At 71.2% G+C, this 115,343-nt stretch carries 76 protein-coding genes, 1 tRNA gene, 1 rRNA gene and 1 pseudogene (1 of these 79 running past the window's edge); 26 read left to right on the top strand and 53 right to left on the bottom strand.

All coding sequences use genetic code 11. The annotated features are described in order from the left end of the window. The 3 genes from RM704_RS14795 to RM704_RS14785 all read right to left on the bottom strand — a co-directional run. Nucleotides 1-263, bottom strand: the 5' portion of a protein-coding gene (locus tag RM704_RS14795) for an NUDIX hydrolase (protein WP_033525155.1). It extends 496 nt beyond the left edge of the window; 263 of the gene's 759 nt are visible here — the first part of the coding sequence; the start codon lies at nucleotides 261-263; the stop codon falls past the left edge of the window. Nucleotides 264-413: 150 nt separating this feature from the next. After that, nucleotides 414-2,354, bottom strand: coding sequence for a glycogen debranching N-terminal domain-containing protein (locus RM704_RS14790; RefSeq protein ID WP_033525268.1), 1,941 nt, complete (start codon nucleotides 2,352-2,354; stop codon nucleotides 414-416). A 551-nt stretch (nucleotides 2,355-2,905) separates the two neighbouring features. Then, the gene (locus tag RM704_RS14785; RefSeq protein WP_033525154.1) at nucleotides 2,906-4,465 is read right to left on the bottom strand and encodes a DUF4192 domain-containing protein; all 1,560 of its coding nucleotides are present in this window, start codon (nucleotides 4,463-4,465) and stop codon (nucleotides 2,906-2,908) included. 133 nt (nucleotides 4,466-4,598) lie between these two features. Here RM704_RS14785 and RM704_RS14780 point away from each other — a divergent pair, with 133 nt between their 5' ends. Beyond that, nucleotides 4,599-6,779, top strand: a complete 2,181-nt coding sequence (locus RM704_RS14780; RefSeq protein WP_052145807.1) for a RecQ family ATP-dependent DNA helicase — start codon at nucleotides 4,599-4,601, stop codon at nucleotides 6,777-6,779. A gap of 256 nt (nucleotides 6,780-7,035) precedes the next feature. Further along, nucleotides 7,036-7,662, top strand: coding sequence for a hypothetical protein (locus RM704_RS14775; protein ID WP_033525153.1), 627 nt, complete (start codon nucleotides 7,036-7,038; stop codon nucleotides 7,660-7,662). Nucleotides 7,663-8,068: 406 nt separating this feature from the next. On the opposite strand, the gene RM704_RS14770 is transcribed toward RM704_RS14775, so the two are convergent. The 3 genes from RM704_RS14770 to RM704_RS14760 form a co-directional block, all read right to left on the bottom strand. Next, nucleotides 8,069-8,674: a hypothetical protein gene (locus RM704_RS14770; protein ID WP_078936924.1), complete on the bottom strand. Its 606-nt coding sequence runs from the start codon at nucleotides 8,672-8,674 to the stop codon at nucleotides 8,069-8,071. A 68-nt stretch (nucleotides 8,675-8,742) separates the two neighbouring features. Next, nucleotides 8,743-9,444: a ribonuclease HII gene (rnhB, locus tag RM704_RS14765; protein ID WP_033525151.1), complete on the bottom strand. Its 702-nt coding sequence runs from the start codon at nucleotides 9,442-9,444 to the stop codon at nucleotides 8,743-8,745. Between the two features lie 91 nt (nucleotides 9,445-9,535). Continuing rightward, nucleotides 9,536-10,150 carry a TetR/AcrR family transcriptional regulator gene (locus RM704_RS14760; protein WP_033525150.1) on the bottom strand — a complete coding sequence of 205 codons (615 nt, stop codon included), beginning with the start codon at nucleotides 10,148-10,150 and terminating at the stop codon, nucleotides 9,536-9,538. A gap of 171 nt (nucleotides 10,151-10,321) precedes the next feature. Here RM704_RS14760 and RM704_RS14755 point away from each other — a divergent pair, with 171 nt between their 5' ends. Further along, nucleotides 10,322-11,872, top strand: a complete 1,551-nt coding sequence (locus RM704_RS14755) for an MFS transporter (protein WP_033525149.1) — start codon at nucleotides 10,322-10,324, stop codon at nucleotides 11,870-11,872. 94 nt (nucleotides 11,873-11,966) lie between these two features. Here RM704_RS14755 and RM704_RS14750 read toward each other — a convergent pair whose 3' ends face one another. The 4 genes from RM704_RS14750 to RM704_RS14735 form a co-directional block, all read right to left on the bottom strand. Next, complete coding sequence (locus tag RM704_RS14750; RefSeq protein WP_192829558.1) at nucleotides 11,967-13,451, bottom strand: DUF4153 domain-containing protein; 1,485 nt, start codon at nucleotides 13,449-13,451, stop codon at nucleotides 11,967-11,969. Between the two features lie 428 nt (nucleotides 13,452-13,879). Beyond that, nucleotides 13,880-14,782 carry an ADP-ribosylglycohydrolase family protein gene (locus RM704_RS14745; protein ID WP_033525148.1) on the bottom strand — a complete coding sequence of 301 codons (903 nt, stop codon included), beginning with the start codon at nucleotides 14,780-14,782 and terminating at the stop codon, nucleotides 13,880-13,882. Between the two features lie 12 nt (nucleotides 14,783-14,794). Then, nucleotides 14,795-15,454, bottom strand: coding sequence for a histidine phosphatase family protein (locus RM704_RS14740; protein ID WP_078936923.1), 660 nt, complete (start codon nucleotides 15,452-15,454; stop codon nucleotides 14,795-14,797). A 122-nt stretch (nucleotides 15,455-15,576) separates the two neighbouring features. Next, nucleotides 15,577-16,182 (bottom strand): YdbC family protein, encoded by a 606-nt coding sequence (locus RM704_RS14735; RefSeq protein WP_033525146.1) that lies wholly within the window; start codon nucleotides 16,180-16,182, stop codon nucleotides 15,577-15,579. 153 nt (nucleotides 16,183-16,335) lie between these two features. Here RM704_RS14735 and RM704_RS14730 point away from each other — a divergent pair, with 153 nt between their 5' ends. Then, nucleotides 16,336-16,869 (top strand): TerD family protein, encoded by a 534-nt coding sequence (locus tag RM704_RS14730; RefSeq protein WP_033525145.1) that lies wholly within the window; start codon nucleotides 16,336-16,338, stop codon nucleotides 16,867-16,869. A 140-nt stretch (nucleotides 16,870-17,009) separates the two neighbouring features. Here RM704_RS14730 and RM704_RS14725 read toward each other — a convergent pair whose 3' ends face one another. Beyond that, nucleotides 17,010-19,901, bottom strand: a complete 2,892-nt coding sequence (locus RM704_RS14725; RefSeq protein ID WP_033525144.1) for a vitamin B12-dependent ribonucleotide reductase — start codon at nucleotides 19,899-19,901, stop codon at nucleotides 17,010-17,012. Between the two features lie 159 nt (nucleotides 19,902-20,060). After that, on the bottom strand, nucleotides 20,061-20,627 hold the full coding sequence (gene nrdR, locus RM704_RS14720) for a transcriptional regulator NrdR (protein WP_033525143.1): 567 nt from the start codon (nucleotides 20,625-20,627) through the stop codon (nucleotides 20,061-20,063). 539 nt (nucleotides 20,628-21,166) lie between these two features. Between nrdR and lexA the strand changes: the two genes are divergently transcribed. Next, entirely contained in the window at nucleotides 21,167-21,943 is a 777-nt protein-coding gene (gene lexA / locus RM704_RS14715; protein ID WP_033525142.1) for a transcriptional repressor LexA, read from the top strand. 189 nt (nucleotides 21,944-22,132) lie between these two features. Here lexA and RM704_RS14710 read toward each other — a convergent pair whose 3' ends face one another. The 5 genes and pseudogenes from RM704_RS14710 to RM704_RS14690 all read right to left on the bottom strand — a co-directional run. After that, nucleotides 22,133-24,142, bottom strand: coding sequence for an ATP-dependent DNA helicase (locus RM704_RS14710; protein WP_033525141.1), 2,010 nt, complete (start codon nucleotides 24,140-24,142; stop codon nucleotides 22,133-22,135). A gap of 202 nt (nucleotides 24,143-24,344) precedes the next feature. Continuing rightward, the gene (locus RM704_RS14705; RefSeq protein WP_033525140.1) at nucleotides 24,345-25,094 is read right to left on the bottom strand and encodes a GNAT family N-acetyltransferase; all 750 of its coding nucleotides are present in this window, start codon (nucleotides 25,092-25,094) and stop codon (nucleotides 24,345-24,347) included. Between the two features lie 113 nt (nucleotides 25,095-25,207). Next, nucleotides 25,208-27,073: an IucA/IucC family protein gene (locus tag RM704_RS14700; RefSeq protein WP_438828917.1), complete on the bottom strand. Its 1,866-nt coding sequence runs from the start codon at nucleotides 27,071-27,073 to the stop codon at nucleotides 25,208-25,210. Between the two features lie 523 nt (nucleotides 27,074-27,596). Next, entirely contained in the window at nucleotides 27,597-29,099 is a 1,503-nt protein-coding gene (locus tag RM704_RS14695; RefSeq protein WP_192829557.1) for a diaminobutyrate--2-oxoglutarate transaminase family protein, read from the bottom strand. A gap of 240 nt (nucleotides 29,100-29,339) precedes the next feature. Further along, nucleotides 29,340-29,636 (bottom strand): annotated as a pseudogene (locus tag RM704_RS14690) (SAM-dependent methyltransferase); the annotation flags it as partial. A 427-nt stretch (nucleotides 29,637-30,063) separates the two neighbouring features. On the opposite strand from RM704_RS14690, the gene RM704_RS14685 reads away from it, so the two are divergent. Together RM704_RS14685 and RM704_RS14680 are read left to right on the top strand one after the other, a co-directional pair. Further along, complete coding sequence (locus RM704_RS14685) at nucleotides 30,064-31,296, top strand: trypsin-like serine peptidase (RefSeq protein WP_192829556.1); 1,233 nt, start codon at nucleotides 30,064-30,066, stop codon at nucleotides 31,294-31,296. A gap of 182 nt (nucleotides 31,297-31,478) precedes the next feature. Further along, complete coding sequence (locus tag RM704_RS14680; protein ID WP_033525138.1) at nucleotides 31,479-32,660, top strand: trypsin-like serine peptidase; 1,182 nt, start codon at nucleotides 31,479-31,481, stop codon at nucleotides 32,658-32,660. Nucleotides 32,661-32,995: 335 nt separating this feature from the next. On the opposite strand, the gene hflX is transcribed toward RM704_RS14680, so the two are convergent. From hflX to miaA, 6 genes are all read right to left on the bottom strand, one after another. Next, entirely contained in the window at nucleotides 32,996-34,495 is a 1,500-nt protein-coding gene (gene hflX / locus RM704_RS14675; RefSeq protein ID WP_033525137.1) for a GTPase HflX, read from the bottom strand. Nucleotides 34,496-34,693: 198 nt separating this feature from the next. Continuing rightward, the gene (locus RM704_RS14670; protein WP_033525136.1) at nucleotides 34,694-36,175 is read right to left on the bottom strand and encodes a M1 family metallopeptidase; all 1,482 of its coding nucleotides are present in this window, start codon (nucleotides 36,173-36,175) and stop codon (nucleotides 34,694-34,696) included. A 107-nt stretch (nucleotides 36,176-36,282) separates the two neighbouring features. Next, a complete protein-coding gene (locus RM704_RS14665) occupies nucleotides 36,283-38,448 on the bottom strand; it encodes a RelA/SpoT family protein (protein WP_192829555.1) in 2,166 nt (721 codons plus the stop codon). A 298-nt stretch (nucleotides 38,449-38,746) separates the two neighbouring features. Beyond that, entirely contained in the window at nucleotides 38,747-39,616 is an 870-nt protein-coding gene (dapF, locus tag RM704_RS14660) for a diaminopimelate epimerase (RefSeq protein ID WP_033525134.1), read from the bottom strand. Nucleotides 39,617-39,638: 22 nt separating this feature from the next. Further along, nucleotides 39,639-40,163 carry a hypothetical protein gene (locus tag RM704_RS14655; protein ID WP_033525133.1) on the bottom strand — a complete coding sequence of 175 codons (525 nt, stop codon included), beginning with the start codon at nucleotides 40,161-40,163 and terminating at the stop codon, nucleotides 39,639-39,641. 108 nt (nucleotides 40,164-40,271) lie between these two features. After that, a complete protein-coding gene (miaA, locus tag RM704_RS14650; protein ID WP_033525132.1) occupies nucleotides 40,272-41,210 on the bottom strand; it encodes a tRNA (adenosine(37)-N6)-dimethylallyltransferase MiaA in 939 nt (312 codons plus the stop codon). A gap of 181 nt (nucleotides 41,211-41,391) precedes the next feature. Between miaA and RM704_RS14645 the strand changes: the two genes are divergently transcribed. Together RM704_RS14645 and RM704_RS14640 are read left to right on the top strand one after the other, a co-directional pair. Further along, nucleotides 41,392-41,679 carry a hypothetical protein gene (locus RM704_RS14645; RefSeq protein ID WP_033525131.1) on the top strand — a complete coding sequence of 96 codons (288 nt, stop codon included), beginning with the start codon at nucleotides 41,392-41,394 and terminating at the stop codon, nucleotides 41,677-41,679. A gap of 23 nt (nucleotides 41,680-41,702) precedes the next feature. Then, nucleotides 41,703-41,972 carry an antitoxin gene (locus RM704_RS14640; RefSeq protein ID WP_033525130.1) on the top strand — a complete coding sequence of 90 codons (270 nt, stop codon included), beginning with the start codon at nucleotides 41,703-41,705 and terminating at the stop codon, nucleotides 41,970-41,972. A 60-nt stretch (nucleotides 41,973-42,032) separates the two neighbouring features. On the opposite strand, the gene RM704_RS14635 is transcribed toward RM704_RS14640, so the two are convergent. From RM704_RS14635 to RM704_RS14605, 7 genes are all read right to left on the bottom strand, one after another. Next, nucleotides 42,033-42,743, bottom strand: coding sequence for a class III extradiol dioxygenase subunit B-like domain-containing protein (locus RM704_RS14635; protein WP_033525129.1), 711 nt, complete (start codon nucleotides 42,741-42,743; stop codon nucleotides 42,033-42,035). 131 nt (nucleotides 42,744-42,874) lie between these two features. Beyond that, on the bottom strand, nucleotides 42,875-44,368 hold the full coding sequence (gene miaB / locus RM704_RS14630; protein WP_311590649.1) for a tRNA (N6-isopentenyl adenosine(37)-C2)-methylthiotransferase MiaB: 1,494 nt from the start codon (nucleotides 44,366-44,368) through the stop codon (nucleotides 42,875-42,877). Nucleotides 44,369-44,451: 83 nt separating this feature from the next. Next, nucleotides 44,452-49,092, bottom strand: a complete 4,641-nt coding sequence (locus RM704_RS14625) for an FtsK/SpoIIIE domain-containing protein (protein WP_033525127.1) — start codon at nucleotides 49,090-49,092, stop codon at nucleotides 44,452-44,454. 59 nt (nucleotides 49,093-49,151) lie between these two features. Beyond that, nucleotides 49,152-50,441, bottom strand: a complete 1,290-nt coding sequence (locus RM704_RS14620; RefSeq protein ID WP_157856640.1) for a hypothetical protein — start codon at nucleotides 50,439-50,441, stop codon at nucleotides 49,152-49,154. Beyond that, entirely contained in the window at nucleotides 50,438-51,016 is a 579-nt protein-coding gene (locus tag RM704_RS14615; protein ID WP_078936920.1) for a sigma-70 family RNA polymerase sigma factor, read from the bottom strand. Before RM704_RS14615 ends, RM704_RS14620 begins: the two co-directional genes overlap by 4 nt. A gap of 372 nt (nucleotides 51,017-51,388) precedes the next feature. Continuing rightward, the gene (locus tag RM704_RS14610; protein ID WP_033525126.1) at nucleotides 51,389-51,688 is read right to left on the bottom strand and encodes a hypothetical protein; all 300 of its coding nucleotides are present in this window, start codon (nucleotides 51,686-51,688) and stop codon (nucleotides 51,389-51,391) included. An 86-nt stretch (nucleotides 51,689-51,774) separates the two neighbouring features. Continuing rightward, nucleotides 51,775-54,015, bottom strand: coding sequence for a coiled-coil domain-containing protein (locus tag RM704_RS14605; RefSeq protein ID WP_033525125.1), 2,241 nt, complete (start codon nucleotides 54,013-54,015; stop codon nucleotides 51,775-51,777). 251 nt (nucleotides 54,016-54,266) lie between these two features. Between RM704_RS14605 and RM704_RS14600 the strand changes: the two genes are divergently transcribed. The 3 genes from RM704_RS14600 to RM704_RS14590 all read left to right on the top strand — a co-directional run bounded on the left by RM704_RS14600 (nucleotide 54,267) and on the right by RM704_RS14590 (nucleotide 69,959). After that, nucleotides 54,267-66,236 (top strand): actin cross-linking domain-containing toxin, encoded by an 11,970-nt coding sequence (locus RM704_RS14600; RefSeq protein WP_033525124.1) that lies wholly within the window; start codon nucleotides 54,267-54,269, stop codon nucleotides 66,234-66,236. Then, a complete protein-coding gene (locus tag RM704_RS14595; RefSeq protein WP_033525123.1) occupies nucleotides 66,233-68,923 on the top strand; it encodes a right-handed parallel beta-helix repeat-containing protein in 2,691 nt (896 codons plus the stop codon). The genes RM704_RS14600 and RM704_RS14595 overlap by 4 nt, the downstream gene beginning before the upstream one ends. A 118-nt stretch (nucleotides 68,924-69,041) precedes the next feature. After that, nucleotides 69,042-69,959 carry a hypothetical protein gene (locus RM704_RS14590; protein ID WP_052145803.1) on the top strand — a complete coding sequence of 306 codons (918 nt, stop codon included), beginning with the start codon at nucleotides 69,042-69,044 and terminating at the stop codon, nucleotides 69,957-69,959. A 35-nt stretch (nucleotides 69,960-69,994) separates the two neighbouring features. Here the strand turns inward: RM704_RS14590 and RM704_RS14585 are convergent, their stop codons facing one another. Then, nucleotides 69,995-70,390 carry a pyrophosphohydrolase domain-containing protein gene (locus tag RM704_RS14585; RefSeq protein WP_033525122.1) on the bottom strand — a complete coding sequence of 132 codons (396 nt, stop codon included), beginning with the start codon at nucleotides 70,388-70,390 and terminating at the stop codon, nucleotides 69,995-69,997. Nucleotides 70,391-70,595: 205 nt separating this feature from the next. Here RM704_RS14585 and RM704_RS14580 point away from each other — a divergent pair, with 205 nt between their 5' ends. Next, nucleotides 70,596-71,744, top strand: coding sequence for a peptidoglycan recognition protein family protein (locus RM704_RS14580; protein WP_033525121.1), 1,149 nt, complete (start codon nucleotides 70,596-70,598; stop codon nucleotides 71,742-71,744). Nucleotides 71,745-71,976: 232 nt separating this feature from the next. Beyond that, nucleotides 71,977-72,975: a TAXI family TRAP transporter solute-binding subunit gene (locus tag RM704_RS14575; protein WP_033525120.1), complete on the top strand. Its 999-nt coding sequence runs from the start codon at nucleotides 71,977-71,979 to the stop codon at nucleotides 72,973-72,975. A 229-nt stretch (nucleotides 72,976-73,204) separates the two neighbouring features. On the opposite strand, the gene RM704_RS14570 is transcribed toward RM704_RS14575, so the two are convergent. Both RM704_RS14570 and RM704_RS14565 read right to left on the bottom strand, forming a co-directional pair. Beyond that, entirely contained in the window at nucleotides 73,205-74,617 is a 1,413-nt protein-coding gene (locus RM704_RS14570; protein ID WP_033525119.1) for a sensor histidine kinase, read from the bottom strand. A 9-nt stretch (nucleotides 74,618-74,626) separates the two neighbouring features. After that, nucleotides 74,627-75,313: a response regulator transcription factor gene (locus RM704_RS14565; protein WP_033525118.1), complete on the bottom strand. Its 687-nt coding sequence runs from the start codon at nucleotides 75,311-75,313 to the stop codon at nucleotides 74,627-74,629. A 318-nt stretch (nucleotides 75,314-75,631) separates the two neighbouring features. Between RM704_RS14565 and RM704_RS14560 the strand changes: the two genes are divergently transcribed. The 7 genes from RM704_RS14560 (at nucleotide 75,632) to RM704_RS14530 (ending at nucleotide 81,785) form a co-directional block, all read left to right on the top strand. Next, a complete protein-coding gene (locus RM704_RS14560) occupies nucleotides 75,632-76,408 on the top strand; it encodes an amino acid ABC transporter ATP-binding protein (RefSeq protein WP_033525117.1) in 777 nt (258 codons plus the stop codon). 81 nt (nucleotides 76,409-76,489) lie between these two features. Beyond that, nucleotides 76,490-77,344, top strand: coding sequence for a glutamate ABC transporter substrate-binding protein (locus RM704_RS14555; protein WP_192829554.1), 855 nt, complete (start codon nucleotides 76,490-76,492; stop codon nucleotides 77,342-77,344). A 120-nt stretch (nucleotides 77,345-77,464) separates the two neighbouring features. Then, nucleotides 77,465-78,142, top strand: a complete 678-nt coding sequence (locus RM704_RS14550) for an amino acid ABC transporter permease (protein ID WP_033525115.1) — start codon at nucleotides 77,465-77,467, stop codon at nucleotides 78,140-78,142. Continuing rightward, nucleotides 78,139-79,086 (top strand): amino acid ABC transporter permease, encoded by a 948-nt coding sequence (locus RM704_RS14545; RefSeq protein WP_052145802.1) that lies wholly within the window; start codon nucleotides 78,139-78,141, stop codon nucleotides 79,084-79,086. The genes RM704_RS14550 and RM704_RS14545 overlap by 4 nt, the downstream gene beginning before the upstream one ends. Before the next feature lie 198 nt (nucleotides 79,087-79,284). Further along, entirely contained in the window at nucleotides 79,285-80,976 is a 1,692-nt protein-coding gene (locus RM704_RS14540; RefSeq protein WP_033525114.1) for an FAD-dependent monooxygenase, read from the top strand. Nucleotides 80,977-81,019: 43 nt separating this feature from the next. Further along, on the top strand, nucleotides 81,020-81,166 hold the full coding sequence (locus tag RM704_RS14535; protein WP_311590621.1) for a putative leader peptide: 147 nt from the start codon (nucleotides 81,020-81,022) through the stop codon (nucleotides 81,164-81,166). A gap of 79 nt (nucleotides 81,167-81,245) precedes the next feature. Further along, nucleotides 81,246-81,785: a cupin domain-containing protein gene (locus RM704_RS14530; RefSeq protein ID WP_078936917.1), complete on the top strand. Its 540-nt coding sequence runs from the start codon at nucleotides 81,246-81,248 to the stop codon at nucleotides 81,783-81,785. A 76-nt stretch (nucleotides 81,786-81,861) separates the two neighbouring features. On the opposite strand, the gene recX is transcribed toward RM704_RS14530, so the two are convergent. The 4 genes from recX to RM704_RS14510 all read right to left on the bottom strand — a co-directional run bounded on the left by recX (nucleotide 81,862) and on the right by RM704_RS14510 (nucleotide 85,835). Beyond that, complete coding sequence (gene recX / locus RM704_RS14525; RefSeq protein ID WP_078936916.1) at nucleotides 81,862-82,749, bottom strand: recombination regulator RecX; 888 nt, start codon at nucleotides 82,747-82,749, stop codon at nucleotides 81,862-81,864. A 3-nt stretch (nucleotides 82,750-82,752) separates the two neighbouring features. After that, nucleotides 82,753-83,883, bottom strand: coding sequence for a recombinase RecA (gene recA / locus RM704_RS14520; RefSeq protein WP_033525112.1), 1,131 nt, complete (start codon nucleotides 83,881-83,883; stop codon nucleotides 82,753-82,755). A gap of 316 nt (nucleotides 83,884-84,199) precedes the next feature. Continuing rightward, nucleotides 84,200-85,546 (bottom strand): AI-2E family transporter, encoded by a 1,347-nt coding sequence (locus RM704_RS14515; protein WP_311590619.1) that lies wholly within the window; start codon nucleotides 85,544-85,546, stop codon nucleotides 84,200-84,202. Nucleotides 85,547-85,640: 94 nt separating this feature from the next. Then, nucleotides 85,641-85,835, bottom strand: a complete 195-nt coding sequence (locus RM704_RS14510) for a DUF3046 domain-containing protein (RefSeq protein WP_033525111.1) — start codon at nucleotides 85,833-85,835, stop codon at nucleotides 85,641-85,643. 79 nt (nucleotides 85,836-85,914) lie between these two features. On the opposite strand from RM704_RS14510, the gene RM704_RS14505 reads away from it, so the two are divergent. After that, on the top strand, nucleotides 85,915-86,859 hold the full coding sequence (locus RM704_RS14505) for a hypothetical protein (RefSeq protein WP_033525110.1): 945 nt from the start codon (nucleotides 85,915-85,917) through the stop codon (nucleotides 86,857-86,859). Between the two features lie 66 nt (nucleotides 86,860-86,925). Here the strand turns inward: RM704_RS14505 and RM704_RS14500 are convergent, their stop codons facing one another. Genes RM704_RS14500 through RM704_RS14490 form a run of 3 tightly spaced genes read right to left on the bottom strand, consistent with a single transcriptional unit; the run spans nucleotide 86,926 to nucleotide 89,035 of the window. Next, on the bottom strand, nucleotides 86,926-87,234 hold the full coding sequence (locus RM704_RS14500) for an AzlD domain-containing protein (RefSeq protein WP_033525109.1): 309 nt from the start codon (nucleotides 87,232-87,234) through the stop codon (nucleotides 86,926-86,928). Then, nucleotides 87,231-88,097, bottom strand: coding sequence for an AzlC family ABC transporter permease (locus tag RM704_RS14495; RefSeq protein ID WP_311590648.1), 867 nt, complete (start codon nucleotides 88,095-88,097; stop codon nucleotides 87,231-87,233). Before RM704_RS14495 ends, RM704_RS14500 begins: the two co-directional genes overlap by 4 nt. A gap of 29 nt (nucleotides 88,098-88,126) precedes the next feature. Further along, entirely contained in the window at nucleotides 88,127-89,035 is a 909-nt protein-coding gene (locus tag RM704_RS14490; RefSeq protein ID WP_033525108.1) for an AraC family transcriptional regulator, read from the bottom strand. Between the two features lie 256 nt (nucleotides 89,036-89,291). Between RM704_RS14490 and RM704_RS14485 the strand changes: the two genes are divergently transcribed. From RM704_RS14485 to RM704_RS14475, 3 genes are all read left to right on the top strand, one after another. Next, nucleotides 89,292-94,199 carry an ATP-dependent helicase gene (locus RM704_RS14485; RefSeq protein ID WP_033525107.1) on the top strand — a complete coding sequence of 1,636 codons (4,908 nt, stop codon included), beginning with the start codon at nucleotides 89,292-89,294 and terminating at the stop codon, nucleotides 94,197-94,199. Between the two features lie 159 nt (nucleotides 94,200-94,358). After that, complete coding sequence (locus RM704_RS14480; RefSeq protein ID WP_033525106.1) at nucleotides 94,359-95,228, top strand: Fpg/Nei family DNA glycosylase; 870 nt, start codon at nucleotides 94,359-94,361, stop codon at nucleotides 95,226-95,228. Nucleotides 95,229-95,264: 36 nt separating this feature from the next. Next, a complete protein-coding gene (locus RM704_RS14475) occupies nucleotides 95,265-96,029 on the top strand; it encodes an SDR family NAD(P)-dependent oxidoreductase (RefSeq protein ID WP_033525105.1) in 765 nt (254 codons plus the stop codon). Here the strand turns inward: RM704_RS14475 and RM704_RS14470 are convergent. The 10 genes from RM704_RS14470 to RM704_RS14425 all read right to left on the bottom strand — a co-directional run bounded on the left by RM704_RS14470 (nucleotide 95,977) and on the right by RM704_RS14425 (nucleotide 111,045). Further along, entirely contained in the window at nucleotides 95,977-96,270 is a 294-nt protein-coding gene (locus tag RM704_RS14470; protein ID WP_107072203.1) for a hypothetical protein, read from the bottom strand. The genes RM704_RS14475 and RM704_RS14470 overlap by 53 nt on opposite strands. Nucleotides 96,271-96,457: 187 nt before the next feature. After that, nucleotides 96,458-96,928, bottom strand: a complete 471-nt coding sequence (locus tag RM704_RS14465; RefSeq protein ID WP_033525104.1) for a Dps family protein — start codon at nucleotides 96,926-96,928, stop codon at nucleotides 96,458-96,460. Nucleotides 96,929-97,126: 198 nt separating this feature from the next. Then, on the bottom strand, nucleotides 97,127-97,504 hold the full coding sequence (locus RM704_RS14460; RefSeq protein ID WP_005481441.1) for a helix-turn-helix domain-containing protein: 378 nt from the start codon (nucleotides 97,502-97,504) through the stop codon (nucleotides 97,127-97,129). Between the two features lie 109 nt (nucleotides 97,505-97,613). Then, the gene (locus RM704_RS14455; RefSeq protein ID WP_033525103.1) at nucleotides 97,614-98,159 is read right to left on the bottom strand and encodes a CinA family protein; all 546 of its coding nucleotides are present in this window, start codon (nucleotides 98,157-98,159) and stop codon (nucleotides 97,614-97,616) included. Next, nucleotides 98,156-98,902, bottom strand: coding sequence for a CDP-diacylglycerol--glycerol-3-phosphate 3-phosphatidyltransferase (pgsA, locus tag RM704_RS14450; RefSeq protein WP_033525102.1), 747 nt, complete (start codon nucleotides 98,900-98,902; stop codon nucleotides 98,156-98,158). The genes RM704_RS14455 and pgsA overlap by 4 nt, the downstream gene beginning before the upstream one ends. Beyond that, on the bottom strand, nucleotides 98,899-100,380 hold the full coding sequence (gene rimO / locus RM704_RS14445; RefSeq protein WP_033525101.1) for a 30S ribosomal protein S12 methylthiotransferase RimO: 1,482 nt from the start codon (nucleotides 100,378-100,380) through the stop codon (nucleotides 98,899-98,901). The genes pgsA and rimO overlap by 4 nt, the downstream gene beginning before the upstream one ends. Before the next feature lie 122 nt (nucleotides 100,381-100,502). Beyond that, nucleotides 100,503-101,369 (bottom strand): helix-turn-helix domain-containing protein, encoded by an 867-nt coding sequence (locus RM704_RS14440; RefSeq protein WP_033525100.1) that lies wholly within the window; start codon nucleotides 101,367-101,369, stop codon nucleotides 100,503-100,505. 323 nt (nucleotides 101,370-101,692) lie between these two features. Then, nucleotides 101,693-104,428, bottom strand: a complete 2,736-nt coding sequence (locus tag RM704_RS14435; protein WP_438828916.1) for an FtsK/SpoIIIE family DNA translocase — start codon at nucleotides 104,426-104,428, stop codon at nucleotides 101,693-101,695. 191 nt (nucleotides 104,429-104,619) lie between these two features. Then, the gene (locus RM704_RS14430; RefSeq protein ID WP_033525098.1) at nucleotides 104,620-105,303 is read right to left on the bottom strand and encodes a response regulator; all 684 of its coding nucleotides are present in this window, start codon (nucleotides 105,301-105,303) and stop codon (nucleotides 104,620-104,622) included. Nucleotides 105,304-105,600: 297 nt separating this feature from the next. Beyond that, nucleotides 105,601-111,045, bottom strand: coding sequence for a HAMP domain-containing protein (locus RM704_RS14425; protein ID WP_311590611.1), 5,445 nt, complete (start codon nucleotides 111,043-111,045; stop codon nucleotides 105,601-105,603). Between the two features lie 408 nt (nucleotides 111,046-111,453). On the opposite strand from RM704_RS14425, the gene RM704_RS14420 reads away from it, so the two are divergent. Further along, nucleotides 111,454-114,198 (top strand): SpoIIE family protein phosphatase, encoded by a 2,745-nt coding sequence (locus tag RM704_RS14420; protein WP_033525097.1) that lies wholly within the window; start codon nucleotides 111,454-111,456, stop codon nucleotides 114,196-114,198. A gap of 47 nt (nucleotides 114,199-114,245) precedes the next feature. On the opposite strand, the gene RM704_RS14415 is transcribed toward RM704_RS14420, so the two are convergent. The 3 genes from RM704_RS14415 to rrf all read right to left on the bottom strand — a co-directional run bounded on the left by RM704_RS14415 (nucleotide 114,246) and on the right by rrf (nucleotide 115,335). Further along, nucleotides 114,246-114,318 (bottom strand) — tRNA-Thr (locus RM704_RS14415). A gap of 123 nt (nucleotides 114,319-114,441) precedes the next feature. Beyond that, a complete protein-coding gene (locus RM704_RS14410) occupies nucleotides 114,442-115,104 on the bottom strand; it encodes a DegT/DnrJ/EryC1/StrS family aminotransferase (protein ID WP_033525096.1) in 663 nt (220 codons plus the stop codon). A gap of 114 nt (nucleotides 115,105-115,218) precedes the next feature. Further along, nucleotides 115,219-115,335 (bottom strand): 5S ribosomal RNA (gene rrf / locus RM704_RS14405). Nucleotides 115,336-115,343: the final 8 nt, after the last annotated feature.

Raw genomic sequence — 115,343 nt, 5'->3', positions numbered from 1 at the left:
TGCTCCAGGTGCGCGCCGTTGTCCTGCGCGGGCTCGGACGGTTCATGGGCGGTGAGCCCGGTCTCCTCCGCCAGCTCCCTCGCCGCCGCCTGCGACAGATCTTCGTCCGGCCGGACGAAGCCACCGGGCAACGCCCAGCGCCCCTGGAACGGCTGTTCGCCCCGTCGTACCGTCAGTGCGCAGAGCGCATGGCGACGGACGGTCAGCACGACCAGATCCACGGTCACGGCGAAGGGCGGATAGTCCGACGGGTCGTAGGGCATGCCGCGATCATAGTCGTCTGCCTGACGATAAACACTCCCTTCGTGGCCGCTTCCCCACTTGATCCACTTCTGCTCGACACCGGACCCACGGCACGGCCGCCGACCCCGCGCGCCAAGCACCGCCTGCCGTTCCCTCGCACGTCACGGGGGTCACACTCCCAGCTGCAACCCGTCGGCCGCCTCCTCGACCATCGCGAGCCCCAGCCTGCTGACACGTACGGCGAACGGAGCGCCCGCGACGCGCAGTCCCGTCATACCGATCTCTCCCAGCGGCGCGCCGCGCACCGGCCGCAGGGTCACCGTCCGGGCGGGGGCGTCGGGACGGATTCCGACGAGGGTGGTGAGCAGCAGCACCCCCGCGGCCGCCGCCGTCGCGGCCGGTCTGCAGGACGCGGGGTGGGGCAGCGGGGCACTCCCCGCCGTCCGCTGCTCACCCGCGTACATCTCGGGCAGCCGACGGTCGAAACTCTCCGCCGCCGCCAGCACTCCCCGCAGCAACGCGCCTGCCTCCTTCTCGTACCCGGCTGCCGCCAGCCCCGCGACCGCGATCGCCGTCTCCTGCACACGCACGGCGCCGCTGCGATGGCCGAAGGGGTTGTATCCGGCTTCCTTCGCGCCCAGGCTCCGCAATCCCCACCCCGAGTCCATGGCCGGCCCTCCGAGCAGCCGCGCCAGCTGTTCGGTCCGCACCTTGTCGAGAAGCCCCGGGGCCTGCTCCCCGGCTCCGAGCAGCCCGGTGTCCAAGAGGTGTGCGGTACCGGCTCCCAGATGCGGCAGGACCCGCCCGTCCGGGGTACGGGCGGCCGCGGGCCGGCCACCGCCCCGGTCCTCGACCCAGAAGTCCATCGCGAACCGGGCCCGCAGTTCTCTCGCCCAGTCCCGTAGCTCGTCCCCGCTCGGTCGGCCGTACGCGTCGAGGAGGTCCGCGCCCAGCAGCGCGGCCCGGTGGGCGTGCGCCTGGGTCTCGCAACGCTGCGGACCTCCTGGGCGCGGGTCGGGCAGATAGACACCGCTGCCGACAGTGCCCAGAAGCCACCGCAGGCACCGCTCAGCCGCGGGCAGCAGTTCCTCGGTCTCCTGCTCGGGCAGTCCCCATCTCCTGGCCTCCGCGAGCAGAACGGGGAACAGCAGGGTGGCTTCGGTGCCGGTGCAGACCGGCGGCAGATGCGGGCCCACGTCCCGCCGCGGGCCCGGGATCATGCCGGACTGTGCTTCCCGGCCCACGAGTTGGGTGCGGGCGAGGGTGCGCAGGGTGCCTGCGGCGAGGCGGGTGCCGAGGGGCAGGGTCATCCGGGCCGCGACCAGTGCGTCGGCCGGGGCCATGCCGCAGCGCCAGGGCGCGCCCGCCGCGAGATGGGTGTCGGACGGATTCCTCGGGTCACGCAGCAACAGGGCTTCGAGGTCCTCGAGGCAGGTGTGCAGGAAGGGCTGCACCGTCGGGTCGTCGCCCGCCGCCCCGGCCTGGGAGAGGGGGCTCGTGGCCCCCCGGCCCACTGGCCTGATGGGGCCCGCGCCGTCCGGTCGTACCCGCAGCTCCACGCTCCGGGCACCGCCGGGCGGCAGCTCCAACTCCCAGCGCAGCAGCCCCGCGGAGGCCAGGGCGTCGGTGGGCGGCGGATGCGCCGTCACTGTGGAGTGCCCATGCGCACTGGACCACCGAAGGCCGGAGTCGTGCACACTCGCCGGCAGTTCCGGGCCGGCGCTGCCGGAGGCGACGGCGCCCAGCTCCGCGAGATCCGTTCCCAGGGACACCTCTAGGGGGAGGCGCAGTGGGCGGCGGGCCGTGCTGTGCAGGGTGATCCGCTCGGTACCGTCGGCATACCGTGTGCGCTCGACCATGACGTCCGGGTCCGGCCCGGCCTCGGCGGACATGCGAAGCGTCGCCATGAAGCGGGCTCGGTCGGCCGAGACCATCCGCGCCTGCACGGCGAGCGGTTCCCGTCCGGCCACCCTCACCTGGCAGCGGGAGAGCATGCGCCGTCCGGCACGGTAGAAGCCCTCCAGTCCCCGGCCGTTCAGTTGGCCCTGCTCGGAAGAGATCGCAAGGCCCGGCAGGGCGACACAGATCAGCGTCGTGTGGGCCGGTGGCAGCTCCGCTGGGCGGCGGGGAACAGTGGACGACGGCTGCGGGGGCAAAGAGCTTCCGGTGGCCGTGCGGGGCAGCCCAGGCGGGCCACCCGTGCCGGGCACTGCGGACACCGGGCTGCTGCGGACCGCTGGGCGTGAGCCCGTGACGCGGGGCACCGGACCGCGGACGTCCGTGGGTGGAGCGCCGCTTCCCTCCTCGCGGGCCCGGGCGGAGGGCGGGACAGGGCTGAGCAAGGACGGAACTTTGTCGGCATCGGACATGGAGGGCAGGGGCATGGGGTGGCTTCTTCTGTCTTCGGCGCGCGTGGGGTGCGCTCGGCACCAGGTGGGGAGCCGGAGAGGGACGGGGTGCGACGGTGGCGAGGCCAGGCCACGGGTACCGCCACTCAGGTGAACGGAGCGGCTCCGCTCCGGGTCACGCCCCTGCCCCGGGAAGCCGAGCGACCAGAGGTTCGGCGAGGTGCCTGGGGCGGCTTTGAGGGGGAACAGCGCGCTCAGGCACGCCCCGATCCATAACAGCACCACCCTCCACGCCCCGTGCCGGACCGGCGCGCTCACGTCTCCCCCTCGGTGGGCCGCCCACCGCCACCGCGGCGGGCCCGCGCCCGACCGCGTGCGCCGTCGACCGTGCTCCCCGGTCGTCGGCCGGCGGGTGCGCTGCCGTCAGCGGAGCGCGACCGGCGGGCGTGAGCGGCGCCGGGTGCTCGCCGGACGGGGCGGGTGTCGGCGTTCCTGTCCGGGTGTGACCTGCGTCGGCGGCGGGGGCCGGTCGCGACGCAGGGCTCAGCCGAGGTCGACTGCATGGCCGGAGGCTGGTCGGGACGGCTCTCCTCGCCATCGGCTCCGGCATCGGCATCGGCATCGGCATCGGCAGGGGGCGATGCCAGGCCGCGTCCCTTGCGCTCGGCCCGCAGGCAGCGGCGAATGGACTCGGGGTCGAGGCCTTCGTTGCAGGCCTGGTGCAGGAGGCGGGCGAAGAGGTAGTCGGGGTCTGCGGCGAGGGCCATGGCCAAGGCCTCACGGGCCTCCAGTTCGTCTCCCGAGGACCAGGCGACCCAGCCCGCGAGCGTGAGCGGGGCCGCCGCATGCTCGCCGTAGGGACCGACGCAGCGACGGGCGAGGGCGCGCCAGAGACGGAGGGCCGGGCCGGCTTCGTCGCCTTCCATCCATTCGGCGGCGCGGTCGCGGGTGGCGCGGTCCTGGAGTCCGAGGATCAGCGTGGCCGCGTCCCCGTGTCCGACGAGTTCGTCGTCGTGGAGGTCCGCGTCCAGCGTGCCGGACACGGACGGAGCGGCGGCCAGTCGCTCGATGGCGCGCTGTGCCACGGCGAGGGTCTCCTCGGCCACGTCCGCACGACTCTCCGCGTGCAGAATGCGTGGGACGAGCGCGGACTGCGCGGCGTCGAGGGCGGCCTCCTGCTGCAGCGCGGCAGCGGTCTCCCAGGGCAACAGCCTGGCCCTCATCTCTTTCAGGGTGCCGCGCACCTGAAGGCCGGCGTAGGTCGCGGCGGCGGCCAGCACGGAGGTGCCCGGTAGCCCCATCGGCTGCCCGTCGGCGGAACAGCATCCGTTGCCGGGACAGCAGTAGGACCAGAAGCGATTTCCGGAGATGCACAGGGCCTCGACCACCGGCACGTCCAGGGTGCCGCAGGCCCTGCGCAGCAGTTGGGCGAGGGGCCGCAGGCGTTCCATGACCTCGCGCGGCGACTCACCGCTCGCCGGGTCCTGGCAGAGGAAGGCGACCATGCTCTCCGGCCTGGCACCTCGACGCTCACTTCCGGTCACCAGCCCGCGGGCCAGTTGTTGGGCCACGGCCGGCCAGTCGTCCGTCTGGGCCGGGATGCCCAGTCGTGCGCGTCCGCCGAACCTTCCTCGGGCGTCCCGGTCGTGCAGTGCGACGAGGACGATGCTGTCCTCGGGGCGATATCCGAGCAGGTAGGGCAGGGCGTCGGCGAGTTCTGCCGGGGTGCGGAGGGTGACCTGCTGGCCGTCGGGAGGTCCGGTGGTCGCGCCGTGCCCGAGGTAGGCGGACGGCTCGCCCGCGCGCCCGTGGCCGCTCTGCCCGCCGATGTCGCTGTTGCCGGAGGTTCCGGCCGCTTCGCTGTGATTCGTCATGCGGCGACCATCTCGCGGATCTTGAGATTCCGCTTTGCCCTGTGGATAAGTCCGACCATGATCACGTCAGAAGCTGTCCACAGTTCGCTCCTCCCGTTCGCGCGATGTCCGAGGCATCGGGTTGCATGGGGCCATGAGCGACGAAGACCTGCCCCCCACGGACCGCCAAGACCTGCGTACGGCCGCCGACGCCGTGCTCGCCCGCCTCGTGGGCGCGCCGACGGGTGCCGCGCGACTGCGCGAGGACCAGTGGCACGCCATCGAGGCGCTGGTCGCGGAACAGCGCAGAGCCCTGGTGGTGCAGCGCACGGGCTGGGGCAAGTCCGCGGTGTACTTCGTCGCGACCGCGCTGCTGCGCGAGCGGGGCGCGGGACCCACCGTCATCGTCTCCCCGCTCCTCGCCCTCATGCGCAACCAGGTGGAGGCGGCCGCCCGCGCCGGCATTCACGCGCGGACCATCAACTCATCGAACACGGAGGAGTGGGACTCCATCCGCCAGGAGGTCACCGCGGGCACGGTCGACGTGCTCCTGGTCAGTCCGGAGCGGCTCAACAACCCCGATTTCCGTGACCAGGTCCTGCCCGAGCTGGCGGCCGCGACCGGGCTGCTCGTGGTCGACGAGGCGCACTGCATCTCGGACTGGGGCCATGACTTCCGCCCCGACTACCGCCGACTGCGCACCATGCTGGCCGATCTGCCGTCGGGTGTCCCGGTGCTCGCCACGACCGCGACGGCCAACGCGCGCGTGACGGCCGACGTGGCGGAGCAACTGGGCACCGGCGGCGGCACGGACGCCCTCGTCCTGCGAGGGCCCCTGGACCGCGAGAGCCTGAGCCTCGGCGTCCTCGAACTGCCGGATTCGGCCCACCGGATGGCGTGGCTCGCCGACCACCTGGACGAGTTGCCGGGCTCGGGGATCATCTACACGCTCACCGTGGCCGCCGCCGAGGAAGTCACCGCGTTCCTCCGCCAGTGCGGGCACACCGTGACGTCGTACACCGGGAAGACGGAGAACGCCGACCGGCAGCAGGCCGAGGAGGACCTCCTCGCCAACCGGGTCAAGGCCCTGGTCGCCACCTCCGCCCTGGGGATGGGCTTCGACAAGCCCGACCTGGGGTTCGTGGTGCACCTGGGCTCACCCTCCTCCCCCATCGCCTACTACCAACAGGTGGGCCGCGCGGGTCGCGGTGTCGAGCACGCGGAGGTGCTGCTGCTGCCCGGCAAGGAGGACCAGGCGATCTGGGAGTACTTCGCCTCGGTCGCGTTCCCTCCGGAGGAGCAGGTGCGCCGGACCCTGGACGTCCTGGCACACGCGGAGCGACCGATGTCCCTGCCCGCCCTCGAACCGCTGGTGGAACTGCGCCGCTCCCGGTTGGAGACGATGCTGAAGGTCCTCGACGTGGACGGTGCGGTCCGCCGGGTCCAGGGCGGTTGGGTCTCCACCGGCGTCCCCTGGACGTACGACACCGAGCGCTACGCCTGGGTCGCCAAGCAGCGCGCGGCCGAGCAGCAGGCCATGCGCGACTACGTGACGACGCGGGACTGCCGGATGGAGTTCCTGCGACGGCAGCTGGACGACGAGGAGGCCGCGCCGTGCGGACGTTGCGACACCTGTGCGAAGCCCAGGTTCGCGGACTCCGTCTCCGCGGCGGCGCTGGACGCGGCGCGCGGCGAGCTGGGGCGGGCGGGGGTCGAGGTGGAGCCCCGCAAGATGTGGCCGACCGGGCTGCCGGCGGTCGGGGTCAACCTGAAGGGACGTATTCCGGCCGGTGAACAGGCGGCCCTGGGACGGGCGTTGGGACGGCTGTCGGACATCGGCTGGGGTAACCGACTGCGGCCGATGCTCGCGCCGCAAGCACCGGACGGGCCGGTTCCGGACGACGTGGCGAAGGCGGTGGTAGCCGTCCTGGCCGACTGGGCGAAGGGTCCCGGCGGCTGGGCCTCCGGGCAGGCCGACGCGCAGCCCCGTCCGGTGGGTGTCGTCACGATGCCATCCCGTACCCGGCCGCAGTTGATCGGTTCCCTCGGTGCGCGGATCGCCGAGATCGGTCGTCTGCCGCTGCTGGGCTCGCTGGCGTACACCGGCGCGGTCTCCCGGGTCACCCGTAGCAACAGCGCACAACGCCTGAAGGCACTCGACGGGGCACTGACCGTGCCACCCGAACTGGCCGCCGCTCTCATGGAGGCAGCCGGGCCGGTATTGCTGGTCGACGACGCCACGGAGACCGGCTGGACGCTCGCGGTCGCCGCGCGCGTGCTCCGGCGCGCGGGCGCACAGGGGGTGCTGCCGCTCGTTCTCGCCGTCCGGGGGTGACCGGTCGTCAACCAGGCGTGAGCCCCGTCCCGCTTGGGCGTTACGGACGCGTCCCATGCGCAGGGATATAAGCGGTGGATCACCACAAAACTGTCAGTGGCCCCAATTGCTCGTTGCCGCAACCAAGTTCGCCAGGAAGAATTGGAGTCCGCTCCCCGCACGGCCCACTCGTCAATCGGTAGGGCTTCTGCTGCGGCGTGCGCTCCCCCAAGTCCGACCCCCGCCCGCTTGTGGGCGCGTAGCCGAAGGGAGGATCGTGACCTTCGGATTCGCTCCGTCCTCGGCGGCCTCCGTGTCGACCTCTGCCGACCTGTCCGCCACTTCCGCCAACCGGTTGCTCGAGCCCGCGGAATGGGCCGCCGCCGGGATTCCGCTGCTGCGCAATCCCCGGGAGGTCGTCAACGGGCTGCACGCGCGACATCAGCCCCGGCCCGCGACGGCGGTCGTGGCCGTCCTGGATCCGGACGAACGGTTGACGGCGAGCGCCTCGTTCGTCCGACGTCCGGCCCCGGCCGACGGGTGGATGTTCCGCAACGCTCTCCTCGCCCAGCTGCGCCGGGTGATTCCGCACGACCTGCGCCGGCGCACCCCGGTGCGTACGGCCGTGCTGCTCTACTGCCGTGACGGCGACGCACGTTGGACGGAGGAGGACGGGGCGTGGATGTGGGGGCTGCGGGACGCCTGCACACTGCACGGGCTGCGCTGCGGGGCGTACATCACGCTGACACGTGACGGCTGGCAGGTCCTCGGCGAGGGGCGAGGCGGCCGTCGTCCCCACGCGGACTCACCGGCCGAGCCGTTCGCCACGGCCGTCGCGCCGCCGCCCATGCCACGCACCGGCGGCGTCGCGTCGGAGGTCATGCGCCGGGTCGCTGCGCGCTGAGCCGCGGCCACTCCGCTTCGCTCGGGCGCCCGCCCGCACGACGGCGTTTGCCGCACCCACCCGCGCAGAGCCCGCGGGGGTGCGGCAAACGCACGGAGCACGGCGAGGCAAGCAGGGCGATGTTCCGGCATCTCCCGCCTGCGCCGCACCTGCGGCGAGGCACGTTCACGGCACCGCACCGCACCGCACCGCACCGCACCGCACCGCACCGGCAAGCTGAGCGGTGTCAGCGCGGGAAACACCCACGACCACCCCACGACGCGCTCCGGACGTGCCGAAACACCCCGCAGGCACGCCGAAGCGCCCCGTCACGGGGTGTGGCCGCAGTGCCGCCCAGGTCGTCCCCGGGCACGCACGGCTCCCCGGCGGGCCCTCGCGGGCCGACCGGGGCCGGGTCCGCGGTGGCTCAGACCCCGGCGCCCAGCACCGAGTTGATCGTCTGCGGGTCGCCGCACACGATCAGCAGGGCCCGGGCCCGGCCGAGGGCCTTGGGCAGCGCCTGGGCGGTGACGGCGTCGGTTCCGCCGTTGACGGCGACCACGACGACGGGACGCGGCGCGGCCCGGTCGGTGGCCGACGCATCGGCGTAGAAGACGTCGTCGCCCGCGTCGTGCTGCGCCCAGTAGGCGGCCTCGCCGAAGGAGAGCTCGTGGTCGGCCCACGGATGCGACTCGCCGGTGGTGATCACCAGCACGTCACCGGGGGCACGGCCCGAATCCAACAGCAGGTCGACGGCTTCCTCGGCGGCGTCCAGCGCACCCTCGGCCGAGGCCGGGATCAGCTGGATCTGCGGAGTTGCGGCAGGAGCGGACGGCCCGGGCTTGGCCGCGGCGTGAGCCGCGCGCTGGGCCGGCACCGGCCGGGCAGGACCCGGACGACCGGGACGCGGCGGAGCCGCGGGACGGGGACCGGGTACGGGACGGGGGGTCGGCGCGACCCGGCCGCTGGCCGGAGTGGCACGCGGGCCCTGGGCACTCTCGTGAATCTGAGGCTCCTCGGGAATGAGAGGCATGAGCTGATGTTTATCAAACGTCGGTGCGACTCGCGTCGGCGGGTGGCACATGAGTGCGAACGAATCCGTCAGAAATCGAAGCCGAGCTGCCCCTCGATCTCCGGAACGCTTCCGTCCGCCCAGTTGCGGGCCTTCTTGAGGTGCCGCCACTGGGGCAGCGCATCAAGATACGCCCACGACAACCGGTGGTACGGGGTGGGGCCCCGCTCCGCCAGCGCGGCCTTGTGGACAGGCGACGGATACCCGGCGTTGGCCGCGAAACCGAAGTCTGCATGGTCGACACCCAGTTCGGCCATCATTTTGTCGCGCTGAACCTTGGCGATCACCGAGGCGGCCGCGACGGCGACACAGGACTGATCGCCCTTGATCACCGTACGGACGCGCCAGGGTGACCCCAGGTAGTCGTGTTTGCCGTCGAGGATGACCGCGTCGGGCCGCACCGGAAGCGCCTCCAGGGCGCGCACCGCGGCCAGCCGCAGGGCGGCCGTCATGCCCAGGTCGTCGATCTCCTCCGGAGAGGCGTGACCGAGGGCGTGGGACGTCACCCACTTCAGCAGCTCCTCGGAGAGCGACTCGCGTCGCTTGATCGTCAGGAGCTTGGAGTCGGTGAGGCCCTCGGGCGGTCGGCGCAGTCCGGTGACCGCCGCGCAGACGGTGACGGGGCCGGCCCACGCTCCGCGCCCCACCTCGTCGACACCGGCGATGACCTTGGCTCCGGTCGTGGCGCGCAGTGAGCGCTCGACGGTGTGAGTAGGTGGTTCGTACGGCATGGCGCCCTTAGCCTACGCCGCCCGCGTCCCCGCGCGACACCCAGGTTTCCAGGGGCAACCTCACCGCACCAGCCGACCCCGCCGGGGCACCTCACCGAGAGAGCAGCGGAACCATCAACCGGTCGATCATCTCCTCGATGTCCCGCTCGTTCCATTCACTGCCGCACATCTTCGAGCGGTACATCATCATGGCCGGAATCGCGTCGAACACATAGCTGTTGGCCGCGTCGGGCCGCACCTCACCCCGCCGAATTCCACGCTCGACGACCTCACGCAGCTGCTTGACCGTCGGCTCCACGACACCCTCGATGATCACGCCATGGAAGCGCTCGGCCTGGGTGGTGTCGCATTCGTGAATCACCGACCGCAGAGCGAACCCAGGGCGGGAGAACATCGCCTCACGCGCCTGACGGCACAGCGCCAGCAGATCCTCGCGCACGCTCCCGAGGTCGGGCGCCTCCTCGAAACGCGGCAGCCCGGCCTGCAGGGCGTCGGCGACGAGGTCCTCCTTGGAGGGCCAGCGGCGATAGACCGCCGCCTTGCCCGTCTGGGCGCCCGCGGCGACCCCCTCCATGGTGAGGCCGCTCCAGCCGACCGTGCTGAGCTGCTCCAGCGCGGCATCGAGGATCGCGCGCTCGAGCACGGCGCCGCGCCGACGCGGGGAGGCCGTCGGGGCAGGAGCGGCCGTCCAGCGCGAAGTGACCATCTGTGTTTCTCCGTTGAGCCAGGGGGCGGGGATGCCGAAAGCGGAAGCGGACGAACGACGCACGCCACGGCGGCGACTTCGGTGAACGCTTGCGTTCACTAAGGGGGACTCACTACCGTGGGCGCGTCAGTGAACGCGAGCGTTCACTAAAGCAGTTGTGGGGGACCCATAGTGACAACCTCTCCGTTGATTCAGGATCAGAAGCCGGGAGCCGCCCGCCGGGAGGGGCGCCCCGGCATCGCACTCACCGTCATCGCGGCCTGCCAACTCATGGTGGTACTCGATGCGACGATTGTGAACATCGCGCTCCCGCACATTCAAGACGCGCTCAAGTTCAGTACCACCGACCTGACATGGGTCGTCAGCGCCTACACGCTGACCTTCGGCGGTCTGCTCCTCCTGGGCGGCCGGGCCGGTGACATCCTTGGCCGCCGCCGAGTGTTCATGACCGGAATCATCGTCTTCACGTTCGCCTCGCTGCTCGGCGGGTTCGCCCAGGAACCCTGGCAGCTGCTCGCGGCACGCGCCCTTCAGGGCGTCGGCGGGGCGATCGCGTCGCCGACCTCGTTGGCGCTCATCACGACGACGTTCCCCGAAGGTCCCGAGCGCAACCGGGCGTTCGGTGTCTTCGCCGCCGTCTCCGCCGGTGGCGGCGCCATCGGCCTGCTCGCGGGCGGCATGCTCACCGAGTGGCTCGACTGGAGGTGGGTGCTGTTCGTCAACGTGCCCATCGGTGTGCTGATCGCCGTCCTCACTCCGATGTACATCAGCGAGTCCGAGCGGCACCCTGGGCGGTTCGACATCGCGGGCGCGCTCACCTCGACCGCCGGTATGGCCTCGCTGGTCTACGGGTTCATCCGCGCGGCGGAGGACGGCTGGCGCGATGGGCTGACGATCGGTTCCTTCACGGCCGCGGTGGTCCTGCTGCTGGTGTTCGGCCTCATCGAGAAGCGCGCCAAGGAGCCCATCACCCCGCTGCGCATGTTCACCGACCGCAATCGCTCGGGCACGTACGTGATCATGCTGAGCCTCGCGGCGGCGATGTTCGGGATGTTCTTCTTCATCGTGCTGTTCGTGCAGAACGTGCTGCGGTACACCCCGATCGAGGCCGGTCTGGCCTTCCTCCCGGTGACCGTCGCGATCGTCACCGGTGCCGGTCTTTCCCAACGTTTCCTGCCGGTGCTCGGCCCCAAGCCGTTCATGGTGGCCGGCTCCACCCTCGTGGTGCTCGGCCTGACCTGGCAGACCTTCATCAGCCCCGACAGTTCCTACGTCGGTGGCGTGCTCGGCCCGATGGTGATGTTCGGCTTCGGCATGGGCCTGAACTTCGTGACCCTCACCCTGACCGCCGTCTCGGGGGTCGCCCCGCACGAGGCGGGCGCGGCGTCCGGCCTGCTCAACGTCACGCAGCAGGTGGGCGGCTCGCTCGGCCTGTCCATCCTCACGACCGTCTTCGGTACGGCCAGTCGTGACGAGGGGGAGAAGCAGGTCCAGCTCTTCATGGCGCAGGCCACGGAAGCGCAGAAGGCCGAGTTCGCCAAGACACAGCAGCTGCCGGCCCCCTGGAGCCACGAAGTGCTCGCTCAGGGCATCTCGACGGCTTTCATACCGGCTGTCGCGATGGCCGTACTCGCCCTGGCCACCGCCCTCCTGGTGATCAGGGTCCGCAAGAGCGACCTGGAAGCCCTCTCCGGCACGGCCGGACCCACCGCCGGAGGTTGACGGGACGGTCACGGAAGCGACCGCACACCGGCCGGACCAGGCCCAGGCGACCAAGGGCCTGGGCGTGGTCCGGCCGGGTGCGGGCCGACGACTGTCAGCGGTAGAACTCCGGTCCCAGCTCACCACATGCCGGTTCGCCGCTCGCGTCGGCCACCGGCGGACGCTCGTCCAGGATGCGCCTGGCCTCGGCCTCGCCCCAGCTCGTCGCGTACCAGGGAATGTGGCCGCGCTCGTCCAGGTCCTCCTTGATGTCCCACAGCACGCACGACCGCAGCGGCTCCTCCAACCGGTCCAGGGCGGGCACGGCGTCGACGGACAGCCCCCTCGCGTAGGGGAGGTCGAAGCGGCTCGTGGTCTCGTACCGCTGGACGTTGCGCTCGGCGATCAGCCCGTCGGGCGACACCAGCCCGAACGCCAGCACCACGGCGACCGCACTGGCCGCGACGGCGCGCGGCAGCCATCGGGCACCCCACACACCGGCGGCCATGATGAGCACGATGACCAGGCCGAGCCAGAGCTCCATGGTCAGCACCGAGATCCTCAGTCGCGTGAGTCCATAGGCCTCCACGTACATGTCCATACGTCGCACCGCGGATGCCACGACGACGAGCGCCAGCGCGCAGAGCGTTCCCAGCACCCCACGCACGAGCGTCCTGTCACTCGATCGGGTGCGTGGGGCCCAGCGCAGGGCGATCACGATGACCGCCAGGGTGAGCAACGTGGCCATGAGCAGTTGCCAGAAGCCCTGGCGCGCGTACTGGGCGTAGGTCTGGCCGGTCTCCTTCAGCACCGCGTCGTAGCCGCCGAAGAGCACGGCGAGCTGAACGGCGTTGAAGACGGCGAAGAGCCCGACGAGGCCGACCAGCGGCAGCGCCCACTCGACGCGGCCGCGGGCGCGGCCCGCCGGCACCTGGAGGCGGTCCCAACGGGCGGGCGCGGCCGCCGTACGGGCCGCCGCGAGGGTTCCGAAAAGGCCCAGCGCGAGCAGCAGGAACCTCCACGGGCCGTCGGACACGGAGACGTCGGGCACCAGAGCGCCGAGCAGATCGGCGAAGGCCGCGTCCGCCCCGGCGAACAACGCGCCGAAGACGAAGAGGAGGACCGCGGCCACGACCAGCGCCCTCAGCAGGGGCGCCAGGCGGCTGCGGTTGCCTCCCATCCGCTCGCGCAGGCCCTGCCAGGCCCAGGCCGGCCCCGTGACGAGTGAGGTGAGGACGCCGACGGGTCCGAGCAGAACGGCCGGCCAGGTGCGGCCGCCGTGCAGGGCGAGTGAACCTGCCGCGAACGCGGTGACCACGGCGAGGAACGAGGGCCACTCGGCGGCACGCAGCGCGGGCACGGCGAGCAGCGCCAGCCCGCCGACGCCCCAGACGAGGGCCCACGGGCGGGGACGCCGGCCCGCCCGACGGCCCGCGAAGTACACGGCGAGTGTGGCGGGCACGGCGACGAAGACCAGATTGACCGCGAGCCCCTCGCCCAGCAGCACCATGCTGAGCAGGCCGGTGGCCAGGGCAGCCCACAGCGTCGCGGTACGGATCGGCGCGGGATCGCCAGGGCTGAAATCGATCAGTCCGGGCATCGAGGGCGGCGGTCCGACCGGTATGGATGCGGGACTGCCCGCCTTGCCCTCCGGCGTGGCGCCGGCAGGTGGCGTCGGCCCGGATAGGCCCTTCTCGGTCACCGCACGGGCCCTCGGCGACGGGCCTTCGGGTTCCGGCGCGGCCGGAGCTGACGGTGTCTCGGGCATGGGTCCCCCTCCCCCGGACCGGCCCTCGCCACCCACCGTACGCAGCGCGCGGCCGCGGCAGAAGGCTCGTTACCGGTACCTCGTCGCCGCGACTGGTCATGATCAACACGCGGCTTGGCGGACAGGGTATGCCGCGGCTGAACCCGCACGGCCGGCCGAGGGGCGCACTGTGGCACTCCTGTGACACTCGGGACGCTTGGGGCCGGCGAGGCTGGGGAAGCACTCCCCCTCCGCCGGATGTTTCGCCGGGCCCCGGTCGGTCATGCCACCTGGAGCCACTCCGGGAACGCCTCGGTCTGTCGCGTCCACGCTTCGGGAGGCGCCCCGGCCCTACCGGCGGCGACCACTCCGCCCACGATGGCGCAGGTGGTGTCGACGTCACCGCCCACTTGAGCCGTCGTCCAGAAACCCCGCTCGTAATCACCGAGGGCGCGCGCCGCCGACCAGAGCGCGAACGGCACTGTGTCGTGCGCCGTCGTACGCCGTCCGCAGCCCAGTACGGCCGCGACGGTGTCCGCGTCGGCGTAGTCGAGCATGTCCCGGGCGCGTCGCAGGCCCGCGCCCACGGCGCTCTTCGGGACGAGGGCGATGACCCCGTCGAGCAACGCTCCGGCGCTCGGCGGGCCGGCGGGATCGGCCGCGAAGGCGGCGGCAGCGGCGACCGCCATGGCACCGACGACGGCCTCACGGTGCTGGTGCGTGGGGTAGGCCGAGATCTCCGCCTGGTGGGTGGCCTGCTCGGGGTCGTCCGCGTACCACGCGCCCAGTGGGGCGATCCGCATGGCCGCGCCGTTGCCCCACGATCCCTGGCCGTTGAAGAGCGCTGAGGCCAGCTCACGCCAGTCGCCACCTTCACGCACCAGACGCAGCAGGCGATTGACCGCGGGCCCGTAGCCCCGGTCGAAGTCGTGGTGCTCCGCGAAGGCTCGGGCGAGTGCGTCCTGGTCGATCCGGTGGTGGGCCGCGAGGACGGCCACGACGGAGCAGGCCATCTCGGTGTCGTCGGTCCACTGCCAGGGACCGGGCGGGGTCTCGCGGCGCTTGAGCAGCGGGTAGTTCACGGGCACGAAGTACTGCGAGCCCAGCGCGTCACCCACCGCGAGTCCGCGCAGGCTGGAAAGGGCCCGTCCGAGGGGGCCATGAGAGGAGGAGTCAGCGGTCATCGCCCTGCCACTCTAACTGGTGGCCCCGTACGACTCCGGGTCCCGCCAGCGGTCGAACGGCCGGTCGAGCGTGTACTTGCCGTCCTCCCCGAGTACGAGCATCCGCATCTCCGCGTTCCCGGGGTTCGACAGCGACTCGAACTCGGCGACCGTCCAGTGGAACCAGCGCATGCAGAACAGACGCATGGCGAGCCCGTGGGTGACCAGCAGCACGTTCGGCGGGTGGTCCGGATCCTCGAAACTGCGGAAGAGACTCTCCAGGAAGCCGCCGACCCGGTCGTAGACATCGGCACCGGACTCACCCTGGGCGAAGCGGTAGAAGAAGTGACCGTACGCGTCCCGGTAGGCCTTCTGCAGGCGGACCTCGTCCGGGTCCTGCCAGTTGCCCCAGTCCTGCTCGCGCAGCCGCGGCTCCTCGCGCACGCGCACCTGCTCGGGGTTCAGGTGAAACGCCTGGAACGTCTCGTGCGTCCGCCGGTAAGGGGAGACATAGACGCTGACCCGCTCGCGGCCGAGGACGTCGCGGATGCGTTTGCCGGTCTCCTCCGCCTGCCGCCAGCCGAGATCGGTGAGGGCGAGTGCGTGGTCGGGCTCGCGCTCGTACACGGTGTCATCAACATTGCCCGTTGACTCGCCGTGTCGGACAAGGATGATGCGCCGTGGTCGTGCCATGCCAAGACCCTAAAGGGGACGGGGACGGAACGAGCACTCGTCCGGGTGCCATACGGCGTAGATCACACAAGTCCCGCACACCCACCACCAAGGTTTGAGATTCAAACTCACCGAAGTGGCGGTCAGACCGTCCAGCTCGGCTCCAGCTCGACGATGTCGCCCGTCATGGCGGCGACGTCGGCCTCGATCTGGGCCCTCAGGGCGAGGCGTTCGATACGTTCGACCCGGTACTTGCCGTGCTCGGCGGCCGACTGCCACATGGAGAGGATCATGAACTCGTGGGCGGGCGCCTCACCGAACAGGCCCCGCACCATGCCCGGCGAGCCCGCCATCGCGGGGTTCCAGACCTTCTCCTGCATCAGCGCGAAGTGCTCGGCCCGCTCCTCGTGCACACGGCAGTGCGCCACCCGCACCAGATCGGCGTCCGTGAAGCGCGGCTCGAAACCGGTCTTCACGTCGAACCGGTGGTCGAAGAGCTTGGCCTGCAGATCCTTGAAGGTGCCCGACTGCGATGCGGCGAGCCGGTCGTGGGAGCGCGCCATGAAGGAGTCGTAGAAGGCACGGCTCTCCCAGAAGGAGAAGATGTGCGCCACACCGGCCCGCCCCCGGCTCCAACCCCCGCCCTGTCCACGGAATCCCGGCTCCCCCAGTAGCCCCGCCCACTTTCGCTGCCCCCGCTCGAAACCGCGGCGGTCCACCACGGTGCAGCGAATCCACTTGACCAGCACCGCGCCATGGTAAGGCCACGGAACGTGGCGACGGTCACTCTCCGGCCGGTTGCACCCGGGCGAGCGCCCCGGTCCGCATGCGAGGATGGACAACTGGCCTGGACCGCCAGGCAGTTCGGCCCGCACGCACAGAAGAACGGGGAGGGAGTTCTGTTGAACGGCCTCAACAAGGGCATCCGCAAGGTCGAGGTGTCGCTGAAGTGGGACCCGAGTCCGGCCGGACAGCCGCCGACGGATCTCGACATCGTCGCGGCCACCTACCCGGCGACCGATCCGAGCGGCAGCCCCGCCTATGTGGTGCACTTCGACAGCCGCTCACCCGACGGCACCATCACCCTCAACCGCGACAGCAAGACCGGGCAGGGCTTCGGCTGGGACGAGGTCATGACGGTCGAGCTGAACCGTCTCGACAGCCGGTACGGCCGGGTCGTGATCGGTGTCGCCATACAGCAGGGATCGGGCCCGAAGACCTTCGCCGACGTCACGAAGCCCGCCCTGCGCATCCGTGAGGACTACACCGTCCTGGCGGAGGACGACTTCGGCGGTGTCCGCGGATCGACGGCCGCGACCGTCGCCGAGTTCGTCCGCGACGCCACCGGCGAATGGACCTTCCACCCCGGCATCACCGGCTTCGACGAGGACCCGGCGACGTTCGCCCGCGTCATGGGCGGCACGCGAGAGCCCTGATCCCCGCCCCGACGAGGCACCGGGCGACAACCCGACGCGTCGATCGCCACGACAGCGGAGCAGGACAGCAGAAGGGGGAGCCGGCGTATCGCCGGCTCCCCACTTCTGACCGTCACCTCACGCCCGACAGGCGCTCACGTTCAGCTGCAGCCGCTCGTCGAGCCGCAGCCCTCGCAGATGTAGCAGGAGCCGGCCCGCTGCATCTTCGTCCCGCAGGAGAAGCACAGCGGAGCGTCGGCCTGGATGCCCAGCTGCATCTCCACCAGCTCGGCGCTGGTGTGGGCCTGCTTCGGAGCGGGCTTGGCGCCCTCCTCGTCGGCCTTCGGAGCGGAGACCGCCTTCAGGGACTGACGCGGCGCGGACTGGGCGAGCCCCTCGACGTCTACCTCTTCCTCGATCGGCTCGTACGAACCGGTCTCCAGGTGACGCTGACGCTCCTCGGCGGAGTGGATACCGAGCGCGGAGCGGGTCTCGAAGGGCAGGAAGTCGAGCGCCAGGCGGCGGAAGATGTAGTCGACGATCGACGCCGCCATCCGCACGTCCGGGTCGTCCGTCATACCGGCCGGCTCGAAGCGCATGTTCGTGAACTTCGAGACGTACGTCTCCAGCGGCACGCCGTACTGCAGACCCACCGAGACGGCGATCGAGAAGGCGTCCATCATGCCCGCGAGGGTCGAGCCCTGCTTGGACATCTTCAGGAAGACCTCGCCCAGGCCGTCGTCCGGGTAGGAGTTGGCGATCATGTAACCCTCGGCGCCACCGACGGTGAAGGAGGTCGTGATGCCGGGACGGCCCTTCGGAAGACGCTTGCGGACCGGGCGGTACTCGACGATCTTCTCGACCGTGGCCCGGATCGTCTCCTCGGCCTTCTCGGTGATCTCGGCCTTCTCCGTCTCCTTGGTCTTCGCGGAGAGCGGCTGGCCGACCTTGCAGTTGTCGCGGTAGATCGCGAGCGCCTTGACGCCCAGCTTCCAGGCCTCGAAGTAGATCTCCTCGACCTCCTCGACGGTCGCCGTCTCCGGCATGTTGACCGTCTTGGAGATGGCGCCGGAGATCCACGGCTGGATCGCGGCCATCATACGGACGTGGCCCATCGGGGAGATGGCGCGCTCGCCCATGGCGCAGTCGAAGACCTCGTAGTGCTCCTGCTTGAGACCAGGGGCGTCGATCACATTGCCGTGGTCGGCGATGTGGGCGACGATCGCCTCGATCTGCTCCTCCTGGTAGCCCAGGCGGCGCAGGGCCTGCGGGACCGTGCCGTTGACGATCTGCATCGAGCCGCCGCCGACCAGCTTCTTGAACTTGACCAGCGCCAGGTCGGGCTCGACACCGGTGGTGTCGCAGGACATGGCCAGACCGATGGTGCCGGTCGGCGCGAGCACGGACGCCTGCGAGTTGCGGAAGCCGTTCTTCTCGCCGAGGCGCAGCACGTCCTGCCATGCCTCGGTCGCGGCGGCCCACACCGGGGTGTCCAGGTCGTCCATGCGGACAGCCGTGCCGTTGGCGTCGGAGTGCTGCTTCATCACGCGGTTGTGGGCGTCCGCGTTACGGGCGTAGCCGTCGTACGGGCCGACGACCGCGGCCAGTTCGGCGGAGCGCTTGTACGCCGTGCCGGTCATCAGCGAGGTGATGGCACCGGCGAGGGCACGGCCGCCCTCGGAGTCGTACGCGTGACCGGTCGCCATCAGCAGGGCGCCGAGGTTGGCGTAGCCGATGCCGAGCTGACGGAAGGCGCGGGTGTTCTCGCCGATCTTCTGGGTGGGGAAGTCGGCGAAGCAGATGGAGATGTCCATCGCGGTGATGACGAGCTCGACGACCTTGGCGAAGCGCTCGACCTCGAAGGACTGGTGGCCGAGGCCGTCGTCCTTGAGGAACTTCATCAGGTTCAGCGAGGCGAGGTTGCAGGACGTGTTGTCCAGGTGCATGTACTCGCTGCACGGGTTGGACGCGGTGATGCGGCCGGACTCGGGGCAGGTGTGCCAGTTGTTGATCACACCGTCGTACTGGATGCCCGGGTCGGCACAGGCCCACGCGGCCTCGGCGAGCTTGCGGAACAGCGCCTTGGCGTCGACCTTCTCGATGATCTCGCCGGTCATACGGGCGCGGAGGCCGAACTCGGTGCCGTTCTCCACGGCCGTCATGAACTCGTCGTTCACGCGGACCGAGTTGTTGGCGTTCTGGTACTGGACGGACGTGATGTCGTCGCCGCCCAGGTCCATGTCGAAGCCCGCGTCGCGCAGAGCGCGGATCTTCTCCTCTTCCTTCACCTTGGTGGCGATGAAGTCCTCGACGTCCGGGTGGTCCACGTCGAGGACGACCATCTTGGCCGCGCGGCGGGTGGCGCCGCCCGACTTGATCGTTCCCGCGGAGGCGTCGGCGCCGCGCATGAAGGAGACCGGACCGGAGGCGTTGCCGCCGGAGGAGAGCAGTTCCTTGGAGGAACGGATGCGGGAGAGGTTCAGGCCGGCGCCGGAGCCGCCCTTGAAGATCATGCCCTCTTCCTTGTACCAGTCGAGGATCGACTCCATGGAGTCGTCGACGGCCAGGATGAAACAGGCGGACACCTGCTGCGGCTGGGGGGTGCCCACGTTGAACCACACGGGGCTGTTGAAGCTGAAGATCTGGTGCAGGAGGGCGTACGCCAGTTCGTGCTCGAAGATCTCGGCGTCGGCGGGCGAGGCGAAGTACTTGTTGTCCTCGCCGGCCTTCGTGTACGTCTTCACGATGCGGTCGATCAGCTGCTTGAGGCCGGTCTCGCGCTGCGGGGTGCCCACGGCACCCCGGAAGTACTTGCTGGTGACGATGTTGACCGCGTTCACCGACCAGAAGTCGGGGAACTCGACGCCGCGCTGCTCGAAGTTGACCGAGCCGTCGCGCCAGTTGGTCATGACGACGTCACGCCGCTCCCAGACCACCTCGTCGTACGGGTGCACGCCGGGGGTGGTGTGGATGCGCTCGATACGCAGGCCCTTGCTCGCCTTGGTGCCCTTGGCGCGGGAACTCCGTGCCGGACCGCTCGCCGTCTCTGTCATGCCGCCTCCCTGTACGGGCGAAAACGCCCTGAAGTGCCACGATGTTCCCGTGACACGGTGTTCTGTCTTGTGTCGCGACCCGGCTGACACAGCCGTTCGCGACAGGTCTGGATCGCCGCCGGTCGTCCGGACCCAATGGTCCGGCGGTGCGGCCCGCCGTCAGTCGGCGGCGTTGGCGGGCACCGGAACCTGAGCCCCTCCGGCCCCGCGGTCGCCCTCCACGCGCCCATCGACCGCGCTCGCGACGTCCTCGTCGCTCGCGTCCGCGCCGGGGCGCTTCCCCTGCTCTTCCCTGAGTTCCGCGATGGCGGCCTCGAAGTCCTCCAGCGAGTCGAACGCCCGGTAGACGCTCGCGAACCGCAGATAGGCGACGAGGTCGAGTTCCTGCAACGGGCCGAGTATGGCCAGCCCCACGTCATGGGTGGTCAGCTCGGCGCTTCCGGTCGCGCGCACCGCCTCCTCGACCCGTTGGCCGAGCTGGGCGAGCGCGTCCTCGGTGACAGGCCTGCCCTGGCATGCCTTGCGGACGCCATTGATGACCTTGGTACGACTGAAGGGCTCGGTCACGCCGGACCTCTTGACCACCATCAGCGAACACGTCTCCACCGTCGTGAAACGACGGGAGCAGTCGGGACACTGGCGGCGTCTGCGGATCGACGTGCCGTCGTCCGTCGTACGACTGTCGACGACGCGGCTGTCGGGGTGCCTGCAGAAGGGACAGTGCATAACTCCAACCCTCCTCACAGCACGACTCAATAGGCCCCACGGGCCACTCGGGCCCCGCGGAAGCAGCCCCCAGCATAGGGGATGACCATGAGGCCGAGGACCCGGGGGACCACAACTTCTGGGCCGTTGCGGCAATCCAAGCACTAGATGTAGGGCTTGGCACGTAAATCCACCCACGGCGCGCGTGTCGCGCACGTATCGGCATGTGCCAGACGGAGAGTCCGTCGCGGAGCGCATCCGCGCCGTTGCGGAGCGGACGCGGGCGCGGCGGGGGCGCCACGAGAAAGGGGTCGGTACGCGGTCGACGGAGGACCGGATGGCAGACTGGGCCAGACGGCGACAGCGGCCCACAAGGCCCCGCGCCCCGGCGGTGAAGAGTACAGCAATCAACACTTTTGTCCGCCGGAGCCGCCCGCCCTACACCCGGACACATGGTCACGTCAGGTAATCCACGGTTTTTCACTCGAACGTGTGTTTGGCGCAACCTTTCGAAAGCAACTACCGTTGTGCTGCACGGGAGACCATCGAGAGGGGCCGACGTGACCACCACCGCTGACAGTGCCACCATCACTGCCCAGGACCGCTCCCAGAGCCGACTCGAGCCGGTGCATGCGATGAACGAAGCCACGAACCATGACGGGCCCAAGCGAGCCTTGCCCGGCCGACCTCCAGGCATCAGGGCGGACAGCTCCGGGCTCACCGACCGGCAGCGCCGAGTCATCGAGGTGATCAGGGACTCGGTGCAGCGGCGCGGATACCCGCCGTCCATGCGGGAGATCGGCCAGGCGGTCGGCCTGTCCAGCACGTCCTCCGTGGCGCACCAGCTCATGGCGCTGGAGCGCAAGGGCTTCCTGCGCCGCGACCCGCACCGTCCGCGTGCGTACGAGGTCCGCGGCTCGGACCAGGCATCGGCCCAGCCGACCGACACGGCGGGCAAGCCGGCCGCTTCGTACGTGCCGCTCGTCGGCCGGATCGCCGCAGGCGGCCCGATCCTCGCCGAGGAGTCCGTCGAGGACGTGTTCCCGCTCCCCCGCCAGCTGGTGGGTGACGGCGAGCTCTTCGTCCTGAAGGTCGTCGGTGACTCCATGATCGAGGCGGCGATCTGTGACGGTGACTGGGTGACGGTCCGCCGTCAGCCCGTCGCGGAGAACGGGGACATCGTGGCCGCCATGCTGGACGGCGAGGCCACCGTCAAGCGCTTCAAGCGCGAGGACGGCCATGTCTGGCTGCTCCCGCACAACGCCGCCTACGAGCCCATCCCGGGTGACGACGCGACCATCCTCGGCAAGGTGGTGGCCGTCCTGCGCCGCGTCTGACACCCAGCGGCGGACGGTCGCCCGTGTCCGTCCCCGCCCCTGATCCGGGCCCCGGAATCCACTGCGCCGGTTCCGGGGCCCTGGGCTGTCCAGGGCCCGCCGAAGCACCGCGGCCCGAGGCGCGAGCCCGAGCGCGTCACGGCCGGTGGCCTGTCCCCCTGCAACCTGGGACAGGCCACCGGCCGTTCGTCAGACCTCCGCCGTCTCCGCTTCTTCTTCCGTCTTCGCCGCTTCCCTGTCCTTCGCGGCGCTGTCGATCGCAGCGAGCGACCTGCGGACCTGGTTACGGTCCGTCGTGTACCAGAAGTCGGGCAGTGAGGCTTTCAGATAGCTGCCGTACCGCGCGGTCGCGAGCCGCTGGTCCAGCACGGCGACCACGCCACGGTCTCCCTGCGCCCGTACGAGACGGCCGGCACCCTGCGCCATCAGCAGGGCCGCGTGCGTGGCGGCGACGGCCATGAAGCCATTGCCGCCCGCCTCCTCCACGGCCTTCTGACGAGCGGACATCAGCGGATCGTCGGGCCGGGGGAACGGGATCTTGTCCATCACGACCAGCTGACAGCTGGGACCGGGCACGTCCACGCCCTGCCAGAGCGAAAGGGTGCCGAAGAGACAGGTCTTCGGGTCGGCCGCGAAGCCCTTGATCAGCTCGCCGAGCGTCTCCTCGCCCTGCAGCAGGATCGGGTACTCCGGGATACGGACGCGCAGTTCCTCAGCCGCGAGTTGGGCGGCCCGCATCGACGAGAACAGCCCGAGCGTCCGGCCGCCGGCCGCCTGGATCAGCTCCGTGAGCTCGTCCAGCATGTCCGCCCGGTCGCCGTCCCGCGCGGGACGTGACAGGTGCTTGGCGACATAGAGAATGCCCTGCCTCGGATAGTCGAACGGCGACCCGACGTCCACGCCCTTCCACTGCGGAAGGTCGTCGCCCTGGGTACCCTCGGGGGCCAGTCCCAGCGACGCCCCGATGCCGTTGAAGTCACCGCCCAGCTTGAGCGTGGCCGAGGTCAGGGTGACGGAGCGGTCTGCGAAGAGCTTCTCCCGGAGCAGACCCGAGACGGACATCGGAGCGACGCGCAGAGACGCGCCGAAACGGTCATGGCGCTCGTACCAGACGACGTCCCACTCGGAGCCGTTGCTGATCCGCTCCGCCACGTCGTGCACGCTCTCCACGGCCGCCAGAGCCTGCTTGCGGACGGCGTCCTCGTCCTGGACGGACTTGTCGCGGGTGCTGCCGATCGCCGAGATCACCGCGCGAGCGGCATCGCGCAGCGCCATCAGGACGTACGCCAGATCCTCGGGGATCTCCTCCAGCCGGCCCGGCAGAGCCAGCTCCATGACCCGCTCGAACCCCTCTGCGGCGGTCTGGAGCTGGTCCGCGACCTTCTCGTTCACGAGCTTCGCCGCCCGCTTCACGGCGCGGTTGACCTGGCCCGGGGTGAGTTCGCCGGTCGCCACGCCGGTCACCCGGGAGACGAGTTCGTGCGCCTCGTCCACGATCAACACCTCGTGCTGCGGGAGCACCGGAGCGCCCTCGATGGCGTCGATCGCGAGCAGCGCGTGATTGGTGACGACGACCTCGGAGAGCTTGGCCCGCTCCCTGGCCATCTCGGCGAAGCACTCGGCGCCGTACGCGCATTTCGAAGCGCCCAGGCATTCCCTGGAGGACACGGAGATCTGCGCCCAGGCGCGGTCGGACACGCCTGGGGTGAGATCGTCCCGGTCGCCGGTCTCGGTCTCCTGGGACCAGTCCCGCAACCGCAGCAGGTCCTGGCCCAGCTTGCTGCTGGGCGCGGCGGCCTCGAACTGGTCGAAGAGGCCCTCCTCCTCGTCCTGCGGCACCCCTTCGTTCAGCCGGTGCAGGCACAGGTAGTTCGAGCGGCCCTTGAGCATGGCGAACTCCGGGCGGCGGCGCAGGAGGGGGTGCAGCGCGTCGACCGTTCTGGGCAGGTCCCGTTCCACGAGCTGCCGCTGGAGAGCGAGGGTCGCCGTGGCGACGACGACACGCTCTCCCTGAGCGAGGGCGGGCACCAGGTATCCGAGGGACTTTCCGGTGCCGGTGCCTGCCTGGACCAGCAGATGGGAGCCGTCGTCGATCGCCTCCGCGACGGCTTCGGCCATGGTCACCTGGCCGGGGCGCTCCGTGCCGCCGACGGCGGTGACGGCGGCATGCAGGAGTTCGTGGAGTGAGGGCTTCGTCATAGCGCGACCACCCTACGGGTCACCACTGACAAACGGGTGATCACGGCGGACGCGAGGGGCCTGGGAGGCGAGATCAAGGCGTGTTCTCTTCGGCGGGACGGGACGGTCTCGGAGCCCGGAATTCGAGTCGGTTCGACCGGGAACCGGATCGGCTCGGGCGGTGTACCACATATGACGGCGTCACAGCAGATCCACATCGGATCTACATCAGATCGCGCAGCAGCCGATCTCTGCACATGAGGGCGGCCCGCTTGTCGGGCAGGTCGATCTCGGCGGAGTACCGGAAGCCGGCGCTGAGGAAAGCGGAGACGGAGGGAAAGTTGCGAAGGTCGGGTTCCGCGACGACGCGGGCACAGGAAGGTCTTCTGTCGAGGACGAGATCGGCCACGGCGCGGAGCAGGGTGGAGCCGAGACCGCTCCCCCGGTCGGCCACGGGACCGATGAGCAGATGGATCCCGGTGTCGTGCGGGCGGACGGGGTAGTGGCGGGCGAGAGGATCGAGATCCGCCCGGTAGATCTCCCAGTAGCTCAGCGGGGTGCCGTTCAGCAGTCCGAGACAGGGCACGCTGCGACCGTCTCCGCCGAGCTGGGTCCGCAGGTGGTCAGCGGTCACGTCCTCGGCTCCGCCGAGCTTCCAGTAGGAGTCCACGGCCGAGTCGTTCATCCAGCGGGAGATCAGCGGCAGGTCCCGTTCGAGGCGCACGGGGACGAGATGCAGGGTGCCTGCCGGGGTGTCGACCGGCCCCCAGTCCGCGAGGTGGTCGAGCAACTCCCCACCGGCCCGGAGTTCCCCCCGACCCGCCTCGGTACTGCCACCGCACAGGTCGGTGTCCTTGGGCAGGAGCGCGAGGAAGTCGTCGGTCAGGCGTAGTTCGAGTGTGTCCTCATTGCCAGGGGCCGAGGCGGTGCCGGTGTCGGTGCTCGCATGGGTGCTCGCGTCGGTGGGAGGCACGGCGACGCTCCTCTCAGGAGTACGGGTGGGTCATGTTCCTCGGGGCTGATGGGAGTCGGAGTACGCGGGCGAGTGGGCTGGAGAGCTGTCCGGGCGCGGAGCGGCGTGGTCGGTCATGAGTGGAGGGGGTTGGTGATGGTCACGTAGACGGACTGGGTCTCGACCGGGCCGACGAGTTCGTCGAGGCCGTGGAGACGGGTCAGGAGGTTGGCCTTGCAGCGCAGGACCGGTGAGTCGAGAAGCCTGGCGGGCAGGGTGGTGTTCAGCCGGGCGGGACCGGTGGCCACATCCGTGAGGAAGCGGCGGAAGGCGGCGAGAAGGACTCGCTCGTCGGCGAGACGCTGGGAGCCGAAGGCGCCGATGAGCCCGAGCACGTTGTTGATGCCGAGGTAGTAGGCGAACCGTTCGTCGGTGACCTCGTCGGAGACGAACGTGTCGCTGCGCTCGCCGATGCCGGGCAGCCGGGATCGGAGATCGGCGCGGCGGGATTCGCGGAAGTAGTAGCCCTGGTTGTCGCGGTACCGACCGCCGATGGGCCAGCCGTCGGGGTCCAGAACGACGAGAGTGTTCTGCTGGTGTGCTTCGAGGGCGATCCCGGCCTCGCTGTCGAGCCACAGCACGGGGCGCACGACGTGCTCCAGGTAGCGCAGGAACCACTCGATGGCCACGGCGCCCCGGGGACGCCCGGTGCGCCCGGAGAGACGCGTGACGACCTCCTCAAGTCGCGACCGCATGCGAAGAAGCTCGTCGGGACGACGCTCGCCCCGGGAGTACGGCCTGGGTGACACGAGGCCCGCGACGCAGGACGCGTCGTCCGCCGGGCCGAACGGGTTGTGCCGGATGACCACGTCCAGGCCTGCCAGGGGCTCGCCGTCCGGTGCGGTGGCCGCCAGCCAGGCCGGGTCGCGGACGATGTCGAACCCGGGGTGGGCCGCCTGCCACCGCGCGGCCAGGCCGGTGCGCAGCAGACGGTGCACCTCGACACCGCGATGGAGTTCCTTGCGGAGGTTCTCGCGACGGGAGTTGGTGATGCGCAGGCCCAGCGAGAGTTTCAGCATCGCGGAGGCACCGGGGCGGTGAACGGTGCGGACGGAGGAGGTGGGGTGCCACGAAGGGCCGTGCGGGCCCAGGTCGCGCAAGAGACCAGCGTCGAGCAGAGCGGCGACGGCCGGCCGGTTGCGGACCGCGCGGAGCTGCCAGGGGTGCAGGGGCAGAGCGGTGAAACCGTCGGGCAGGGGCAGTGCTGGGCCGGCCAGCCGCTCGGTCAGTCGGCCGGCGGGGACGACACGGCCGCGCTCGGTCCACGCCGAGTCGGTCGACAGGACGGAGGGTGCGATCGCCATCCAGTGCAGCGGGAAGGAGCCACGCAACTCGGGTGAGTACAAACGTGCTTCGGCCTCGGAGAGCTCTTCCCTGCTCTTCGGGGTGGGGTGCAGGGGGTGGCCGAGGAGGAGAGCCTGCTCAGAGGCCAGGAAACGGTCGGGGTCGTCGGCGGGTTGAGCTCGGCGCTCGGTGAGGAACACGGCGACGCGCCGGGCGGAGTCGGCGACCCTGCCGACCAGGTCCGATTGGTCACATCTGTCTGGTGCGGTTGCTTCGCGGGCCAGCAGGGCCGCCAGCGTGACCGCGTCGACAGGGGCGGTGTCGGGGGTGCCTGCGAGGTGGGGGAGGCCGAAGCGGTGCCAGCCGGTGGGGGACCAGTAGTGCACAGGGGCGAGGAGGGTCGTGCCGGTGGCGGAGAGAGGGATGTGGAGGATGCCGCTGGGGTCCTGGGGAGGGGTGAGGTCGTGTTCGCGTACCCAGCAGCGCAAGAGGTTCTCGACCGCTGCAGCCTGGGCAGCGGTGTGCGGGTCGTGGTGGTGCAGCGGGTCGGCGTCGAGGGCGGGCGGGAGCTCGGTGGCCCGGAAGCCGTCGGTGGCTCGGGAAGGAACCGGCCGGCCGCACTCATGGCTCGGCTCAGTCGGAAGAGGAGGCGTCACGGATTGGTGAGGGATCGGCTGGGCGGGGCACGGGGCCTGCGCGTGCCCGCCGGAGCGGTGGCCCGCTGAGCGTTGCGGTGGCTCCACCAGGACGAACCCCGCCCCCGGCAGGCAGGTCTCCGGCTGGTCCTGGTGGGGCCCGGGCTGTTGCTGCTCGACCGTTCCGGACCACCGCTGCCCGGGCTCGACTTGGCCGGGCGCTGGTTCGGGCCGGCCAGTCGGTGGTGCAGCACTGAACTGGCCAGGGGTCTGGGGGGCGGGTGCTTCCGGGGCGTGGCTGAGGGTGTGGGCCCCGGGGGCGGGCGGCGGGTTCACGGCGGTTCCTGAGGTTGCTCGTGCGGGAGGGCAGTCGCGGGTCTGTGCGGGCGAGCGAGGGGTGGGGCTGGTGCGGGAGGGGTGCGGGGCGGTGGTGCGGTGGAGTGCGGTGTTCGGGAGGACGTGGCGGGCGGTGGTGGGGCGGTGCCGTGGGTGGGTGGCTGGTTCGGGGATGGCGTGGTGGGCGGCTGCTCTGGTGGAGGGCTGTTCATCCGCCCGGCACACGGGCGGGGCGTCCGGCTCGCGCGGGGGCCGGGTGCACCGGGAATCGCGCCGCTGCGGTGGCCGCCACCGAGTCGATCGCGTCCGTCAGGCGGTCGAGCACGGCGTTCGTCTGCTCGTCGGTGATCGTGAGGGGTGGGAGGAGGCGTACGACGCCGGCGTGGCTGCCGCCGAGATCGACGATCAGGCCTCGGCGGAGGCACTCGCGCTGCACGGCCGTGGCGAGGGAGGGGGCGGGGGGAGGCGGGCCGATGTCGTCGGATGCGGGGGGCGCGTCCGGGGTGACCATTTCGATGCCGATCATCAGCCCGCGTCCTCGTACGTCCCCGACGCAGGCGAAGCGCTCGGTGAGGGGGCGGAGCTGGGCGAGGATGCGGGCGCCCAGAGCGGCGGCGCGGTCGGCGAGGCCGTTCTGGCGGACGTGGGCGAGCGTGGCGGCACCCGCGGCCATGGCGAGCTGGTTGCCGCGAAAGGCTCCCGCCTGGGTGCCGGGCCGCCATACGTCGAGGTCGTCGCGGTGGACCACGACGCCCAGCGGCAGGCTGCCACCGATGGCCTGGGACAGGACCATGACATCGGGGACGACGCCGCTGTGCTCGACGGCCCAGAAGCGTCCGGTGCGGCCCACGCCCGTCCGGGCCTCGTCGACGATCAGCGGGATCGAGCGGGCGGCGGTGAGCGACCGCATGCGGCGCAGCCAGCCGTCCGGGGCGGGGAGGACACCGCCCTCGCCCTGGACGGGTTCGAGGATCATGCCGGCGGGCACCGGTGTTCCGGGCTCGGCGTCATCGAGGACGGACTCGGTCCAGCGGGCGGCGAGTTCGGCGCCGCGTTCGCCGCCGATACCGAACGGGCAGCGGTAGTCCTGCGGGTAGGGCAGGCGTGCCGCCCGGATGTCGCGGGCGCCTGCGGGCGCTTCGAGGGCTCCCATGGTCAGGCCGGCGTGGGCGCCGGTGAAGGCGAGCATGCCGGTGTGTCCTGTCGCGGCCCGGACCAGTGTGCAGGCGGCCTCGACGGCGTCGGTGCCGGAGGGGCCGCAGAACCGGACACGGGCGCGGGCCGCGAGCTCTGGCGGCAAGGTGCGGAGCAGTTCGGTGGTGAAGGCGTCCTTGGCCGGGGTGGCCAGGTCGAGGACGTGCACAGGAGCGCCGGCGTCGAGCGCCTTGCGGATCGCTTCGAGGACGACCGGGTGGTTGTGGCCGAGGGCAAGGGTGCCCGCGCCGGACAGGCAGTCGAGGTAGCGGCGTCCGTCTGCGTCCTCGACGGTCAGCCCCCGTGCGCGTACGGGTACGACGGGCAGGGAGCGCGCGTAGGTGCGTGCCGTCGAATCGCGGACGGCCTGCGACCGCGGCACTCCCCCGTGCCCCCGCCTCACCGCACGGGCCCCGTCGCGCTCCCGTCGTGGGCGGGCCCTTTCGCTCTCGGGTCCCGAACGCGCTCGCTCGGGCTCACGCCCCACCGGCGCCACCGCAGACTCGGTCACCGCCACTGCTGCACTTCCTCCCACGGTTCATCAGAGGCGAGTCGGCAGGGGGCACCGAACACCGGCGGGTCCCCCGCACGTACCAACGACGCGACCGGTACGGGGAAGCGGGTGAGACGAAAATCCGTGCCGGGGCGGAAACGCTGCCGGTCCGGCCCGATGCACTGTGACCGTGCCACCAGGGCCGGGCCACCACGACCGTGCCGACACGGTCGGGCTCCCACGGGCCGGGCTCCTGCGGGCGGGTTACCGCTTCAGCGCGACGCCGCCGAAGTGAGTGACATCGATGTCCTCGTCGTCGGCCTCGGGGCGCCAGCGGGAGCAGGAGACGATGCCCGGCGGCAGGACCTCGACGTCACCGAAGAGGCGGACGAGGTCGGCATGGTTGCGGAGGGTCATCGGCGCCGAACCCTGTCCGTTCCAGTAGTCGACCGCCTGTGTCATCGCTTCGCCGTCGACCTCGGTGGTGGGATGGGAGATCACGAGGTGGCTGCCGGACGGTACGGCATCCACCAACCGCCGCACTACAGCGACCGCTCGGTCGATCAACTACCGCAGGGGAAAGGGCATTTGGTCCTGCCGGTCGTTTGCCTCGGCAGCAACAGCAGCGGCAGGGGGGCTGTTACCGGTTCGAGGGCTTGATCAACTGTCGTCCCGTGCCTTCCCTGCGAGGTCCGACTGGACGATTGCCTGGTCGGTCGGCTCGTAGCCAAACCGTTGCCGTTCCATCGGATGTCCCCCACAACGACCGCATAGTGTGTGGTGCCGTTCCGAAGGAAGCGGCTCGGTGGATGGCACCAAGCCGCGCGGACGACGACTACGTACGCACTACGTACGAAGAAACAGAGGTGCGGAGCCGCGCGAACGCCGTGTCGGCTACGTACCAAGAGGCGGCCGGCGCACGGAGGAGTCGTGCGCTGTCCGCTTCGGCACCACAGATTTCTCTTACGCCCCAGGGGGAGTTCACACCATGCGACCCATACGACCGCTCTTGGCCGCTCGTCGTGGGAGGAGCACGCGCCGCAGAACCTCCCCCGTTCTGGCCGCGGTCGGCCTTGCCACGGTTCTGTCGTTGACCGCGACCGCGTGCGGCTCGAGTGACACGGCGGCGAACGCCGAGGCGTCGGCGTCCGCGCAGAGCGACGGCAGCGGGGGCGACGGCAAGCTCAAGATCCCGGACGACCTCAAGGACAAGCTCAAGGAACACGGGATCGACCTCGACAAGTGGCGGGGCGGGGCCTGGAAGAACTGGGACAAGGACGACTGGCTGCGCGAGGCGGAGGACTACGTCAACCCGATCATCAAGGACCTGTGGGACCCGGACCGGATGCGGGACGCCGAGGAGCCGGAGAAGGAGGTCGACGAGGGCGACCTCACCGGTGACCAGGGCGTGACCGACCCGACGCCGGAGTCCATCGACGCGAAGGCGGTGTCGGCGCAGTACCACGCGAACGTGCCTGAGGCGGGCAAGGTGTTCTTCGACGCGCCCGAGGGCACGATGGTCTGCTCGGCGACGGTCGTGCAGGACCCGGCCAACCCGGGCAAGTCCAACCTCGTCTGGACGGCCGGTCACTGTGTGCACGCCGGCAAGTCGGGCGGCTGGTACCGGAACATCGCCTTCGTGCCCTCGTACAACGACAGTGCCATGGCGGCGTCGGAGCTGACGACGGCCACCAAGGAGGAGGTCGCTCCGTACGGCGTCTGGTGGGGCGACTGGGCCCAGACCTCGGACCAGTGGATCGAGCAGGGCGGTCAGACGGGCGGTGACGGCGCGCCGTACGACTTCGCGGTGATCCATGTGACGCCGGAGGAGGGCAGCGGGGGCAAGTCACTGGAGGAGATGGTCGGTTCGGCGCTGCCGGTGGACTTCGACGCGCCTGCCGTGCCACAGGTGGAGAGCATCACCGCGACCGGCTACCCCGCCGGGGCTCCGTACGACGGCGAGACGATGTACCAGTGCACGGACAAGCCGGGGCGGTTCTCGCTCGTCGAGTCCGACCCGACGATGTACCGCATCGGCTGCACCATGACCGGCGGCTCGTCCGGTGGTGGCTGGGTGGCGACCGGTTCGGACGGTGCGCCCGCGCTGGTGTCCAACACCTCCATCGGCCCGGTGAGCGCGGGTTGGCTGGCCGGACCGCGGCTGGGCAAGGAGGCCGAGGGCGTGTACCAGGCGGTGAGCGAGAAGTTCGCGTCGCAGTGACGGCCGGCTGACCACGTGAGGCTCGGCTCCTCCACCCCCGGCTGACCAGGTGGTGCCGTCCCGGGAGAGGGGCGGATGCGGGGCGGCGCGCGGAAATTCCTGTCGCGCGCCCTCCGTCCGTCCCCCGGCGCCCCCGCATAGTGGGCGTGACACACGGATAGTTCCGACGGGGGTCGAGAACCATGCGTTTCCCACATCGGCGGTACCACCTGCTCGCCGTCACCGGACTCGTCGCGACTCTCGCGCTGACCGCGACCGCCTGTGAGTCGGACGACCGCGGCACCGGGGACGACACCGGCGCCGCCTCGTCCCGCACCGCCGACCGAGACGGTGATGGCATCCCCGACGTCCTCGCCGACAGGCTCGAGGAGCACGGTGTGGACGTCGGTGGCTGGAAGAACGGCGGCTGGAAGGACTGGGACCGGGACAAGTGGCTCCATGAGGCGAAGGAGTTCGTCAATCCGGTGATCGAGGGCCTGTGGGACGCGGAGCGGATGCGCGGGGCCGGAGATCCGGGGAAGACCGTCGCGGCCCAGGACGCCTCCGCCGAACGGGGCGTCAGCGACCCCGTTCCGGCACCGGTCGAGGCCAGGGCGGAGAAGACGCCGTACCACGAGCACGCCGGTCCGGTCGGGAAGATCTTCTTCGACTCCCCCGAGGGCGCGATGGTCTGTTCGGGGACGGTCGTCTCGGACGTGAACCATCCGGGCGAGTCGAACCTCGTGTGGACCGCCGGTCATTGTGTGCACGCCGGGGGCGAGGGCGGCTGGTACCGGAACATCGTCTTCGTCCCGTCCTACAACGACCTCAGCAGGTCCGAGGAGGAGCTGGCCGAGGGCGCGCCCGACGCGGAGATCGCCCCGTTCGGCCAGTGGTGGGCGGACTGGGCCGCGACCTCGGACGAGTGGATCGCGGGCGGGTCCGAGGAGGGCGGTGCCGGTGCCCCGTACGACTACGCGGTGCTGCACGTGAGGCCCGAGACGGGCGAGACCTCCTTGGAGGAGACGGTCGGGGCGGCCCTGGACATGGACTTCTCCGCGCCGTCCGCGTCCGAGGCCGCGACGATGGGCGCCTGGGGCTATCCGGCCGCGCCGCCGTACAACGGTCTGACCATGTGCCGGTGCATCGACAGGCCAGGGCGGTTGTCCCTCGATCCGTCGCTGCCGACGATGTACCGCATCGGCTGCACCATGACGGGCGGCTCGTCCGGCGGCGGCTGGTTCCGCATGGTCGGCGGCGAGCCCAGGCTCGTGTCGAACACGTCGATCGGCCCGGCCGACAACACCTGGCTCGCGGGACCGCAGCTCGGCGAGGCGGCCAGGGCGTTGTACGACGAGATGAGTACCACGTACGGCGATCGGTGAGTGGGTGCCGGGGGCGGCTGTCAGGCTGCAGCCAACCCGGCGGTGCCCGTCCGCCGTCGCGGGGCCGGGCAGGCGGCCGCGAGCAGGGCATCCGCGGTGGCCACACCCGCCCTCGTCGGCGGTGAGCGTGTCGGTCATCCGGAAGAAGGGCCAAGGAGAAGACCGCGTAACGGCGGGTGACGGACGGGGCGTGTGCGGGAGCACCAAGCGACCGCTGCCCCCGCGCATACCGGAGGCCCGCCCCTCGTCCGAGGGGCGGGCCTTCGGGTACCTCTGGACGGGCCGACGCAGCCGGGCCGCGCGGCCCGACCGGACGATCAGGCCCGACCGGACGGTCAGGCCGTCGTGGCCGTCGGAACGTACGGTGTCAGGTCGGCCGCCAGTTCCTCGTGCACCCGGGCCTTGAGCAGCGTGCCCTCCGGGGTGTGCTCCTCGGAGATCACCTCGCCCTCGGTGTGGGCGCGGGCGACGAGCTTGCCGTGGGTGTACGGCACGAGCGCCACGATCTCGACCGAGGGGCGGGGCAGTTCGTCGTCGATCAGGGCGAGCAGTTGCTCGATGCCCTGGCCGGAGCGGGCCGAGACCGCGATGGAGCGCTTCTCGATCCGCATCAGCCGCTGGAGCGTCAGCGGGTCGGCCGCGTCCGCCTTGTTGATCACCACGATCTCGGGCACGTTCGTGGCGCCCACGTCACGGATGACCTCGCGCACGGCGGCCAGCTGCTCCTCCGGGTCGGGGTGCGAACCGTCGACCACGTGCAGGATCAGGTCGGAGTCGCCGACCTCCTCCATCGTGGAACGGAACGCCTCGACCAGGTGGTGCGGCAGGTGGCGTACGAAGCCGACGGTGTCCGCCAGCGTGTACAGCCGCCCGCTCGGGGTCTCGGCCCGGCGCACGGTCGGGTCGAGGGTCGCGAACAGGGCGTTCTCGACCAGGACGCCCGCGCCCGTGAGCCGGTTGAGCAGGGAGGACTTGCCGGCGTTGGTGTAACCGGCGATGGCGACCGAGGGCACCTTGTTCCTGCGGCGCTCCTGGCGCTTGATCTCGCGGCCGGTCTTCATCTCCGCGATCTCCCGGCGCATCTTCGCCATCTTCTCGCGGATCCGACGCCGGTCCGTCTCGATCTTGGTCTCACCGGGACCACGGGTGGCGAGGCCGCCGCCCTTGCCACCGCCCATCTGGCGGGACAGCGACTGACCCCAGCCTCGCAGCCTCGGCAGCATGTACTGCATCTGCGCGAGCGCGACCTGGGCCTTGCCCTCTCGGGACTTGGCGTGCTGGGCGAAGATGTCGAGGATCAGGGCCGTACGGTCGATGACCTTGACCTTGACGACGTCTTCGAGGTGGATGAGCTGCCCCGGGCTCAGCTCACCGTCGCAGATGACCGTGTCCGCGCCCGAGTCGAGGACGATGTCCCGCAGCTCGTTGGCCTTGCCGGAGCCGATGTAGGTGGCCGCGTCGGGCTTGTCGCGACGCTGGATCACGCCGTCGAGCACGAGCGCGCCGGCGGTCTCCGCGAGGGCGGCCAGCTCGGCCAGCGAGTTCTCCGCGTCCCGCGAGGTTCCCGTGGTCCAGACACCGACGAGTACGACGCGCTCCAGGCGGAGCTGTCGGTACTCGACCTCGGTGACGTCCTCGAGCTCGGTGGAGAGGCCCGCGACACGGCGCAGGGCCGCGCGGTCGGAGCGGTCGAACTGGTCGCCGTCCCGCTCTCCGTCGATCTCGAAGCTCCAGGCGACGTCCTCTTCCATCAGGGCATCGGCCCGAAGACCTTCGGGGTTGTTCTGCGCGAAGGCGCGCTGTGCGGCCTGGGAAGGGGAAGAAGAGGAGGTCATTGGGTCCTTACGTCGATTGGGGATACCGAAGGCGACGGATCTTCACGGAACCCGACCCGTCACCGGTGACAACGTCCGGGGCTTCCCGGGGATTCCCGAGGGGTGCCGTCGTCGACCCGAAGATGGTCGCACGGTACGCCCCGTCTCTTCATCGGGTTATTCCCGTCCGCACGGGGGTCACACCCGTGCGGATCACGGTCATCGCTCGGCCGAGGCCTCGACCGGTGCCGACTTCCAGTCGGGGTGACCCGGCATGGGCGGTGTCCTCACCTCGTACAGCCAGGCGTGGAAGAAGTCGCCCAGGTCCCGTCCGGCGATCCGGGAGGCGAGTTCCCGGAAGTCGGCGGTGGACGCGACGCCGTCCCGGTGGACGGTGACCCAGGCCCGCTGCAGCAGGGCGAAGGCGGGCGCGCCGATCTCCTGGCGCAGGGCGTAGAGGAAGAGGGCGGCGCCGTCGTAGACGTTCGCCCGGAAGATGCCGATCTTCTGGCCGTTGCTGGATTTCTTGGGCGCCGCCGGCGGTCCCCCGGCGGCGCGCCAGCGGTCGGAGGCGCCGTACGCGGCCTTCATGCGCGCCGCCAGCGGCCGGTCGGCGGTCTCCTCGGCGTACAGGGCCTCGTACCAGGTGGCGTGTCCTTCGTTGAGCCACAGGTCGGACCAGGTCCGGGGGCTGACGCTGTTGCCGAACCACTGGTGGGCCAGCTCATGGACCATGATCGACTCGACGTACCACTTGGGGTACTCGGGCCGGACGAACAGCGCCCTCTCGAAGAGCGAGAGCGTCTGGGTCTCCAGCTCGAAACCGGTCTGCGCCTCGGCGATCAGCACGCCGTACGTCTCGAACGGGTAGCGGCCGACCTTGCCCTCCATCCACTCGATCTGGGCGGGGGTCTTCGCGAGCCACGGTTCGAGCTTCTCCCGGTCCTTGGCGGGGACCACGTCGCGTACGGGCAGGCGGTGCGGTCCGGTCCGGTGCACGACGGCGGAGCGGCCGATGGAGATCTGGGCCAGTTCGGTGGCCATGGGGTGCTGGGTGCGGTAGGTCCAGGTGGTGGTGCCCGAGGCGCGGTCCATGCCGGTGGGGAGACCGTTGGAGACGGCCGTGTAGCCGTCGGGGACGGTGACGCGGACGGTGAACATGGCCTTGTCGGACGGATGGTCGTTGCAGGGGAACACGACGTGCGCCGCGTCCGCCTGGTTGGCCATCGCGAGTCCGTCGGCGGTCCGTACCCAGCCGCCCTCCACCTCGCCCGTGTAGACCGGGTCGCTGGTGTGCCGCACGGTGATGCGCGTCCTGCTCCCCTCGGCGAGCGGCGCCCGGGGTGTGATCACCAGGTCCTCCCCCGCGCCGGTGAAGGCGGCACGCGCCCCGTCCACCTCGACGGAGTCGACCTTGCCATGGGCGAAGTCGAGGTTGATCCGCTCCAGCGGGGCGGTCGTCCGGGCGTCGATGGTGGTGACGGCGGTGAGCGGCTCGCGGTTGCTGCCGGGGTAGGTGAAGTCGAGGTCGTACGACCGCACGTCGTATCCGGGGTTGCCGAGATGCGGGAAGAGCCGGTCGCCGACGCCCAGCGGGACGGCGGGTGACGGGGCGCTCGCGGCGATCAGGCAGACGGAGACGGCGGAGGCGAGCAGCGCGGCCTGGACGCGGCGGCTCCTGGGGCGTGGGGTGAGCGGCATGGACCACCGCTACCAGCGCACTCCCGCTCCGTGCCGCCGACGCGCAGCGTGCCCACCCGAACGAGCGGCCCACGGTCCGCCGAGCCGCCCCGCCCGTCCCGGTCGGCTCAGTACGCGGCGACCGCCTGGTGCTGGGCACGGCCCACGTCGTACACGCCCGGCACGTTCCGCATCGCGCGCATCAGGGCCGGGAGGTGTGCGGCGTCCGGGAGTTGCAGTGTGTAGGTGTGGCGGACGCGCTGCTGGGTCGGGGGTTCGACGGTGGCGGTGACGATGTCGACGCCTTCGAGGGCGATGGCCTCGGTGAGGTCGGCCAGCAGGTGGGGGCGCTGGAAGGACTCGGCGACCAGGGTGACCCGGAACTCGGTGGTGTCGCCCCAGCGCACGTCGATCTCCGGGCGCCCCAAGCCCTTCATCCGTGTCACGGCGGCGCAGGGGACGCGGTGCACGGTCACCACTCCCCCGCGCACGGCGAACCCGGTGACCTCGTCGGGCGGTACGGGCGTGCAGCAGCCGGCGAGACGGACGGTCGCCTCGGGTCTGTCGACGACGACCACGGCGCCGACGGAGTCGGAGCCGGCGGCGGGCTCGTCGAGGGCGGGGCGGAGGGCGGGTGTCTCGTCCTTGCGGCCGTCGTCGCGCTCGTCCTGCTCGTCGGTGGCGGGCGACGGGTGGGTGGCGAGCCAGCGCTGGATGGCGATGCGCGCGGCTGGCGTGTGGGCGTGCTCCAGCCACTCCCTGGAGGGCTCGGAGGCCGGGTCCTGGCCCATCAGGAGCTGGACGGTGTCGCCGTCCTTCAGGACCGTGCTGAGCGTCGCCAGACGGCCGTTGACGCGGGCGCCGATACAGGCGTGGGCGTCCTCGCCGTACTGTGCGTACGCCGCGTCCACGCAACTGGCGCCCTCGGGGAGCCCCAACGTGCCCCCGTCGGGCCGGAACACGGTGATCTCCCGGTCCTGGGCGAGGTCCTCGCGCAGGGTCGACCAGAACATGTCCGCGTCCGGTGCCGCCTCCTGCCAGTCGAGGAGCCGGGAGAGCCAGCCGGGGCGGGTGGGGTCGATGCGCTCGCCGTCGCCGTCGGTCCGCCGGCCGTCGGGCTGTTCCTCGGCGGGAGTGGCGTACGGATTGCCGAGCGCGACCACGCCGGCCTCGGCGGCCTTGTGCATCCGGTGGGTGCGGATGAGGACTTCGGCGACCTGGCCGTCGCCGCGCGCGACGGCGGTGTGCAGCGACTGGTACAGGTTGAACTTCGGTACGGCGATGAAGTCCTTGAACTCCGAGACCACGGGTGTGAGGCAGGTGTGCAGCTCGCCGAGGACGGCGTAGCAGTCGGCGTCCTCGCCGACGAGGACCAGGATCCGGCCGAAGTCGGTGCCGCGCAGCCGTCCGCGTTTTCTGGAGACGCGGTGCAGGGAGACGAAGTGGCGTGGCCTGATGAGGACTTCGGCCTGGATGCCCGCCTCGCGCAGGACGCCGCGTACCTCGTCGGCGATCTCGGCGAGCGGGTCGCGGTCCTGTGCGGCGTTGTCCGCGATGAGTTGGCGGGTGAGGGCGTACTCCTCGGGGTGGAGGATCGCGAAGACGAGGTCCTCCAGCTCCGTCTTGAGCGCCTGCACGCCGAGTCGTTCGGCGAGCGGGATCAGGACGTCCCGGGTGACCTTGGCGATGCGTTCCTGCTTCTCGGGGCGCATCACGCCGAGGGTGCGCATGTTGTGCAGCCGGTCGGCGAGTTTGATCGACATCACCCGGACGTCGTTGCCCGTGGCGACGAGCATCTTGCGGAAGGTCTCGGGTTCGGCGGCGGCGCCGTAGTCGACCTTCTCCAGCTTGGTGACGCCGTCGACGATGAAGCACACCTCCTCGCCGAACTCCTCGCGCACCTGATCGAGGGTCACATCGGTGTCCTCGACGGTGTCGTGGAGCAGAGAGGCCGTCAGGGTGGTGGTCTCCGCGCCCAGTTCGGCGAGGATCAGCGTCACGGCGAGCGGGTGGGTGATGTACGGCTCACCGCTCTTGCGCATCTGACCGCGGTGCGAGGACTCGGCGAGGACGTACGCCCGGCGCAACGGTTCCAGGTCGGCGTCGGGGTGGTGGGCACGGTGCGCCTCGGCGACGTGGCTGATCGCGTCGGGCAACCGGTCGCGGGTCGTCGGGCCCAGGAGTGCGGCGCGGCCCAGACGGCGCAGGTCGATACGAGGTCGGCCCTTCCTGCGGTGCGCTGGTGGCGTCGCAGGGGCGGGCGATACGGCGGGGTTCGTGGCCTCCGCGCTCATGGGCACCTCCGGCTGCGTGGACCGGCGGACGGGTGCCCCAGGGCGTGCGGCGGCTCAGGGGATCGTGTCGTTCCCCCGTCCGTGCCGGTGCTTGATGCTACCGAGCCCATCACGCCCGTCCGACCGCCTCTCGCCGAGCGTGAAACGGATCACCCATTCGAGCGAAGGTTTTGAGGTTTACGATTTCGGGCCACCTCACCCCGGGTGCGCCATGGATTCGCACCACTGAACACAGGAGGGGCTTGGATCTCCATGGCATCAGCGCCGCGAATGCCACCATCCCCAGCCCTACCCCACCTCAACGCCCGGCGTTTTCCAGCCACTTGGCATCGATCTCGCCCTCGGCGACGATCACCGCGGGGCCGGTCATCTCGATCTCGCCGTCGGGCCGTTCGGTGATCACCAGTGTGCCGCCGGGCACGTCGACGGTGTACGTCGCGGGGGTGCCGGTGACCGCCGGGTCGGCGCCGTCGCGCCGGGCGGCGGCCACGGCGACGGCGCACGCGCCGGTGCCGCAGGAGCGGGTCTCGCCGGAGCCGCGTTCGTGGACGCGCATCGCCACATGACGGGGGCCCCGGTCGACCACGAACTCGACGTTCACGCCGTGCGGGTAGGCGGAGGCGGGACTGAAGGGGGGTGCCGAGAGGAGATCGCCGGCGTCCGCGAGGTCGTCGACGAACGCCACCGCGTGCGGGTTGCCCATGTTCACGTTGCGCGCGGGCCAGCTGTGCTCGCCGACGCTCACCGTCACGTCCCCCTCGGGGAGGCGGGCGCTGCCCATGCCGACGGTGACGTCACCGTCCTTGTCGATGTGGACCTTCTTCACGCCCCCGCGCGTGGCGACGGCGAGGTCGCCCTCGGTGACGTGCCCGGCGTGCAGGAGGTAGCGCGCGAAGACGCGGACGCCGTTTCCGCACATCTCCGCGATCGAGCCGTCGCCGTTGCGGTAGTCCATGAACCACTCCGCCTCGGGCGCCAGCGCCTTCGCCTCGGGGTGCGCGGCGGAGCGCACGACGTGCAGCACGCCGTCACCACCGATGCCCGCGCGGCGGTCGCACAGGGCGGCGACGGCGGCCGGGGGGAGGTCGATGGCGTTCTCGGGGTCCGGGACGATCACGAAGTCGTTCTCGGTCCCGTGCCCCTTGAGGAAGGCGATCCGCGTGCTCATTCCTCGATCGTACGCGGCCGCTCTAACGGAGCCGCGCCACCCGCCAGACGGCCAGGAACGCCACCGCGGCCACGACGAGGGCATAGGCGAGGACCAGGCGCCAGTCCGGGCGGCGGCCGGAGCCGCGGGCGGGCAGGCCGGGCCACGTGTAACCGACCCGGCGGGCGGCCATCATGCCCCAGCCGGCCGCGGTGGCGCAGATCAGCAGACCGAGCATGGCGACCACGGCGCCGCCGTCCCCGAACTCGAAGGCGAGCGGGAAGGCGAACATCAGGGAGCCGACGGCGGCGAGGCCCACGATCGGCGCGAGCTGCCAGAGCCGCAGCCTGCGCTGGGGGCGCAGCTCGACCTCGACCTCCGGCCCGGACATCTCGTCCGGTTCCGGTCCGTCGTCGCTGACGACGTCGGGGGTCTGGTCCTCCGGGCCGTCGGGGCTCAGCGGATCACCTTCGGAATCCAGTGCGTACCCCTCGGTAACCAGCTGGTCCGCGTCCTCCGCGGTGCCCTGCTCCATGCTTTGTGCGGTGTCGCGAGGGCCGGCCTCCATCGCCACGCGCCCTCCCAACTCGGACTCCACTTGGTCGATCGAAGCTCGATGATGGCACGCCCCCGGAGGCCGGGATGACCGCCGGGGCGACCCGATGCCATGACGTGATCAGGCTGTGACCGGTCGTTCGACCAACGCCAGTGCGAGCTGCGGGAGTTCCGTCAGGTCGGCGAGCCCCCCCTTGAGCCAATGCACCCGGGGGTCACGCCTGAACCATGAATCCTGACGGCGCGCGAAGCGCTTGGTGGCACGCACGGTCTCGGCACGCGCCTCGTCCATGGTGCACTGCCCGGCGAGTGCCGCGAGGACCTGCTGGTAGCCGAGCGCGCGTGACGCCGTACGCCCCTCGCGCAACCCCTGCGCCTCCAGTGCGCGCACTTCTTCGACCAGTCCGGCGTCCCACATGCGGTCGACCCGGCGGGCGATGCGCTCGTCGAGTTCGGGCCGCGCCACGTCGACGCCGATCTGGACGGTGTCGTAGACCGCGTCGTGGCCCGGCAGGTTCGCCGTGAACGGCTTTCCGGTGATCTCGATCACCTCGAGGGCTCGGACGATGCGGCGGCCGTTGCTGGGCAGGATCGCCTGGCCGGCCTCGGGGTCGGCTGCGGCGAGCCGGGCGTGCAGCGCGCCGGAGCCGCGCAGGGTCAGCTCCTCCTCCAGGCGGGCGCGGATCTCGGGGTCGGTCCCGGGGAACTCCAGGTTGTCGACGGCGCCCCTGACGTACAGCCCGGAGCCGCCCACCAGGATCGGCCAGCGGCCCTCGGCGAGCAGGGCGTCGATGCGGGCGCGGGCGAGCCGCTGGTACTCGGCGACGCTGGCGGCGGCCGTGACGTCCCAGATGTCCAGGAGGTGGTGCGGGACTCCGGCGCGCTCCTCGGGGGTCAGCTTGGCGGTGCCGATGTCCATACCCCGGTACAGCTGCATGGAGTCGGCGTTGACGACCTCGCCGCCGAGGCGCTGAGCCAGAAAGACGCCCAGATCGGACTTTCCGGCCGCGGTCGGTCCGACGACGGCGATGACCCGTGGAGGGGGAACTGCGTTACTCACTGCCCCAGTCTCGCAAATGTCGGGGCCCCTTCTCGAACGAGCTACGTGACGCGGGGGAGCCGGAGTCGTTGCGTGTTGCGTGTTCGCAGCGCCGGTTTCGAGTGCCGGCGACCCGGACGACGCAATCGGACGCTCCGGGAGAGCGCGGGAATTAACCCGCATGATTAGCATTGAGGTTGAAATGGGCGTTTTTTCACTGTTCCGTCGTAAGGCGAAGGACGCGGACGAGGCCGCCGTGACGGCGCCCGAGCCGGACGCCGAGACGGAGACGGAGGAGCCGGACGAGGCGAAGGGAGCCACCGAGGCCGCCCAGCCGGAGGCCGAGAGCACGTCCGAGGCCGCGGCGCAGGCCGACGCGACCGAGCCGGTGGCCGAGGCGGTCGAGGCGGCGGACGACGTGGAGATCCCCAAGCAGCAGACGGCCGATCAGGCGGCGGACAACGAGTCCAGTGAGAACGCCCGCAAGTGACTGTCCGCGCGGGAAGGTGAATCATGCGTCTGCTGGATAACTTGAGAACCAGACTCTCCCCGGCCAGGGACAAGGTCTCGCACCTCGCTCAGAAGCACGAGGGCAAGATCCAGCATGGTCTCGACAGGGCCGCCCACACGGTCGACCGGAAGACCAAGGGCAAGTACAGCGACAAGATCCAGTCGGGCACGGGCAGGGCGAAGCACGCCATGGACCGACTCGCGCACCACGACGGCGGTCACACACCGCCGACGCCGGGCGGCGGCACCACACCTCCGCCTCCCGCTTCCTGAACACGCACATCGACGGACGGCCGCGGAGTGTCCCGCTCCCGGCCGTCCGCCGTTCCCGGTCTACGACCAGGCGGCCACCAGATAGCCCACGCCGTACGGCGCGTCGTCGTAGAGCAGGGTGCCGCGCAGATCCGTGCCCTCCGCGGCGCCCGCGAGGATCTGCCAGGGGGCGCGCCCGGAGGCCTGCAGCTCGCGGGCGAGGCCGGCGTCCAGCGCTTTCAGGGCCTCGACGTCGGCGTCGGCGAGCGCACGCGCGACCCGGGCGTCGAAACCGGCCGCGCGGTCGTCCAGGTATCCCGGAGCCTTCAGCGTGCGGCACGCGCTCCCGTCGCCCATCACCAGCAGAGCCACCCGCTCGGCCGCTCCGGAGATGTCCCGTCCGAGCCGGACACACCGCTCGACGGCGGTCGGCTCCGCCACGCCGAGCCCTTCCATCGGGGCGTGGGTCCAGCCGACGCGGCCGAGCAGCCAGGCGGCGACGGCGAGGGAGGCGGGCAGTGGGGCTCCGGCGGCCGCCGAGCCGCGGTCACGCCCCAGACGGACTCCGAGGTCGACGCCGAAGCCCCGGAACGAACCGTGTGCGCCTTCTGGGTGCGACGCGTCCTGCCCGGCGGGCCCCACGACCACGAGCCGGTCGGGACGAGCGGCGGCGAGCACCCCGAGCACATCCGCACACGCGTCGCGCGCCGGATCCAGCTCGGGCGCGGCGCCCGTCGCGACCTCGGGCACGAGGAGCGGCGGACAGGGACAGACGGCGGCGGCGACAAGCATGAGCCGCAGGGTAACTTCTCCGCGCGGGGACCACGCGGGCGCCCTTCACGAGCGCGGACCCGTGCGGACACCCCCCAGGCACCCCGAGCGCCGACGGCCCGCGCACCGCCGTCACGAGCGAGCCGGACGCGCTACTGAGGCACCCCGCAGCCACCCGTCGCCGCCGGCAGCGGCTCCGGGACCCCGATCTTCGGCAGTCCGAGCAGCACGCCCGCCGGCTTCTCCGCGGGCGCGGCGTTCCGCTTCTCCCAGGCGTCGCCCGAGCGGGTCCGCCGTACGTCCAGGACCGCGCCCTCCGCCAGCAGGTGGTGCGGCGCGGCGTAGGTGATCTCGACCGTCACCACGTCGCCGGGGCGGACCTGCTGGTCCGGCTTGGTGAAGTGGACGAGACGGTTGTCGGGGGCACGGCCGGAGAGCCGGTGCGTGGCGCCGTCCTTGCGGCCCTCGCCCTCGGCGACCATCAGCTCCAGGGTGCGGCCGACCTGCTTCTTGTTCTCCTCCCAGGAGATCTCCTCCTGGAGGGCGACGAGGCGCTCGTAGCGCTTCTGGACGACCTCCTTGGGGATCTGGCCCTCCATGGTGGCGGCGGGCGTGCCGGGCCGCTTGGAGTACTGGAAGGTGAAGGCCTGGGTGAAGCGGGCCTCGCGGACCACGTGCATGGTCTGCTCGAAGTCCTCCTCGGTCTCGCCGGGGAAGCCCACGATGATGTCGGTGGTGATGGCGGCGTGTGGGATGGACGCGCGGACCTTCTCGATGATCCCCAGGTAGCGCTCCTGGCGGTACGAGCGGCGCATGGCCTTCAGGACCGTGTCCGAGCCGGACTGGAGCGGCATGTGCAGCTGCGGCATCACGTTCGGCGTCTCGGCCATGGCCGCGATGACGTCGTCGGTGAAGTCGCGGGGGTGCGGGGAGGTGAAGCGGACGCGCTCCAGGCCCTCGATCTGCCCACAGGCCCGCAGCAGCTTGCTGAACGCCTCGCGGTCGCCGATGTCGGAGCCGTACGCGTTCACGTTCTGGCCGAGCAGGGTGATCTCGGAGACGCCCTCGCCGACCAGGGCCTCGATCTCGGCGAGGATGTCGCCGGTACGGCGGTCCTTCTCCTTGCCGCGCAGGGCCGGGACGATGCAGAACGTGCACGTGTTGTTGCAGCCGACGGAGATCGAGACCCAGGCGGCGTAGGCGCTCTCCCGGCGGGTCGGCAGCGTGGAGGGGAAGGCCTCCAGGGACTCGGCGATCTCGACCTGGGCCTCGTCCTGGACGCGGGCGCGCTCCAGCAGGACGGGCAGCTTGCCGATGTTGTGCGTGCCGAAGACGACGTCCACCCAGGGCGCCTTCTTGACGATGGTGTCCCGGTCCTTCTGGGCCAGGCAGCCGCCGACGGCGATCTGCATGCCGGGGCGGGCGGTCTTCATCGGGGCGAGGCGGCCGAGGTTGCCGTAGAGGCGGTTGTCGGCGTTCTCCCGTACGGCGCAGGTGTTGAAGACCACGACGTCGGCGTTGCCCTCGCCCGCGTCCTCGGGCGCGCGGACGTATCCGGCGTCCTCCAGGAGACCGGACAGGCGTTCGGAGTCATGGACGTTCATCTGACATCCATAAGTACGCACTTCGTATGTCTTGACGCCCACTGCCTGACTCCGGTCGCTGCTGTTGGTCACTCCGTAAGCCTAAGGCAGCGCCCGGGGAGCCCTCGTCCCCAGGCGCTGCGGTCTCAGTGGTCCGGGTCGAGCACGGTCTCCGGGATCTGCACGTTGATCAGTTCGCCGGTGCGCTGGTCGACGGTGATGCCCCGGCCGGGTTTGCGGCCGCGCAGGTGGGCGTGGGCGAGGCGGGCCCCGACGAAGTCGCCCTCCAGGACGCTCTGCGGGCCGAGGAGCACACCCTTGCGGTGCCGTTTCAGGGCGCTGAGCCAGCCCATCGCGCCCGTCATGGTCTCGGCGGTGGCGGCGATGACGATGCCGATGCCGCGGTCCCGGCCGGACTGGGCCAGGGAGCGCAGGTTCTGGTCGATGTCCGGCAGGACGAACAGGTCGGCGTCGTCCACCATGACCACCCGGGGTCCGCCGCCCGCTTCCAGAGCCTCGGTGAACTCCTCGACCGTGGGTTCGGTCGCGGTGATCAGCCGTACGCCGGGGTGGCTCTCCAGGGTGCGCAGCGGCGACTCGCGCGGGGCGAGGATCACCAGGCGGGTGCCGGAGGCCAGCAGGGAGACGGCCAGGGCGGCCAGGGTCGTGCTGCGGCCGGAGCCGGGCGGGCCGACGACCGAGAAGGTGGGCGAGGCGTCCGCGAAGTCGACGCCGACCGGGGAGACGTCGTCGCCGCCGAGGCCCAGCAGGCCCCACATCGGCCGGCGGAGCTCCTCCCCCACCTTCTCGTAGGCGTCGGTGAACGTGACCTTCGCCGGCAGGGTGCCGATGCGGGCGGGGCGGCGGTCGGCCGGGAGCCCGGCGTCGCGGCGGGTGGCCTCGGCACCGATCCGGCGCAGTGCCTCGGCCTGCTCCTGGCCGGTGGCGCCGGGGGCGAGCAGGGCGACCTGGATCTCGGTGCCGCCGTCGGAGGTGAAGCCCCGGCCGGGGAGGACGAGGTCGGGGATGTCGCGCGCCCGCTTGCCGACGGCGTGGTAGTCGGTGCGGTCGTTCAGCCGCAGCAGCAGTTTGTTGTCGTTGAGGGCGGTGGCCCGGCCGGACAGCAGGGCGCGTTCGGAGGTGGCGACGAGGTGGATGCCCGCCGCGGCTCCTTCCCTCAGGAGACGGTTGACCTGTTCGACCAGGCGTCCGCCGTTGTGGTCGGCCACGGCCTCGATCAGGGCGTCCCAGCCGTCGATGAACAGCATGATGTGGGCCGGGCGTTCCCCGGCGGCGACCAGTTCGCGCAGTTCGGTGAGGTTGCCGGCGTGGTGGCGGGTGAGCAGTTCCTGACGGCGCTCCAGATCCGTGTCGAGCCTGGCGAACAGCCGCTCCAGGCGCTCGATGTCGCCACGGGGGACCACCGCCCCGGTGTTCGGGAGCACACCCAGCGCGGTGAGCGCGCCACCGGCGAAGTCGATGCCGTAGAGGTGGACGTCGGCGCTGGAGTGGGCCCGGGCCAGAGCCCCGGCCATGGTGCGCAGCACCTGGGAGCGGCCGGAGCGCGGGACACCGACGACGTACAGGTGTCCGAACTCGGCGAGGTCGAGCCGGACCGGTAGCTGTGCCTGGGCCTCGGGGATGTCCGACAGCGCCCAGGAGACGGGGGCCGGCCGGGCACCGCCGGGCTCGTCCGGCTGGGGGAGGTCGTCGATCAGGACCTGCTGGCCGAGCGCGGGCAGCCAGGGGCTGGGCTGCGGCACGCAGTCGGCGAGCCGAGCGGCCTCGGACAGGGCCTCCACCAGGGCGTTGAGATCATTGGGTGCCTCCTCGGCCATCAGGTCCGCCGGGTCCGCGCCCTGCTCGCCCGCGGGGTTTCCGGGTTGGGCGACGGCTCGGCCGAGGCGCTGCCAGTGGAGCGCGGTGCCCCAGATCCGGGCCTCCTCGGCCGCCTGCCGCTCCTGGTGGGCCCGGGCCTCGGCGGACGGTTCGGCGACGGGCCTCGGGGTTCCGGCGTACGCGGTCTGGAAGGGGACGACGGTGCCGTGGCCGAGCCGGGCGAGGGCACGGCCGGGCGTCGCCGGGGAGATGCTGACGGCGTCCTTGGTGTCGATGACGTCCATGCTCTCCGAGGAGTCGGTGACCCTCAGCGCGATGCGCAGGTTGGTGTTGGCCCGGATGTCGGAGTTGACGACTCCGGCGGGGCGCTGGGTGGCCAGGATCAGGTGGATGCCGAGGGAGCGGCCGCGCTGGGCGATGCCGACCAGGCCGGGGATGAAGTCGGGGATCTCCCGGTAGAGGGTGGCGAACTCGTCGATGACGATGACCAGGCGGGGCACGGGCGCCAGTTCGGGGGTGCGGCGGCGCATGCCCTGGTACTCCGGCAGGTCCTTGGCGCCGGCCTCGGCCAGGATGTGCTCGCGGCGGGTGAGTTCGGCGGACAGCGAGGTGAGGGCGCGCTGCACGAGGTGGCTGTCCAGGTCCGTGACCATGCCGAGGGTGTGGGGCAGGTCGACGCAGTCCTTGAAGGCGCTGCCGCCCTTGTAGTCGATCAGGACGAAGGTGAGCTCGTCGGGTCGGTTCATCGCGGCGAGGGAGGCCACGAAGGTCTGCAGCAGTTCGGACTTGCCCGAGCCGGTGGTACCGGCGACGAGTCCGTGCGGCCCGTCCTTGACCAGGTCGAAGGCGACCGGTCCGTCGTAGCCGGCGCCCAGCAGGACACCGGTGGAGGCCGGGCGCCGCGCCCAGCGTGCGGTGATCAGTTCGGCGTTCGGCTGCGGCAGTCCGAGGAGTTCCAGGAGTCCCACCTCGGTGGGCAGGCCCTCGGAGGCGTCGGGGGTGACGTCACGGATCGGGGCGATGCCCCGGGCGGCGCGCTCGCACCAGTCGGGCTCGACCAGGTCGGGGCGGATGTCGGTGATGTCGGGCTGACCGGTGCGGCGCAGGGTCAGCCGGTGGTTCTCGTGGCGGACGACGGCGGTGCACTCCTCCGGCAGGAGCCGTTCCTCCTGGTCCAGGCAGAGCGGGAAGATCCGGACGCCGGGGCCCTCCTTGAGGATCGACACCACGCCCGGCACGTCACGCAGCCGTCGGGCGCCGTCCATGACCACGAGGACGTCCGGCTCGCTCAGCAGCGCCTTGCTCATGGTGGACTCGGCGGCCCGCTGGCGGGTGCGCAGAGTGGAGACCAGTTCGGCGACGCGGTTGGCGACCGTCTCCGGGTCGTTGCCGATGAGGGTGACGGCGCCGCCGCGGGTGCCGGGCAGGCCGTCACGGGAGTGGGGCAGCCAGCGGGCCCAGTTCCAGGAGTCCTCGGAGCCCTTGTCGGTGAGGACGACGATCCGCAGGTCGCGCGGGGTGTGCAGGATGGCGGCCTGGGCGGTCATCCAGCGGGCGAGTGCCTGGACGGGTCCGGGCGCTCCGGCCAGTCCCACCACGCCGCTGTCGACCAGGCCGACGCTGACGGGGGCGTCCGGGATCGTCCAGTGGACGGCGGTGTGGTTGTCCTCGCGGGCCGTGTCGTCGATGCCGAGCAGCGAGGGCTGGGGGGCGGTGCCGATGCGCAGGGCGAGGTGGTCCGGGTCGCCGCGCCGGCGCTCCCAGAGGCGTCGGCCGGGGCCGACCGCCCACAGGCCGGCGACCGCGGGGTCGGGCGCGCTCTCCGTGCGCAGGCGCCGCTCGGTGGCGACCTTCTCGCGGACGTCCTCCTCCAGGGAGGCCCGGCGCTGCCGGTAGACCCGGGACCGCTCCTCGTAGTCCTTGCGTGCCTGGCGTCGTCCGCTGATGTAGTTCGCCGCCATCAGCACCGGCGAGAGGAACATGAAGATCAGGTAGAAGTACGAATTCCAGAACAGCATCATCGCCACGCCGAAGACCATCGGGGCGAGCGAGACCATCAACGGGATCGGTCTGCGGGCCGGGGGGTCGGGCGGGCCGGGCAGCCGGAACCGTTCGGGTGCCAGGTGGGGCAGGATCCGCGGCGGCCGGTTGTAGTCGAGGCCGCCGCCGCCCTCGGACGGCACCACGGCGGCGTCCCTGGGGGTCGGCTCCGTCAGCCGCAGCAGATACTCACCGACCGACAGCTCGGCTCCGACGGCCCACGGCTGCCAGCCGTCGGGGAGCGCCGGGCCCTCGGTCTCCGCCTCGGGCCCGGCGTGCTCCCCCTCGTCCTCCTCGTCCTGTTCGGCGAGGGGCAGCAACGGGGTGTCGGGCCGCCCCCGGTGCTCGGGCGGCTCCGGCACGGACAGCCGGGCGGGCCCGCCCTCGCGGAGCTCCACGACGGCCGAGCCGTCCGGGCGTACGGTCACCCGGATGCCCTCGGTCGGCAGGCCACGGCCTTCGAGGGGCACGGCGGCGTCCTCCAGGGGGCCGATGCCGTGGGTGCCGAGGCCGAGGGGGTACACGCGTCCGGCGTCGGGGCCGCCCACCACCTGGAGTTCGACCACGGGGGCGTGGTCGAGCCGGTGCGGCTGCGGCATCGCGTCGCGCTCGGGGCCGTACGCGGTGACGGCCGGGGCGTGGGGGAGGCCCAGGGCGACGACGCTGCCGTCCATGAGCCGGGTGGCGGACAGCGGGGTGCCCGGCGCGAGGGGTTCGTCGCCGAGGAAGCAGGCCGGGGCGGGCCCGGGCGCGGGGAACGAGCCGTCGGTCTCGTCGGCGTCTCCGGCGCGCAGCCGGGCCAGGTGCGCGGCGACGTCCTCGACGGGGGTGCTGCCGGACGCGGTGAGCAGGACGTCCTGGCTGCCGCGGGAATCGCCGCCGTCGACTGTGGTGATGAGGAGTTTCACTTCTCCCCTTGCGGGTGGTTCGGGGGCCGGGGGGGTGTGGTGTGGGGCAGGCCCGTCGGTCAGTCGTCTCTCGTGGTGGAGGAGGCCGCCGTGGGGCGTTCGCGAGCGGTGGCCGGTTCCGCGAGGAGGTCCGTGCCGGTCCTGGTGGAAAGGACGGGCTCCGTCCGGTGCTCCTGGAGAGGGGTGGTCTCGTCCAGGAGGTGGGGGCGGGGCTCCTCGGGGCGGCTCGGGCGCGGGCGGACCGTCGGCGGCTCGCGGCGCAGACGGCGCCGGTCGGCGCGGACGGCCGCCACGACGGCGCGGCCCAGGGGGCCCGAGTCGGCGTCCAGGTCCAGTTCCGGCGCGGTCACCCGGCTGCGCCCGTCCACCCGGAGGGTCCAGGCGTGCCCGGCGACCCGGCCGTCGACCAGGCAGACGACGGCACCGGAGGCGGCGAGGGCACCGAGCCTGCGGGCCTGGTCCGGGGTGGGTGCGGCGCAGACGACCACGGTGGCGGCGGCGCGCCCCGGCTCCCCGATCTCGTCGGGCTCCCGCGCCCCGGCGTCGTCGGCGGCGCCCGTACCGCTCGGTGCGGCAGCCGCCTCCAGCTCCGTCAGCAGCGTGTCGAGCCGTCGTCCCCGGTGCTGCGGATGGACGCCGTCCGCGACGACCACCGACGCCCCGCTGCCGGGCCGGTCCAGCTGGGCGGCGAGTGCCTGGAAGAGCAGGGCGCGGGCCGCGGTGTCGCCCTCGACCGTGATCAGCCGTGGTCCGGCGGCCAGGTCGACGTGGACACAGGCGTCGTCCGCCATGCCGACGGCGACCGGCAGCGGCCTCACCGCACCGGCGCGGGTGCGGCCCGGCGGCAATGCGTCCGCCTCGTCCAGCGGCAGCTCCCAGCGCTGCGGGCCTGGCTCGACGGCGGCCTCCCACGGCGCGGGCGGTTCCGGCAGCCGGCGGGCGGCGATCTGTACCGAGGCCCAGCCGGGTTCGAGACGCACGGCGTGGGCCATGGCGCCGGGGACGTCGGCGAGGGCGGCAGCCGCCGCGTCGAACAGCCGTCGTACGAGCAGTCCTCCCCGGGGGTCGCAGAGCTGCCGGGCGAGGGCGCGGACGCCTCGGCGGTGACGGCGGTAGGCGCGCAGCGGCTCGCCGAAGGCCCGCCTGGTGAGGGTCAGTTCCCGGCCGACGGCCCGCCGGAACCGGCGCCAGCCGCCTCGTTTGCGGATCATGTGCCGCAGCAGCAGGACGAGCAGGATGAGGACGACCGCGCCGACGATGACCACGGTGAGCACCGAGTCGCCGGGCTTGCCGATCGCGACCAGCCGACTGGGTGCCGTCACGTCGGCACCGGCCACGGGCCCGCTCATGCCGCCGCCAGGGCGTGTTCGGGGTGTCGGCGGCGCAGCTCCCGTATCGCGTGGTGGGTGCGCGACTTGACGGTGCCCGGGGGGATGCCCAGGGCGTCCGCGGCGTCGGTCCCGGTGCAGCCGAGGACGTAGACGTAGAAGAGGACCTCGCGGTGAGCGAGCGAGAGCCGGGAGAGGGCGTGGACCATGAAGCGGCGCTGGACGGCCTGGCTCATGGGGTCCACCGGTTCGAGGTGCCTGTCCAGGGTGTGTTCGTGCTGGATGTCGGTGTGCACCCGCTCGCGGCGGGACCAGTCGATCACCAGGTTGTGCGCCACCCTCATCAGCCAGGCCCGGGACGGTGACCAGCCGGGGGGCTGGTTCGCGGTGCTCAACCAGGCGCGGACCAGGGTCTCCTGGACGAAGTCCTCGGCGCGCTGGCGGTCGCCCCGGATGAGGCTCGACACATAGCGCAGCAGGGGGCCGTGGTGCTCTTCGTAGAGCTTGCGGACGGAACCGTCGTGGGAGGAGGGCATGGCCTCGCCGGTGTCCGGGGCACTCCGGGGCGCGGCGGTGCTGGGCGTGGGCGTTCTCATAGATTCCCCCAGGGCCGGCGTGGGTCTGGGCCGGTCCGGTCGGGCGCCGCGGCGGCGGCGTTGGCTGGGCAAGGGGCTGAGCACGGGTACCCGGGTGGCCTCACGGTTCATGGGTGGAAGGTGAGGTTCCGCTGGGAGTCTATGAGCGCTTCTGGATGTTTCAAGAGTTCCTGAGAAGAACCTGAGGTTACTGACGAGAACGAAATCTTCCTGGCAGGTGATCCGGAGAGAAGACGGTTCCCGGCATTCGGTCCCTCGAACGACAGGGCGGAAACCGACAGGGGCGCCGGTCCGGGGGAAGGACGGGCGCCCCTGCCCAAAGGGTGCCGACGGAGGGGGAGTTGAGGGGCCGGCACCCTGCTTCGGGGTGGATCAGGCGGGGATGCCGCCGGCGATCTGCGAGTCGAGGTTGTTCACCGCGTTGCAGATGTCACGGAACTGCTTGGAGAACTGCGTGATGTTGTTCACGGCCTCCGTCAACGACTTGTTGAAGTTGGCGTAGGAGGTCTGCATCTTCGGGCTGGTGGCCGTCAGCAGCAGGCCGCCCTGGAGCAGGTTCTCGACCTCGGCCTGCAGCGAGGAGAGCTGGGGGACCAGGGTGTCGCTGACGGCGGAGTCGAGCTTCTTGGCAGTGCTCTCGATTTCCTCGTCGTCGATGACGTTCTTGGGCATGGTGCACCTCGTTCTCTGTTGATGGACCCGGCAGCGCGGGAAGAGCGCGCGGGAGCTTCGGGGCGGGCGCGGCGGCGCCCGCGGGGTCAGCGCCAGTTCTCGCCGAGCGTCCCCAGGGGCGGTTCGTCGCCGTAGCGCTCGTGCTGGGTGACGGACTCCTTCAGGTACCAGGTCCCGTCCTCGCGTCGCTGCCAGATCTCCTGGATCTCGTTGTTCTCTCCGGCGACGAAGCGCTGTCCCGTGTTCTCGTTGGTGACGACCTTCAGGACGGAGCCGTCCGATTCCGTGTAGTCCGTCCGCGTGACCCCGTCCTGCAGCCGGGTCGTGGTTCCCGGGGAGGAGTCGCCGGACGGGCGGCCGTCGGCGCCGACCACCGGGTTCTCCACCGTCAGGTACGCGGGAGGCCTGTCCAGGAACTGCTGGGCGTCCTGCTGACCGGCCTCGGAGGCGAGATAGGTCTCCTTGTCCATCCGCAACACCCAGTCGCCGTCGGCTTCCTTGCTCCAGATCTGCTGGGTGTCCCGGCCGGTCGCGTCGGTGACGTAACGCATCGCGGACCCGTCGGCGTCGACGTCCGTGTAGACCTTGGTGACGGAGCCGTCGGAGCTGCGGATCGTCGTGACGGAATCGCCCTCGCCGGAGAGCGGGTGGTACGTCTCCGAGTACGACAGGCCCGTGTTCCTGTTGGTGACGGTGGTGGTCGTCTCGACGGGGTCACCGTTCTTGTCGACCTTGATCTCACCGTTCTCGTCGAGCTGGAACGACACCGTGGTGGTGCTGTTCTCGTCCTCGATCGTGTAGCCCTTGGGCACGAACGCCTCGGGGGGCAGGTCGTCCAGCTGGCCGCGCATCCCCCGGAGCTGACCGAGGTCCTCGTCCTTGTCGAAGTCCCGGTCGCGGATCTTGTCGTACTCCTCGCCGAAGCGGTCCTGGAGGTCCTGCCGGCGCTGCTGCAGGGGCTTCTCCTCCTCGTTCAGCGCGGCCTGCTCGTCCTCGGTGTCCGACTGGTCGTCCCACAGCTCCCGCTGTCGGGCCTGGAGGTCGTTCGACTCCTGGTCCAGGGGGGCCAGTCGCGACTGGAGGTCGGCGCGGTCGGCGTCGAGGCCGTCCTGCTTCCCCTTCATGGCGTCCTCGACCTCCTGCTGGGTGGATCTCTCCAGGGCCCAGAGGTCCTTCTGCCTCTGCTGCAGCTCGTCCTGCCGCTCGGAGAGGGGCTTCTGCTCGGCGGCCAGCGCGTCGCGCTCGGCGTCGATCTCCCTCTGCCGCTCGTTCAGCGGGTCGAACGCCTTCTGCTGGTCGCGCTGCTCCTGCTCCAGCGCGTCCCAGCGCGCCTCCAGGCCCTTGCCCTCCGACTCCCACAGGGCGTCGCGTTCCTTGTCGAGGGCGTCCTGCTCGCGCTGCCAGGCGTCGAGGTCGGCCCGGGTGGCGCCGCCCTCGGACAAGAGGGCCTCCCGCTTGCTCCAGAGAGCTTCCTGCCTCTGCTGAAGCGCGTCCTGCTTGGCGTCGTAGGCCTTCTGCTCCTGTTCGAGGGCGCCGACCTTCTTCTCCATGGCCGCGTCCTGCTCGGCACGGAGGGCCTTCTCGTCCTCCCAGAGCTGCTGCTGCCTGCGCTGGAGCTCCTCCTGCCGCTGGATGAGGGGTTCCTGTCGCGCGCGGAGGGCCTCGTAGCCCTGTTGCAGTTCGTCCCGTTGCGCCTGGAGCTTCTCCTCGCGCTGCCGGAGGAGTTCCTTCTCCTCCTGCCACAGCTGCCGCTGCCTGGCCTGGAGTTCGTCCTGCTGCTTCAACAGGGGCTCCCGCTTCGCGGCGAGCTCCTCCTGCTTCCTGTTGAGCTCCTGCTGCCGCTTCTCCTGGGCCGCGATCCGCTCGTCGAGCTTGTTCCGCTTCTGGACGAGGGCGTCCTGCTCCTTCTTCAGCCGGGCCTGCTGCGTCCTGTAGCCGGCCTCCAGACGGCGGGCCATCGCCTCGCGCCGCTTGGCGTCCAGTGTCTGCTTGCGTATGTCGTTCTGCCGGGTCGCCTCGTCGCGGACCTGGGAGGTGACCTGCTGGGCGGCACCGGCGGCGTGGGCGGCGTCCTGGTCGTAGAAGGCCTTGCCCGCCCTGTCGAGGAGGTCGCCGAGGTCGGTCATGACCTGCCAGCCCTCCTGGAACGACTTCTTCCAGGCCCCGTAGAAGTCCTCCAGGGCCTCGGCCGTCTCCGGGCGGGGGCCGACGTCCCCGGGGGCGAACGTCTTGTCCGTCTGCGAGGTGACGTCCAGTTCGTCGCGGAGGTGCCACAGATGGCGCGCGAGGACGGTCATCAGGTCGTAGTCGTAGGAGACGCGCACCATGTCCGCCGTCCTTTCCTCGATGGGGCCGTGTGCCGGGCGATCGGGCACGCGGGCCGGTCCCGCGGCTCGCGCCGGGGTGGCGGTGCCGAGCCGCCCTGTAGACGAGGCGCCGGGGCCGGATGGTTCAAAAAACTTTCGTCCGCACCACGCTGACCGGCGGGAATGTGGCGTGCGCCACTTTCTTGAACTCTCAAGCCGCTCCACTGCGTCTGCTTTCGTCACCCCAAGTCCCGGACCACGTGGAGGATTCGTTGGCCACCTCCGACGAGTGGAGCAGAGTCGGTTTCACCGGCAATCCGGTGACCGGAGATCCGGGCCTCATGGAGCGCGTCACCAAGGAGCTGCGCGACCTCGGCGATCTCGCCGGACGGGTCAGCGGCGGCCTCGACACCCTGCTGACGAAGGCCGAGGACGGCGGCTTCGAGGGGCGGACCGCGGACGCGCTGCGCTCGTACGTCAAGGACGAGCTGAAGACGTACATGGCGAACATCAACCGCTCGTTCGAGATGGCCGCCGACGCCACCGCCCGCTACGCCCGCGCCCTCGGGGACGCGCAGGACCGGGCCGAGAACGCCGCGGACACCGTGGCCGCGCTGGAGCGGGTCGGCGGTCAGCCGCTGGCCGACAACGATCCGGAGATGACCCGCGCCCGCGGCGAGGTCGACGCGGAGCGGGACGCGGTCCAGGCCGAGGCGAAGATCCTGGAGGACGCCCTGCGGGAGGCGGCCCGGCTGGTGTCGAGGCCCGTGAAGAAGCCGAAGAAGAGCTTCTGGAAGCGGTTCGTGTCGACGTTCTTCAAGGTGCTGGAGATCGTCGCGCTGGTCATCACCCTGATCGCGGCCATCATCGGCGGCCCGCTGGGTCTGGTCGCCTTCGGACTGGGCGCGGTGCTCTTCGCCAAGGCCCTCTTCGACTACGCCACGGGCAACGGCAACGCCCTCAGCCTGGGCCTGGCGTTCCTGGGGATCCTGTTCCCTTCGACGAAGGGCCTGACGACCCTCAGTGGACTGTTCCGGCTGGGCTCCTCGGGTGCGAAGGCCCTCGGCGGCGCCCTCTCCGCGAGCGGACGCCTGCTGTTCCGGGGCGGCAGGACGCTGATGTCCTCCCCCGGCCGGCTGCTGTCCCTGGCGGGGCAGGGGCTGGTCAGGCTGGGCGGGGGACTGGCCGGGCGGGCGGGCGGTGCGTTCATGGCGCTGCCCCGGGTGCTGTCGAAGACGCCCGCGATGCTGGGGTCGGCCCTCAGGTTCATGGGCGGCTTCGCCCGCGGTACGTTCCGGCAGGGCTGGTCCGCGCTGAGCCGCGACTTCCACCAGTCGACCGCGTTCGTCGCCGGCAACATGGCGACCAAGCTGGGCGTCTTCACGATCATGGGCCTCGGCCGGCTCACGGCCACGGCGCTGCTGCCCATGAGGTACTCCGAGATAGCCCGGTTCGGGTACCGGGGCGCGGCCCGGATGGGATTCATCGACCGGGGTCTGCGCTTCGCCCCGAAGGGCTCCGGCCTCCTCACCAGGACGGGCTCCCTCTCCGGCGACCTGATGGACCTGCGGGGCGGGAACCTCGACCGGGGCGGCGCCCTGCGCCCGTTCGACGGCACCGGCTCCGACAGGCTCGCCGTTCCCGGCACCCCCGAGTTCAACGACACCCTCGACGAGCTGGCCGACATCTCGGTGACACCGGTGACGGCGCCCCGCACCCCGGGCTTCAGCTCGCTGCCGGGCCCGAGCCCCGTGCGGATGCCTGGCCGCCTCGACGACCTGGGCGTACGGCTCGGCGCGCTCGACGACCTCGACACGGTGGGCCTGCCCGTGGGCACGGTCCCCGGCGGGCAGCGCCTCGGCCTCCTCACCCCCGTGAACCAGCGCCTCCGTCTCCTCGACCCCACGACCGGCCGCGTCGGCGACGATCTGCTGCCGCCGCCCACCGCGCTCGACGAACTGCGGGACCTCGACGCCCTGACCGGGATGGAGCGCACGCCGACCGGTCTGCTCCGGCCCCTCGACGACCTGGCCGGACTGAGCCTCGACGGCAGGCTGGGCGGACTGACCGAGTCCCAGGTGCGGCAGGTCCTGGACGGCGAGATCGATCTGGTGCGCGTCACCCCCGACGGGGTGGTCCTGCGCGTCGGGAAGACCGATCCGATCGACGTCCGCGTGGGGTTGAGGGACGAGGTGACGATCGAGGTCCTCGGGCCGGCCGACCCCCGCGTCCCCACCTGGAACGCCACGAAGGGCGCCGAAGGCCTCGACGACCTCGGCATCAGGCTCGACGACCTCACCCGGCTGATCCCCGACACCGGCGACGGCTCCCGCACCGCGCGCGAGCTGCTCGGCCTGGGCCCGGTCCGCACGGACGTCGCCGTTCCCCCGGCCACCAAGCCCTTCACCGCGCTGACCCTGCGGGACATCGTCACCGGCGGCGCCACCGGCAGACTCGCCACCGAGCGCTTCCGAACCTGGCTGCGCGCCCAGTCCGCCCAGCTGCAGCTGGACACCGCCGGGCGCAGGCTCGGCGAACTGGACGGGCTGACCGGCGTCCCACCGCTGAGCCGCGCGCAGGCGGAGCTGGATCTGAGCGCCGCGCGGCTCGACCTCGGCCGGGCCCGGGTCGCGTTCGACCGGCTCGGGATGAACCTGGACACGGTCCGCCGGGACGTCCTGGTGATGACGGCCCGGGTCGACGGCCCTGCCGCCGTCCTGCCCACCGGTGAACTGCGCCTGCTGGACGACCTCGGGCTGCCCACCGGTCGGTGGATCACCATGGAGCCCGGGCAGAGCGTCACCTGGGTGCTCAGGACGGACTCCGGGGTCGTCCCCGGCGTCGAGGTGCGGATGGTCGACGGGACCTTCACGGTCACCGGCCCCGACGGTGCCGTCACCCGGTTCGGCGCCGACGGGCGGCCGGACCGGCTGGCCTTCGCCGCCGACCGGTCGGTCGACATCCAGGCCATCGTCCCGGCCCCGGTCTGGCGTGCGACCGACGAGACGCTGTGGCGGATCGGCGGCAGGCGTCCGCTCGACCAGATCTTCCGCGAGGGGTTCACCGTCCGCGATCCGCTGGAGACCAACCTCGACGTCATGGTCAGGACCGGCCAGCCGTCCGCGTTCGTCAGCACCACGACCGACAGGAACCTCGTCTGGGACGGCATCTACAAGTTCGAGATCGAGGCGTCCGGCGGTATCGACGTCGGCCGGACCTTCGAGCGTTCCATGGGCCCGGACGCCTGGCGGGCCTCGGGCTGGGCGTCGGAGAACGAGATCGCCTTCCCCGGCGGTATCGCCTCCGAGTTCATCCGGGGCGCGTACCGGATGGACGCCCAGCACAATCTGCTGGAGTGGATCCCCAACCCCAACTTCCGGGGCGGTAACCCGCTGCCCGAGCTGGCGGCGGATCTGCGGGTCCCCGGCGAGGGCACCTCGGGCCTCGTCGGCGAGGGCACCCCGGCCCTCGGCGCGCTCGACTTCCAGGGGCTCTCCCTCGACGACCAACTCCGGCTGCTGGACCAGCTCGACCTCGGCGGGGCGGGGACGTTCGACGACCTCGGCTCACCGAACGGCCTCGGTTCACCGAGCGGCCTCAGCTCACCGAGCGGCCTCAGCTCACCGAACGGCCTCAACTCACCGAACGGCCTCGACTCGCTCAGCCGCGCCGACTCCCTGAACGACGTGGGCAGCCAACTGGACGAACTCGGCTACCTCTCCGACGACTTCCGGTTCGACCGCTTCGACGCGCCCACTCCTCGAACGGACACCGTGGTGGTGGACCCGGCCGACCTCGCGGGCGTGACCGGCTTCCGGGCGGAGTGGCAGCGGACCCCGCTGGAGAACGGCGGGTTCGGGCTCACCGACCGGACCGGTGACCTACGGCTGGTGTTCGACGCCCGGGACGTCCGGCAGTTCACCGACATCCGGCTTCCGGGAGACGCGGGCTTCGTACGCTTCGACGCCGACGCCGGGCCGGCGTCGCTGCCCCGGATCGTCGCCCAGGACGGGGTGCCGTTCCGCAGCGGTGCGACCGTCGAACCGGTCAGGGGCGCGCTCGGCGTGGTGACCGGGGTGCGGGTGCAGTCGCTCGACGGCTCCTGGGTCAGCCGCTTCGACCTCGACGGTACGCGGCTGTCGGAGCAACTGACCCTGTCCGGCCCCGTCGGCGGCCCGCTGACCGGGTCCCGGCTGAGCACGACGTTCACCCAACTGCCGGGCGGGGCGCAGTCGGTGACGTACCGGCTGACGGTGCCGGGGCTGGGCGACGGCGCCTTCGCCGTCGTACGGCTCGACGGCGATCTGGCGCGGCGGCTGCCGGGCGGCTTCTCGGTGACCGACACGGCGACCGGGACGCGGTTCGTGTTCGACCGGAGCGGTCGGTTCGTGGATCTTCCCGTGGACGGGGCGCCGACGACCGGGCTGGACACGTTCGGGACGACGGTGCCGGACACGGCGGCGCGCCCGGTGACGGCCCTCGACGGTCTCGGCGGCAATCCCTCCGAGCGGCTTCCTCTGGCGTCCGTCCCCGGGACCGGGGTCCTGGACGACGTGGCGGGCGAGGTCGCGGGACCGCTCCCGACCGGCGAGCGCCTGTCCTTGGAGGACCTGGCTGTTCCGGCCCCGCCGCAGGTCGCTCCGCCCCCGCCCGCCCCGCCCCGCGTCACTCCGCCGCCGGTTCCCACGGCCGCTCCCCCGGCACACGTGCCCGGGGCGCCGGTGCCCACCCGGCCACCGCGAGCCGTGGCGCCGGGATTCGACACGTCCTTCCCCTCCCCCTCCATCGGCACCGAGAGCGAGCTCAGCGGGTTCGTCGTCGCACTCCCGAAGAACGCGGACCGGACCTTCGCCTTCGTGTCGAAGGTCGACACCGACGAACCCCTGCTCATGGTCACCAAGGACATGAGCAAGGGCGCGTACGCCAACCCGGCGGACCTCCCGATGGCACAGCCCGGCAACTGGCAGACGCACACCGTGGAGCTGATCACCTACCCCTCCCGTCTGGGCGACCAGGGGGCGATCGGCGCGCGCAACGGCGCGACCCAGTGGCTGCTCGACGTCTTCAAGGAGCGGCTCGGCGTCCACAACCACCGGCCGCTGGAGTCGTTGGTCAGCCCCGACGGGCTCTACCGGTTGCAGGTCACGAGCGACCGGCACGTCATCGCGGCGGGGACGGGCCTGGAACTCGAAGGCCTTCCCTCCGTCTCCATGCCGACCACCCAGCAGCAGGCCACGATCGGTGTCAGAGCCGTGGACTTCGGCTCCCGCGCCACGCAGGAACTGAGGCTGCTGGCCGACCATGCCCACTGGTACAGGCCCGCCTTCCGCGACGACGACGCACTGCGGACGGCGCTGGCCCGGGAGACGCTCGACGCGCCCGAGCAGGTGGAGAACGCGTACACCTACGTGAAGTCCGTCATCGACTTCACCTCCGACCTGGTCCGTAGGCACGGCATCCCGATGGAGGACTGGCCCGGCGCACCGCCCTACCACGGTCTGACCCACCCGGCGGTGAAGAACGAGTGGTCCGTACTGCCCAGGACCAGGCCGACCCTGGTCCTCGACTCCTTGTCGCCCGGCGACCGCGCCGTGACACTGAGACTGCTGCGCGAGGCCCCCGCCCTCGGTGACGAGTCGGTGTGGAAGGCCGCGAGGCAGTACATCCTGAACGGCAACGAGGTGGCCGGACGAGGCATCAACAACGCCACGGTCGGTGGGGAACGAGCCCTGTTGTTCGAGTTCCGCTCCCTCCCGGACGAGCTGAAGGGCGCCGTACCTCACGAGAAGGCGCCCGTGTCCGTGGTCATCGACCCGTTGGCGGAGCTGAGCGGGAACCGGGCGGCCGGCGTCCGGAGGATCAACGAGTTCGTCTCCGGGCCGGAGAACAGGGACGCCTTCGCGGACTGGTACCGCACGGAGTTCCCCAGGGATCCGGACGCCGGGCGCATCCATCAGAACAAGGGCACCGACGCGATCCTGAGGATGGCGGCGGCCCGTCACAAGGCCGAGTGGATCGGCCTGCGGCACCCGCAGGTCTGGCAGGACATCACCGCCATGCCCGTGACATCCGCCAGGCCGCCGGTTTCCGCCGTCCCCTCCGCCCCGCCGGCACCCCCGCGCGTCGGCACGGGGCCGCTGCCGGACGAGTTGAACCGGCCGCTGACCAACCTCGACGCGCCGCACGTACCCGCGACCGACCTGCCCCTGACCCCACGGACACCGGGGATCGACCTGCCGAGGATCACCGAGGGACCGGACGTCACCCTCCTCCGGATCACCCCCGCACAGGACGTCACCCTCCGCCACGCACCCGCTCCCGAGCTGAGCGTCTCCCCCCTGAGAGGGCAGTCGTTCGACTCCCCACTCCCGCCCGGGCCCTCGGTGCGCGAGGTTTCCCTGTCCGGGCTGGACGACGTGGCCGGGCTGCGGCTGCGCGTCACGGAGGTCCCGGCGACCGACGCCGCCCCGGCGTCCGTCCGCGTCGAGGTGCTGGACTTCGCCGCCCAGGGCGGGCCGGCGCGGCTGCCGGACGCCTCGGTCACCGTGCGGGAGGGCGGTGGATTCACCGCCACCGGCCCGCAGGGTGGCGTGCGCTGGCAGTTCGACGCCGCGGGGCGCCTGGAGCACCGGGAACTGCCGCTGACCGGCACCGACTTCTCGCTGCGCTTCACCGACGACGCCGTCCGTCCGATCCGGGTGACCGGCCCGGACGGGGCCCCTGTGCCCGGCGCCACGGTCAGCCCGGTGCGGGACGCCTCCGGCGCGCTGAGCGAGCTGACCGTGCGCGTGCCCGTGCCGGGCCCCGACGGCCTCGCCGCGGTGTGGCGCTTCGAACCCGGCGGTCTGGCCCATGCGCGGGAGCTGCCGCTCACGCTGCCGGGCCTGGACGGTCCGTCCGGTCTGGGGGTCAGGATGACAACCGCCCCCGGCTCGGGCGGCACCACGACCAGGGTGCTGGAGCTGACCGGTCCGCGGAACCTCACCGACTCCTTCCGGCTCGACCCCGTGGGCGGAACGCTCTCCGGACGGCTGCCGCAAGGTTTCACGGTCACCGACACGAGCACGGGTGCCCGCTTCCACTTCGACGCCGACGGCCGCCTCGCGCTGCGCGACCTGCCCGCCCATGACAGCTCAGGCTTCCTTCGCATCACCGAGGGGGCCGAGCCGGACACCCCGCCCGTACGACTCGACGAGCTCGGCGACCTCGGAAGCCCCCGGGGCTTCGGCGACGACCTGAGCCCGCGGCGACGAACGCTCGTCGACGACCTCTGGAACGACCTGACCGGGGACATACGGCCCCTTTCTCCCGAGGAACTCAACCGCGTCCTGGGCGCCGGCTCACCCCACGTCGAACCCCTGCGCCTCGACCCCCCGCACCTCGACACATCGCACGTCGACTCCCCCCGCACCGACTCCCTCTCGGACGTCAGCGACCTGTCGGACACCGAGCTGGACGACCTCCGAGCGCGCCTCGACAACGTCAGACAGATGAACGACGAGCCCCCGATCACGAACGAGCCGTTCCACATCCCGTTGTCCGGCGTGGACGACCTGGCGGACCTCGACCTACGGGTCTCGCGCCTCCCGGCGACCGACGAGGCGCCCCAGGGCGCGTACCGGCTCGAACTCACCGGCCGTACCTCCGGCGCGACCGGGCCGGTCCGCGCCTCCGACTTCACGGTCGAACTGCTGGACGACAGCGGCCGTTTCGCAGTCGTCGATCCGACCGGCGGCACCCGCTTCACGTTCGCTCCGGACGGCAGCTTCCTCGGGCGGCAGGCCGCGCTCCCCTACGACGGGTTGCCGCAGGGGATGCGACTCAACGTGACGACCACCCCCTTGGGGGACGGCACCAGGCGGATCGCGGTCGATGTGATCGGTCCTCCCGGCACCACCGGCTCCATCCGGTTCACCGGAGTGGACGGCGCGCTGTCCGAGCGGCTGCCCGGCGGCTTCACCCTGACCGACACCGTCACCGGCTCACGTTTCCACTTCGACGACACCGGCCGTCTCGCCTTCCGCGATCTGCCCGATCCGGGGGGCTCAGGCTTCCTCCGCTTCACCGAGGGGGCCGGGCCGAACACCCCGCCCGTACGGCTCGACGAGCTCGGCGATCTCGGAGGTACCGGCGACCTCGGCGACCTCGGCGGCAACCCGGGCGAACGCTTCCCGCTCGGCTCCGCCCCGGGGCACGAGGCTCTGAACGGCGCGTTGAGCAACGCCGAGCTCGCCCGCATCTTCGAGCGCACGCTCGACGAGGCCTCGGGCCTGCGCAGGGTCCCGGAGGGCGACCCGGTCGACCTGTCGGGCATCGCCGGTGCCCTGGACTTCCTGCACGCCGCTCCCGACTCGCATGCCTTCCAGGGGCTGGACCTGACCGGTGTACAGCGGCTGGCGGACGAGGCCACGGCGTCGCTCGACCGGTTCGGGCTTCGCCCGGACCTGCTCGCCGGACAGCTGCGGGAGATGACCGGACAGGCCCGGCTGGGGCTGCGGCGAGGGGCCGTCGGCGCGCTCGACAGGTATCTGGACCTGCCGCTCGCGACCCGCCTGGAAGACCTGCGGTCCACGACACCCACGGGCCGCGTCCTCGGCGACTTCACGGTCACGCCGACCCCGCACGCCGGCCCCGGCGGCAGCCGCCACACCGTGCGTCACGACCCGTCCGACCTGACACTGGGCTTCGACGCGAACCGCTCGCTGGTCCACCAGGAGGTCGTCCTGCGGGGCGGGCCGGCCGACGTGGACGGGCTGAAGCTGGGGATCACCGGCCGCTCGGTGGACGGCGGGCCCTGGACCCCGACGACGGTCGACTTCGTGGGCGCCCGCCCCGCCGACGACCTCTTCTCCGTCTCCCCCAGCACCGAACTGCGAGGCGGGCTCGCCCTCACCGATACGGCCGGCACCACCCGCTGGCACTACGGCCCGGAGGGCGTGCACGCCTTCCGGGACGTCGACCTGCCCGGCGACCGGGGCGTCCTGCGCTTCGAGGCCGGCGGCGCACCCCAGGTGCTGGACTCGACGGGCCGCCCTCTCCCCGGTTTCCGTGCGGAGACGCTCGGCAACGGCGACGTCGCCCTCGTCCCCACCGTGAAGGGCGCCCAGCCGATGGAGCGGGCGGTGTTCGACCCGGCGGGCAAGCTGGTGGAGGAGACCGTCGCCGTGCGGGTCAAGGGCGGCAAGGTCAACGGCCAACTGTGGAAGATCGACCACGCGGGCGGCACGGCCGTACGGCTCGACGATGCGGGGACCCCCCTCACCGGTCGCTTCGACACCGCGAAGGTGGAGAAGTCCGCCACCGGTCAGTACAAGCTGATCGGCGAGGGCAAGGTGACGCTGTTCGAGCGTGAGGTGCTCGGCAACGGGCATGTCCTCCACCTCGACCTGGACCGGTTCGGGCGGGCGCGCTGGACGGAGTTCGACGAGGCCGGCAACAGGCTGCGCGCCGGGGAGCGGATCTTCGACGGCGACCGCCGCACGTACCACGACACGCTCCCCTACCGCTGGGCCCCGGTGGACGTCCTCGATGTGCGCACCTACACCAAGGCCCTCGACGGCGGTCTGATCCGGGCGGAGAAGAACACCGAGGGCAGCTGGGTCTGGACGCGGTTCGACAAGGACGGCACCGAGGTGCTGCACGGCTCCCGCGACTGGTCGTGGACCAGGATCGGCTACAAGGACACCTATCTCGACCCGGCCACCGGGGAGCGTGCCGTGGCCCAGCGGCGGGGCGACGTCTGGCCGTTGAACGGCTACCACGGCTCCCGCCAGTACCTGGAGCATCCGCTGCTGTCCGGCCCCGCGCCCGGTGGAATGCGGACCAACCCGGTGCTGCACACCGCCGTCGGCCCCAACAACAAGCCGATCGACTTCATCGACGAACTCACCGAGGAAATGGCGCAGTTGGCGGACGGCGGCACCCTGCACGTCGCCCGGATCTCCGACCAGCGTCTGCCGGCGGCCGTCTGGTACCCACGTGCGGGCCACGGCCGGTTCGACGGGTTCTTCCGGAACTTCGTCACCGGCGACTCCATGTTCCAGGTGTCCACGTGGACGGAGACCGCCGCCGACGGCGCCAAGCTGCGGGGGGTCCGGCTGGTCGCGCACGCCGGCCGCGGCTGGCAGGACATCGACCAGTTCGGCCGGGTGGTCCGCGAGACCCGCACCCTGGAGAACGGCAATGTCGTCGAGGTGGGCCGCAGCGCCACCGACCCCAAGCAGTGGGCCCCGGCCCCGAAGTGGAACGGCACGGCCCACGCGTACGAGCTGCCCTGGCTGGACACCAAGAGCGGTACGACCGGCACCCGGTACGTCTCGGCCGACGGCGGCTTCGTGGACGTGTTCAAGGACGCGGACGGCAACGAGCTGCTGTCCCTGCGCTCCCAGGGCACCGGGGTGCGCGAGTACCTCGCCGAGAACCCGGCGCGCGGCATCGGCGCCGACGACGTGTCCGGGGTGTGGGTCGACAAGAACACCCAGCTCCAGACGACGGGCCGCCGCGATCACTGGGGCGAGCTGTACGTCGAGTCGCACGGCGACCCCCGCAAGGACCACTGGACGTGGACGGCCACCGGGCCGGACGGGCAGGTCACGGAGGGTGTCCGCATCCAGAACCGGGGCTCCCTGGTGCACACCAGCACCTGGGACGACTCGTTCATCGACTTCGAGCGGCTGCCCGGCGGCGGTCGCGGCGACGCCGTACGTGAGCGCAACGCCACCGGCGACGGCTCCCTCTGGGTCGACGCCACCCGCGAGTCCGACGGCACCTGGTCCTGGCGGAAGGTCGCCGCCGACGGGACGGTCGAGTCCCGGGGCGTCCGCACCTACCAGGACCTCGCCAAGGGCCGCTGGACCGACCACATCGGCACCGACGCCGTACGGTTCCGGGACGGCGGCCGGGTCCGCGAGTACGCGTACACGGTGAACGAGCGGGGCGCTCCGCCGCCCGTGGAGTCCGGGCGGATCTCCGTGCCCGACCTCCTCTCGCGCTCCGCGCGGCACTTCGAGCCGGATGTGTCGGCCACCGTGAACCGGGAGGTCTGGCAGGAGTTCGACATGGGCAAGGTGTTCCGCCGCCGGGATCCGGTGGAGGGGGTCGAGGGCCGCTTCCGGGAGTCGGAGCCGGTGTGGAACCAGTGGCGCGAGTACCAGGACGGCCGACTGGTGGCCCAGCGCACCATCACCGGCCGGGTCTGGGTCACCGACGCCTTCGGCCGCTGGTCCAACTTCGACATCGCCAAGCTGCCCGAGATCAGCAGCCTGCCCAAGGTCGGCGGCGACGTGGGCCTCGACGGGCACCGCAGCTGGCGGCTGGTCGGGCGCGAGGTCGACTTCCGCGGCTACACCACCGAGCTGCGCGGCTACAACCGTGAGTTCCGCGACGTGTTCCACGAGATCTGGACCGGCGTCGAGGACGGCTCCTCGGCCGCCATGCCGATGTGGCGGCACCAGCTCCGCAAGGCCGTCACCGACTTCACCATGGGCTACCTCATCGAGTTCGGCACCAGCTTCGCCGTGTCCGCGATCACCGCGGACATCGGCAACACGAAGTTCGACCCGATCACGGCCCTGCAGCGGGCGGCGCTCAACGGCGCGATCGGCGGCGGCATCCGCGTCGGCGTCAACGTCGCCTACGACACCACCCGCCTCGGCTACCTCAAGTACGGCCTGACCAACCTCGACCAGGGACAGGACTGGCACCGCCACCCCCTCGCCTCCAGCGACGACTGGGACGGCGAGTGGACCGTGTTCGAGAACCCCACCCGCTGGCGCTCCGGCTCCTACGACTTCTTCAACAACCTGGGCGTCGGTGTCCTCACCGGTTTCGTCAACAACGCCGTCAACGCGGCCGTGTTCGGGGTGAACGGCCAGAAGCGCACCGGCGTCGACGCGCTCGAAGCGGGTGCGTGGGGCGCTGCGAGCGGCGCCTTCGCGGGAGTCACCAGCGGTCTCCTGCGCTACAGCTGGCACGCTGCCGCCGGCTCCCGGGTCTTCCACCGCGGCGGCCCCGGCGAGCTGATCTGGCAGATCGCCGAGGCACTGGGCGCGGGCACCCTCAACTACAAACTCAACAACCAGGGCGCCGACATCCAGCCGTCGCGCGCGTTCCCGCCCGAGGCAAGCACCCCGCCGACGACGACCACCCGTACCGCCCTCACCACGCCGATCCCGGCACCCACACCTCCGCAGCCGCTCACCATCGACCCGGTCGCCCTGCCCGACGGAACGGAACTCCTGTGATCCCCACCGCCACCGTGCACCGGGTCGCCCCCAAGGGACGCGGCGCCCATCGCAGCATCGCCTCCGCCCTGCGCGCCGCCCGCGACGGCGACGAGATCCATGTCGCCCCCGGCGAGTACGTCGAACACCTGCTGATCGACCGCGCGGTGCTCCTGGTGCCGGAGGCGGGCGCGCGGCACGCCGTACGCCTGCTGGCGGCCTCCCCCGGCCGCCCGGTGCTGGAGGTCGCCGCCCGGGACGTACGCGTCGAGGACCTCGTCCTGGTCGGCCAGGACCCCGGGCTGCCCGCCGTGCTGGTGGACGCCGGGGATCTGGAGCTGGACGGCTGCGAGGTGTCCGGCGGCCGCGTCGAGGCGGGCGGGGACGCGTCGCTCGCCCTGACGGACTGCCGCGTCACGGGCGCCGAGCTGGCGGCCGTGCACCTCAACAGCACCGGGTCGGCGCGGCTGACCCGGGTCGTGGTCGAGGACGTCGAGGGCACCGGTGTCGTCGTCGGTTCCCGGGGCACCGCCGAGGCCGACGAGCTGACGGTACGACGGGTCGCCGGGTCCGGCCTCCGGGCCCGGGGCGGCGCCCGCGTGGCCCTGCGGGAGTGCCGGATCTCCGGCACCGGGCGCAGTGGGCTGCTGGTGGAGGACGACGCCTCCGTCACCGCGCGGGACTGCCGGGTGGCCGAGACGGCCGCCGAGGGCGTACGGGTGCTGGGCAGTTCGGCGCGGTCCACCCCGCCCTCCGGGGACCGGGAGTCCGGCGAGGGCGGTGTGGTGCTCGCCCGCTGCGAGGTGCTGCGCGCCGGCGGGGACGGGGTCGCCGTCTCCGGCGGCGGCGATGTGCTGTTGCTCGGCTGCCGGCTGCGGGACGGTTCGGGGCCCGGGGTGAGCGTGGAGGACGAGGGCCGCGCCGAGTTGGTGGACTGCCAGGTGGACGGGGCGCACGGCTCGGGTCTGGTGGCCCGGGGCACGGCCCGGCTGTCGGCCGAGGGCACCTCGGTGACGGGCAGCCGGGCGAACGGGCTGCTGGCGGGCGGCCGCTCCGAGGTGCGGGTGGACGCCGGCGACCTGACGGCGTGCTCGTTCAGCGCGGTGCACGCCTGCGACGACTCCCGGGTGACGCTCACCGCCTGCCGGATCGGCTCCTCCGCCGAACACGGCATCCGGGCCACCGACCGGGCCGGACTGACCGTCGAGGGCGGCCGGATCTCGGACTGCGGGCTGTCCGGGGTGCGGATCGACGGGGCCGCCGAGGCGCGGATGCGCGGGCTGTCCGTGGTGCGCGGCCGGGCCGGGATCACCACCGAGTCGTCCGGGACCGTGGTCCTGGAGGAGTGCGATGTCGTCGGCGTCGAACGGGCCGGGATCTCCTGCGGCACGGAGACGGCCCCGGTGCTGCGGGACTGCAGGATCAGCGGGACCGGCACGGCCGGCCTGGTCATCGGCGAGCGCGCCACCCCGAGCGTCGAGGGCTGCACGGTCCGGGACGCGAACGGCTCCGGCGTCGTCGTGGGCCCCCGCGCCGAACCCCGGATCCGGGCCGTGACGGTGGCCCGGACCGGCAAGAACAGTCTGTTCGTCGGCGAGAAGGCCCGCGGCACCTTCGAGGAGTGCGTCTTCAGCGGCGCGGGCACCGACGGCGCCGCCTTCCCCGCCCTGCACGTCTCGACGGGCGGGGCGCCCGTCCTGCGCGGCTGTCTGGTCCGCGACTGCGAGGAGGACGTGGCGCTGGAGAAGGGCGCCCGCCCGGTGTTCGACGACTGCGTCGCGCGGGACGTGAAGAACCCGTCCCTGCCGACCGGCGCCGAACAGGCCCTCTCCTCGGCCGGGGGCCCGGAGGCAGCGGGCTCGGGGACCACCGCACGGGAGACCGAGGCACCCGCCGAGGACACCCTCGACGACCTGCTCGCCGAACTCCAGGGTCTCGCCGGTCTGGAGCGCGTCAAGAACGACGTCTCGTCCCTGGTCAAACTGATGCAGATGGTCCGCCGCCGGGAGGAGATGGGCCTGGTCCCGCCCCCGCTCAGCCGCCACCTCGTCTTCACCGGCAACCCGGGCACCGGCAAGACCACCATCGCCCGCCTCTACGGCCGTATCCTCGCCGCCGTCGGACTGCTGGAGCGCGGCCACCTGGTCGAGGCCGACCGCTCCGCCCTGGTCGGCGAGTACGTCGGCCACACCGGTCCGAAGACCACCCGGGTCTTCCAGCAGGCCCGGGGCGGCGTGCTGTTCATCGACGAGGCGTACTCCCTCACCCAGTACGCCGGGTCCAACGACTTCGGTCAGGAGGCCGTCGCCACCTTGCTGAAGCTGATGGAGGACCACCGCGACGACGTGGTGGTCATCGTCGCCGGATACCTCAAGGAGATGGAGGTCTTCGTCCGTTCCAACCCCGGCCTGGCCTCCCGCTTCAACCGCACCCTGCTCTTCGACGACTACAGCGGCGCCGAACTGGTCAGCATCGTCGAACACCAGGCCGCCCAGCACCAGTACGAACTGACTCCGGACGCCCTCACGGCGCTCACCACGCGCTTCGACGCCATGCCCCGCGACCGCGGCTTCGGCAACGGCCGTACGGCACGCCAGTTGTTCCAGGCCATGACGGAACGCCAGGCGTACCGCGTCGCCGAACTCCCCGAGGCCTCGGAGGCCGACGTGATGACCCTCCGGCCGGAGGACATCCCCCAGACCCTCTAGCCGGGCCCCGTGAACGTCCGAGGCCAGTCCACCGACCGTTCCGGCGCCCCGACCGACCGCCCTCCCACCCATCCGTCCCCGCGCCCACCCGCACGGACCCACCCCTAAGGACCACCCGATGCCGCACTCACCCGACCGAAGCGACCGCAGGGACGGCGAGTTCGCCGACCTCTTCGCCCGCAGGACGCGCGTCCCGCTCCGCGGTTTCCTGCCCGGCCGCCGGGTGTGGAAGGCGATCGGTGGCTCCGCCGCCGCGGTCCTGGTGATCGCCGGCTCCGCCACGGCCGTGGCCGCCATCGACTGGAGCGGTGACCCGTCCGAGAAGGTGACCACGGCGGCCGACAAACCGGCCGACGAGCACTCCGTCCCCGGCGACACCAAGAAGGCGGCGGCGAACCCGTCGCCGACGGACCGGGCCGAGGACGGGAACAAGGGCAAGGACGACCCCGAGGTCGTCTACGTCCCGGTCAGCGGCGGAGCGGGTTCGGGCGGCGCGGCGGACTCGGCACCGGACACCGGCGCCCGGTCCGACACGGGCGGCACCACGGGCGACACCTCCGGCTCGACGGGCTCGACGGGCTCGACCGGCACGACCGGCACGACCGGCACCGAGGAGAAGCAGTCCACGACCACCCAGAACACCGACTCCGGGTCGACGTCCGGCTATCTGTGGGCGGACGGGAGCGTGGAGTCCGACTCGAACGAGTACTGGGACCAGAGCACCGTCACCGTCAGGTCGACCAAGCCGATCACCTCGCTCAAGGTCGTCGTCCGCGTCATCCAGACCGGCGGTGTGGCGAGCACGGGCGCCTGGTCCTCCCTGGGTGACAAGGTCGTGGTGGGCCAGAACGCCACCGCCGACCAGATCGGGTACGTCATCACGCTGAAGTCGGGTGTCACCCTCGACCCCGGCACCTATGTCTTCAAGGTCCAGTACGACCACGACCAGGGCCGACGCGACGCGGCCCGCGACCTCTACACCGTCACGACCGTCGCGAACGGTTCGGACGACGAGTACGTGTCCGGCCGCTTCTGAACCACAGCGACGGAGAGCCGCGGGGCTGGGCGCGCTCAGCCCGCCCAGCCCTGCTTCCGCAGCACCGAGGACACGTCGGGCGCCTGGTAGTGGTCCCCCTTGAGCACCTTGCCGTCCGCCCGGCGGGCGACCCGCCCGTCGGGGCCCAGCTTGGTCATGTTGGAGCGGTGGATCTCGGCGATCACCGCGTCCAGGTCGATGCCGTGGACGAGAGCGGTGCCGTACGCCACGTACACCACGTCGGCCAGTTCGTGGGCCAGCCGGTCGAGCGGCCCGTCGACCGCCACCTCGGCGACCTCGGCGGCCTCCTCGGCCAGCAGCTCGCCCCGGTGGGCGGCCAGCTCCGGCGAGACCTCGGTGGGGGTGTCGCGGACGTCGAGGCCGAAGGCGCGGTGGAACTCACGGACCAGGTGAGCGGGAGAGGAACTCATCCGACGACCCTACCGAGACCCCGCCGCCGGACCTGGCCCACGCAGACAGTTCTGTCCGTCTCGTACGGTCATGACGCCCAAGTCCGTCTCTGTCACGGATGTTTGACGCTACGTCAGCACAGGGGGGCGGTGGCGGAACCGGTGACTCCACTCCGTACGCTTCGTTGAGTCTTCACGTACCACCCCGAGCGATTGAGGACCCATCGTGAGCGTTCCCCCCACCTCCCCCAGCCATCGGGCCACGTCCCGGGTGACCCGCCGTACGGTGATCGGCGCGGCCGGCGCGGTCGCCGCCGGCGCCGTGATCACGCCGACCGTGATGGCCACGACCGGCGACTCCGGCACCGCGGCGTCCTCGGACACCGGCGCCGAGGGATCGGCCGCCGGCACGACGACCGAGACCTTCCCGAAGACCCGCAGCGAGGCCGCCACCGGCGAAGCGCCCGTCGAGGCGGCCTTCCCCATCGGTTATGTGGGCGTGCGCTGGGGCGGCACCGACGAGACCACCGGCGGCGGCATCCGGCTGCGGGACGCCGACGGCGGCCAGGGCACGTGGCAGTCCCTCGGCGACGGCGGCTGCTCCCTGGCCAACGGCGGCGGTGTGCTGCTCGCGGCCGACCAGGCCGCCGGGTACGAGCTCAAGGCGCCCGACGGCGCCACCGGGCTGCGCTCGCTCGCGCTCGACACCCTGCACGGCCCGGACCGCAAGGTGGCCGTCCCGTCCGACCCGACCCGCGTGCGGGGCGTCCAGTACCTGACGCGGGCCGCCTGGGGCGCCGACGAGTCGCTGCGGTTCAAGGCGGACGGCACGGAGAACAGCCCGACCGCGTTCTACCCGTTCCAGACGATCACCGTGCACCACACGGCCATGACCAACGACGACCCGGACCCGGCCGCGACGGTCCGCGCGATCTACCAGCTGCACGCCGTCACCAACGACTGGGGCGACATCGGCTACCACTTCCTCATCGACGAGGAGGGCCGCATCTACGAAGGCCGCTACTCCGGCGAGGACGGCCTGCCCGCGCACGACGCCGACGGCAAGGTGGTGACCGCCTTCCACGTCGGCGGCTTCAACTCCGGCAACCTCGGTATCGCCCTGCTGGGCACCTTCACCGAGCAGGGCCCCAAGGAGGCCGCCCGCGCCTCACTGACCCGACTGGTGAAGGTCCTGGTCCGCCAGCACGGCGTCGACCCCCAGGCCCGCGTGACCTACACCAACCCGGTCAACGGCACCCAGAAGGAGGTCGCGGAGATCAGCGGCCACCGGGACTGGATGGCGACCGAGTGCCCGGGCGAGGTCATGTACGGAGAGCTGGAGCGCCTGCGCACCGCGGTGGCCGCCGGTCGCTGACCACGACCGGTGGCAGTCGGCCGCTCACCACGACCGGTGGCAGTCGGCCGCTCACCACGACCGGTGGCAGTCGGCCGCTCACCACGACCGGTGGCAGTCGGCCGCTGACCACGTTCTGTGCCCCGGCCGCCGGACCCGCCCGGTGCGGGTCCGGCGTCGCCGAGGTCACGAGCTCGCACCGGATGGGTCCGACCCTGGCCGCCCGCTCTCTGACCTGGCAGGATTTCGTCGCATGGTCCAGGTACTCCCACGCATCGGCAGGCGGCACGCGCTGCTGGGCTCGGTGGCTTCGCTGGTGGTCCTCGGGCTGCTCGCGTGGTGGTTGTGGCCCAGCGAGAAGCCGCCGAGCGGGACGATCACGGTGACCACGGGAGCCGAGCGGGGCGTCTACCAGGAGTACGGCAGCCGGCTGCGCAACGCGCTCGCCGGGGACATGCCGGGGCTGCGGGTCCAGCTCATGCCGAGCAACGGTTCCCAGACGAACGTCCGCCGGGTGGCCACCGGGCAGGCGGACTTCGCCATCGCCGCGGCCGACGCCGTCCAGACGTACATCGACGAGGACCAGCCCGGCGCCGAGAAGCTGCGGGGCGTGGCCCGGCTGTACGACGACTACATACAGCTGGTGGTCCCGGCCGACTCGACCATCCAGAACGTCTCGGAGCTGAGGGGCAAGCGGGTCGCCGTCGGCCCCGAGGGCTCCGGCGTACGGCTGATCGCCGAACGTCTGCTGGCGGCGGACGGGCTGGACATCGACAAGGACATAGACGCCCGGCGCGACACCATCGGCACGAGCCCCGACGCCCTGCGCACCGGAAAGATCGACGCCTTCTTCTGGTCGGGCGGCCTGCCCACGAAGGGGCTGACGGACCTCGCGGAGAAGGAGCGGTACGACTTCCGGTTCGTCCCGATCCGCAGCGACCTGGTGACGAAGCTGCACGACCAGGGCGGGGTCTTCAGCCACTACCGGGCATCCGTCATGCCCGCCGACGCCTACCCGGCCATCCTCACGGGCCCGGTGCCCACCCTCACCGTGGCGAACCTGCTCATCACCCGCGCGGACATGGACCCCCGGCTCACCGAATGGCTGACCCGCGTCGTCCTCAAGAGCAGGGACAACATCGGCCAGCACGTCCACGCGGCTCAGGTGGTGGATCTGCGCACCGCGATCTACACGGACCCGCTGCGGCTGCACCAGGGCGCGAGGGCGTACTACCGGTCGGTGAAGCCGTAGCCCCGGAGGCCGCCTCAGGGGTCGGTGAAGCCGTAGCCCCGGAGGCCGCCTCAGCCACCGGGAGGGCCGCCTCAGCTACCGGGAGGGGCCTCCTCAGCCCACGGAGCGAGGCCTTCCAGCGGCCCGGAGGGGTCCAGCGGGCCGGAGGGGCAGCGGGGCCGGAGGGACCTTTCCAGCGGCCCGCCGACGCCTTCCCGGCGGCCTCTCGCCCCTGCTCTGCTCGGACCACTCAGGCGGGCGGACGCGACCGGGGCACCGTCACCGTGACCCGCAGCCCGTGCGGCTCGTGGTGGGCGTAGGCGATGGAGCCGCCGCCCGCCGCGATCAGCGCCCGGGAGATGGAGAGGCCGAGACCCGAACCCTTGATGTTCTGGTGTGCGGTACTGCGCCAGAAGCGGTCGCCGACGCGCTCCAGCTCCTCGTCGCTGAGGCCGGGCCCGCCGTCGGTGACGACGACCGTGGAGGTCTCGCCGTTCGAGGTGACCCTGACCTCGACCCGCTCCCCGGCGGGCGTGAACTTCAGCGCGTTGTCGATCACCGCGTCCAGGGCGCTGGACAGGGCGATGGGATCGGCCCAGGCGGTGGTGGCCGGGCAGGTGCCGGCCAGCGACACCCCCTTGTCGTCGGCCAGCGGCGACCAGGACGCGACGCGCTCGGCGGTCAGCTCACCCACGTCGATGAGCCGCAGATCGGACTCCGCGTGCTCGGCGAGCGCCAGATCGAGCAGATCGTCGAGGACCGACGCGAGCCGCTTGCCCTCGGTGCGCACGGAGGCGATCTCCTCGTTGCCCTCGGGCAGTTCGAGCGCGAGGAGGTCGATACGGAGCAGCAACGCGGCCAGCGGGTTGCGGAGTTGGTGCGAGGCGTCGGCGACGAAGGCGCGCTGTTGCTCCAACACGTCCTCGACGTTGTCCGCCATCTCGTTGAACGACCGTGCCAGCCGCCTCAGTTCGGGCGGCCCGCTGGCCACCGCGACCCGTGACTTGAGGCGCCCGGAGGCGATGGCGTGGGTCGTGACGTCGAGGACGCGAACGGGCTTGAGGACCCATCCCGTCAGCCGCAGCGCGGCGCCGACGGCGAGGAGCATCGCGGCGCTCTCGCCCGCGGCGATGATCAGCCAGCCGCGCAGGATCTTGGAGCGCATCTGGTCGGTGGGCGAGTCGGTGACGACGGCCGCGACGACGTCACCGTCGTGAATGACGGGGGACGCGACGACGAGCCGGCCCTCCTGCCAGGGCCACACCTGTTTCGGGTCGTGCGGACGGCGCCCCAGCAGCGCCTCCTCGAAGGCGGCGAGCCCCTCCCCCTCGGTGGGCCGGCCCCACTCCTGGGGGGCGTTGGCCATGGCCGACTGGCTCTTCTCCCGGTAGAAGACGCCGGCCTTGATGCCGTACACCCGGTAGTACTGCTCCAGCTCCCGCTGGAGGGTCTCGCCGCGGCCGTCCGTGGTGTCCACGCGGGATCCGCTCGGGCGTTCGGTGACGAACTGGGCGAGGGCCGCGAAGCGCGCCGTGTCGTCGATGCGGTCGACGACCACCTCCTGCTGGCGCGCCGCCGCGAGGCTCACCGCCAGCGGGATGCCGAGGGCCAGCAGCACGGCGGCCATCAGGACGATGAGCAGCGGAAGAAGACGAGTGCGCACGCGGGCACGCTACGGCGTCGGGGCGACCAGCCGGTAGCCGACCCCGCGCACCGTCTCGATCAGGGCGGGCATCCGCAGCTTGGACCGCAGGGAGGCCACGTGCACTTCCAGGGTGCGTCCGGTCCCTTCCCAACTGGTCCGCCACACCTCGCTGATGATCTGCTCCCGGCGGAAGACGACCCCGGGCCGCTGGGCCAGCAGCGCGAGCAGATCGAACTCCTTGCGGGTCAGCTGGACGACCGAGCCGTCCACGCTGACCTGCCGGGTGGGCAGCTCGATGAGCACGGACCCGAGCCGCAGCCCGCTGCCGCCGGGGGCCGCGGCCTCGTCGGGGGCCCGTCGGCGGGCGACGGCGTGGATACGGGCGAGCAGCTCGCCGGTGTCGTAGGGCTTGACCACGTAGTCGTCGGCGCCCAGGTTGAGGCCGTGGATCCGGGACCGTACGTCGGAGCGGGCCGTCACCATGATCACCGGGGTGCTGGTGCGCTTGCGGATCTTGCCGCAGACCTCGTAGCCGTCCTGGTCGGGCAGGCCGAGGTCGAGCAGGACGACCCCGTAGCCGTTGCCCTCCGGGACGAGCGCCTGGAGGGCCTCCTCGCCGCTGCGGGCGTGGGTGACGTCGAAGCCGTGGCGGGCCAGGACCGCGGACAGCGCGGCGGCGACGTGGTTGTCGTCCTCGACGAGGAGCAGCCTCATTCCGGCCCCTTCCTGCTCGGCGGGTCATGCGTTTCGGTCATGTGTGCGTCTCGGCTGGCACACATTACGCGGATTCGCATCCCGGGCACGCGCGTATCGGCCCCTTCGCAGTCACACTGATGAGGGAGGACGCCGTCAAGGCCGAACGGGTTCCGAGCGGGTTCCGTTATCCAGCCGAAACTCCTCGCACGGAGCCGTCACGTGCAGTGTCCGTCCGGCTACCAGATCGTTATGCTCAATTCTCGCTCAGATGTAATGACGCTGGTCGTCGCCGGTCACTACTGTCCTCCGAAACCGAGGAAGACGGAGCCCAAAGCGATGACCGAAGTTTCGGTGGTCAAGGACGCGGTGCCCGCGGCCGACGACCTGGTCGTCCTGAAGAGCGTCAACAAGCACTTCGGCGCGTTGCACGTACTCCAGGACATCGATCTGACGATCACCAGGGGCGAGGTCGTCGTGGTGATCGGACCCTCCGGGTCCGGTAAGTCCACCCTGTGCCGCACCATCAACCGGCTGGAGTCGATCGACTCCGGCGACATCTCGATCGACGGCAAGCCGCTGCCCGCGGAGGGCAAGGCACTCGCACGACTGCGGGCCGACGTCGGCATGGTGTTCCAGTCGTTCAACCTCTTCGCGCACAAGACCGTGCTCGAGAACGTGATGCTGGGGCAGCTCAAGGTCCGCAAGACCGACAAGAAGCAGGCCGAGGAGAAGGCACGGAGCCTGCTCGACCGGGTCGGCGTGGGTACCCAGGCGGACAAGTACCCCGCGCAGCTCTCGGGAGGTCAGCAGCAGCGTGTCGCGATCGCGCGGGCGCTGGCCATGGACCCCAAGGTCATGCTCTTCGACGAGCCGACCTCGGCACTCGACCCCGAGATGATCAACGAGGTCCTGGAAGTCATGCAGCAACTGGCTCGCGACGGCATGACCATGGTCGTGGTCACCCACGAGATGGGCTTCGCCCGTTCGGCCGCCAACCGGGTGGTCTTCATGGCGGACGGCCGCATCGTCGAAGAGGCTGTGCCGGACCAGTTCTTCAGCAACCCCCGCAGCGACCGGGCCAAGGACTTCCTGTCGAAGATCCTGCACCACTGACGGCCCTGCCGACGCCTCATCCGGCCCCGGCACCCGCACCATGACGGTCCGCATCTCTTCACCACGCAAAGGATGTTCACCATGAAGCTCCGTAAGGCCTCCGCCGCAGCAGCAGCCGCCCTCGTCCTCGCCCTCACGGCCACCGCTTGTGGCGGTGACAACGGCGACGACAACGGTTCGGACACCGGCTCCGGCTCCGGTGGCGGCGACAAGATCAAGATCGGTATCAAGTACGACCAGCCGGGTCTCGGTCTGAAGGAGCCCGACGGCACCTTCTCCGGCTTCGACGTCGACGTGGCGACGTACGTGGCCAAGGAACTCGGTTACGAGCCCAAGCAGATCGAGTTCGTCGAGACCAAGAGCGCCGACCGCGAGAACGCGCTGGCCCGCGGCGACGTCAAGTTCATCGCGGCCACCTACTCGATCAACGACGAGCGCGCGAAGCTCGTCGACTTCGCCGGCCCGTACCTGCTGGCCCACCAGGACCTGCTGGTCAAGGCGGACTCGGACATCGCCAAGGGCACGGACCTCAACGGCAAGACCCTCTGCTCGGTGACCGGCTCCACCTCGGCGGAGAACGTCAAGAAGGACATCGCTCCGAAGGCCCAGTTGAAGGAGTACGGCGGCTACTCGGAGTGCATCGCCGGCCTGCAGAGCGGTGCCGTGGACGCCGTCACCACCGACGACTCGATCCTCGCGGGCTTCGCCTCGCAGGAGAACTACAAGGGTCAGTTCAAGCTCGCGGGCCTGAAGCTCAGCAACGAGAACTACGGCATCGGCGTCAAGAAGGGCGACACCGCGACCGTGGACAAGATCAACGCCGCCCTGGAGAAGATGGTCAGCGACGGCGCCTGGGAGACCGCGGTCAAGGAGAACTTCGGCCCGGCCGACTACAAGAACGAGCCCGCCCCGAAGATCGGCGACATCGTCAAGTAAGCGGGTACCCGCACCCAGCGCGGGTCTCGTAGTCGCGCCGCCGCCCGCCGCAGAGCGCGGTAGAGGCGGCGGCGCGCTGCGCCTGCCTCGTACGCCACACACCCGGAAGCGCGGGAGACAGTGTTCGACTTCCTTTCAAACTACGACGACCCGAGCTTCTTGGGTGCGTTCTGGATGACGGTCAAACTCACCGTCCTCTCAGCCATCGGCTCTCTGATCTGGGGCACCCTGCTGGCCGCCATGCGTGTCAGCCCCGTCCCCCTGATGCGCGGCTTCGGCGCCATCTACGTGAACGTCGTGCGGAACATTCCGCTGACCGTCATCATCGTCTTCACCTCGCTCGGCCTCGCCGACATCTTCCGCGTGACGATGGGTGCGGGCAACGACGTCAAGCTCACGGCCTTTCGACTGGCCATCCTCGGTTTCGTGGCCTACACCGCGGCATTCGTCTGCGAGGCGCTGCGCTCCGGCATCAACACGGTGCCCGTGGGCCAGGCCGAGGCGGCACGCGCCATCGGGCTGAGCTTCAGCCAGGTCCTGGGGCTCATCGTGCTGCCGCAGGCGTTCCGCGCCGTCATCGGCCCGCTGGCCAACGTACTGATCGCGCTCACCAAGAACACGACGGTAGCCGCCGCGATCGGTGTGGCGGAGGCCGCATACCTCATGAAGGGCATGATCGAGAAGGAGGCGCAGACCCTGCTCATCGGCGCCATCTTCGCCTTCGGGTTCGTGGTTCTGACCCTGCCCACCGGTCTGATCCTCGGCTGGCTGAGCAAGCGACTGGCGGTGAAGCGATGAGTTCCGTCCTCTACGACGCCCCCGGCCCCCGGGCCAAACGGCGCAATGTGATCTTCACGGTGGTGTTCTTCGTCCTGCTGGCCCTCCTCGCCTGGTGGCTCTGGCGAGCACTGGACAGCAGGAACCAGCTGGAGTGGAAGCTCTGGAAGCCGTTCGTCACCTCCGAGGCCTGGACGACGTATCTGCTGCCTGGTCTCGCCAACACGCTCAAGGCTGCGGCGCTCGCCATGGTGATCGCCCTTCCCCTCGGTGCGCTCTTCGGCATCGCGCGCCTCTCCGACCACCGGTGGGTCCGCATTCCGGCCGGAGCGGTGGTCGAGTTCTTCCGGGCCATCCCCGTCCTGCTGCTGATGCTGTTCGCCAACGAGTTCTTCGCGCGCTCGACTGGCGTCAGCACCGAGGACCGACCGATGTACGCGGTCGTCACCGGTCTGGTGCTCTACAACGCCTCGGTGCTCGCCGAGGTCGTACGCGCCGGCATCCTCGCCCTCCCCAAGGGCCAGACGGAGGCCGCTCAGGCGATCGGCCTGCGCAAGGGTCAGACGATGGGCAGCATCCTGCTGCCGCAGGCCGTCACCGTGATGCTGCCTGCCATCGTCAGTCAGCTCGTGGTCATCGTGAAGGACACCGCGCTCGGCGGCGTGATGATCGGCTTCACCGAACTGCTCAACGGCCGCGCGACACTGGCCGCGTTCTACGCCAACGTCGTGCCCAGCTTCGTCATCGTCGCGATCATCTACATCGTCCTGAACTTCATCATCACCAGCTTCGCGAGCTGGCTGGAGGGCAGGCTGCGGCGGGGCAAGAAGTCGACCGGTGCGGTCCTCGGCCCCGCGGCGATCGAGGGCACTGCGGCGGCCGGCGCGGGTGGCGCCATCGGCGGTGTCGGTGCCATCGGCATCGGGGACGCAGGCGGCGGAGGCGGCGGAGACTCCGGCAACTGACAGAAGGTCAGGTGGCATCCTCCCAGGGTGCCCCCCGAATCGCTCTCCGGAGGGCAGTGGCATGATCGCCACTGCCCTCCGTCACTTGACGCAAGCACCGGCAATGGGTTGCATACGTTCTGTGATCGTGCACCCTGCTCCAACTTCCTGTTCACCCACGTCCGCCGGGACGTCACGTCGGGCAGGGGGCACCGCGCCGTGGATCCGGTGATCATCGTCGGTGCGGGGCCCGTGGGGCTCACGCTCGCCCTGGCGCTGGCGCGCCAGGAGGTGCCGTCCGTGGTCCTCGACGAGGGACCGGGGAAGGACGAGCAGCGGCTCGCGCGGACGGTGGTCCTGAACGAGGACACCGCCGCCCTGCTGGAACGGTTGTCCGGCGCCCCCCTCTCCCGGGTGGGCTTCCGCTGGGCCGGATGGCGGTCGATGCGACGCAAGCAGGTGATGCGTCAGGTCCGATTCGTGGAAGCCGACTTCGAGGAGCCGGGCCTCTCGCCCGGGGAGGGCGCGAAGGGTGCCCGCGGTGGCCACGACGCCGTCGTGGAAGGTTCCACCGACCTCCCCCCGCTCCACATCGCCCAGCACGTCCTGACCGCGGCCCTGCGCGAGGCCATCGCCGGTGAGCGGCTCGTCAAGATCGCCGTGGAGAGCCGGCTCGACGCGCTGGAGCAGGAGAAGTCCGGCGTCACGGCCCACACCCGCGGCCCCAAGAGCACCTGGTGGCGCGGCAGTTACCTGGTGGGGTGCGACGGCCCCCGCTCGACGGTCCGCAAGCTCCAGGACATCCGCTTCCCCGGCCGGACGGCGGTGGAACGTCACGCGGTGGCGGCGCTCCGCGCGGAACTCCCCTGGCCGGGCGAAGCGTTGCTGCACCGCATGCCACCGTGGCGCACGGCGGGCCCGTCCGGCGGGGAGATCGCCGCACGGCCCCTCGACGAGGGTGTCTGGCGCCTCGACTGGCTCCTGCCCCCGGGCAAGGACCTCGTGACGCCCGAGCTCCTCGTGACCCGCGTCCGTGAGACCCTCGCCGGCTGGACGGGCGGCTCGACCCCGCCGTACGACCTGCTGGACACCGGCGTCCACACCGTGCACCACCGGCTCGCCCGGCGGTGGCGGGTGGGCCGGGTCTTCCTCGCCGGGGACGCCGCGCACCTGCTCGGGGCGCTCGGCACCCAGGGTCTCGACGAGGGCCTGCGGGACGCCGACAACCTCGCCTGGAAACTGGCCCTGGCCTGGCACCACGGCCCCCACGAGACCCTCCTCGACAGCTACCAGACGGAACGGCGCGCGGTCGTCGCCGCCCGGCTGCGCGCCGCCGACCAGGTGCTGCCGCTGCTGCGCGGCGGCAAGGGGCTGCGGTCGTACGTCCCCGGCTCGGCCCGGGGACACGACGCGCTGCTGGCCGACGGGCACCTGGGGCGCGGGGCACTGGGTGCGCCGGGGGCGTACTCCGACTCCCCGCTCATGCCTCCGCGCGCCGCTGCGGAGACCCCGGTCGACACAGCGCCGGGCACCCAGGTCGTTGATGTGGAGGTGACGGCGGAGGACGGCTCCTTCGTACCGCTGCGGGACCGGCTCGGACGCGGGGCACTGCTGGTCGTGCTGGTCGCGCCGGGCACCGGGGTGTGGGAGCGCAAGCACTGGATGAGCGCCGGGATCATGCCCCGTCTCGCCGCCGCCGTCTCGGCCCTGCCGCGGCCCGCCGAGTTGCTGGTCGCCGAGGCCTACCCGGGCGCGGGTGCCCACACCGTCCTCCTCGTCCGCCCCGACGGCTACCTCGTCACGGCCATGAGCGGCGTACGCCCCGCCGACCTGTACGCGGCCGCGGAAGCGACACTGGGCGGGGCGAAGCAACAGCCCGAGCCCAGCGACGCGGCCACGAGCGCGCGTTGAGATGCCCTCGTAGCGCCCTCGTCCTTCGTCGACCGCCGTCACTGTGTGTCCACATAGTGACGGTGAGTTGACCGTCCAGCCCGGTCGTGGTGTACTCCGGTCCGTGACCGACACCTCTACGCGCCTGTGGCGGAGGGTCCATATGGACCTCGTCCGCTACGCGGGCTGCGTGTGTCGTCCGTCCTGCTGACTTCGCATCCCTCTTCTTTCGCGCGCCACCCGTATGCGGCCGCGCGCTCCCGAGCGAACGCACATTCAGGACGGTACCCGTGTCTGTGTCCCCCGTTGTTCCCCCTACTTCCGCTCCGGCCGTCTCCGCCCCCACGCAGGCGGAACTGCTCGACTTCGCGCGTCGCGCCGCCGCCGACGCCGAGCTGATCGCGTCCCTCCCGCTCGACCCCGAGGGCCGTACCTGGGTACGGCTCGAAGGTCCCGGCGGCAGCGAGGCCTGGCTGATCGGGTGGCCGCCCGGCACGGGGACCGGCTGGCACGACCACGCCGACTCGGTGGGCGCCTTCGTCACGGCGGCGGGCGAACTCAAGGAGTACTCTCTCGCCGCCCGGCTGCCCACCGACGGCTGGAAGACCCTCGAACTCAACGAAGGCGTCGACCGCGAGCGGCAGTTGTCCGCCGGCAAGGGCCGCTCCTTCGGACGCCACCATGTCCACGAGGTGCTCAACGAGTCCCACGAGGAGCACGCGATCTCCGTCCACGCCTACTACCCGCCCCTCCCCCGCATCCGCCGCTTCAGCCGCACGGGACAGGTGCTGCGCCTGGAACACGTCGAGCGCCCATCTGACTGGCAGTGAGTCCGGGGGCCGACTGGCGGTGAGCCCCAGGGCCCGAGCGGCCCGGGCTCGCTCCCCCTCGCTTCAACCCCAGCCCTCAGTACCCCTCGTCCTCCAGCCCCTCCGTCTCCTCCCCCTCCTCCTCCAGCGCCTGCCTGACCACTCGCAGGGCCATTCCCTCGGGGTAGCCCTTGCGGGCGAGCATGCCGGCGAGGCGACGGAGGCGTTTGTCGCGATCGAGGCCTCGAGTGGCGCGCAGCTTGCGCGCGACGAGCTCGCGCGCGGTGGTCTCCTCCTGCTCCGAGTCGAGCTGGGAGACGGCCTCGTCGATCAGTGCCGAGTCGACACCCTTGGTACGCAGCTCCCTGGCGAGAGCCCGTCGCGCCAGGCCCCGACCGTGATGCCGGGACTCCACCCAGGCGTCGGCGAACGCGCTGTCGTTGATCAGTCCGACCTCCTCGAACCTCGACAGCACCTCGTCCGCCACATCCTCGGGGATCTCCCGTTTCTGCAGGGCGTCCGCGAGTTGCTTACGAGTGCGCGGGGTCCCGGTGAGCAGGCGCAGGCAGATCGCGCGCGCCCGCTCAGCCGGGTCCCCTGAGGACTCCCCTTCCTCGGCCCTCGACGAGAAAGACGAACCCCCGTCCTGTGGTCCCCCGTCGTCCGGGCCGTCGCCCGATTCCCCGAAGCCGCGCCGCCGACCGCTTCGAGCGCCACGCCGGCCACGTGCGTCGCCGCCCGCACCGCGCGAGGTGCCGCCGCCACGCCGACGGCTGCCGACGGCCGCGCCCTCACCGGAGGGCGAGCTGTCCTCCCGCCGTGCGACGTCACCGTCACCGCCGTCGCCGTACGGTCGGAACCCCTCGTCCCCGCGCCCGCGTCCGTCCGCGCCGAATCCCCCGGTGCCCCCGTCGTTACCCCCGCGCTCCCGGCTCTCGGAAGCACTGGGATACGCGTACTCGCCCCAGTCCGTTCTGCGCGTCACGGACTAGCTCTTCGCCGCCGCGGCCCTGGTCTTGGTGGCCTTGGCAGCCGGAACGGGCACCGTCTTCGCGGCGTCGTCCGCGGTGGCCGGATCCGAGACCGCCGCGTCCGCGCCCGGCTCGGCGGTGGGCTCCTCGGGCCGGACGCCGACGCCCAGCTTCTCCTTGATCTTCTTCTCGATCTCGTTGGCGAGATCGGGGTTGTCCTTCAGGAAGTTACGGGCGTTCTCCTTGCCCTGGCCGAGCTGGTCGCCCTCGTACGTGTACCAGGCGCCGGCCTTGCGCACGAAGCCGTGCTCCACGCCCATGTCGATCAGACCGCCCTCACGGCTGATGCCCTGGCCGTAGAGGATGTCGAACTCAGCCTGCTTGAAGGGCGGCGCGACCTTGTTCTTGACGACCTTGACGCGAGTGCGGTTGCCGACCGCGTCCGTGCCGTCCTTGAGGGTCTCGATGCGGCGGATATCGAGTCGCACCGAGGCGTAGAACTTCAGCGCCCGGCCACCGGTCGTGGTCTCCGGGGAGCCGAACATCACGCCGATCTTCTCGCGGAGCTGGTTGATGAAGATGGCGGTGGTCTTGGACTGGTTGAGCGCGCTGGTGATCTTCCGCAGGGCCTGGCTCATCAGCCGGGCCTGCAGACCGACGTGGCTGTCGCCCATCTCACCCTCGATCTCCGCGCGCGGGACGAGGGCTGCGACGGAGTCGATGACGATGAGGTCCAGGGCACCGGAGCGGACCAGCATGTCCACGATCTCCAGGGCCTGCTCGCCGTTGTCCGGCTGGGACAGGATCAGGTTGTCGATGTCGACGCCGAGCTTCTTCGCGTACTCGGGGTCGAGGGCGTGCTCGGCGTCCACGAAGGCGACCTGGCCGCCGGCCTTCTGGGCGTTCGCCACCGCGTGCAGCGTCAGGGTCGTCTTACCGGAGGACTCCGGTCCGTACACCTCCACCACACGGCCACGCGGCAGGCCGCCGACGCCGAGGGCCACGTCGAGCGCGGTCGACCCGGTCGGGATGACCTCGATGGGCTCCTTGGACCGGTCGCCCATGCGCATGACCGCGCCCTTGCCGAATTGTCGTTCAATCTGTGCGAGCGCGGCGTCGAGCGCCTTCTCGCGGTCGGTTCCTGCCATGGGTTCCACCCGGTTTGCTTGAGTCGATCGCTTCACGTGAAAGACGCTAACGCCTGCCACTGACAATGGGGCCCTACGCCCGCCCGGCCTGTGGATAACTCGGGCACTTCTCCACGAAAACCCTGTCGAACTCCCGTCGACAGCCGCGCCGGAGCCTCCATAAGAATAGATGTTCGATTTTAGTGTCAAGCGACACCACGAGCCGTCCGGAGGGCATTCCTCCTGTCGTTGCCGATGCGCCTGCCCGTGCGGCCGCCCCGGGCCGGTGGCGCCCGGTGACGGCGGAACAGCGCGAAACGGCCCGGGGGGCCGCGCCCTACGGAGTGCCGCGCTCCGGCCCGGCGCCGCTCTCGGGACCGGCGCCGCTCTCGGGGCCGTCATCGCCCCCGGCGTCGTCTCCGGCGTCGTCCGTCGGTCGGCTCGTCGGCTGCTGCCGGTCCGCCTTCTCCTCCAACCTCCTGCGCAGGCGCGCGACGGGGTTGCGTGAGCCGCGTCTGCGGTGACCGTGCACGCGGGGGTCGTCCGTGACGTCGTACCGCTTCACGTACGCCCCGAGGAAGGCCTGCAGGGTGGCGATGGCCGGAATGGCGATGAGCGCGCCGACGGCCCCGAGGAGGGCGGTACCCGCGATGACCGACCCGAAGGCGACGGCCGGGTGGATGTCCACGGTCTTGGCGGTCAGCTTGGGCTGCAGCACGTAGTTCTCGAACTGCTGGTAGAGGACCACGAAGACGAGGACCCACAACGCGTACCACGGGTTGACCGTGAAGGCGATCAGCATCGGCAGGGCACCCGCCAGGTAGGTGCCGATGGTGGGGATGAACTGCGAGACCAGGCCGACCCAGACCGCGAGCGCGGGTGCGTAGGGCACGTCGAGGTACTCCAGCAGGACGTAGTGCGCCGCGCCGGAGATCAGCGCCATCAGCCCGCGCGAGTAGAGATAGCCGCCGGTCTTGTCCACGGCGATCTCCCACGCGCGCAGCACCTCGGCCTGCTTCGCGGGCGGCAGCACGGAGCACAGCGCGCGCCGCAGTCGTGGTCCGTCTGCGGCGAAGTAGAACGAGAACAGCGCGATCGTCAGCAGTTGGAAGAGGCCGCCCAGGACCTGCGCGGAGACGTCGAGGACGCCCGTGGCGCTGTTCTGCACGTACTTCTGGAGCCAGTCGGAGCGGAGCAGCCCCTCCTGGATGTCGACGCGCTTGAGCTCGGTGTGGAAGGTGGTGTTGATCCAGCTGATGACGGAGTCGAGGTACGCCGGGAAGTCCTCGACCATCTTGATGATCTGGCCGGCGAGCATCGAGCCGAGCAGGGTGACGAACCCCGCGGCCCCGACCAGTGTGATCAGGAAGACCAGGAAGGTGGCGAAGCCCCTGCGCAGCCCCTTCGAGGCCATCCAGCTCACCGCGGGCTCGATCGCGAGCGCCAGGAAGAAGGCGATGAGGATGTTGACCAGCAGTCCGATGAGCTGATGGAAGGCCCAGCTGCCCAGCTGGAAGACGGCGACGAGGGAGAGCGCGAGCACCATCGCGCGCGGCAGCCAGCGCGGCATTCGGCCGCTCGGCGCGACACCCGGTCCCGGGCCGGACGGGGGGCCGGCGGGGGGTGTCGTGTCGGACGGGGGTGCCTGCTGCTGGAACCTCGCGGTCTCGTCTGTGGGGGCCACGCACCAAGTCTCGCCCACGCCACCGACAATCAGTCGCCGCCCCCGGATCCTCCGGTGCAACGACCGACGTCCGCGTGGTGAAGTCCCGGGCTTTTCAGCGGTTTTCGGCAGGAACGCCCATGGTCGCGCACACCACGCGCCACACGTCCTTGGCCTCCCAGCCCGCGTCCAGGGCCTCGTGGACCGTGCGTCCACCGAGGTCGGCCATCACATGATCACGCGCGAAGGTGTCGGCGTACCCCGCACCGAAGTGCTCCGCCATCCGCTGCCAGAAGACCGTCAACCGCATGAGTCCAGTATCCCGCCCCAGGGGGTGGGCCTTCGCGGGACGGCTTTCCGATACCGCTTTCCGCCCTACGGTCGGAGCCATGTCCGAAACCGGAGCATCCCCACTCCCCTCGTCGTCCCCGGCGCGCACCCCGCTGGCTCGCGCCGAGCAGTTCGTCTGGCTGACCGCGCGCGTACTGGAGCAGCGCCGCTTCGCCTACCACTTCCTGGAGGGGAGCGCCGACGCGGTGGAGACCGCGCTGGCCGCCTACCGCAACGCCGACGAGGGGTACGGACACGCGCTCGAACCCGATCTGCGCGGACCCGTGAGCCAGCCGCTGCACACCGGCCACGCGCTGCGTGTCCTGGATTCGATCGGGCGCTGCGGCGGACAGCGGGTGGAGCGCGTGTGCCGCTATCTGACCTCGGTGTCCACCCCGGACGGCGCGCTCCCCGCGGTGCACCCCAGCCAGCGCGGCTATCCGGCGGCCCCGTTCGTGCCGATCGTCGACGACCCGCCCAGTGACCTGCTGGCCACCGGGCCCGTGGTGGGCCTGCTGCACCGCAACCAGGTGTGGCACGCGTGGTTGTTCCGGGCCACGGACTTCTGCTGGCAGGCGGTCGAGTCCATGGAGAAGTCGCACCCCTACGAGATCCATGCCGCCGTGGCGTTCCTGGAGTCGGTGCCGGACCGCCCCCGCGCGCGGGCGGCAGCCGACCGGCTGGGCCGCCTGGTGCGCGAGCACCGGCTCGCCGCGCTGGATCCGGAGCGACCGAACGACTTCCCGGTGTCGGCCGGTTACGCGCCGGGCGAGCACCACTACCCGCACGACTTCGCGCGCACCCCGGAGTCCCTCGCGCGCGCGTGGTTCACCGACGAGGAGATGTCCCGTTCCCTCGATTTCCTGGCGAGTGAGCAGGCGGAGGACGGCGGCTGGCCGATCCGCTGGCGGCAGTGGGCTCCGACCACGGCCATGGAGAGCCGCCCGATCGTGACGATCGAGGCGCTGCGGACGTTGCGGGCCTACGGGCGTCCGATCAGCTGAGGCCGGCAGCTCAGGACTCGGCACGCGTGTGCGCGTGTGTGCGCCCTACGACGGCTGCGGCGGCCGTCAGCCCGTGATCGCCCGCGCCCCCGCCGTCACCACCACCGCCGCGGCCACGACGACCAGGAAGGGGGCCCGCAGGAGGAGCGCCACGGCCGCCGCTGCGAGCCCCGCGGCCCTCGCGTCCACCACCAGGTCGTGGCCGTCGGCGAAGGTCTGCTGGGCCGTGAGGGCGGCGAGCAGGGCCACGGGCAGCAAGGCGGCGAGGCGCTGCACGAGTGGGCGTTCCAGGAGGCCCGCCGGCACCAGCAGGCCGATCAGCTTGACCGCGTAGCAGCCGACGGCGGTGACGGCGACCGCGATCCAGACGTTCACCGGTGCTCCCCCTGCCCGTCGTCGCGTCGGCCGCCCTCGCCCTGTGGTCCGTGCCCACCGACGTCCACACCCTGTCCGCGCGCGGCCTCGTCCTGCCCGACCTCCGGCCGGCCGTCTCCCCTCCGGCGGTCCATCCGTGGCCCGCCGGCCCTGCGGCGGCGCCCCTGCGCCCAGAGGACGATCGGGGCGGCCGTCGCGGCGACCAGGACCGGGACCCCGGCGGGCAGTACGGGCAGCAGGCCCAGCCCCAGGACGACCGCGACGCCCGCGACGGCCCGCTCCCCCGCGGTCTTCAGCATCGGCGCGAGGAGGGCCAGGAAGACGGCGGGTCCGGCCGCGTCGAGCCCCCAGGCATCGGTGTCCCCGATGGCGTCGGCGCCGAGCGCGCCGAGCAGCGTGGTGAGGTTCCACAGCACATAAAGGCTGAGCCCGGTGACGGTGAAACCGATGCGGGCGGCCCGGCGCGTGGGGTGGGCGAGGGCGACGGCCGTGGTCTCGTCGATGACCCACTGGGCGGCGAACGGCCGCACCGCGCGCGGGAGGGCGAGCACCTGGGAGAGACGCAGCCCGTAGAACGCGTTGCGCACGCCCAGGAAGAAGGCCCCGGCGGCTGCCGTGAAGGGGTTGCCGCCGGCCGCGAGCGCGCCCACGAGAGCGAACTGGGAGGCCCCGGTGAACACCAGGAGGCTCAGCGCGCAGGTCTGCGGCAGGCTGAGCCCGCTGCCGGCCGAGGTCACCCCGAAGGCGAACCCGGACAGGCCGACGGCCACCCCGACTCCCAGTGCGTCCCGGACGACCGCTCCGTCGGATTTCGTGCCGCCACCGTCGTGTCGTGTCTCCGCGAGACCTGTCTGTTCAGTCACCACGCACCGGACGGTACGAGCCGCCGACGCTATGCGTCTTGTACGTTCTTGCGCCCCCGAGCGCCGTCCGTGCGTCCGCGCGCGCGGTCCTCACTCTCACGGCCGCCGCCGAGACCGCCTATGCGTTCGCGCTGGTAGGCACCCGGAGGCACGCCCACGATCCTGCCGAAGTGGCGGTTGAGGTGTGGCTGGTCCGTGAAGCCGACGGCGACGGCGGCATCGACCGGAGCCGTGCCCGCGTCGAGCAGGCTCCGCGCCCGCCGCACGCGCGCGTCGGTCAGCCAGGCGTGCGGTGGCATGCCGTAGGCCGTGCGGAAGGCCCGCAGCAACGCGAAGGGGCTGGTGCCCAGCTCGGCGGCGAGTCGCTCCAGGGAAGGCGGGTCGGCCAGCCGCTCCGACAACACGGCACGCGCGCGTGCCGCGACGGAGGCACCTGCCGTACGGACGGGGCGCTGGGGCAGGGGCCCGCCGTTCAAGCGCAGCAGCCGGGTCACGGCGACCCGCAGCAGGGTGTCCGCGGCCAGCGCGTTGCCCTCGTCGACGGCCCGCAGCACCTGGTGGACGAGGCCGGCGGCGTAGGGATCGTCGAGCACCGGATGCACGAACCCGGGGGTACCGCGGATCATGGTCGTCTCGGCGGCGATCTCGGCCACCACGTCCGGGGACGGGTACACGGCGCCGTACCGCCAGCCCTCGGGCACGCCGGCACGTCCGGTGTGCGGAGTGTCCGGGTTGACGAGGGCCAGGGTGCCCGGGCCCGCGTACTGGTCGGCGCCGCCGTGGTGGAACACCTCGACACCGTCGGCGATGGCCGCGATCACGAAGCTCTCATGGGTGTGCCGCACGAACTTCTTCTCCACATAGCTCGCCCGCAGCAGGTCGACCCCGGGCAGCTCCGCGTACCGCCAGTGCCTCGCCCGCTCCACCGAACCCGCCATGCCCCCATTCTGCGGCCGGCCCGAGCGGCGAACCCCACTGCCCCCGCCCGGCCCCGCCGCAACCTTCCCCGGCCCCACCCGGACTGCTCCGGCCCCACTCGGACTCACCCGACCTCACCCGGACCTTTCCGGCCCTGCCCGGACTGACTCGCCCGCCTCCGCCCGACGCACGCCCCTCCCGGCCCTCGTGCTGTCCCGCTCCGAGCCGTTTGCCCAGGTCCGAGCCGTTGTCAGTGGTCGGGTGCAGGATGGGGGCATGGTCAGCTCCGCAGATCGAGCCCTCGACGGCTTCTCCCCCGCGACCCGCGGCTGGTTCACGGGGGCCTTCTCCGCGCCCACCGCGGCCCAGGCCGGGGCGTGGCGGGCGATCGGCGAGGGCTCGGACGTGCTGGTGGTCGCGCCGACCGGCTCCGGCAAGACGCTGGCCGCGTTCCTCGCCGCGCTGGACCAGCTGACGTCGAGCCCTCCCCCGGCCGACCCGAGGAAGCGCTGCCGGGTGCTGTACGTGTCACCCCTGAAGGCGCTCGCGGTGGACGTGGAGCGGAACCTGCGCAGTCCGCTGACCGGCATCCGTCAGGAATCGGTGCGGCTGGGCCTGCCCGAGCCCGAGGTGAAGGTGGGCATCCGTTCCGGGGACACTCCGGCCGCCGAGCGCCGGGCCCTGTCGACCCGCCCGCCCGACATCCTGATCACCACCCCCGAGTCGCTGTTCCTGATGCTGACCTCGGCCACACGCGACGCGCTCACGGGCGTGGAGACGGTGATCCTGGACGAGGTGCACGCGGTCGCCGGCACCAAACGCGGTGCCCATCTCGCCCTCTCCCTGGAGCGGCTCGACGAGCTGCTGCCCCGGCCGGCCCGCCGCATCGGCCTGTCCGCCACCGTGCGTCCGGTCGACGAGGTCGCTCGCTATCTCTCCCCACGCCGCAGGGTGGAGATCGTCCAGCCGCCCTCCGGCAAGGAGTTCGACCTGTCGGTGGTCGTGCCGGTGGAGGACCTGGGCGAGCTGGGCGGCTCCCCGGTCGCCGACGCCAACGAGGGCGCGGAGCGGCCGTCGATCTGGCCGCACGTCGAGGAGCGGATCGCCGACCTCGTCCAGGCCCACCGCTCCACGATCGTCTTCGCCAACTCCCGCCGCCTCGCGGAGCGACTGTGCAACCGGCTCAACGAGATCGCGTACGAGCGGGCCACCGGCGAACCTCTGGACGAACACCACGCCCCGGCGGAGCTGATGGGCGGCTCGGGCGCGGCCCAGGGCGCGCCCCCGGTCCTCGCCCGCGCGCACCACGGCTCGGTCTCCAAGGAGCAGCGTGCCTTGGTCGAGGAGGACCTGAAGGCGGGCCGGCTGCCGGCCGTGGTGGCCACCTCCAGCCTCGAACTGGGCATCGACATGGGCGCGGTGGACCTCGTCGTCCAGGTGGAGTCACCTCCGTCGGTCGCCTCGGGCCTCCAGCGCGTGGGCCGCGCCGGACACCAGGTGGGCGCGGTCTCCACGGGTGTGGTCTTCCCGAAGTACCGGGGTGACCTGGTCCAGTCGGCCGTGGTCACCGAGCGGATGCGCAGCGGCTCCATCGAGTCCATGAGGATCCCGGGCAACCCCCTGGACGTCCTGGCACAGCAGGTCGTCGCCATGACCTCGATGGACACCTGGCAGTTCGACGACCTCCTCGCCACCGTCCGCCGCGCGGCCCCGTTCGCCTCGCTCCCCGAGTCCGCGTTCACGGCCGTCCTCGACATGCTCGCGGGCCGCTATCCGTCCGACGCCTTCGCCGAGTTGCGCCCGCGTGTGGTGTGGGACCGGGTCGCCGGCACCATCACGGGCCGCCCGGGCGCCCAGCGCCTCGCCGTCACCTCGGGGGGCACGATCCCGGACCGGGGTCTCTTCGGGGTCTTCCTCGCGGGCTCCGACCCCAAGAAGGGCGGCGGCCGGGTCGGTGAGCTGGACGAGGAGATGGTGTACGAGTCCCGGGTCGGGGACGTGTTCACCCTCGGCACCAGTTCCTGGCGCATCGAGGACATCACGCGCGACCGGGTGCTGGTCTCCCCCGCACCGGGTGTCCCGGGTCGTCTGCCGTTCTGGAAGGGCGACCAGCTCGGCCGCCCGCTCGAACTGGGCCGGGCGGTCGGCGCTTTCCTGCGCGAGGTGGGGTCCCTGTCCGAGGAGGACGCCCGCCTGCGTCTGCTGACCGCCGGACTCGACGCCTGGGCCGCGGACAACGTGCTCTCCTACCTGGCCGAACAGCGCGAGGCCTGCGGCCACGTACCGGACGACCGCACCATCGTCGTCGAACGCTTCCGCGACGAGCTGGGCGACTGGCGGGTCGTCGTCCACTCCCCCTTCGGCGCCCAGGTCCACGCCCCCTGGGCCCTCGCCCTCGGTGCGAAGCTCTCGGAGCGGTACGGCATGGACGCCCAGGTCATGCACGCCGACGACGGCATCGTGCTGCGCCTGCCCGACGCCGATCTCATGGGGCTGGACCTGCTCGACATGGAGCCCATGAGGGCGGGCACGGAGTACGACTCGGAGCAGGCCCCGCTCGGCGCGGCGGACGTCGCCTTCGACAAGAGCGAGGTCGACCAGATCGTCACCGACCAGGTGGGCGGCTCGGCGCTGTTCGCGTCCCGCTTCCGTGAGTGCGCCGCCCGCGCTCTGCTGCTGCCCCGCCGCAGTCCCGGCAAGCGCACACCCCTGTGGCAGCAGCGCCAGCGCGCGGCACAACTGCTGCAGGTCGCCAGTGAGTTCGGTTCGTTCCCGATCGTCCTGGAGGCGGTCCGCGAATGTCTGCAGGACGTCTTCGACGTCCCCGGCCTCACCGAACTGATGGGCGACATCGAGTCCCGCAAGGTCCGCCTCGTCGAGGTCACCACCCCGGAGCCCTCCCCCTTCGCCCGCTCCCTCCTCTTCGGCTACGTCGCCCAGTTCCTGTACGAGGGCGACTCCCCGCTCGCCGAGCGCCGCGCGGCCGCCCTGTCGCTGGACTCCCGGCTGCTCGCCGAGCTGTTGGGCCAGGCGGAGCTGCGGGAACTGCTCGACGCCGAGGTGCTGACCGAGCTGGAGCGGGAGCTCCAGTGGCTCACCGAGGACCGACGCGTCAAGGACGCCGAAGGCGTCGCGGACCTGCTCCGCGTCCTCGGCCCCCTCACGGACGCCGAGTTGGCCGAGCGCGGCGCCGAACCGCAGTGGGCACCGGAGTTGGCCGGTTCCCGCCGCGCCATCCGGGTCCGCGTCGCCGGCACCGACCACTGGGCGGCGATCGAGGACGCGGGCCGCCTGCGGGACGCGCTCGGCACAGCCCTGCCGGTCGGTGTCCCGGAGGCCTTCACCGAGCCGGTCAAGGACCCCCTCGGCGACCTCCTGGCCCGGTACGCGCGCACCCACGGCCCGTTCACCTCGGCCGCGGCAGCCGCCCGCTTCGGCCTCGGCGCGGCCGTCACGGACGGCGCCCTGCACCGCCTGGCGGCGAACGGCCGCGTCGTGCAAGGCGAGTTCCACCCGGCGGGCATCGGCCAGGAGTGGTGCGACGCGGCCGTGCTGCGACGCCTGCGCCGCCGCTCGCTGGCGGCCCTGCGCCATGAGCTGGAGCCGGTGCCGCCCGCCGCGCTCGCCCAGTTCCTGCCCCAGTGGCAGCACGTGGGCGGCGGCCACGGACTGCGCGGCGTCGACGGCCTGGTCCGCGCGATCGAACAGCTCCAGGGCGCCTCCGTGCCCGCCTCCGCCCTGGAGAAGCTGGTGCTGCCCTCCCGGGTGGCCAACTACAACCCGGCGATGCTCGACGAACTCACCGCTGCCGGAGAAGTCGTCTGGGCCGGGGCCGGCGCCCTCCCCGGCAAGGACGGCTGGGTCTCGCTGTACCTGGCGGACGCTGCCCCGCTCCTCCTCCCACCGCCGCACCCCCTGGAGCTGACCGCGCTCCACGAGTCGATCCTGAGCACCCTCTCCGGCGGCTACGGCCTCTTCTTCCGCCAGATCGCCGACCAGGTCCGCGCGACCACCCACCCCGACGTCACCGATCCCCAACTGGCCGACGCTGTCTGGGACCTGGCCTGGTCCGGCCGACTGACCAACGACACGCTCGCCCCCATGCGCTCCCTCCTCGGCTCGGGCCGCACCGCGGGTTCCACCGCCCACCGCTCCAAGCGCACGGTCCCCCGCGGCCGGTACGGCTCACTGACCGCCGCCGCGCGCCCCCAGTCCCGTACGGGCCCACCCACGGTCGCCGGCCGCTGGTCCCTCCTTCCCGCGCACGAAGCCGACCCCACCGTCCGCGCCCACGCCCTGGCCCGCACCCTCCTCGACCGCCACGGTGTGGTGACCCGCGGCGCCGTGGCCGCCGAGGGTGTCGAAGGCGGCTTCTCCGCGGTCTACCGCGTCCTGTCCGTCTTCGAGGAAAGCGGCCAGGCCCGCCGTGGTTACGTCGTCGAGGGCCTGGGGGCCGCCCAGTTCGCGATGGACGGCGCCGTGGACCGTCTCCGCGCGGTGTCCAACGCCCGCGAACGGAACGAGCCGGTTCCGCCCCCCGCCCCGTACCCCTCCGCCGACGACGTCCATCCCACGGCACAGCACCAGACCCCGTGGGACACCTTCTCCGACGGCTCCGACACCCCCTTCACCCCTGTCGACCCCGGCCCTCCCGACCTCCACCCCGGTCTCCGCCTCGGCCTCGACTCCCCGTACGCTCCGGACGGCACCCCGGACGGACACCACACGTCCGCCCCGGCCGGGCCGTACCACCGCACCGGCCGTTCCCCTCACCACACCCGTCCCACGCCCTCCTCGCGTGCCGTGGTCTTGGCCGCCGCCGACCCCGCGAACGCCTATGGCGCCGCCCTCCCCTGGCCCGAGCCCCCCACCGAGGCCGGACACAAGCCGGGCCGCAAGGCGGGCTCCCTGGTCGTCCTGGTCGACGGCGAGCTGACCCTCTACATGGAGCGCGGCGGCAAGACCCTCCTGGCCTGGCCCGCCGACCCCGACACCAGACCCCTGGACGACCCCCGCCTGCGCCCGGCCGCCGAAGCCCTCTCCGCGGCGGCCCGCGCGGGCTCCCTGGGCACGGTCACGGTGGAACGCGTGAACGGCACCTCCGCCCTCACCTCCCCCCACGGCCCCCTCCTGGAAGGAGCGGGCTTCATCGCGACCCCCCGCGGCTTGCGCATCCGAGCGTGAACCGAGCCGCGCGCCCCGGCAGGGGCACGGGCCCGGTCGTGCCCCTGCGGCTCCGCCGCGTGGGCACGACCAGCCGGACCCCGCCCCACCGCCGGACCACCGCGCCCCCACCCCCAGAGCACCAGGCAGCCGGTCCCCCGAACATGCCACCCTTGACCCATGCCCGAAGGTGACACCGTCTGGCAGACGGCGAGACGACTCCACACCGCCCTCGCCGGCAAGGTCCTGTCCCGCTCCGACCTGCGGGTCCCGAAGTTCGCCACGGCTGACCTCACCGGCCGCACCGTCCTGGACGTCACGCCCCGGGGCAAGCACCTCCTCACCCGGATCGAAGGCGGCCTGACCCTCCACTCCCACCTGCGGATGGACGGCTCCTGGAAGGTGTACGCCAACGACGAGCGCTGGCGCGGCGGCCCCGCGCACCAGATCCGCGCCATCCTGGGCACCGTCGACCGCACGGCCGTCGGCTACCGCCTCCCCGTGCTGGAGCTGATCCGCACCGTCGACGAATCCCGCGCCGTCGGACATCTCGGCCCCGACCTGCTCGGCCCGGACTGGGACCCCGACCGAGCCCTCACCAACCTCCTGCGCGACCCCGCGCGCCCCCTCGGCGAGGCCCTGCTGGACCAGCGCAATCTCGCCGGCATCGGCAACGTCTACAAGAGCGAGCTCTGCTTCCTGCTCCGGGTCACTCCCTGGCTCCCTGTGGGCGCCCTCCCGGAGGAACTAGCCGCCCGGTTGCCCGGCCTCGCCAAGAAGCTCCTCGAAGCCAACCGCGACCGCCCGATCCGCAGCACGACGGGCCACCGCCATCACGACCTCTTCGTGTACGGCCGGGCCCCCCGCCCGTGCCTGCGCTGCCGTACCCCCGTCCGCGCGGCCGACCAGGGCGACGGTTCCCGGGAGCGCCCCACCTACTGGTGCCCCGCCTGCCAGTCGGGTCCTGCACCGGCGCCGGGCACCGGGCACCGGCAGAACGTCCCGCCGGAGCCCCGGCACCGCACGTCGAACCCAAGGCCGTACAGCTAATTGACGGACCGTCAGAATCGCTCGTACCGTCGCCTCATGCCCATCCCGGCGTACGACCTCACCGGCCGCACCGCGTTCGTCACCGGCGCCGGCAGCGGTATCGGCCGAGCGTCGGCGGTCCTGCTCGCCGAGGCGGGCGCCGAGGTGCACTGCGCGGACCGCGACGCGCAGGGCCTGCACGAGACGGCGGCCCTGATCAAGGCCGAGAACGGCACCGCACACGTCCACCACCTCGACGTCACCGACCGCGCCCAGCTGGCGCGGGCGGTGGCCGCCTGCGAACGGCTCCATGTGATGGCGGCGATCGCCGGGATCATGCACAGCAGCCCGGTGCTGGAGACCCGCGACGAGGACCTGGAACGGGTGTGGAACGTCAACTTCAAGGGAGTGCTGCACGCCTGCCAGGAAGCGGCCCGCCGGATGATCACCGATGAGACGCGCGGCAGCATCGTCACCATGGCCTCGGGCGCCGTCGACACCGGCGGTCCGGGACTCCTGTGCTACGGCGTGACCAAGGCGGCGGTGGTCCAGCTGACGAAGACCCTGGCGACCGAGGTCGGCCCGCACGGCATCCGCGTCAACGCCGTGGCGCCGGGCTGGATCCGTACGCCCATGACCGACCGCCGGGACGGCGAGGCACAGGCGCGGACCGAGTCCCTCATGGCCCGGCTCTCACCGCTGGGCCGGGTCGGCGAGCCCGACGACATCGCCCATGCCGTGCTGCATCTCGCCTCCGACGCCTCGGCCTTCACCACGGGTCAGATCCTCCGCCCGAACGGCGGGGTGGCCATGCCCTGGTGACCACGGCCCCCACCGCGCCCCCCAGAACAGGACCACCCCTCGCGCCCCCTGACGCGCCCCCCGACCGTTCCCGGGCCCGCCCCTTCGGCACGCAGTGGACAGGCAGGAGACTCAGCCCCCACCCCCCGGCCGCGACCGCCCCCTCCACCGCGCCGGCGTCCGGCACCAGCGCGAGTCGCAGCACACCCCACCACCACAGCGCACCGAGCCCCAGAGCCGCCCCCCAGCGAGCTATTCGCATGGCCGCCACCTCCAAGGCCTTCGGGCCCCCAGAACGACGCTAGACGGCCCGCGTCACGGCCGGAGAGGGCGCACCACCGGCACAGGGACGCACGGCCCTCTCACGGGGACCACACCCAAGGGCCACCCGGTGCGCCCCGCAGCCACTCACCGCCGTCCTCACGCCCCCAGCGGTCACCCGCGCCGCGCTACCCGTTCTCCGCCTGGAACATCCAGTGGTGCTTCTCGAGATCCGCCGTGATCCCGATGAAGATGTCCTGGCTCACCGGATCCGCTTCCGCGGTGCTCTCCACCCGCGTCCGCATCCGGGTGATCACCGCGCCGAGCGCCTCCACCAGGGTCCCGACCGCGGCCGTGTCCTTGACCCAGCCGTCCGGCACCCTGCCGATTCCGCTGCTCCCGGCGACCGTCCCGGCCCGCCCGTCCGGCGGAACACCGAGGGTGGAGGCACGTTCGGCGACGGTGTCGGAGTGCAGCCGGGCGGTGTCCACGACCTCGTCGAGCTGGAGATGGACCGAGCGGAAGCGCGGCCCGACGACGTTCCAGTGGATCTGCTTGGCCACCAGGGAGAGGTCGACAAGATCGACCAGGGCACCTTGCAGCGCCTCGGACACGGTCTTGAGATCGGCCTCGGACAGCGGGCTCTTCACCACGTACATCAGCACGCTCCGGATTCTTGAGACGACCGTACGACCACCATGACCGCCCACCGCCACCCCGGCAAACGGGAGCCCCAGGCAACACAAAAGCCCCGGTCGGCACCTCCAGGTCTCCCTGGCGGCCCCCGGCCGGGGCTTCCGCTTGGTTCTACCGCTTCACCGACGCGCGCCGGTGCTCATGGACCCGGTCGCGGCAGGTCACGCCGCGACGACGTCCACCGCTTCGGCGGGCGCCTTGATCGTGACCCGCTCCGGCGGCACACCGGCCACCGAGACGGAGTTGAGCATCGGTCGACGCACTGGTGCTGGCACCGGCTCGGTGGCCGCTGCGGACTGGGCCAGCTCGGCAAGGGCGAGCTCGTCACTCACTTCCCGCATGAGCTCGGACATCCGTACGTCCAGCGCGTCGCAAATGGCGGAGAGCAGCTCGGAGGAAGCCTCCTTCTGCCCCCGCTCCACCTCGGAGAGATAGCCGAGTGAGACTCGGGCGGACGAGGAGACTTCGCGCAGAGTACGGCCCTGGCGCTGGCGCTGCCGACGCAGCACGTCACCCAGCAGGCGACGGAGCAGAATCATCGGTGGCTCCCTCCTCGGACCGCGTAGCCGCATCCTTCACGCCCCACCGTACCGCCTTGCGCTGCGGCCGTGCGGGGAGCGCTGTTGTGTTCACTCAGGGCTGCAAACATCAAGTCCCCCCGTTCTGTTCCGTATCCTGTGCCCGCTCATTCCCGGTCTGTTCGCCCGCAAGCTCCTCGAGGAGCAGTGCGAGTACGCTCCGTACACTCTCCATACGGATTTCCGTCCGGCCGCCGTTCAACCGCAACGACGACACTTTCCCGCCACCTGATACGCCGGATTCCGCTGTGGACGGTCCGGCGACGGCCACATAGACCGTGCCGACGGGCCGGCCGTCCTGCGGTTCCGGGCCCGCGACACCGGTGGTCGAAATCCCCCAGTCGGCGCCGAGCGCGGTGCGGACGCCCTGGGCCATCTCCACCGCGACCTGCGGATCCACCGCTCCCCGCTGGTCCAGGAGGGTTGCGTCCACGTCCAGCAACCGGTGCTTCAGATCGGTGGCGTACGCGGTGACCGAGCCCCGGAAGGCCTGGGAGGACCCGGGGGCAGCCGTGAGCGCGGCCGCGACCAGACCGCCTGTCAACGACTCCGCGACAGCGAGCGTCTCGCCCCTCACGGTCAGTAGTCGCAGCACTTCGGCAGCCGTGGAAGTCAACGTTCCGCTCCCTCCGCCGCAGCTTCGCGCTCGGCTGTTCCGCGGCGGCGCAGCACAATGGCCTGTCTCACATAGTCGAATCCGGTGATCACGGTCAGAATGACCGCCGCGGCCATCACCCACCACCTCAGGGTGGCCAGGGGTCCCTCCAGTGCCAGCACGTACATCCCGACGGCGATGCCCTGGGTCAGGGTCTTCAGCTTGCCGCCACGGCTCGCCGGGATGACTCCGTACCGGATGACGACGAACCGCAGCAGTGTGATGCCCAGTTCCCGGCCGAGGATGACGCCCGTCACCCACCACGGCAGATCGCCGAGGTAGGACAGACAGATCAGGGCGGCGCCCATGATCGCCTTGTCGGCGATGGGGTCGGCGATCTTCCCGAAGTCGGTGACGAGGTCGTACGTCCGGGCCAGATGGCCGTCGAAGACATCGGTGATCATGGCGACGGCGAAGGCGGCCCACGCCCAGGCCCGCCAGACCGGGTCGTAGCCGCCGTCCATGAGCATCAGGACGACGAAGCCCGGCACCAGAACCAGGCGGACCATGGTCAGGATGTTCGCGATGTTCCAGAGGCTGGCCTGATTGACGGCGGCAGCTCCCAGCTTCCCGCCACGGACGGGCCGCGCCTCCCCGGCAGCGTCGGAGGCGGCGGCGCTCGGGGCGTCGGGAACGCCGGAAGCGTTCGTCGCGCTCTTGGCGCCGGAGGTGCCGCCCGCCGCGGATGCCGGGACTCCCGTCATCTGGCCGCCTCCTCAGTACACGTGGGGGAGGCGAGCGAGCCCGGAAGCACCTCGGCCACCAGGTCGACGCCCTCCGTGCCGACCACCTTCGCCTCGACCATAAGGCCGACGCTCAGTTCCTGGCCGTTCGTGAACAGCACCTGACCGTCGGTCTCGGGCGCCTGGTGCGCGGCACGGCCGTACGCGCCCTCGTCGCCGTCGACCGACTCGACCAGCACGCGCACGGTCTGTCCGACGCGTTCCTCGGCGCGCTGCGAGACCAGCTCCTCGGCCAGTCGCGAGACCCGCGCCAGCCGCTCGGCGACGACGTCCTCGGACAGCTTGTTCTCGTACGTCGCCGCTTCGGTGCCCTCCTCGTCGGAGTACCCGAAGACACCGATGGCGTCCAGTCTCGCGCCGTTCAGGAACCGCTCCAGCTCCGCGAGGTCGTCCTCGGTCTCACCGGGGAAGCCCACGATGAAGTTGGACCGGACGCCGGCCTCGGGAGCCTTGCCGCGGATGGTGTCCAGCAGCTCCAGGAAGCGGTCGGTGTCGCCGAAGCGGCGCATCGAGCGCAGCACCGCGGGGGCGGAGTGCTGGAAGGAGAGGTCGAAGTACGGAACGACCTTGGGCGTGGAGGTGAGCACGTCGATGAGACCGGGCCGCATCTCGGCGGGCTGGAGGTAGCTGACGCGCACCCGCTCGATGCCGTCGACCTCGGCGAGCTCGGGCAGCAGGGACTCCAGCAGCCTGATGTCGCCCAGGTCCTTGCCGTACGAGGTGTTGTTCTCGGAGACCAGCATGACCTCCTTGACACCCTGCTCGGCCAGCCAGCGCGTCTCGTTCAGCACGTCCGAGGGACGGCGCGAGATGAAGGAGCCGCGGAAGGAGGGGATGGCGCAGAACGAGCAGCGGCGGTCGCAGCCGGAGGCGAGCTTGACAGAGGCGACGGGTGAGCCGTCCAGTCGGCGGCGCAGCGGGGAACGCGGCCCCGAAGCCGGAGCGAGACCTTCCGGAAGATCGACGGGGGCGTGCCCCGGAAGCGCGACCTCGGCCGCGGACTCCTGCCGCTGGGCCGGGCTGATCGGCAGCAGCTTGCGCCGGTCGCGCGGGGTGTGCGAGGCGTGGATGCCGCCGTTCAGAATGGTCTGGAGACGGTCGGAGATGTCCGCGTAGTCGTCGAAGCCGAGCACGCCGTCGGCCTCGGGCAGCGCCTCGGCCAGTTCCTTGCCGTACCGCTCCGCCATGCAGCCCACCGCCACGACGGCCTGGGTTCTGCCGTGGCCCTTGAGGTCGTTGGCCTCCAGGAGGGCGTCGACGGAGTCCTTCTTGGCGGCCTCGACGAAGCCACAGGTGTTGACGACCGCGACGTCCGCTTCCTCGGCGTCCTCGACGAGCTCCCAGCCGTCCGCCTCCAAGCGGCCTGCGAGCTCCTCCGAGTCCACCTCGTTGCGGGCGCAGCCAAGAGTGACGAGTGCGACGGTACGGCGTTCAGGCATGGGCTCAAGACTACTTCGTCCCAGTGACAGCCCACGTCGACGGGGTTGGCCGAATCCTGGCCAACCCCGTACCCACGTTCCCTTTGAATCTTCTGTACGTCCGATCCGGGCGTACAGAAGACTCAGCCCACCTCCGGGTCGCCCTTCGTGTACGTCAGACGTTCGACCTGGCCGGGCTGGAAGTCGTCCTTGATCTTCTTGCCGTTGACATAGAGCTGGACGGCTCCGGCGTCACCGAGGACGAGGTCGATCCTGGAGCTGTCCTGGAAGGTCTTGGACTGGCCCTGCTTGAGCAGGCCGTCCCACAGGAACCTGCCGTTGTGGTCCTTGGCGGAGATCCAGCTGCGGCCGTCGGAGGCGCTGACCTGCACGGTCACCTTGTCACGGGGCGCGGCCGCGATGGCGCTGTCGGTGGGGTCGGGCTTCGGGTCGGCGTCGGGCTTGTCGGCCTTGGGCGTCGGCGAGGCGGACTTGCCGGTGGTCGGCGTGGAGCCCTCGGCGATCTGTGTGGTGTCGCCGTCGTCGTCTCCGCCGCTGAACGCGGTGAAGCCGACGAAGCCGATGACCGCGACGATCGCGGCGACCATGGCGGCGGTCCAGTTGGGGCCGCGCCGTTCGGGACGGATCCGCTCCGCCTCGAACAGCGGCGCCGCCGGGGTCGGCGCGGGCCGCCCGCCGTGCGCCTCTGCGAACTGTTCGAGGAGCGGGGCGGGGTCGATGCGCACCGCGCGCGCGAGGGTACGGATGTGACCGCGCGCGTAGACGTCGCCACCGCAGGGGGCGAAGTCGTCCTGCTCGATCGCGTGCACGATGGCGATGCGGACCCGGGTGGCGTTGCTGACGTCGTCGACGGTCAGCCCGGCCGCGATGCGTGCCTGCTGGAGGGCACGACCGATCGAGGGGCGTTCCGCCGAGCGTTCGTCACGGTCGTCTTCGAACGGACGCTCGTCTTCGGGGAAGTTGCCGTCAGGGGAGTTGCCGATGGACACGGGGGCGCCTTTCGAGCGTGTAGCCACCTGTGCTGGAAGTTCAGTCTAGGGGGGGTACGAAAGGGTGGGGCAACCGGGCGGTGGGACTTTGTACGCCATCAGAATGGCCGGACATCCTGCTGGTGGTGAGGGTGGGGCACGGGGCTGTCCCCTCGTCCAACTTGACGTACGACGAAGGGAAACGGTTGCTCACCATTTCCTTACGGGTGAGTCACGTTCGAATACCCGGATGCCGTAATCCCACCCGTGTTCCGCCCGTCGGACAACCGGTTTTCTCCTGCCGTGCGCCCCTGTCGCACCCCTCCGCGATACCGCTGCGGCCCCTACGCCTCAGTCTCCCCCCGGATCACGGCCAGCACGCCGTCGAGCTCGTCGGGTTTCACAAGAACGTCACGCGCCTTGGAGCCCTCGCTGGGTCCGACGACTCCGCGGGACTCCATGAGGTCCATCAGCCGCCCGGCCTTGGCGAAGCCGACGCGCAGCTTCCGCTGGAGCATGGACGTCGAGCCGAACTGCGTGGAGACGACCAGTTCCGCCGCCTGGCACAGCAGGTCGAGGTCGTCGCCGATCTCCTCGTCGATCTCCTTCTTCTGCTTGGTGCCCACGGTGACGTCGTCCCGGAAGACGGGCGCCATCTGGTCCTTGCAGTGCTGGACGACCGCGGCGACCTCGTCCTCGGTCACGAACGCGCCCTGCATGCGGGTCGGTTTGTTCGCCCCCATCGGCAGGAAGAGTCCGTCACCCTTGCCGATCAGCTTCTCGGCGCCGGGCTGGTCGAGGATGACGCGCGAGTCGGCGAGCGAGGAGGTGGCGAAGGCGAGGCGTGAGGGCACGTTCGCCTTGATCAGACCGGTGACGACGTCCACGGACGGCCGCTGGGTGGCGAGCACCAGATGGATGCCGGCCGCGCGCGCGAGCTGCGTGATGCGGACGATGGCGTCCTCGACGTCCCTCGGCGCCACCATCATCAGGTCGGCCAGCTCGTCCACGATGACCAGCAGATACGGGTACGGCTGGAGCTCGCGCTCACTGCCCTCGGGCAGCTTCACCTTGCCGTTCCTGATGGCCTCGTTGAAGTCGTCGATGTGCCGGTAGCCGAACGCGGCCAGGTCGTCGTAGCGCAGGTCCATCTCGCGCACGACCCACTGGAGCGCCTCGGCCGCCCGCTTGGGGTTGGTGATGATCGGCGTGATGAGGTGCGGGATGCCCTCATACGCCGTCAGTTCGACGCGCTTGGGGTCGACGAGGACCATGCGGACGTCCTCGGGGGTCGCGCGGACCATGATCGACGTGATCAGACAGTTGATGCACGACGATTTGCCGGAGCCGGTCGCACCCGCGACGAGCACATGCGGCATCTTCGCCAGATTGGCCATCACATAGCCGCCCTCGACGTCCTTGCCGAGCGCGACCAGCATCGGATGGTCGTCCTCGGCCGCGTCCGCGAGGCGCAGGACGTCACCGAGGTTGACCATCTCGCGGTCGGTGTTGGGGATCTCGATGCCGACGGCCGACTTGCCGGGGATCGGGCTGATGATCCGTACGTCCGGACTGGCGACGGCGTAGGCGATGTTCTTGGTGAGCGCGGTGATCCGCTCGACCTTGACCGCCGGGCCCAGCTCGACCTCGTAGCGGGTGACCGTCGGCCCGCGGGTGAAGCCGGTGACCGAGGCGTCGACCTTGAACTCGGAGAACACGTTCGACAGGGAAGCCACTATGGCGTCGTTGGCGGCACTGCGCGTCTTGCCCGGACCGCCCCGCTCCAGGAGGTCGAGCGAGGGCAGCGAGTAGGTGATGTCGCCGGAGAGCTGGAGCTGTTCGGCACGCGCCGGCAGCTCGCGGGGCTCGTCCGGTGCCCTCTTGGTCAGGTCCGGCACCAGGGCGTCCTGCCTGGCGCCCTTGGGCGGCTTGGCGGCCGGGGGATCCGCTTGCGTCGGCTTGCTGCGCGCGGCCGGTACGGGAGTGGTCTCCTCCCGGTCCCCCACGGTGACGCCCTGGGTGAGGTCGGCGACCACCGGCGAGGGCGGCATGCCGTGCAGCACCGCCCCGTCGAGCGCGGCGGCGGCCGCCGCCGCGACGTCCACGGCGTCCATCGGCCGGCCGGGGTCGGGCTGCCGTACGGCGGAGCGCCTCGGGCGGCGCCGGGTGAGGGCCTCCTGCTCGGCGTCGTCCGGGTCGTACGGCTCGGGCGCGGAACCGCGCCGGCGCGAGCGCGCGGGCGTGGCGTCGCGCCACTGCTCCTCGTAGCGTGCGTCGTCCTCGCCGTACTCGTCCTCGTCCTCGTCGTCCGCGATGATGCCCAGCTTCTGACCGAGCAGCCGCAGCCGTTGCGGGATCGCGTTGACGGGCGTCGCGGTGACGACGAGCAGCCCGAAGACCGTGAGCAGCACGAGCATCGCCACGGCGAGGGCCTCGCCCATGGTGTACGTCAGCGGGGTGGCCGTGCCCCAGCCGATGAGTCCTCCGGCGTCCCTTATCGCCTGCATGCCGACGCTGCGGGCGGGCGAGCCGCAGGCGATGTGGACCTGGCCGAGGATGCCGATGACGAGCGCGGACAGACCGATGACGATCCGGCCGTTGGCCTCGGGCTTCTCGGGATGCCGGATGAACCGGACGGCGATGACCGCGAGCAGTATCGGCACCAGCAGGTCGAGCCGGCCGAAGGCACCGGTGACCAGCATCTCGACGAGATCGCCGACCGGGCCGCGCAGATTCGACCAGGTACCGGCGGCGACGATCAGCGCGAGGGCGAGCAGCAGCAGCGCGACGCCGTCCTTGCGGTGCGCCGGGTCGAGATTCCTCGCGCCCTGCCCTATGCCGCGGAACACGGCGCCGACGGCGTGCGCGGCACCGAGCCAGACGGCGCGTACGAGTCGGTACACGCCTCCGGTCGGACTGGGCGCCGGTTTCGGAGGGGCCGTTTTCCTCGCCGTCGCCTTCTTGGCGGGTGCCTTCTTGGCGGCGGCTTTCTTCGCGGGGGCCTTCTTCGCCGGAGCCTTCGTCGGAGCGGCCGCCTTCTTGGCGGGCGGCTTCTTCGCTGCGGACTGACGTGAGGCCATGGGTGTGAGGTTACCGGTGGAGGCCACGGCCGACACGTGTGCCTACTGCTTCACCCGTTCGTGTCGCGTGCGTGCCGCCCTGAAGCTGACACGACTGACAGGCCGTCAACCGCACCGGCGTCGGCCCCAACGGGACGCGGGCCCGGGCCACTTCCGTGACCGGGCCCGCTCTCCGACATGCGCTCAGTCGCTCAGTTCTGCGACGGCATCGGCGAAGGTCCCCCCGTGCCCGGCTCCAACGCGTCCAGCGCCCTGCGCAGGCCCGTGAGTTTGCGTTCGAGATGGGCGGCGGTGGCCACCGCCGCCGCGTCCGCCGAGTCGTCGTCGAGCTGTTTGGAGAGCGCCTCCGCCTGCTCCTCCACGGCCGCGAGCCGCGCGGAGAGTTCGGCGAGGATGCCGCCGGAAGGCTCCTTGGAGCCGCCGGCCGCGCCCTTGCCACCGCCCTCCAACTGGAGCCTCAGCAGCGCCGCCTGCTCCCTGAGCTGGCAGTTCTTCATATACAGCTCGACGAAGACGGAGACCTTGGCGCGCAGCACCCATGGGTCGAACGGCTTCGAGATGTAGTCGACCGCACCCGCCGCGTACCCACGGAAGGTGTGGTGCGGTCCGTGGTTGATGGCGGTGAGAAAAATGATCGGGATGTCCCGGGTCCGTTCGCGCCGCTTGATGTGCGCGGCCGTTTCGAATCCGTCCATGCCCGGCATCTGGACGTCCAGCAGAATGACCGCGAAGTCGTCCGTCAGCAGCGCCTTGAGCGCTTCCTCCCCGGACGATGCCCGCACCAGTGTCTGATCGAGCGCGGAGAGGATGGCCTCCAGCGCCAGCAGATTCTCCGGCCGGTCATCGACCAGGAGGATCTTGGCCTTCTGCACCATGGCCCGCCCTCCTCGCCCCGGCTTGGGGCCTCCCCTGTCCGCAGGACTCGACGTGACACCGCTCGGCGTCACCCCAGGGGACGACTCCCTCGCGCCACCCGTCCTTGTGCCGGTCATCGTAGCCGCACCCCGCCCGTCGCCACACCCTGTCACCGTGATGTCACTGTGCTCGTAGCAGAAACGCAGCAGGGGACCAGAAGGTTCCCCGAATCCCGCGTTTCTACACGGCCTCGGCCACACTCAGTCAGCAACTCCGTGCGTCTCCCCACGGGTTGTGACCACGGGGTGCCCCTCCCGTCACTCACTCCGCATCCACTGCTCCATGACCGACAGCAGATGATCCGGATCGACCGGCTTCGTCACATAGTCGGAAGCACCCGAGTCGATCGCCTTCTCCCGGTCGCCCTTCATCGCCTTGGCCGTCAGCGCGATGATCGGCAGCCCGGCGAACTGGGGCATCCGGCGGATCGCCGTGGTCGTCGCGTACCCATCCATCTCGGGCATCATGATGTCCATCAGGACGAGCGTCACATCGTCGTGCTGCTCCAGGACCTCGATGCCCTCACGGCCGTTCTCGGCGTACAGCACGGACAGGCCGTGCTGCTCCAGGACGCTGGTGAGCGCGAAGACGTTACGGATGTCGTCGTCGACGATGAGCACCTTCTCGCCGTCGAAGCGGGCCGCCGTCCTGCGCGCCTGCGAGGCCGCCTCCTGAGCGGCCTGCTGCGCCCAGTGCTCCTGCGCCTGCCCGTTGCCCTGCGCGATCGAGGCGGACGGGGAACCGGCCGACACGGACCTGCGGCGCCGCCTGAAGAGCGCGGCGGCCCCGTTCTGGGTCTCGCGGTACGACCGCACCTCGGCCGGCGTCTCGGCGCGCTGGGCCAGCTCGTCCTCGGAGGCCAGCAGCTCGCCCGCCTCCAGCGCGGCGGGCGCGTTGTGCGCGTAGCCCTGCGGGGGCAGTTCACTGGGGTGCAGCGGCAGATACAGAGTGAAGGTGGACCCGCGTCCCGGCTCGCTCTGCGCGTGGATCTCGCCGCCCAGCAGCCGGGCGATCTCCCGCGAGATGGACAACCCCAGGCCCGTACCGCCGTACTTGCGGCTCGTGGTGCCGTCCGCCTGCTTGAACGCCTCGAAGATGACCCGCATCTTGCTGGCCGCGATACCGATGCCCGTGTCCGTCACCGAGAACGCGATCATGTCGGCGTCCGCGTCCCGCAGCGAGCCCGCCTCCAGCAGCTGCTCCCGGATGGCCACCGGCACATCCGCGCCCGCCGGGCGGATGACCAGCTCCACGGCCCCGGAGTCGGTGAACTTCACCGCGTTGGACAGCAGGTTCCGCAGCACCTGCAACAGCCGCTGCTCGTCCGTGTGCAGCGTGGCCGGCAGCTCCGGCGAGACCCGTACGGAGAAGTCGAGGCCCTTCTCCGCGGTCAGCGGCCGGAAGGTGGCCTCCACGTAGTCGACGAGCTGGACGAGGGCGATCCGGGTCGGTGAGACGTCCATCTTGCCCGCCTCGACCTTCGACAGGTCCAGGATGTCGTTGATGAGCTGGAGCAGGTCGGAGCCCGCCCCGTGGATCGTCTCGGCGAACTCGACCTGCTTGGGCGTCAGGTTCGACTCGGCGTTGTCGGCGAGCAGCTTGGCGAGGATCAGCAGCGAGTTCAGCGGCGTGCGCAGCTCGTGGGACATGTTCGCCAGGAACTCGCTCTTGTAGCGCATGGACACCGCGAGCTGCTCGGCGCGCTCCTCCAGGACCTGCCGCGCCTCCTCGATCTCGGTGTTCTTCACCTCGATGTCGCGGTTCTGCCGGGCCAGCAGCTCGGCCTTCTCCTCCAGCTCGGCGTTGGACGCCTGGAGGGCCTTCTGCCGGTTCTCCAACTCGTCGGACCGCTCACGCAGTTGCTCGGTCAGCTCCTGCGACTGCTTCAGCAGCACCTCGGTCTTGGTGTTGACGGAGATGGTGTTGACGCTCGTCGCGATCATCTCCGCGATCTGGCTCAGGAAGTCCTTCTGGATCTGCGTGAACGGCGTGAACGACGCCAGCTCGATCACGCCGAGCACGGTCCCCTCGAAGAGCACCGGCAACACGATGACCTGCGCCGGAGGCGCCTCGCCGAGCCCGGAGGAGATCTTCAGGTAACCGCTCGGCGCGTTCTCCACCAGGATCGTGCGCTTCTCCTTGGCCGCCGTCCCGACCAGCGCCTCCCCGGGCCGGAACGACGTCGGCATGGAGCCCATCGAATAGCCGTACGAGCCGAGCATGCGCAGCTCGTACTGGTCGTCGTTGTCCGGGGCCAGGTCCTTGCCGTCGAGGAACGGCAGCGCCAGGAAGAACGCGCCGTGCTGCGCGGACACCACCGGCGTCAGCTCGCTCATGATCAGCGAAGCCACGTCGTCGAGGTCCCGGCGCCCCTGCATCAGGGCCGAGATCCGGGCGAGGTTGCCCTTGAGCCAGTCCTGCTCCTGGTTGGCGATCGTGGTGTCGCGCAGGTTGGCGATCATCTTGTTGATGTAGTCCTGCAGCTCCTTGATCTCGCCGGACGCGTCGACGTCGATCTTGAGGTTCAGGTCGCCCCGGGTCACCGCGGTGGCCACGCGCGCGATGGCACGCACCTGCCGGGTCAGGTTCCCGGCCATCTCGTTCACCGACTCGGTGAGGTCCCGCCAGGTTCCGTCGACGTCCCGCACCCGCGCGAGGCCGCCCAGCTGCCCCTCCGTGCCCACCTCGCGGGCCACCCGGGTGACCTCCTCCGCGAACGACGACAGCTGGTCGACCATCGTGTTGATGGTGGTCTTCAGCTCCAGGATCTCGCCGCGCGCGTCGATGTCGATCTTCTTGGTCAGATCGCCCTTGGCGATGGCGGTCGTCACCATCGCGATGTTGCGGACCTGTCCGGTGAGGTTGGACGCCATCGAGTTCACGGACTCGGTGAGGTCCTTCCACGTACCCGCCACACCCGGCACGTGCGCCTGGCCGCCCAGGATGCCGTCCGTGCCCACCTCACGGGCCACCTTGGTGACCTGGTCGGCGAACGAACTCAGCGTCTTCACCATGCTGTTGAAGGTGTCGGCGAGCTGCGCGACCTCACCGGCCGCCTCGATCGTCACCGTACGGGTGAGATCGCCGTTCGCGACGGCCGCGGCGACCTGGGAGATGTTCCGCACCTGCATGGTCAGGTTCTTGGCCATCAGGTTCACATTGCCGCTGAGGTCCTTCCAGATGCCGGTGACGCCCGGCACGTGCGCCTGGCCGCCCAGAATGCCCTCGGTGCCCACCTCGCGGGCCACCCGGGTCACCTGCTCGGCGAAGGACGACAGCTGGTCCACCATCGTGTTGACGGTGGTGACGAGTTCGAGGATCTCGCCCTTCGCGTCCACGGTGATCTTCTTCGACAGGTCGCCCTTGGCGACCGCGGTCGTGACCTCGGCGATCTGACGCACCTGGATGGTCAGGTTGTTCGCCATGAAGTTCACCGACTGCGTGAGGTCCTTCCAGGTGCCGGAGACGCCCTGCACCTCGGCCTGACCGCCGAGCTGGCCCTCCGTACCCACCTCACGGGCGACCCTGGTGACCTCCTCCGCGAACGACGACAGCTGGTCCACCATCGTGTTCAGCGTGTTCTTCAGCTCCAGGATCTCGCCGCGCGCGTCCACGGTGATCTTCTGGGACAGGTCGCCCCGGGCCACCGCCGTGGCGACCTGGGCGATGTTCCGCACCTGGCCCGTGAGGTTGCCGGCCATGCCGTTCACGGACTCGGTGAGGTCACGCCACACACCGGCCACACCGGGCACCTGCGCCTGGCCGCCGAGACGGCCCTCCGTACCCACGTCCCGGGCGACCCGGGTCACCTGATCCGCGAAGGACGACAGCTGGTCGACCATCGTGTTGATGGTGTTCTTCAGCTCCAGGATCTCGCCGCGCGCGTCCACGTCGATCTTCTGCGACAGGTCGCCGCGCGCCACAGCCGTCGTCACCTGCGCGATGTTCCGCACCTGCGAGGTGAGGTTGCCGGCCATCGAGTTGACGGAGTCGGTGAGCTCCTTCCACGTGCCGGACACACCGTCGACGCGGGCCTGGCCGCCGAGACGGCCCTCCGTGCCCACGTCCCGGGCCATCCGCGTCACCTGATCGGCGAAGCTCGACAGCTGGTCCACCATCGTGTTCACGGTGTTCTTCAGTTCGAGCATCTCGCCCGCGACATCGACGGTGACCTTCTGCGAGAGATCGCCGTTGGCCACGGCCGTCGTCACCGCCGCGATGTTCCTCACCTGCCCGGTGAGGTTCCGGAACGCGGTGTTGACGGAGTCCGTCAGGTCCTTCCACGTACCGGCCGCACCCGGCACCTGCGCCTGACCGCCCAGCCGGCCCTCGGCACCCACCTCGTTGGCCACCCGCGTGACCTCGGCGCCGAAGTAGGAGAGCTGGTCGACCATCCCGTTGACGGTGTTCTTCATCGCGAGCATCTCGCCCGCGACATCGACGGTGACCTTCTGCGACAGGTCTCCGTTGGCCACGGCCGTCGTCACCGCCGCGATGTCCCGCACCTGGATGGTCAGGTTCCGGAAGACGGTGTTCACGGAATCGGTGAGGTCCTTCCACGTCCCCGCCGCACCCGGCACCTGCGCCTGACCGCCCAGCCGACCCTCGGCACCCACCTCGTTGGCCACGCGCGTGACCTCGTCGGCGAAGATCCGCAGCGTCTCGGTCATCTGGTTGATCGTCTCGGCCAGCTTGGCGACCTCACCGCGCGCCGGGACGGTCACCTTCTGCGACAGGTCACCATTGGCGACCGCGGTGGTGACCTGCGCGATCCCACGCATCTGGAGGGTGAGGTTGCCGGCCATGGTGTTCACCGAATCGGTGAGTTCCTTCCACACCCCGGCCACGCCCGGCACCTCGGCCTGCCCGCCGAGCTGGCCCTCGGTGCCCACCTCTCGGGCGACTCGCGTCACCTCGGAGGAGAACGCGGAGAGCTGGTCGACCATCGTGTTGACGGTCTCCTTCAGCTCCAGCATCTCTCCGGCCACATGAACCGTGACCTTCCGTGACAGATCACCCTTCGCGACCGCCGTCGTCACCAGCGCGATGTCCCTCACCTGCGCGGTGAGCCGGTACGCCATCGTGTTGACGGACTCCGTCAGGTCCTTCCACGATCCGGACATGCCGCGCACCTTGGCCTGCCCGCCCAGCTTGCCCTCGGTGCCCACCTCGCTGGCCACCCGGGTGACCTCGTCGGTGAACGTGGACAGCTGGTCGACCAGGTTGTTGACCGTACGCCCGACCTTCAGGAACTCCCCGCGCAGCGGATGCCCGGTCCCGTCCGGCGCCTGCGTCCGCAACTCCATGCGCGGCGACAGATCGCCGTCCGCCACGGCCGACAACACCCGGCTGACCTCGGAGACCGGTCGCACGAGGTCGTCGACCAGCGCGTTCGACGCGTCGATCGCCGTCGCCCAGGACCCCTCGGCGGCACCCGTCTCCAGCCGCTCGGTGAGCTTGCCCTCCCGCCCGACGACACGCCGCACGCGCGACAGCTCACCCGTCAGATGCAGATTCCGGTCCGCCACCTCGTTGAAGACGGCGGCGATCTCGGCCATGACCCCGTCGCCCGAGACGGTCAGCCGCCTACGGAAATTGCCGTCCCGCATCGACTCCAGAGCCGTGAGCAGCCGGTTCAGGGCGGCCGTGTCCACGGTCGTCGTGCCACTGCGCGGTTTGCGCGACTTGCGCTGGTCACTCATGGACTGTCCGCCTTTCGCGCGCGTTTTAGTGCCCCGCGTCGCTGCGCCAGACTCCACTGTGTCCCTCCCGCAAGGGTCGACCGTTCCTGCTAGACATACTTCGCCGTATTCGAACGCTTCGTACTGCTCACACTGCTCGTACCACTCGTGCCACTTCGTACTCGGAGCCGCCCGACCTTCTCCTGGAAGCCTGCCCAGTGTTTCACCATGGCTGAACCAGGCCATAACAGTTCGGCAGCTTCGCACACGGTCCGCACACCTCCGGACGGAAACACAGACGACCGGCATCCGCATGGACGGCGAAGGTAAGTAACCTTGCATGCGGCTGTCCAGCCACGCCGGTTCCGACCCGGCCTGGGCGGTGGCGCACGAGCACGAGCGGGCAGGCATCGGAGGGGCGGCCTCACCATGACCACCGGACTGCATCCCGGGGAGACCCCCCAGGACCCCAGGCCGACGGAGAACAAGCCCCTGCCCCGGCAGGACGCCGTCCTCGCACCCCCGCACGTAGAGAACCGGACAAGGAGTTCTGTGATCACCGCGCGCGCGGCCGCCAGCTTCGCTGCCGTCTCACGATCCGTCGCGACCGCCCGCTCGTTCGTCCGCGACACCCTCCAGGGCTGGGGCTTCGCCGACATCGTCGACGACGCGGTCGTCCTCACCAGCGAACTCGTCACCAACGCGGTCGTCCACGCCGGCACCCCCGCCGACGTTCTCTGCCTGCGCGCCGACGACGGCGTACGCATCGAGGTCGCCGACAGATACCCCGAACGTGAGATCCCCCTCCAGGGCAGCCACATCAACATGGGCAGCCCTGACCGCGAAGGCGGCCGCGGCCTCCAGCTGTGCGCGGCGATGGCCACCCGCTGGGGTGTCGAGTACACGCCCACGCACAAGCAGGTCTGGTTCCAACTCGACCTCCCCGACCGCCCGGTGGGCACCCGCTCGGCCGGCCCGTCCCTGCCCGCCGACCTGCTCCCGCTCGCCGACGGCCGGGTCCGCGTCGCGGTCGTCCAGATCGACCGGGCGGGCGCCATCAACGCCTGGAACGAGGACGCCGAGGAACTCTTCGGCTACGCCCCCGACCAGGTCATCGGCAAGCCCCTCACCGACCTCGCCGCGTGGCCGCACACCCCCGGCACCAGCACGGGTGTGGCCGAGGCCCTCCAACTCTCCCGCTGGGAGGGCAGTTACGGCATCCGCGGCGCAAACGGCCGGGTGACGCCGGTCTACGCCTCCCACCTCCGGGTCCGCGACGCGGCCGGCGACCCCTCCACGGTCTGCCTTCTCGTACGGGACGACGAGCGCGCCGTCCTCCAGACCCCGATCCGCATGCCGTCCGGCGACAGCTCCGGTTCCGGCGAGGGCCAGGCCACGGACCCGTTCGAGGTCTTCATCGGCTCCCCCGCCCCGGACGACCTCGACGGCCTCCTCCAGCGCACGGTCGAACGCGCCCGCGACATGCTCGACGGCGACTCCGCTTTCCTGCTGCTGGCCACCGACGACGAGACGGAGCTGGAGGTACGGGCCTCCACGGGCCTCCCCTCGGCCCGCCAGCGCTTCGCCCGCGTCCCCGTGGAGGCCGGCCCCGGCCGGTACGGCTCGGCCCGTATGCCGGCCGTCCACGACGACCTCACGGCCGTCCCCGGCGCCGTCCCCCTCCTCAACGGCACGGGGATGCGCTCGGTCGTCACGGTCCCCCTCAAGGTCGAAGGGCGCCTCACCGGCTCCCTGGGCGTCGCCGCCGAGGCCCAGGGCCGGTACTCCAACGAGGAGGCCCTGCGCCTGCAGTTCGCCGCCGACCGCATCGCCCTGGCCGTCGAGTCGGCCCGCCTCGGCGAGCTGGAGCGCCTGCGCCGCGGTTCGCTGAGCTTCCTGGTGGAGGCCTCCGACCTCCTCGCCGGCACCCTGGACCGCGACCAGACCCTGGCCCTCATGGCCCAGATGACCATTCCGACCCTCGCGACGTGGTGCGCGGTCTACACGATCGCCGACCAGGCCTCGGACCCGTACCTCAGCTACGTCCTGCACGAGGACGAGGACCTCATCGACGGCCTCAAGGCCCTCCTCTCCAAGATCCGCCCGCCGGAGCCCATCCCGACCCCGGGTGCCCGCGTCTGGACGGCTCCCGCCGAGGCCGCTCACCAGGCGGCCCTGCGCACCTCCATGCGGAGCCTGGGCCTAGGCGAGCCCGCCACGGTCAGTTCGGGCATCGGCACCACCCTGGCGACGGCCTCGGCGGTGGGCGGCGAGACCGTCGTCCTCCCCCTGGTGGCCCGCAACCGCGTGATCGGCATGCTGACCCTCGGCAAGCCCACCGACGAGCACTTCCGCCAGGAGATCCTGGAGCTCGCTGAGGACCTCTCCCGCCGGGCCGCCCTCGCCCTGGACAACGCCCGCCTGTACTCGGAGCGCATGGCCATCAGCCAGTCCCTCCAGCGCAGCCTCCTGCCACCCGAGCTCCCGGAGATCGACGGCGTCGAGGTCGAGGTCATCTACCGCGCGGCCGGCGAGGGCAACGAGGTCGGCGGTGACTTCTACGACCTCTTCCCCATCCGTGACGGCGCGTACGGCTTCGCCATCGGCGACGTCTGCGGCACGGGCCCGGAGGCCGCCGCGGTCACCGGCCTCGCCCGCCACGCCCTGCGCCTGCTCGCCCGCGAGGGCTACGCCGGCCCGGCGGTCCTGGAGCGTCTCAACTCCGCGATCATCGACGAGGGGGCCCGCAGCCGCTTCCTGACGCTCCTGTACGGCGAGTTGTGGCCCCAGGAGGACGGCAGCGCGGTCCTGAAGGTCGTCTGCGCGGGCCACCCACTCCCGCTGCGTCTGCGCCAGGACGGCACGGTCGAACCGGCCGCCGAACCGCAGGCCCTGCTCGGTGTCATGGAGGACCTGGAGCTGTACGAGCAGACGGTCACCCTCGACCCCGGGGACGTCCTCCTCTGTGTCACGGACGGCGTCACCGAACGCCGCGAGGGCACCCGCATGTTGGGCGACGACGGCCTCACCGAGGTCCTCACCACATGCACGGGCCTCACGGCCGGAGCGGTCGCGGCGCGTGTCATGCGCGCGGTCGAACGCTTCGCCTCCGACGCGCCCTCCGACGACATGGCCATTCTGGCGATGCGCGTCCCGGGCCTCCAGCAGGACTGAGCGAGCACGAAAAAAGGCCCCGCCCAATGGGCGGGGCCTTCTGTCTGAGCCCCCAAACGGAATCGAACCGTTGACCTTCTCCTTACCATGGAGACGCTCTGCCGACTGAGCTATAGGGGCCTGTCACCTGTTCGAGGTTTCCCTCGCGGCGACGGGATAGATCATACCCCGATTCGGCGGATGCTTCGAACCACCAGCGCACCGACCAGGCACAGCGCCCCTGAGTCGTCCCAAGCGCCGGGCTCAGAAAGCCGGTTGCAACAGCCCGCCGAGCGCATTGCAGGCCGAGACCAGCCGTTGGAGCTGCCGCCGGGACATCTCACCGCCGATGTGCAGCGCCAGTGTCTCGTCGGCGGCCCGCTCGGTCTCCGGAAGACAGATGTCACGCCGGAACCCGGGCATCCGGTGCACGGGCGTCTTCACCGGCACACTGCACTCGACTCCCTTGGCCCGCACGGCTCGCGCGAAGGCGTCCCGGTCCGGTCGCCCGTTCCCGGGCACCCGCACGACGTACTGCTGGAAGGTGTGCCCGTCACATCCCTCGGGAGTCCGTACGCCCTTGAGCTTGGCGCTGAGATACGCGGCCCGCCGCCGACGCTCCCCCAGTTCGCTGTACGGCGTCTCCGACTCGCCCTGTTCCAGCACCAACAGACCGTGCCGCTGACCGACTTGACGAAGCGCCGCGATGTCGGCGGACCGCCCGAAGCGGTGCACGACGACGACGGCCACCGTCCGCGACGTCACCGCGGCCTCGACAGCCGCGCCATCCAGGCAGTACGTCATCGGATCTATATCGGCGAACACCGGCACGGCCCCGGCCAGGCTCACCGCCTGAGCGACCTCCGGGTTCCCGAACGCCGGCACGACGACCTCGTCACCTGCGCCGACACCCGCGGCCCTGAGCATTCCAACGGTACCCATGGCGCGGATCCTGGTCGCGCAACGTGAACTCCAAGTAAAGCCCAACAAAAAAGAGCTGGTCCCCGAACCGAAATTCGGGGACCAGCTCTATCAATATTTGTTCGGCGGCGTCCTACTCTCCCACAGGGTCCCCCCTGCAGTACCATCGGCGCTGTAAGGCTTAGCTTCCGGGTTCGGAATGTAACCGGGCGTTTCCCTCACGCTATGACCACCGAAACACTATG

The sequence above is a fragment of the Streptomyces gottesmaniae genome (assembly GCF_031845845.1).
In the GTDB taxonomy this organism is placed as follows: domain Bacteria; phylum Actinomycetota; class Actinomycetes; order Streptomycetales; family Streptomycetaceae; genus Streptomyces; species Streptomyces akebiae.
This window is presented reverse-complemented; position numbering and strand designations above follow the sequence as displayed.

Excerpts from the sequence above, each read along its gene's own strand:
- rimO (WP_033525101.1), bottom strand. The coding sequence starts at position 100,380 with ATGCCTGAACGCCGTACCGTCGCACTCGTCACTCTTGGCTGCGCCCGC.
- RM704_RS14745 (WP_033525148.1), bottom strand. The coding sequence starts at position 14,782 with ATGACCGCTGACTCCTCCTCTCATGGCCCCCTCGGACGGGCCCTTTCC.
- RM704_RS14770 (WP_078936924.1), bottom strand. The coding sequence starts at position 8,674 with ATGCCTCTCATTCCCGAGGAGCCTCAGATTCACGAGAGTGCCCAGGGC.
- RM704_RS14430 (WP_033525098.1), bottom strand. The coding sequence starts at position 105,303 with ATGGTGCAGAAGGCCAAGATCCTCCTGGTCGATGACCGGCCGGAGAAT.
- RM704_RS14785 (WP_033525154.1), bottom strand. The coding sequence starts at position 4,465 with ATGACGAATCACAGCGAAGCGGCCGGAACCTCCGGCAACAGCGACATC.
- RM704_RS14485 (WP_033525107.1), top strand. The coding sequence starts at position 89,292 with ATGGTCAGCTCCGCAGATCGAGCCCTCGACGGCTTCTCCCCCGCGACC.
- nrdR (WP_033525143.1), bottom strand. The coding sequence starts at position 20,627 with ATGCACTGTCCCTTCTGCAGGCACCCCGACAGCCGCGTCGTCGACAGT.
- RM704_RS14590 (WP_052145803.1), top strand. The coding sequence starts at position 69,042 with ATGCCGCACTCACCCGACCGAAGCGACCGCAGGGACGGCGAGTTCGCC.
- RM704_RS14565 (WP_033525118.1), bottom strand. The coding sequence starts at position 75,313 with ATGAGGCTGCTCCTCGTCGAGGACGACAACCACGTCGCCGCCGCGCTG.
- RM704_RS14685 (WP_192829556.1), top strand. The coding sequence starts at position 30,064 with ATGCGACCCATACGACCGCTCTTGGCCGCTCGTCGTGGGAGGAGCACG.
- RM704_RS14760 (WP_033525150.1), bottom strand. The coding sequence starts at position 10,150 with ATGGTCACTTCGCGCTGGACGGCCGCTCCTGCCCCGACGGCCTCCCCG.
- dapF (WP_033525134.1), bottom strand. The coding sequence starts at position 39,616 with ATGAGCACGCGGATCGCCTTCCTCAAGGGGCACGGGACCGAGAACGAC.
- RM704_RS14480 (WP_033525106.1), top strand. The coding sequence starts at position 94,359 with ATGCCCGAAGGTGACACCGTCTGGCAGACGGCGAGACGACTCCACACC.
- RM704_RS14610 (WP_033525126.1), bottom strand. The coding sequence starts at position 51,688 with ATGCCCAAGAACGTCATCGACGACGAGGAAATCGAGAGCACTGCCAAG.
- hflX (WP_033525137.1), bottom strand. The coding sequence starts at position 34,495 with ATGACCTCCTCTTCTTCCCCTTCCCAGGCCGCACAGCGCGCCTTCGCG.
- RM704_RS14435 (WP_438828916.1), bottom strand. The coding sequence starts at position 104,428 with ATGGCCTCACGTCAGTCCGCAGCGAAGAAGCCGCCCGCCAAGAAGGCG.
- RM704_RS14680 (WP_033525138.1), top strand. The coding sequence starts at position 31,479 with ATGCGTTTCCCACATCGGCGGTACCACCTGCTCGCCGTCACCGGACTC.
- RM704_RS14465 (WP_033525104.1), bottom strand. The coding sequence starts at position 96,928 with ATGTACGTGGTGAAGAGCCCGCTGTCCGAGGCCGATCTCAAGACCGTG.
- RM704_RS14425 (WP_311590611.1), bottom strand. The coding sequence starts at position 111,045 with ATGAGTGACCAGCGCAAGTCGCGCAAACCGCGCAGTGGCACGACGACC.
- rnhB (WP_033525151.1), bottom strand. The coding sequence starts at position 9,444 with ATGCCGTACGAACCACCTACTCACACCGTCGAGCGCTCACTGCGCGCC.
- RM704_RS14740 (WP_078936923.1), bottom strand. The coding sequence starts at position 15,454 with ATGGCACGACCACGGCGCATCATCCTTGTCCGACACGGCGAGTCAACG.
- RM704_RS14620 (WP_157856640.1), bottom strand. The coding sequence starts at position 50,441 with ATGAGCGGGCCCGTGGCCGGTGCCGACGTGACGGCACCCAGTCGGCTG.
- RM704_RS14475 (WP_033525105.1), top strand. The coding sequence starts at position 95,265 with ATGCCCATCCCGGCGTACGACCTCACCGGCCGCACCGCGTTCGTCACC.
- RM704_RS14645 (WP_033525131.1), top strand. The coding sequence starts at position 41,392 with ATGGGCGTTTTTTCACTGTTCCGTCGTAAGGCGAAGGACGCGGACGAG.
- RM704_RS14560 (WP_033525117.1), top strand. The coding sequence starts at position 75,632 with ATGACCGAAGTTTCGGTGGTCAAGGACGCGGTGCCCGCGGCCGACGAC.
- RM704_RS14545 (WP_052145802.1), top strand. The coding sequence starts at position 78,139 with ATGAGTTCCGTCCTCTACGACGCCCCCGGCCCCCGGGCCAAACGGCGC.
- RM704_RS14710 (WP_033525141.1), bottom strand. The coding sequence starts at position 24,142 with ATGACGAAGCCCTCACTCCACGAACTCCTGCATGCCGCCGTCACCGCC.
- RM704_RS14410 (WP_033525096.1), bottom strand. The coding sequence starts at position 115,104 with ATGCTCAGGGCCGCGGGTGTCGGCGCAGGTGACGAGGTCGTCGTGCCG.
- RM704_RS14635 (WP_033525129.1), bottom strand. The coding sequence starts at position 42,743 with ATGCTTGTCGCCGCCGCCGTCTGTCCCTGTCCGCCGCTCCTCGTGCCC.
- RM704_RS14555 (WP_192829554.1), top strand. The coding sequence starts at position 76,490 with ATGAAGCTCCGTAAGGCCTCCGCCGCAGCAGCAGCCGCCCTCGTCCTC.
- RM704_RS14655 (WP_033525133.1), bottom strand. The coding sequence starts at position 40,163 with ATGGAGGCCGGCCCTCGCGACACCGCACAAAGCATGGAGCAGGGCACC.
- RM704_RS14670 (WP_033525136.1), bottom strand. The coding sequence starts at position 36,175 with ATGCCGCTCACCCCACGCCCCAGGAGCCGCCGCGTCCAGGCCGCGCTG.
- RM704_RS14640 (WP_033525130.1), top strand. The coding sequence starts at position 41,703 with ATGCGTCTGCTGGATAACTTGAGAACCAGACTCTCCCCGGCCAGGGAC.
- RM704_RS14575 (WP_033525120.1), top strand. The coding sequence starts at position 71,977 with ATGGTCCAGGTACTCCCACGCATCGGCAGGCGGCACGCGCTGCTGGGC.
- RM704_RS14490 (WP_033525108.1), bottom strand. The coding sequence starts at position 89,035 with ATGGCGGGTTCGGTGGAGCGGGCGAGGCACTGGCGGTACGCGGAGCTG.
- RM704_RS14585 (WP_033525122.1), bottom strand. The coding sequence starts at position 70,390 with ATGAGTTCCTCTCCCGCTCACCTGGTCCGTGAGTTCCACCGCGCCTTC.
- RM704_RS14615 (WP_078936920.1), bottom strand. The coding sequence starts at position 51,016 with ATGAGAACGCCCACGCCCAGCACCGCCGCGCCCCGGAGTGCCCCGGAC.
- pgsA (WP_033525102.1), bottom strand. The coding sequence starts at position 98,902 with ATGACGGGAGTCCCGGCATCCGCGGCGGGCGGCACCTCCGGCGCCAAG.
- RM704_RS14505 (WP_033525110.1), top strand. The coding sequence starts at position 85,915 with ATGTCCGAAACCGGAGCATCCCCACTCCCCTCGTCGTCCCCGGCGCGC.
- RM704_RS14780 (WP_052145807.1), top strand. The coding sequence starts at position 4,599 with ATGAGCGACGAAGACCTGCCCCCCACGGACCGCCAAGACCTGCGTACG.
- RM704_RS14510 (WP_033525111.1), bottom strand. The coding sequence starts at position 85,835 with ATGCGGTTGACGGTCTTCTGGCAGCGGATGGCGGAGCACTTCGGTGCG.
- RM704_RS14605 (WP_033525125.1), bottom strand. The coding sequence starts at position 54,015 with ATGGTGCGCGTCTCCTACGACTACGACCTGATGACCGTCCTCGCGCGC.
- RM704_RS14460 (WP_005481441.1), bottom strand. The coding sequence starts at position 97,504 with ATGATTCTGCTCCGTCGCCTGCTGGGTGACGTGCTGCGTCGGCAGCGC.
- RM704_RS14665 (WP_192829555.1), bottom strand. The coding sequence starts at position 38,448 with ATGAGCGCGGAGGCCACGAACCCCGCCGTATCGCCCGCCCCTGCGACG.
- RM704_RS14420 (WP_033525097.1), top strand. The coding sequence starts at position 111,454 with ATGACCACCGGACTGCATCCCGGGGAGACCCCCCAGGACCCCAGGCCG.
- RM704_RS14470 (WP_107072203.1), bottom strand. The coding sequence starts at position 96,270 with ATGCGAATAGCTCGCTGGGGGGCGGCTCTGGGGCTCGGTGCGCTGTGG.
- RM704_RS14725 (WP_033525144.1), bottom strand. The coding sequence starts at position 19,901 with ATGACAGAGACGGCGAGCGGTCCGGCACGGAGTTCCCGCGCCAAGGGC.
- recA (WP_033525112.1), bottom strand. The coding sequence starts at position 83,883 with ATGGCAGGAACCGACCGCGAGAAGGCGCTCGACGCCGCGCTCGCACAG.
- RM704_RS14750 (WP_192829558.1), bottom strand. The coding sequence starts at position 13,451 with ATGCCCGGACTGATCGATTTCAGCCCTGGCGATCCCGCGCCGATCCGT.